A 93,976-nucleotide genomic window follows, 5' to 3' on the forward strand; every position below is an offset into this window, starting at 1 on the left:
AATCACTGCTTATATCAAATTCAGGAAAATCTTCAGCAATTAATAAACGAAGTAGGAATTTTATATTTGAATAAATACCAGCTTGCTCTTCTATTGGAGCTATAGAAATCAAGAAATTCTTTAAGTTTTCATAGCTAAAAGTTAAAGAATTATTACATAAATAGTTTGACAATATTTTGAATGCATATAGTTTTTTACTAAGTGATGAGGGCGTATTCTTTTGGACAAAAGAAATAAGAAAGAATTTTATTAGAATTTTTTCATTTCTAGTGAAATTACTAAAATTAATTTTTTCTCTTTGTCCTGAGTAATAAAAACTCCAAATATCGTTCGTTGTAATTAAAAATTTATCATCAAACTTTTCTGCAAGATAAAATTTAATTACTTTAGGCAACTTATTATTAATTTTTTTAAGTGCATTAATTTGTTTATAATCAAAAATTAATTCTGAATGTTCTGCACTTCCTCAAGGTCGGATATGTTTAGACACTTTAAAACTCCTTCTTTTTCATCAGATATGCGTTTTAAATTTAATAAATTTGCACTATTCACAATAAAACGTTTTGCATAATAGCTAGGCATTATACTTTTAGAACTCCAGCCACCTAAAACTCGTAGATCATCTTGTGCTTTTTGCATAATATCTTCATTACTAATTGATAAGTTGGATAAATTTTCGTTCCTAAATTTTTTTATCGAAAAAGCTAAAGTGACATATGCCCAGGTATGGCGACATACATGAGGGGTAAGCTTATATATTGAATCAATGTTCGTACTATCAAAATATAGTGGATTTAAACTTCTAAACTTTATATCAATTTTGTTAAAAATTGCATTAATAGATGAATAACTGAGAGGAGCGTAGGGGGACTTCAGAGAGGTAAATAATAAATTAGACTCAGTGTTACCCCTTATATTATTGATATATATATTTAAAATTTCAAAATCGAAAGCATCAAGCTTGATGACACGATAAGATTGCTCGTTTTTTATACTTGGTCGTCTACTTCTAGTATCATAATCATCTTCAGTATTTGTAATGATTAAATTATATATGTCTGAATTAATTGACTTTTTAATTGATTTTTTGGTTAGTAGCATCAATTCACCAACCCTTAGTCTATAATTTAACATGAGATGTACTATTAAAAAATTTCTAAGTTGATGAGATTTAATTTTAAAGGGGTTATGCAAATTTACTTTGTCAGCCTGATCCGGACGGATTACCTCATAGAGTTTAAGAAGCATATTATTATCTAAGCTTTTGAAGTGATAATTTATACCACTTTTTACTGAAACACTTCGTTTAGAAAACTTATTGAAAATTTTTTTCTTACTCATTAAAAATAGATCAATTTTCTTTCTACGATTTATTATTTCCCTGATTGTAATTTTTTGATTTCGAAGTGTCCAGAATTCATCCAATAAATATGTAAAGTACTTAATCACTGATCTCAAGCGCTTCGTTATAGTCATGTAATTTAAATCTGGGTTAGATCGAAGCCGAATTAAATGAAATTCTATTTTTCGACTATTTTCTAGGAAAAACATAAAGTTGTCGATTTCACTCAAATAAATTTCAGGCTCGTAGCCTAAAGAAAGGAATGACTCGCAGAATGAAGTCGAATACTTTTGAAACCAAAAGTCATACCAAAATTGAAGAGCAATCATATCTGATTGTTGAGTAGCAAAACTTTGATATCGTAGCGTGGATAAAGAGTATAACAATGGATAAAGGCAAGGTGATGTAGTCGAAGTATCAAACAGCAGAACCATCCGATTTTGATTCAAATTTTTTTTTGAAAGTTTAATTGTTTTTATAAAGAACATAGTGATGTAGAAGTACTTAATGAAGTTAATTTCATATAAACATAAGCATCTTTAAGTTAAAAATTTCTTTTTGTTAAGTGTATGATTTTGCGTAATGAATAGGAGTTTATGAACATAATATCTCATGTACTCAATTTAACATAATATACATTATGCGAAATAATTTAATTATCAATAATATGATGCTTAGCAATTTCTGTAATTACCATTTTCCTGCTATCCCAATGTCTGTTGACATACATTAGAAAGTTACACACAATGCTATTCACTATATAAATATGCATATATCAATAACAATGCCTTCGATTTATCAGTTAAAACCTGCATTTCAGAATTTACTTCGCCCATTTGTGCAATGGCTTTACTCTAAAAAGATTACAGCGAATCAAGTTACGCTTTTAGCAATGTTAATCTCTGTCGCTTTAGCAATCGCACTTTACAGCCTGCATCTTTACCAACAACCTTTAATTCTATTTTTATTGTTTCCTATATGGATGTTGGTTCGTATGGGCTTTAATGCAATTGATGGCATGCTTGCACGTGAGTTTAATCAACAATCAAAACTTGGCGCATATTTAAATGAAATCTGTGATGTCATCTCCGATTCAGCGCTTTATCTATGTTTTTTAGGCTTAGTTTTTATCAACCCATTCCTGTTGGGCTTAGTTGTCTTTCTAGCGATTCTGAGTGAATATGCTGGGGTTATGGCGCCATTAATTGGTCAGGAACGCCGTTATGATGGTCCTATGGGTAAAAGTGATCGTGCATTTTGGTTTAGTTTAATTGCGTTATGTGTCAGCTTCAGCTCTTATTTAATAGAAAATAATTACACAAATTCAATAATTTACTTCTGCAATGGGCTGCTTGTTCTTATTGCAACACTATTGGTTTTGACAATTTACAACCGTATTAAAAATAGTATTCAACTTTAAGGAAAATTAGATGCAAAGCTCACAAAAACATGTATTTACCAGTCATGATGATACCCAATTAGCCTATCAACATTGGCCAGCAGCTACAGAAAAAGAGACAAAAAAAGCAATTATCTTATTTCATCGTGGTCATGAACACTCTGGACGTATGGCACATTTGGTCAATGAGCTCAATCTACCAGAATTTGATTTCTTTGCATGGGATGCCCGCGGACATGGAGATTCACCAGGTTTACGTGGTGATGCGCCAAGTTTCTCTGCATGTGTGAAAGATATTCAATATTTTGTACAACATATTGAATCTACATATAACATCGTATCCACCAATATCGCCGTCATTGGTCAAAGCGTTGGCGCAGTTTTAGCAGCCACCTGGGTACATGATTATGCACCAAAAATCAGAGCTTTATGCTTAGCTTCACCCGCGTTTGATATCAAACTCTATGTACCATTTGCAAAAGCAGGTTTAACTGTTTTAAGCAAACTCAAAGGTAATTTCTTTATTACCAGTTATGTAAAAGCCAATATGCTGACACATGATGCTGAACGTGCGAAAACTTATGATACAGATCCTCAAATTGCCAAAGCCATTTCTGTACGAATGCTTTTGGGCTTATATGCAGCATCTGAACGTATCGTCAATGATGCACAAAATATCTTTGTTCCTACTCAAGTTTTAAGTTCTGGGTCGGACTTTGTGGTATTCCGAAAACCACAACAGCAGTTTTATGCAAAGCTTCCTCATCCACGAAAAGAGTTCCATGTACTAGATGGTTTTTATCACGATACTTTAGGTGAAAAAGACCGCCATATTGCAGTAGAGAAAATTCGTCGTTTTATCTTACAAAGCTTTGCTGAAGATTATCAGGCACCAGATGTACTCAATGCCGATAAAATTGGTACAAGTTGCGCGACAGCTGAACAACTGAGTAGCCCACTTCCCGCCTCTTCCATCAAAAATCTATTCTGGAATCTAACCAAACGTAATTTAAAGCTCGGTAGTAAATTCTCGCATGGCTTAAAAATTGGTGAAGATACGGGTTATGACTCAGGCAGTACTTTAGATTTTGTTTATCGAAATCAAGGTGAAAGTAGAAATATTCTTGGCAATATTATTGATCAGCAATATTTAAATGCGATTGGCTGGCGTGGCATCCGCATACGTAAACAACATATTGAGCAGTTATTGGCAAAATATGCGAAAGTATTGACCAAGCAACGTAAAGATGTTCGCATCCTAGATATTGCTGCGGGTCATGGGCGCTATATTCTAGATGCTGTAAGTGAACTTGCAACACCACCAAAATCAGTACTTTTAAGAGATTATAGCCAGTTAAATGTTGATTCTGGTTCTGCATTAATTCAGCAAAGAAATCTTGAAAACATTGCTCAGTTTGAATTAGGTGATGCCTTTGATACAGCATCATTAGCCAAAGTTAAACCAAAACCAAATTTAGTCATTGTTTCTGGGCTTTATGAACTATTTAGCGATAACGATTTATTAAGACAATCACTCTCTGGTATCCATCAAGCGATGCTACAAGGTGGCTTCCTGATTTACACGGGACAAATTTGGCATCCACAACAAGAGTTTATTGCACGTGCTCTCACCTCACATCGTCAAGGTGATGCTTGGGTGATGCGTTTACGCTCGCAAGCCGAAATGGATGCACTGGTTGAACATGCAGGCTTTAAAAAAGTGGATCAATATATTGATGAATTTGGAATTTTTACAGTTTCGGTTGCTCAAAAAATTTAAATAAAGACTTTGTATGCAAAATAATATTCTAGATCATCAATCAGGTACTTGGAAATGGGGACTACTCTGCCTAGTCCTTTTAGCCCCCTTTTTCTTTTTAACCTATGGTTTTGCAAATCAATATGCATCCAGCCTCAGTAATGTTCCGAGTATTGTGTTTGCTTGGGAACATCATATTCCGCTTTGGGCATGGACTATTGTGCCGTATTGGTCGATTGACCTTTTTTATGGCTTGTCTTTATTGTTATGTTGGAATAGATTTGAATTAAAACAACATTCGCTTAGGCTATTTACAGCCCAGATTATTTCAATCAGTTGTTTTTTAGTCTTTCCCTTAAAATTCAGTTTTGAACGTGCTGAATTACATGGTTTCTTTGGATTATGGTTTGATGTATTGATGGGTTTTGACAAACCCTTTAATCAAGCACCTTCATTACACATTGTTTTATTAGTCATTCTCTGGGATTTTTACCGTCGGCATATCAAAGTAAACTACCGTTGGCTGGTACATCTGTGGTCTTTTCTGATCGGACTCTCTGTCTTAACCACCTGGCAACATCACTTTATTGATATTCCTTTGGGGCTATTGGTTGGTGCATTCTGTTTATGGCTATTTCCACTCACGGTTAAAGCACCTTATCAAAAAAATGGCTTGCAGCAATTGACGAGCAAACATTTAAAATTAGGGTGTTTTTATTTAATTGGAGCCTTAGTTTGTATAACCCCTGCATTTTTATTTAAAGGTGTATGGCTTTGGATGTTATATCCAGCAATCAGTCTTTTCTTAGTGGCTTTAGCATACTTTTTGGTTAGACCTCATTTTTTCCAAAAGCAAGAAAATGGTCAAATGACTGTCGCTGCATGGTTATTGTTCTCACCTTATTCTCTAGTTGCATGGATAAATAGTCGTATTTGGACCTATCGACATCCTGAAGACTCATTGATTTTGCAATTAAACGGCGTTGATCTGTATCTAGGCCGTATCCCAACAACCGAACATAGTAAGCAATATCATGGTGTATTTGATTGTTGCGCTGAATTGCCAGCAAACAACGTTCATCATTATGAAAAATACAGTACGCTTGATTTAATTCCGATCCAAAGCGCACAATTATTAGAAGCAACAAAAAAGTTTGATCACTTTATTCAACCTTTAATACAGGCAAATGAACCACAACAAGTATTGATTTTTTGTGCGCTTGGCTATTCACGCAGTTGTAGTGTATTGATTGCATGGCTATTACAACACGGCTATGTGAATACCTCAGAGGAAGCTGTTGGCTTGATTCAAAAGTCACGTCCTTGGATCGTTTTGAGCGAGACACATATTGCTGAAATTAAACATTTCCAACTGCTGCTCACTCAGGAGAAGCAGCTATGAAAATGAATTTTGTCGTAGTGAGCCAATTGCTCAAGCAAAGTCAGAGTATTTTAAAGTCAGGATATTTAGCCTTTGTTTTATCAATTGTAAGCTTATTTTTATTTTCAAGTATCCCGATCTTGATCCCTCTTTCACTGGTAACTACTTTATTGGCGATTCACCATTACCTATTTATTCGGATTGAATTTGATCGTGGCCTGTTACAGCATATGGTTGATCAACCTGAGGACATAGAAAGTCTTACTCAGCAATTGGATCAATCGCTGTTAAATTTAAAATTGATTCCATCCAATAAAACTGGCCGTGATTGGTCGATACGCTTTAAAGGCTGTTTAAGACTGTTAAAAATACAGATCGTCATTGTCTTAATACAATATTCCGTATTTATTGTACTTTTTTATAAATTAGCGCATAGATGAAAGTTGAATGAAAAGAAATATAATCTCACAGATTGTTGCCCGTTTTATTGCGTTCTTAACCCGTCGTGGCGCACGCTTGTTAACAGGTGCACGAAGCTTATGGGTCGGCTGTGAACCTGAACTTAAGCAACGGATTTATTATGCCAACCATAATAGCCATATTGATTTCATTTTATTATGGTCTTCTTTACCCACTCACATCCGTCGAAAAACACGACCCATTGCTGCATCAGATTATTGGCTTAAAGATGGACTTAGACGCTTTTTGATTCAAGATACTTTTTCAGGTGTTACCATTCAACGCAACCGTAGTGATCAACAAGATCCTTTACAGCCAGTAAAAGATGTCTTAGAAGAAGGCTATTCCATTATTTTCTTCCCTGAAGGAACACGTAATTTAAATGATGATGTCGAGATGCTGCAATTTAAAAGTGGTCTTTATCATCTCAGCCAGCAATTCCCTGACGTTGAAGTTGTGCCTGTTTGGATTTCTAATTTAAAACGAGTCATGCCTAAAGGTGCATTTATCCCCTTGCCTCTACTCTCAACAGTCATCTTTGGTGAACCCTTAGCACTTGATCAACTCACGGGCAAAGATCAATTCTTGCAGCATGCTCAGCAGCAATTATTGAAATTAAAAGAGGCCGAGAACCAATGAGTTTAGACAACCTACAACAAACTTATCTATTGTTTGGCATCTTTGCAGTCATTTTGATTATTGCCTCAAGTATTGGCTTTATCCTCAAACAAAAGGCAGGTGCAGCCCCTTCTCCTGTTATTGATAACCTGAATGCGCGTATCAATGCGTGGTGGATCATGCTAATAGTCTTGGCAGCCGCCATTCTATTAGGAAAAACTGCTTTTATTGTCCTGTTTGGCCTTATTTCATTTTTTGCATTACGTGAATTTATTAGTTTATTGCCAACAAGGCGTGGTGACTATCTGCCATTACTGATTGCGTTCTACTTTGTTATTCCCTATCAATATTATTTGGTCTATACCAATTGGTATGGGTTATTTTCGATTTTCATTCCGCTGTATGTATTCTTACTGATTCCAATTGCCAGTTTAAAGCTGGAAGATACCACACACTTCTTGGAACGCAGTGCCAAAATCCAATGGGGTTTAATGGTCAGCGTATTCTGTATCTCGCATGTCCCAGCCCTGTTAAATCTGGATTTACCCCAATTTAAAGGGGAAAAAATTTGGTTGGCGATTTGGCTGATTATGGTGGTGCAAGCCTCAGATGTACTGCAATATGTTTGTGGCAAACTTTTTGGAAAACATAAAGTAGCCCCTACACTTTCCCCATCAAAAACCGTTGAAGGGTTAATTGGTGGCATTGTTCTCGCAACCGCACTCGGTGTATTGATGTCATCACTCACCCCATTCAATTACTGGCAAGCGGCTCTGATCGGCTTAATTGTTTGTATTTTTGGTTTCTTTGGTGGACTGGTAATGTCTGCGATCAAACGCGATCGTGGTGTGAAAGACTGGGGACAGCTTATTCAAGGTCATGGCGGTATGTTAGATCGTATCGACTCGATCTGTTTCTCTGCGCCAATTTTTTTCCATATCCTTCGATATTGGTGGAGCTAATCTCTATGAAGAAAGTCGACCAATGCTGACTTCACGGAAAAACTTAGGCGTCACATTGGTCCACTTTTTAAATGCCCGTGAAAAATGGGAAATATCGGCATAACCCAACTGTTCTGCAATTTGCTCAATCGAAAGCTTGGACTGTTTTAATAATTGCTCCGCCTGGTTCCTGCGTACTTCGGCCACAAGACTCTGGAAAGACGTTTGCTTATTACTTAACTGTCGCTGTAGGGTTCGCTCTGAGAGATGGAGTTTTTCAGCAACCTGTTTCAGTGATAAGAAGCCAACATCTTCATCATATAGCAAGGCTTTGACTTGTGAATCCAAGCGATTTTTTTGATCCCTTTTCAGCGCAAGCTTATCAGCATCTTGCTCACATTGTTGTTTGCTGAGGCGGGCCAATAAGGCATCTGCGGTCTTTAATGGGAGTGATAGCAATGCCTTATTGAAGCTTAAACAATCTTTTTCGCAGTCGAAACTGATATTTGAATGATTGAATTTTCTTGTGTTTTTATAAAAGTCAGGTTGATCTTGTTGAAACTCAAAACAAATCCCAAGTTTATCTTGTGCCAAGTTTTCTAAAATTTGTGAAAAGCCTAAAATCAAGAACATCATTCCATGTCGGTTTAACTTAAACTTTTGTGAAGGCTGATTAAAATACAAATAAGCCAAGTCACCTTCTATCTTTAATTTAGGTTTAAACACAGAACAATGTAAGCCGATAAATTGCTCTAGAATCTTGATTGCATCACCTAATGTGTCAGAGGCAGTTGCGGCAATGCCGACATGGCCATAGCAAGAGACTCGCATTTCCTCTGCAAGATAAAGACTAATCGCAGGTTCATGCGTCAGTAAGGCTGCTTTATCCAATAAATGATTGAAAATATCGAAATCTACATACCAAAATGGCGCAGTTAGAGTGTGTGCAGAAATCCCAGTTCCAGACAAAAGCTGTTCTGACGATACATTCCATTTTTGTATGACATCTACTAATAGATTGACATAAGTACCGGGTAATTCTGGATTCATGCAGTCTCCATGAAACAGTGAAAATTTGGCGTAAAATGGTAAATATTGGCGGTTAATGAACTATGACATCTTTCTCGGTTTAAGCATAGTAGCTCTATCTAAAAAACTCAGATTTTAAACTGGTGAAATCATGCATATTTTGATCGTACATGCGCATCCTGAACAGCAGTCATTTACCTCTGCGCTTAAGAATACAGCACAGCAAACCTTTGAACAGCAAGGTCATACTGTCGAGGTTTCTGACCTCTATGAAATGAACTTTAACCCTGTTGCTTCTAGAGATGATTTTGGCAGCCTGAATCAACCTGATTATTTTAATTATGCTTTGGAACAGCGTCATGCATTTAAACAGCAGCAATTTTCAGCAGATATCCAAGCTGAAATTGAAAAAGTTCAACGTGCTGATCTGGTTATATTTAGCTTTCCTTTGTATTGGACCTCTGTACCAGCCATCTTAAAAGGTTGGATTGACCGTGTATTTGTCTCTGGTCTTTTTTACGGCGGTAAACGCTTTTATAACCATGGTGGCATGACAGGGAAAAAAGCCATGTTATGTTTAACACTTGGCGGTCGTGAACATATGTTTGGTGAAGGTTCTGTACATGGGCCAATAGAGCATTATTTATCATCATTGCAACGTGGCACATTTGCCTATGCCGGCTTTGAAGTACTACCTCCATTCATTGCCTATCATGTCCCTTATATCAGCCAACAAGATAGACAAAAGATTGTGAGTGATTTCGAACACTACTTGCAAAACATAGATGATTTACAAGCCTTGGAATTCCCGTTACTGGAAAATTTTGACGATAGAATGAATCCACTGTAATAAAACAACGATAAGGCTCTAGGCTAAGAACCTTATCGTTTTATCTCTTAGAACTTCATTTCAATGCCTGCTTTGATGGTACGTCCTGGAATCGGCATACCAATCACCGTACCAGGATCAAAGTTATAGCGATTTGTTAAATTATCGACATTAAATGATAGGGCGACATTTGGATTCCACTTATAACTTGCAAACAGATCAATTAAAGTTTCAGAAGAAATTTCAGTCACAGCTCGTCCACTTACGCCTGTACCAGCCAACCAACCTTTAGGGTTTGTCTTTTCCGAGTGGTACTTAGCACGAGCACCGACCACAAGTTTATTTTCAAATAGGTTTTTGCCTACCGTAATATTTAAAATCTTACGCGGTGGCAGACGGGTTGAAATCAGACTCCAAGAATCACCCACCTCATTGCATTCTTCTTTACTTGCTGGACAGACTTTTGGTGCTTGGTATAGGGTTCCATTCAAACTAGTAAAAAAGCTTGGATGATTATAGGAAAGCTCAAACTCGAGACCTTTCATTACAACTTGATTGTAATTGACGAATGTATAGGAGCTTGTGTAGGGAAGAATAAAGTCAGGGGTAATTGGGTTTGGAATATCTTTTCTTTGCACACCTTGTGTTAGAAAGTCCTTCGTCTGATTACGGAAATAATTCAGATTGAATTTCAAATGGTCATTTTGAGCAAACATGTTTTCACGCTCACCGATAAATCCTAACTCAATAAGACGTGAATTCTCAGGTTTAATCGGAAGGTCTGGGTCATAACTAAAGGTTTGACCTGAAACAGTTGATTCAAACAGACTTGGGCTACGATGTGTATTGGAGAGTTTTCCATAAATATCGATACCGTCCCACAATTTATAGTTAAGTTGAGACATCCAATCGATATTGCCGCCAAAGTCACGTACCGCATAACCCTTGTTATTTAAATCTGAATGCGCCACAGGTGTCATTGGTCGATACTGATCGCCATAGTCTTTCACTTTGGCTTTATGCCATTTACTCCCTAAACTTAAACTAAAGTCATTAAAAAGATAGTCACCATTCAGAAAAACTGAGGACTCTTTGCGTAATCCATCCCGTGCAATTTCATGATCAACCAGATTACGCGGCTTCATACGCTGTTCATCGTAGGTTAAACCATAATTCAACGTAACCTGATCAAATTTACTGGTATTTTCAAGGTTTAAACCACTACGATAATCTTGGAAACTCCCCCAATATTGATCTCCATAACTGGAATTTTTCATCCCAATCATGCCATTGTGCTGGCGATATTTGGCGTTGGTATGCCACACCCCTAATTCGAGATCTACCAAAGGGTTATGTTTCGGCTTATAAGTATAACTGGTGCTGAATGCATTAACGGCTGCTGAACCTAGAGACCACTGTGGCATGGTATAGGCATCTTCTATATATCGTGGCTCAACATACTCGTCATCGATATATCCGTACGGCGGTGAATTAGGGTCAATCACTTTAGATCGACTCCAATAAAAAGCCATGACTTCACCCGCTTTTTGGACATGACGTCGCAAATTTACTTCGACACGATGTTCATCGGTGATATTCATTCCAGCTTTAATGATGCCTGAATCACTTTGATAACTGGTATTCACCACCTCTTGGCCTGGACCAACATCGACAATATCCCGCTTTTCGTAATACTCAATGCCATGTTTTCCAGCATAGTAATTACCAACCTCTCGCTTACTATAAGCAGCGACTAAGTCAAACATATCGTTCCGATAAGCCAGTGCCAATGTGCCAGCACCATTTTGAAAATTGTTAGATGAAATTTTATTGTGCAGCAAATAAGACATTTGCTCCTTTTCATTGTCTGAGGTTTGTGGTGTTCTGTTATTGTTATAAAAACTTCCTTTGAACATGACACCGGCATTTTGATTCGGCAGTAAAATATCATTGGCACTTAGGGTTCGCATTTTTACAATCCCCCCTATTCCGCCTACGCTAAACTTAGCCCGAGATGCACCTTTTTCAACCTCGATTTGGCTGATCAAATCCATATCGATATAAGTACGGTCACTCTCGCCCTGATAACCTCTAAAGGTATGACTGGACTGTAAACTACCGTCAATGATCACTGGAACACGCCCTTCACCCTGCATGCCACGGATTCCAATATCTATTGCACCTGCCTCATTACGTAAGCTGTTGACCTGTACCCCAGCAATATCGGAAAACACATCCCCATTACCCGTTCCTCTAAATCGGCTAATCTGTTCTCGATCAAGATGAGTGGTGTTCGCCTTTTGCTTTTGTGGTTCGGCATTCACTTTTATTTCTGGCATGACCACAATAGCTTTAGCATCCAGCTCTAAGCGTGAATGCGTATTTGCATGAGAAGTCAGTTTTTCTGCATGACTGAGCATGGAACTGTTTTTGGGAACTAAGAGATAGGTTTGCCCTTGTTTGATGACCTGATAAGGTTGATCTGCCAAGAGATAGTCAAAACCGCGCTGAACCGAGTACTTCCCTGTAATTCCTTTACTTTTCAAACCCTTTAAATGATTAGAATCATAGCTCAACACAATGCCAGACTGTGCCGCAAAGCTTGACAGCACGTAGCCCAATTGGTTCTCTGCAATTTGATAGGTCCTTTCCACAGCTGGCTTATCTAATATCTGAACAGATGACGTTATTTCTGCATGAGCTCCACTGATGCAAAAACAGTGTATGAGTATTGCTAATGTTTGCTTTTTAAATTTCATAGGAAGATCCACACTTGTTAATGATTTTCATTTTCAATAATCATTACCCAGTGATTTCCAAAAATATGACATTAAATTTCAATTTTTTCTGCTCTACTCCATATCCACAGTACGAGAACAAATAAAATAAACATGAAAGTTAACTTGATGTGCAAATGCAGAGATGAAAGTATCAAGCTGATTAAAATTAAAACAATCGTTAATGTCATCATATATTTACGTGAACGGGAAATGGATTTAAATCCGCCCGTATATTGGGTAAGCAGCAGATGGATGTAACGATTCTGATGAATCCAGCGATGCAATTTTGCAGAACCTTTAGCAGCAAAAAAGGTGGCGAGGAATAAGAAATCAAAAGTAGGCACGCCGGGTAATACGATACCCAGCACTGCCAAAATCAGACAAATAATGGTTAGAGCGATACACACTCCACGCATGATGATCGATGCATGGAGTTTTTCTTTTTGCGGTGCTTGTAAAGTATCTACATCACTGCAATCTGTACTTTTCGCCTTATACCTTAAAGAAGCATTTTTTGGCATAGGGTTGCTGCTTAATCAATATTTTTCAGCAAGCTGCCAAAGTAATCAAATGCCTGTTTAGCTCCTAAAATGACTTGATCTTGTTCACTCTCACTCAATTGAGCAGTATCAAGTTCAGTGATGAAGTGCTTCCATACCCTTGCTCTACCTTCTGGATACGCAGCCAAATTACGTGCCCCAAATTCAGCATTCAGTCCTAAAAGCTGCTGTGCTTGTTTAAACAAAAATGCAGCACCTAAAGTTGAACCTTCAGATACGTAGATCCAACCGAGCGCTTCTGGAAAACCTACATTTTCAGTAAGTAATTCCTGAACTTCAGGTTTAAGCTGTAAGTCATAGAGATCCAGTAATGCTGCTTGTGAGCGACCGCGAATATCCAAATCAGAAATAAGCGCGGAAACTTCAGGGTGCCTGAATAAATATTCAACATTTTGCTGAAAATAATATTGAGCCAAAGTAAATTTTGCATAACGCTGTGTATCAGCAAATACTTGAGCTTCCTCCATCAAAAGATGCATCTGTTGGTGTTGGCTCGCGGTTTCATTTTTTAACCGTGATGCAAGCTGATTGAGGACGAGTGAAATTGTCATAAGATTTCTCCAGTTACTTAGGTTTAACTGTATTACCCATCCAAAGCCAAAAAGCTGACAGCAATTTTCAATTATTTTTCTCTTTTTTCATTTTTAGCCTGAATTGTAATGACATGATCGCCTAAATGTCGCTGCATACGAATCGGATAGCTTAATTCCAAAGCAGACTGCAACTGAGTAAAATTATTGACAGGATAAGAACCAGAGATCTTTAATGCTTTTAATTGAGGGTCGATATCAACATAATGATGCTGATAACGCCCAATCTCTTGCAATAGCTGCTCTAAAGGCATTTCAAATGCCATGATCATCTGATTTTTCCAAACCGACACATTCGGATCAAGCTGCCCCAATGCTTTAAAATCAGTATCATCAAAACATAACTGCTCACCTGCCTGCACAACTGTCATTTTTTTAGATTGATTCAGCGTGACCTTGACCGCACTTTCAATCACGCCTAAACAGGTTTGCTGTTGTTTATTTTTGAGATACTGCACATTAAAGACTGTTCCTAATGCTTGTAAATGCGCACTTTCAGTCTCGACAAAAAATGGACGATCGCTGTGAGCCTCTTTTGCAGTATGAATCTGTATTTCACCATAGTGCAATCGCAGCGTTCGTTGATGTGGTGTATAGCGAACATCAAGTGCTGTACTGGTATTTAATTGAAGTTGTGTTCCATCCTCAAGTGTCACATTCTTCTGTTGACCAATGGCCGTACTGTAATCAGACAACCACAAATATTTATACTCAGAATTCCATGCAATGATACTTCCCAGACACGCAATACAAGCCACGACAAGATGTTTGCTCCACTGAAACTGTGCAGCTTGATTGCCTTTTTTAATGATTTCCTGACCATTTTCAGGATAATGTTCAAAACTGCTCAGTAAATACTCTGCTTTAAGCCATGCTGTTTGATGCGCTTCGCTTTGATTTTTCCACGCTTCAAATTCAATCTGTTGAGCATCGGTTAATGCTGATGCCTGAATCAGCACAATCCATTCAGCGGCCTCTTTTAAAATTTGTGTTTGAGACATATCAATCTCAATCCATGATCGCTAAACATTGAGTCAGTACTGCAACCAAATCTCGCATGACCGTTCGTGTAGAAATATTCAAACGATTCGCAATCTCTTGCTGTGTAAGCCCCTCAAGTTGAGACCAAATGAATACCTGCTGTTGACGTTCAGGCATTTGATTTAAAAGTTGGTTAATCAGACAGAGTGATTCAATTGCTGAGATTTTTTGCTCAGGGCTAATCTCATCATACTCAGGTCGACTACTCAGTGCTTCCAAATAGGCTTTTTCTATCGACTTACGTTGGTACCAATTAATTAATATGCCTTTGGCAACTGTGGTTAACAACGCACGCGGCTGATCAAAATACAATTGATCTTTACGCTTTAAAATACGAATAAAAGTATCGTGAGCTAAATCTGCTGCATCTTCACTGTGATTGAGACGTCGTTTCAACCATTGGTACAGCCAAGAATGATGTTGACGATAGAGCGTATTAACTGGATCAGACATTTTAAAAGATAATGATAATCATTAATAATATCTTAACAAAAAATATGAAAATGATCATCCCTATTTTTCTACCTGAATCGAAATCCACATGGTGGTTAATTGAATTTTTTTTAAAACTAGTTTTTGCAGTAATCAATTTGCACGCTTTACACCCACTTTCATATGAAACGTCAATGAATCGTCATAAAGGTGACACTGAGCTGTCACACGGTCTGTCTAGTGTGTTGACATCTTTGTTATGGATGAAGCAAATGTTGAAAAAAACCAAACGATGGTTGGCATGTCTTTATGTTTTCCCCTTTTTATTCGCTCTCACCGCGTGTAATGACTCAAACGACAATCAGGTCGCAACGAAACCTGATGACAGCAAAAAACCAGTCATGCGCTGTGCACCATAAGCATAAGAATAACTAGATAGGGAAAATATCGTGATTAATCGTCGTCAATTTTTAGCAAATACACTTAAAACGGGCTTTGGCGCTGCTGCGTTAACCACCTTTCCAGCCAGCATTCAAAAAGCCTTGGCGATTCCAGCCAATAATAAAACAGGCACCATTCAAGATGTTGAGCATGTCGTTATCCTGATGCAGGAAAACCGGTCCTTTGACCATTATTTTGGAACATTAAAAGGCGTTCGTGGTTTTGCCGATCGTTTCACCATTCCTTTACAAAATGGACGCACCGTTTGGCAGCAACAACGTAGTAATGGAGCATTATTAACACCATTTCATCTAGATGGCTCAAGTAATAATGCCCAACGTGCACCTGGGACCAATCACACTTGGGTAGATAGCCAAAAAGCATGGGACAATGGCCGTATGTCAAACTGGCCAACCTATAAAACTGACTATGCCATGGGTTATTTCAAGGAACAGGAAATCCCCTATCAATTTGCATTAGCCAATGCTTTTACCATTTGTGATGCTTATCACTGCTCAATGCATACTGGTACAGATGCAAACCGATCCTTTCATCTCACAGGAACCAACGGTGCAGTGCCGACCAGTACAGCATTTGTCAATAATGAATGGGACTGGATCGATGGTGATCCCCAAACAGTTGATGTCGGCTATACATGGAAAACCTATGCCGAACGTTTAGAAGAAGCTGGGGTCAATTGGATTTGTTATCAGAATATGCCTGACGAATGGGGCGATAACATGCTAGGTGCCTTCCGCACTTTTAGAAAAGCCAATATCGATTCGGGTTATCCAGTCTCAAGTGGTGGAGCACCAAACAGTCCCTATAACGCAGCCGCACAAAAGCTGCCTTACAAAGCCTATGATGCAACCACGGATAATGCCAAAAATCCGCTTTATAAAGGCATTGCAAATACCTTACCCGGTAATAAACCTGAAGAATTCCTAGATGCATTTAAAAATGATATCAAAACTGGCAAATTGCCACAGGTATCATGGATCAATGCACCTTCAATTTATTGTGAACATCCAGGCCCATCAAGTCCCGTACAAGGCTCATGGTTTATTCAAGAAATCTTAGATGCGTTAACAGCCGTGCCCGAAGTTTGGAGTAAAACTGTTTTCCTGATCAATTTTGATGAAAATGATGGTTATTTTGACCATGTTCCTTCTCCATCAGCACCGACTTTACAAGCTAATAATACCTATGCAGGCAAATCAACACTTAGCCAAGCCGATATGCGTCATGAATATTATGTGCATGATGCACCGCTAGGCAGTACCAGCCAACCGAACAAGGACAATGGTGTTTATGGTCCTGGTCCTCGCGTTCCCTTATTTGTGATTTCACCGTGGAGTCGTGGGGGTATTGTGAATTCACAAGTCTTTGACCATACTTCAGTGTTGATGTTTTTAGAAAAACGTTTTGGCATCAAAGAAAGCAATATCAGTCCTTATCGACGTGCCATTTGTGGGGATTTAACTTCTGCATTCAACTTTAAAAACCCTAATGAAGATGTATTGCCTGAATTAAATGGCAAGCAAACTCGTGAGCAAGCGGATCAATTGCGTAGCGCACAGCAGAACTTACCTTATGTGCCGATTCCTACCAATTTACAATTGCCTATTCAAGCCAGCGGTATCCGTCGTTCAAAAGCTCTACCTTATGAATTGCATACCAGTGCACGCTGCCTGAATGACGGAACAGTCAAACTGCTGTTTTCAAATACAGGGACACAAGGTGCGGTGTTTCATGTCTACGACAAATTAAATTTAAGTCGAGTTCCACGTCGTTACATTGTAGAGGCAGGAAAAACACTCGATGATGTCTGGAATTCGCAGAAAGACAATCAAGGCTTATACGATCTTTGGGTGATGGGACCAAATGGCTTTCATCGACACTTCAAGGGTGATCTGAACCGTAATCAAGATCTGCAAATCAATCCTGAAATTCGTGTTTGCTATGATATTGCCAATGGTAATGTTTATGCCGATCTGAACAATATGGGTGCTAAAGATATTGAGTTGGTGATCACCCCAGTGGTTTATCGTACTGATGCTCCTCTGAAACTAACCGTAAAAGCAGGACAAAGCAGCACTCAGCATTGGGAATTGAAAGATGCTTGGCAATGGTATGATTTTGCGGTGACTTGTACTCAAGATGCTAAGTTTTATCGTCGTTTTGCTGGTCGTGTAGAAACAGGTGAAGACTCTGTAAGTGACCCTGCGATGGTTTAAGATTTAAACAGAATAAGCACTTAAGTCTCCTTAGTTCCAAAACCAAGGAGACTTTTATTCCATGTCTCAATCAAACCAAATTCAGACTGAATAGCGAATTCTTAATTTTTATGCTGTAGCTTATAGCACTCATCCAAAGCCAACTCATAATATTCAAGCCCTTCCTTTGCCGCTAAGAATGCTTTCTTTTGCAGTACTGGGTCTTTATCACACAAGCGCTTAATCAGTTCCATTGCCTCGTATGGATGAAGATCATCATAATGTGCATGTGCTCTTAACCAAGCAAGAGAACGCTTATTAATATTGACTTCCGGGTGTTGGGTATAGGTTTGAATCCCTTTATAGACTTGAATGGTCCAATCGCCTGTTGCCCACTCTATCGCGAGGTTGGTTGCGGCAATACTTTCAGCCAAACCACCACGGAAATTCACATCCCACAAGAAGTGATTCACCGCATTCATTGCAACAGGCGGCTTCACATTATTCAACATTTCAACTGTTAGCCCAAAGCCACCCGCCCAGTCCTGATACCAGTTCAAATGTCGTTCTTCAACTTTAATGTTCTGAATCAGCCAGTCACGGGTTTCGGTTACCCCATCCAGTGAAAAATCTGTCGCTTTTGCAAGAGAACCTGCCATATATGATGGAAAATGTGCGACGAGTGGATAAAAATTGAGTAAAGCAGAACGAAAGCATTCAAGGCTTAAACAGCCGTTGGCCATATCCAAAAATAAAGGATGTTTACTCACCCGCTCTTTTGAGGGTAATAATTCATCCCAGAATCGTTGAGCCCAACCCGAATGAGGTGTAATTTCTAGTTTTGTTCCATATTGATTCATAGCAGTCATTGCGATGCATCCTATTTCGTATGACTTAATCCAACCATGTTCCATGATTGCTGCTTTTTTATAAATTGTATCCTAATATTGTAAAGATACAATCGCTTGTGATTTAGTTTGTAACAGTTTTTATTTCTTGAATCTAATTTAAGCTTGAATCATTATATTAGGCAATGACCATTATATAAAAATTAATATTTTTTATAATCTAATACACATTCTATTTAAATCAGTGTAACGTAGTAAAAAAATAATCCCTATTTTGACATTTATAAGAACATTTGGGAGTGGTGAGAGATAAGATGAAGTTGAAAGCTTCCAATATTTTGGGACAAGAACAAATCGACTTGTTAATTTCTCGCGGGCTAAATTTAGTTTGGTTTCCTAAAGAATTAGAAGCGATCTATCGAGATCAGTATAGAAATGAGGCTGCGCATGAGTTTCGCTATCGCGCCCCTATTATTTTAGGTTTATATCTATTTCTCAGCTTCGGTATCTATCAAGTTTTACCTACAGACTTGCGTATTACTTGGATGGCGACTTACGGCTGGGTAGGTATCATCATTACCTTGGCATGGTTACTGTCTTTTCTGCCAATCATGAACAAATGGTTTGATCATTACGTTTGTATTGGTTCGACAGGCGCTGTCGCAATTTCCTTCACTATCATTAACGTATTGGAACAAGGTCAAAATAATGTCCTGTTTCATGCAGCCATGATGTATGCCGTAGTGATCATCTATGGCTTTGTCGGAATGCGCTTCTACACTGCAATCATTGCAGGTTGGGTCGGTGGATTGATTGGTATTGCAGCGAGTACATGGTTCAGTGGTGCAATTGACTGGACCTTCCTGAACCGTACTTATACCTTCAGTAGCTTCTTGGGTATGGCACTTGCTTATGCAACTGATCGGCAGCACCGTGAGAACTATCTGCAAAACTGCATGATCGAACTTAACCGCTTGGAACTGATGCGACAAGCACAGCAACTGTCTATTCTTTCTCAACAAGATGCTTTGACTGGCCTCGCCAATCGACGCTATCTCGATGAGGTGCTTGAAAATGAATGGAAACGAGCGACACGTCATGAAATGCCGATTACCATCATGATGATTGATATCGACTTTTTTAAGCTCTACAACGACACATTGGGACATATTCAAGGTGATCAGTGCTTACGGCGAATTGCCATCATGTTAGGCTCCATCGCCTCTCGTAGCGGTGATCTTGCCGCACGTTATGGTGGAGAAGAGTTCCTGTTATTATTTTCGATGACTGATCGAGATCAGGCCATCACTCAGGTACAAAGACTGATGGAGTTAGTACGTAATATTGGAATTTTGCACCCACGTAGCAATGTTTCAAAACATGTGACTATTAGTGTAGGTGTTGCAACAATGGTTCCTTGTATAGGAGACAGTCTTTCTGAGTTTGTTGCACAAGCAGATCATGCATTATATATCGCAAAAAGTAATGGTCGAAACCAATATCATATTGCAACATCAGATAATATGATTTCTGAAGCTTTATAATTGATTCATCATTATTAAATGAATATTAAACTAATATTTAATTAAAGTAATTTAAAATGTGATGTAAGCCGCAGATATAATAAATTATATGTGCGGCTCAATATTTTTATTAAGGTTCGATTGGTTTAAATGGTGGAATCACATCTGCATTTTGAGCACGATGTCTTAAAAAATGATCCATTAATACAATCGCCAACATCGCTTCAGCAATTGGCGTTGCACGTACACCCACACATGGATCATGACGACCTTTGGTCAATACATCTGTATTTTCACGTTCAATCGTAATGGTTTTACCTGGTGTGGTAATACTTGCAGTCGGTTTCAATGCAATTGCAACACGAATGCTTTGACCGCTTGAGATTCCACCCAAGATACCGCCTGCATGATTGGCAAGGAATCCGTCTGTTGTCAGCTCATCACGAGTCTCGTGACCAAACTGCCCAGCAACCGCAAAACCATCACCAATCTCAACGCCTTTAACCGCATTAATACTCATCATGGCATGGGCAATATCTGCATCTAAACGATCAAATACAGGCTCACCCCAACCCACAGGTACTTTTTCAGCAACGATTTCAAGTTTTGCGCCACAACTGGTCCCTTGCTCACGTAAAGCAGTGACCAACTGTTCAAAACGCGGAACCGCATCAACGTCACCACAGAAGAATGGATTGTTTGGCACTTCTGCCCAATCCAGTTTTTCAGCGACTTCATTACCGATTTGTGTGACATGTCCACGAATATCAATACCAAACTTTTCAGCAAGATATTTCTTCGCAATCGCACCTGCCGCTACACGCATCGCTGTTTCACGTGCACTTGAGCGACCACCGCCACGATAGTCACGGAAGCCGTATTTTTGTGTATAGGTATAATCAGCATGACCAGGACGGAAAGTTTGAGCAATATTGCCGTAGTCTTTTGATTTTTGATCCGTATTACGGATTAATAAACCAATCGATGTTCCAGTGGTTTTACCTTCAAAAACACCAGAAATGATTTCGACTTGATCAGGCTCTTTACGCTGGGTTGCAAACTTTGATGTTCCCGGTTTACGACGATCTAAATCTTTTTGCAGATCGGCTTCACAAAGCTCAAGACCAGGCGGCACGCCATCGACAATCGCCATCAAGCCTGCACCATGTGATTCGCCACAGGTCGTTACTCGAAAGAGTTGCCCAATACTATTCCCTGCCATGCTTTAACCCCTTAGTTTTGAACTGATTGCTGAAATACTTCTTTATAACGGCGGCATTGTTCAGCAGTTAAAGCAAAAATACCAGAACCACCTTTTTGGAAAGTTAACCAATGGAAGTCAACTGTATTGAAGTTCTGACGCATTGCCCACTCAGAATTACCGACTTCAATGACAATTAAACCATCCTCAGTTAAATAATCAGCAGCTTGAGCTAACATTTTACGTACCAGATCCAAGCCATCTTGACCTGCAGCAAGTGCAAGTTCAGGCTCATGTAAGAACTCTTCTGGTAAATCAGCCATATCTTCCGCATCTACATACGGTGGATTACTAACGATCAGGTCATATTGATTTTCAGCAGGAATTTTTGCGAACAAATCAGACTCAAGCAACGCAACTTGGTATTGCTTATCATGATGCTCTGTATTAATTGAAGCCACTTCCAATGCTTCTTTCGAAATATCAGTCGCGTCGACTTCGGATTCTGGGTATGCATACGCTAAAGCAATCGCAATACAGCCAGAACCCGTACACATATCCAAGATACGTTGTGGTGTTTTTGGATTTTTGCTTTCTGGTAAGTTGTTTAATGCTTCCAGCATCTGACCATTTTCATTTAAACAGTATGGTGCAAAGCGTTGTTCGATCAACTCAGTAATCGGTGAACGTGGAATCAAAACACGCTCATCCACATAAAATGGTTTATTAAAGAAATATGCAAGATTCAATAGGTATGACGTTGGAATACGATCATTGATACGGCGTTCTAAAAGACTCAAAAATTCAGCTTTTTCACTTGGTAATAGCTTTGAATCTAAGATTTCTGCATCCGCTTTCCATTCAAGAGAAAGTGTTTGCAAAACAAGTGCAGAGCTTTCTGCAAAATAATCTTCAGTACCTTGACCTAAGTGCGCGTCATATTGACGCATTGCGGTTACACCAAAACGGATGAAATCTCGAATGGTTACTAAATTTTCAGCCGCTTCTTGTATATGTTCAGGGCTGATCGTAGGTCGCTCCACTTAGGCGTCTCCAAAAGTGCTAATTGCAAAACGCTTTATTCTAACGGGATTAAGGTCGATTTAACAATAAAAAAACCGCCTCTATACAAGAAGCGGTCTTTTAATCTCAGATATAAGCCAAAAAGCTTATAAGCCTAATTTTTCAGCCACATAATCCGAGTCTTTATCGCCACGTCCAGAAAGATTGACCACAATGTTAATGCGCTTATCCATCTTAGGTGCTTCACGTAACGCCCAAGCCACTGCATGCGAACTTTCCAAAGCAGGTACAATGCCTTCTACACGAGAAAGTGTCATAAAAGCATCTAAACATTCCTGATCCGTCGCCGTTTCATACTGCACACGACCTAACTCTTTCAGGAAACTATGTTGTGGGCCTACACCGGGATAATCCAATCCTGAAGCGATTGAATGTACAGGTAGCGGCTCACCTTGATCATCTTCCAGTACATAACAAGCCATACCATGGATTTGACCAGGCTTACCTAAAGTCAATGTTGCCGAGTGCTTATCGGTTTCTAGACCATGACCCGCTGGTTCTACACCCACCAATTTTACTTCTGGCGCATTTAAAAATGCAGTAAATGCACCAATCGCATTCGATCCACCACCAACACAGGCAACCACATAATCAGGATTTTGTCCAAAACGCTCATTGGATTGGACTTTGATTTCATTGCCAATAATCGACTGAAAATCACGAACCATTTTCGGGAATGGATGTGGACCAACCACCGAACCAATAGCATAGATATAGTTTTTAGGATCTTTTAAATATTCTTCAAAAGCACTATCCACTGCATCTTTTAAGGTCGCTGTCCCTTGTGTCACTGAAACTAGCTTCGCACCCAAGATTTTCATCTTCACGACATTCGGATGCTCTTTTTCGATATCGACTTGGCCCATGTGAATTTCGCATGGAATACCCACAAGAGCACACGCTGTCGCCAAAGCCACACCATGCTGACCAGCACCGGTTTCAGCGATGACTTTGCTTTTGCCCATATATTTGGCCAGCAAGGCTTCGCCCAAACAATGGTTGATTTTATGCGCACCAGTATGGTTTAGATCTTCACGTTTTAAATAAATCTGCGCCCCACCCAATTGATCAGACAAACGCTTGGCATGAAACAATGGGCTTGGACGGCCAACATAATTTTTAAATAAGTCGTTTAACTCATCTTTAAACTCAGCGGTATGACGAATCTCTTCATAGGCTGCATTAATTTCATCCATCGCTTCTTTTAAATGTGGTGGAATAAACTGACCACCAAAGTTCCCAAAGAAACCTGCTTCATTGGGCAAAGCAACGCCATTAATTTGATGTTCCATGCATTTTCCTGTTCTTATAAAGTCTTGATATAAAATTTTAACGTGACAAATAGCGCGTCATATCTTCAATGCCCTTTAAGGTCATTGGAAACATATGATCTTCAAAAATTTCTTTAATCCAGTTAATGGTTTGGGTGTAATGCCAATAGCCTTCCATTTCAGGATTGAGCCAAGCGGTTTTGTCGAAATGCTGACGTAAACGTCTAAGCCACACTTCACCTGACTCTTCGTTCATATATTCCACTGAACCACCCGCAGATTTTAACTCATACGGTGCCATACTGGCATCACCGACCACGATGACCCGATAATCACGTCCATAGGTATGAAACAGATCCCATGTATTCATACGTGTCGAGCTACGACGATGGTTATCCTTCCAGACATAGTCATAGAGACAGTTATGGAAATAGAAATATTCGAGGGTTTTAAACTCTGATTTGGCCGCACTGAATAGCTTTTCACACTCAGCGATATAGGCATCCATCGAACCACCGACATCAAACAACATTAAAACTTTGATGCGGTTACGGCGTTCTGGAACCAATTGGACATCCAATATGCCTTGTTTAGCCGTTTCACGAATGGTGCCATCGACATCAAGCTCTTCCGCTGCACCTTGACGTGCGAACTTTCGCAAACGACGTAAAGCAATTTGCATCTGACGTGTACCCAAAACCTGATCATCATCAAGATTCTGGTATTTACGTTGTTCCCAAACTTTGACTGCGGAACGCTTACGTCCAGGTCCACCGATACGGACACCTTCTGGATGATCACCAAAAGCACCAAAAGGTGAAGTTCCCCCAGTGCCAACCATACGATTGCCACCCTGATGTTTTTTATGTTGTTCACGTAAGCGTTCTTCCAACATTTTCATCAGTTCTTCGAGAGAACCCGCTTTTTGCAATTCCGCACGTTGCTCAGGTGTAAGATGCTTCTCGAGTAGTTCCAGATCAAACCAGTCTTGTGGCAACTTTTGAACTTGTCTCAGTAACTCATCCAAGTCAAAAGTTTCGATGCCATCAAAGTAATCTTTCATGGCACGATCAAACTTATCAAAAAAACGTTCATCTTTGACTAAAACTGTTTTAGCCAATTGATAAAACTCTTCCTGATCTGCAAACACAAGACCTGAAGCTACCGCCTGATTAAGATCAATGAGCTCACGTGTTGTTACAGGTACGCCATATTTGCGTAAGGTGTAAAACAGTCGCACAAACATTTTTAAACACTCTTAGCGGCGTGACATAAAGGCTAAACGTTCAAGCAATTGCACATCTTGTTCATTTTTAATCAATGCACCATACAATGGTGGAATCGCTTTAGATTTATCGTGGTTTCGCAATACATCTTCAGGCATATCATCTGCCATCAATAAGCTTAACCAGTCAATCAATTCAGAAGTTGATGGCGGTTTCTTCAGATTCGGAATTTCACGTAATTTAAAGAATACCTGTAAGGCTTCACTGACCAAAGTATTTGAAATATTCGGGAAATGCACCGCGATGATTTCACGCATGGTCGCATCATCAGGGAATTCAATATAATGGAAGAAACAACGGCGCAAAAATGCGTCTGGAAGTTCTTTCTCGTTATTTGAAGTAATAATTACGATTGGGCGTTGTGTTGCAGTAATGGTCTCACCTGTCTCGTAAACATAAAACGACATTTTGTCGAGTTCATGCAACAAGTCATTTGGGAATTCAATATCCGCTTTGTCGATTTCATCAATCAACAAGACACAACGCTCTTCGCTGGTAAAAGCTTCCCACAATTTACCAGGTTTAATATAGTTTTTAATGTCGTAGACACGATCATCACCTAACTGGCTATCTCGCAAACGTGACACAGCATCATATTCATACAACCCTTGTTGGGCTTTGGTTGTCGATTTGATATGCCACGTAATCAACTTCAACCCAAGACTTTCCGCGACTTGCTCTGCAAGCAAGGTTTTACCAGTGCCAGGCTCACCTTTAACTAAAAGTGGCTTTTGCAAGGCACGTGCAGCTTTCACTGCAAGTCTTAAGCTATCGGTCGCAATATATTGATCTGTACCAGTAAAGTGTTGTGTATCAGCAGACATTTAAAAAAACCTTATTTTTCTATATTTAACATCGTATCTAAACTGAACGTGCAGTTTTATTTGCAGTGTATTTTGACCAGCAGAAACCGATCAGTAACCCCAAACCAATGACAAACAAAATCAATGATAAGTTTGACCAGATTAAGACATGCTCTTTAGTCAAAACACCAAAAAGCAAGCCAAAAATTGCTGGTGCTAAGGCCGAGTTTGGACCTTCAGAAATTGTAGGTGTTGCAAGAACTGCAAAAGCCACAATCCACAAAATTCCACCAATTGGATTCGGTAGGCGTGACATCAAACGATACCAACACCACAATGCAATCAGTGTCCCTGTAACATAAACAATGATCGCAACATTTTCTTCAGGAAACTGATCCAGTACTGAAAGAATGTTTGACCAAATTGCTGTTAGAGTTTCAAGCACCGCGTAAGCCCTCAGGTTCTACCGCATTTGGATTGATCAATCCTTCTGGCGGCATTTGAATAAAAAAGCCCTTGGTATTTAATGAATCTAAAACATGTAAAACGTTTGCACGTGCAAGTTTACGCTCATTATGAAGTTCTAAATGCATGACAAAAGTGGTTTTGCCAAATGCTTGTAAAACTGTTTCTGGAACACCTTCAAACGGGTTTTCTTGTTCCTTATCATCAGGATAATTTGGACGAGCAATATACATATACATTTCATCTTTCTTGCTCGATCTATAAATATCGCAGTGCATGTTTACTCACATCTATTAACAATCAAAGACAGCATACATGAAAATAAAAATGGATACATTAAGGATTGTTAACGCTAGAGTCGTCTTTTTTCCTTATTTACAATACAGCCTATTCCCGAGTATCCGCGCAGAATGTCATAATCAGACCATGATTTTTAGATGAAACAACGATGCAACAAAACAAATATGATGATCCGCACTTCTTTACCGAATACTCAAAAATGCCTCGTTCCGTGCATGGACTAAATGCTGCGGGTGAGTGGTCAGCATTTAAAGCACATATGCCTGAGTTAAAAGACAAAAAAGTTTTAGACTTAGGTTGTGGCTATGGCTGGCATTGTCAGTTTGCTGCTGAACACGGTGCTCGTTCAGTGATCGGAATTGATTTATCCGCTAAAATGCTTGAAAAAGCACGTCTCTTAACATCAGCGCAAAACGTAGATTATCAACAAACCGCGATCGAAGACTATGTGGCAGATACAGCAAGCGTTGATGTCATAATCAGTTCTCTCGCTTTGCATTATATTCAAGATATCCAGCCTGTGTTTGCCAAGGCGGCATCATTACTAACGGCTCAAGGCGAATTGTACTATTCGGTTGAACACCCTATTTTCACAGCCCGCGCACAACAAGATTGGTACTATGATGCAGAGCAACAGCCGATGCACTGGCCTGTTGATCACTATTTCGAACAAGGCAAAAGAGAAACCCATTTTCTAGATGCGAAAGTTGTGAAATACCACAGAACAATAGAAACTCATATTACAGCTTTATTAACGGCAGGTTTTGAAATTACAGCAGTGATTGAACCAACACCACCTGCAGAAATGGTTGCAAGCTTTGGTTGGCAAAATGAATTGAGACGGCCCATGATGCTCATCATCAAAGCTAAAAAAAAGAGCTAATAAATTAGCTCTTTGATTTTCTAACGTGCAATTTTCATTTGCATCGCTAAATATTCAATATCTTCTTTTAACAACGCAATCAATGGTTGCGTCAGAATGTCATAACGCCAGCCCATTAAATAACTCGGTAAGGACTGCTCATCTAAACGGAATACCACATGCTCATAGATCGCATTCATCCACTTCTTACGCAATAATACTTCTTTCGGTATTCCCGTTTTTAGGACTACACTTTCAATCAGTGCATCAATTTTAGGTGCAACTTCTTTAGAATTACTCTTTATCGGTTTAGCGATACGCAATGGCCACTCTTCTTCAGGTGGCAAGAACTTGAGTAAATCAAGAATCATCTTGCCATGCTCACGTACAATATTTGGACGAATATCTTTAATACGTGCCAATTGAAAATTATTACGTGGATTCTTTTCCACCAAATCAATCATGGTCGAGTTTCTAAGTATAAAACTACGTGGCTGATTCAATGCCTTGGTAATCTGTTCTCGCCATATACTCAATTGCTGCAGTTGCATCAATTCACGGCGTGAATGTCGATAATTACCAATATCGGTATATAGTTCTGCCAATGGTGTTTCAATAGCAATTTCTTTGGTGAGATTCTGACAATCTTCCAATACGTATTGATACAGCCCCTTCACTTTCAGATCATTTTTCAACGTATCAGCAAGTTTGGTCAAGTAAATCACATCATTCGCCGCATAGCACATCTGCTCTTGCGTCAATGGTCTTGCTAGCCAATCTGAACGGGTTTGATCTTTTTCAATCTCAATATTCAAACAGGTCTTCAGTGCATTCTGATAACTCACCTGTAAACCATGCCCCAAAAATGCCAGTGCAACTTGGGTATCAAATACATTATTTAATGGCTTTTGGTCTGCATAATGATAGATCAGGTCAATATCTTCACTACACGCATGGAAAACATTCTGTTGTGCAGCAAAAATTTTTGGCCAAAACTCGGTAAAATCCAAGCTTGCACCATCAAGTAATACAATCTGACCGTTTAAATTGATTTGGCAGACACCAAGTTTAGGATATAAGGTATCTACCTTAATAAACTCAGTATCAAGTGCATAGACAGAACACTGTTCCATCTGGCTGAGGAGAACAGCTAAATCATTTTGCTGTTGGATAAACTGAAACATGTGTGCTCAAATAAAAATAATATAGAACCATGCGCAATAGAACTGTTAAGTACCAGTCCTTGCTCAACTGAAATCAAATACAAAAAAAATAACTGGTATTCCATATACAAAACATGAAATCACTCCTCTTCCATTTATCAAAAAACGAAAATCCTTTTCGCTTGCTCATAGTGCCACAAATCATGCTAAATAGATCTACGATAATGTTAGACAATATGTAAAATTTAATTATTTGTTTAAATTAACAGCATGAATTTAATATAAATATAAAAAAATGCGAATGAAAGCTATTATTTCATTCGCATACGGTTATGTACAGCTTGGCTCAAAGTATGACTATCCACATATTCCAACTCACCACCTTGTGGTACGCCTTGTGCAATTCGAGTCATATGAATCGGTAAATGTTTGGTTGCTTCAACCAGATAATGCGCCGTGGCCTGTCCTTCAACAGTGGCATTGGTCGCCAAAATAACTTCTTGAATTTGCCCTGCACTGAGACGCTGAATGAGATAAGGAATCCCAATTTCCTCAGGGCCAATACCATCCAATGGAGAAAGATGTCCACCGAGAACATGATACTTTCCACGAAAACTGCCGCTCTGCTCGATTGCCATTACATCTGCGGGTGATTCAACCACACATAACAATTGTTCATCGCGCTCTGCCGAGGCACAAATATCGCAGATTTCATTTTCTGTTAATGAATGACAAATATGGCACTCATGAATATGGCTAGATGCTTCATGTAAGGCATGTGACAATGCAAAAGCACCTTCACGATTTTTCATTAACAAATGTAATGCCATACGTTGTGCTGATTTGGGACCAACACTTGGTAAAATACGCAATGCTTGAACTAATTGTTCAAATCTTTCACTAAACACAAATTAACTCTCATAATCTCCCTAACCCCTCTTCATTAAAGAGGGGTACTCCTCCCTTTTAAAAAAGGGAGGCTGGGAGGGATTTAAAATAAACCAGATAAACCTGGTGGTAAGCCCATGCCTGTGTTTGCACTTTGTAGCTTCTCTTCAGAAATAATTTCAACTTGACGCGCAGCATCGTTCATCGCAGCAGCAATCAAATCTTCAATCATATCTGCTTCGTCTTGTAATAAATCAGGACTGATTTCGATACGCTTAACCACATTACGGCAAGTCATGGTTACTTTAACTAAACCACCGCCTGCTTCCGCATGAACTTCAGTTTTTGCAAGCTCTTCTTTGGCTTTTTTAAGATTTGATTCCATATCTTTTTGCATGCGCTGAGCTTGCTGCATGAGCATATTAATGTTCATAAGTTTCTCTCGTTAAATTAAATCTAAACCGCGTGATATGTCGCGAATAATATCATCAATGTCTTCTAAACCAACAGACACACGAATCAAACCTTCTTCAATTCCTGCAGCTTGTTTAGCTTCAGCCGACATTCTACCATGCGAGGTGGTTGCTGGATGCGTAATTGTTGACTTAACGTCACCTAGATTACTGGTAATCGACAAGAAACGTGTGTTATCGATCACAGTCCAAGCACCTTCACGTTGACCTCTTACTACAAAAGATACAACACCGCCAAAACCTTTTTGCTGTTTTTTCGCCAGCTCATGCCCAGGATGATCAGCTAAACCTGCGTAGTACACCTTTTCAACTTTTTCATGTTGATGTAGCCATTCCGCAAGTTTTTGCGCACTTTCACAATGCGCTTTCATACGAATGCTCAGTGTTTCCAAGCCTTTCAAGAAAATCCATGCATTGAATGGACTCATCGAATTACCCAAAGTACGGATCACACCATTTACTTCTTCAAGCAGGTCATTTTTACCAACAACTGCACCACCAAGCGCACGACCTTGACCATCGATATATTTCGTTGCTGAATAAAGCACTAAATCCGCACCAAACTTAATCGGCTGTTGTAATACTGGCGTACAGAAACAGTTATCAACAGCAAATAAAGCACCATTGGCATGTGCTATATCAGCAATTGCCTGCATATCACCCACTTGTGCCAAAGGATTAGACGGCGTTTCAATAAAGAGAATACGCGTGTTTGGACGAATTGCCTGTTTCCAGCCTTCGAGATCATCCAAATCTACAAAGGTGACTTCAACTGCAAATTTCGCTACATATTTTTCAAATAAAGCGATGATTGAACCGAATACTGCACGAGAACAAATGACATGGTCGCCCGCTTTTAAATAGGCCATGCACATCGCATGGACTGCCGCCATGCCTGAACTGGTCGCCACTGCACGTTCTGCACCATCAAGTACCGCTAAACGTTTTTCAAAAGCTTGTACAGTTGGATTGGTATAACGTGAATAAGTATTACCAGCAATTTGCCCAGAGAATTTTGCAGCAGCATCGGCAGCACTTTCGCACACAAATGATGAGGTCAGAAAGATTGGCTCACTATGCTCACCTTCAGAGGTACGATCATGCCCTGTGCGAATTGCCAGTGTTTCTAATTGGTATTCTAAATCATCGCTTGGATTCATCGTTCTGTATGCCTTATGATCATAATGATTAAATGTGCCAATATTTTGATCGCCTAGGGTATTTAAGGTCAAGGCGTAAGATGAAATTATCGCTTAGACTTCGTGCAATCTTGACTCATGATGAGACAATCTAAGATGAAATCGCTTGTGGAACAGCAAAAAATAAATTTTAAACATCTGGCTATGCGTGTATTCGATGCCGACAAACTGGTTTTGTCTCAATCGACACCGTATCAAGTGATTGCGCAATTTAAACAAACCCGTGTTCGTTTCTACGCTTCAGAGAACAAACGTTATAAAGAACCTTTAGTTTTTGTCGCGCCTTTAGCAATCAATATGGATATCTATGATTTATATCCTTATCGTTCATTGGTCAAACACTTTCAGGAAAGTGGTTTTGATGTTTATCTCATTGATTGGGGTAAACTCACCTATAAAAATTATCAAATTAACTTCTTATCTTTTATTGATAAGTTTATTCCAAAATGTATTGAAGCCATTCAGCAGCATTCCAAATCTGAAAAAATTTCACTACACGGTTGGAGTATGGCGGGAATTTTTGTCACGCTTTATACCGCTCGCCATCAGCCAAGTGTGGTGAAAAACCTTGTGGTCTTAGGTAGCCCAATCGATAGCTACGCTTCGGGTTATATTGGCAAACTCTATAAAACTTTGGCGTATCTCACCACCCGTAACCCAACCATTAAAGATTACATCTATAACCGTTTACCAAAGTTAATGATTCACTCACCCGGCTTCCTAAACTCGCTTGGATTCAAGCTGTTAGACCCTAAAGGCTGGATTGATGGCAATATACAATTACTGAAAAACTTAGATAATCTGAAGCTGGTACAAGAAGATGCGACGCTTAGCCATTTCTTAAATAACATGATTGATTATCCAGGTGGTGTGAACCAAGATATGTTGTTTAATGTTTGGTTGCAGAACCCTTTAAAAAACGGCGCAATTCAGCTTAAAAACAAAACCATTGAATTAAAGAACATCAATTGTTCTCTATTCGTGGGCGCAGGTAAAGGTGATCAACTTGTGACTTCTGAGTCTGCGTTTCCACTGACCCAGTTGACAAGCAGCCAAGATGTCACGTTTACTCTTATCCCTGGCGGGCACTTAGGTTTAATGTCCAGTCAAAACAGTTACATTGAGTTCTGGCCAACGCTGGTGACATGGTTAGCCGAACGATCGACGCAAATAAAAAGGTAAAGTATGACTCAATCTGTTGCATTCATTGGTTTAGGTGCTATGGGCTATCGTATGGCAGCGCATCTTCCTAAATATTTCGAAAACGTTTATGTCTGGAATCGAAATTTTAGTAAAGCAGAACAACATGCAACAGAATTTGGAACTCAAGCCGTTGAACTTGCTCAAGCGGTTCAGGCCGATGTTATCTTTTCTTGTTTACCCACAAGTGATGATGTTGAAGCCTTAATTGAAAATATTGAGATCAAATCAGGTTCGATCTGGATTGACTGTACCAGTGGCGTGCCTGAAGCTGCACGCCGTCTGGCTGAGAAATTGAAAGCTAAAAATGTGGACTTTTTAGATGCACCTGTCAGTGGACAAACCGTTGGTGCTGAAAATGCAACTTTAACCGTTATGGTTGGCGGTGATGTCAATGCTTTTGAACGTGCTTACCCTGCAATGGCAGCAGTTGGTAAATTAATTCAGCATGTTGGTGAATCTGGTGCGGGCTTTGCGGTGAAAGCTATTAATAATATGTTGCTCGCTGTGAATTTGTGGTCTGTTGCCGAAGGTTTTAGTACCTTAAAAGCACATGGTGTCAATCTAGATGCGGCTTTGAACTGTATAAATGCTTCTAGCGGCAAAAGTTTAGTTACAGAAACCATTTTTCCACAACGTGTATTAAGTCGAGAGTTTCCTGTGACGTTTGGACTTCCATTACTGGCGAAAGATACAGGTATCGCTCTTGATCTCGTCAAGGATGCCAAACTCCCTGCTCCAATTCTATCGTTAACGCAAAGTTTGATTCAGGCGGCTAACCTCACGGCTGAACCCGATAGTGACTTCTCGGCAGCCGTTAAAATGTATGAATCTTGGAGTAAAATTACGCTGAAATAAGAAAATTTTAGTGTAAAAAATCTTTTTAAAACATTAAAACCGCTCTTTAGAGCGGTTTTTTATGAGGGTAAATTTGCTACTCTACGGTCAGCAGGTCCAAAATGTCTCTTTCGATATAATATAGCCTTTGAACGATCTGATTATCGTGATTTAAAATTTTTAGTCATTAGAGGAAAGTTATCTAGGATGGTAAGGATGGCCATTGAATTACATGGAAAACTTAATGAAACTTGTGAAATAAAAGTATTGGTTGGCCTAATAAATCACTTTTTAGATCACGCTAATTTTTTTGGAATTGATAGACAAACGTTACTATTACACAGTGGCCTTACAGAGAAACTATTGCATGATTCAAATCAGTGTATATCCCTTCATTACCTTGAAAAACTTGTAGCCTATACATACTCGATTTGTAATGATCCATTGATCGTATTGGCTTTTTTCAAAAAAATGGATTCCACCGCCTATGGTGTGTTGGGACACTTAGTACCCTTATCTGCTAATTTAAATAAAGCCATAGAAACATTAAAAGAATTTCAGCCATTAATCGGATGTATTGGTGATATATCCCTACAAGTTAGCCCTGAAATTGTCTATTGGAAGTGGAAATGTAGATCAAATGATCTAATATTCAGCCGCTGTGCGAATGAGTATAATTTATTGTGGTGGATAAGCTTAATCAGTCTGGTTCGAAATGAGGATTTTTCTATACTTAAGGCAGTTCATTTCACCCATAACTTACCAAAACCTGAATTGCAAAAATATTATGATGAGTTCTTTGGATGCCCTGTCCACTTTAATCAACCGGAAACAGCTTTATTATTACATCCTAAGTCTTTAAATATGACCTTAAAAACTGGCAATGCAGGCTTGTATGATAGTGTGCGATTATTTGCCTCGAAACTATTAGAACAACAAAAATTTGAGCAAACTTTTACTCAACAAGTTAAGTCACAAATTTATTTACTCCTCTCTCATGATCGCCTTTCTCGCGAAAATGTCGCGGAGCAATTAGGTATGACGGTTAGAACCTTAAGTAGAAAATTACAACTCGAACAAAGTTCTTATAGTGATCTACTCGATAAAGTCCGATTCGAGCTTGCAGTCAATTATTTAGAGAATTATCAACATTCCATATTATTCATTGCTAAAGCATTGGGCTTTTATACCAGTCATTCCTTTATTACTTGGTTTAAATTACAAACAAATTTGACGCCAAACCAATATCGTAAAAATTCTAAGGCAAAAATGGCTGAAATCTAAACTTTATTCTCCATGATCTGATCCTCGCTCATTTGTCCTATATTAGAAATGATGTGGCTCAGATGCGTTATTTTTCACGCATAAATTAATAATATGATGAAATAAGAGGACATCAATCGTCTTAATACTTATTTCAAGGGTATTTGATGATGATATTGCCCGCTTCGTTGTTGTGTTGAAAATTCGAAGAAAAACAAAAAGAGACATAACGTTATTTTACAAGGATCTTTTACCCTAAGACATGCCGATCATGATTTTCTGATGTAAAGCTATGCACGGATTTGGGTGAAGCAAAGGGAGTTAATATGAAAGCAAATCAAAATACAAGCAATCGTTAGTATTAATCTTGCTCGGAATCTCAATTTCAGGTTGTGGTGGAGACAATCACAGTACGGCAGAGATTTCCCCTGAAACAGGAAGTTCATGTCCAACAATCATGGATGAAGCATCTTTTACTGATGCTAAGACTTTAGAAAAACTCGTACAAGTTGGTCCTGAATTAGCACAATTGCGATCGACTGGTAGCCAAGCACACCAACAATTGGTGGACTGGATTGAACTTGAAGCGAAGAAAATACCCAATATGCATGTTCAGTCAGACAGTTATGAGATTCAACGTTGGCAACCCTTACTCAGTGCTGAGAATGGTAAAGGACGCAGTTTATTTCGCTCAGGGCAGTTATCTGTTAATGGTAAAGAGATTCCGATTGCTGGGGCTGTTCCTTATTCATTCGGTACAACATTAACAGGAAACACGGGGCAATTGGTTTTCCTAGCAAGCAATCAACCAATAACGGCTGAACATAAAGGTAAAATTATCGTACGTGAAATTCCAACGTCACAAGACCCCGTATATGCCAATGTCGTTGCGCCTCCTTATATATTTTTATTTCAGTTTGCTAAATATTTAAGTCAATCTCTGAATGAACTCAAAGCACAACGATATGACAAACCCTTTTTAGCGGGCGAGTTAATGAATAAAGATCTCATCGCGGCTGGCAAGGTTGGCGCCGCAGGTGTGATTCTTGGGTTTGACGTTCCTAGAGAACAAATACAAGATTACTTCGATCCACATAACGGTTTGCATTATAAGCTTCCTGCTGTCTTTTTAGGTTCGGATGAACTTGCTGAAGTAAAACAATTTGCATCGGCAAACACTCAGGCTAAGATTATTGTTCAAGCTGAGAGAGATACAACAACGACTCGAAATTTGATTGCAACGCTACCCGGTCAAAGCAGTGAAAAAATCGTATTTGTTGCAAATACAGATGGTAATACTTGGGTACAAGAAAATGGTGTAAGCGGTATGCTTGCGTTGGCGCAATATTTTGCAAAATTACCATTAAAATGCCGACCTAAAACCTACGAGTTTGCATTTAATACAGCCCATCTGCATATGTCTAAAGAAGGAACTTTTAGATATATGGAACAACTGAATCAAGAATATAAAGCAGGTAAAGTCAGCTTCGTTTTTGCTGTTGAACATTTAGGAACGCGTGAGATCATTGCCAAACCTAGACAAGACGGTGGTTTTGGACGGACTTTAGCTTTTACAGGTAAATCGGAGCCACAAGCTTGGTTTGTTCCTGAAGACCATGCTTTGATGCAAAAAGTCGTAATTGAAGCAGCACAAAGACGTAAATTACCGACAGTCATGATAGCGACTGGGCAAGATGTTCCCAACACTCAACGTTCACCTAAACAGTGTAATTTCGGCGGTATTGGAAATGCATCACATCAAAACTTAATTCCAACCATGGCTACGATTTCAGGACCATGGTCACTTTGGGCACCTTCATTTGGCAAAGATGCAATTGATTTCAATCTCATGAGAGATCAGTTACTTGCAATTGGCGATACAGTTTTAGCTTTACAAAACCATACCAAAACTGAAATTGATGGACCTTATACGGCGTGGAGAATAGCAAGCGAGAATGGAAAACTGACTTGTTCTCACTCAATTAATAATGGTGTAGAAGATGCCCCAAATGCTGTAAGTGAATAATAGAATAGGCTGATTATCTTTTATAGCCTTAGGTTAAAATATTAAAAACCGCTCAACAGAGCGGTTTTTATATCAACATTCTTTTTATTTATATCAAATTACGATTGTTCAAAACACTTAATTTACTTAAAATTATTCATCTTATATTTTAATAATTCATAACATATTTTTGAGGGAATAATGAAATTTCTACCGACTGAAATAGACAATAAAAAGTCTATACAGCTAATCATTAAATTTTTTAAAGCTTAGATAACCTTTTCTTCTTTTTAACTTCTGATTCATTATTAATTTAAAGAGGTATCTCGAATTAGATTTATCTCTTGGACTTATATATTTATGCGCAAACTCCCAGTACCAGAAAATCTTCCCTATGATCTTACTACAATTTACTATCGCCTCTTTATGCAACTTCCTATAGGTGAGTTAAAGGATACTGTAGACTTAGAAACAGCACTTAATCAAGTAAATGCTCATGATGTTCACGCCTTACAGAATTATCCACCCCATCAATTATCAGCATACACAGGCTGGTCAATTAATTCAGAATCAACTCAAATTGCAAGTAAAAAAAATCCTGTATTAATTGATCATTTATACTTCTGGGGGCCGCAACTCTATCGATCAGTGAACCCATATAAACTAGATCTAAGAGGTAAAAATCTACTCAAAATTCCACAATATACGAAATTACCTGAATTTGTTGATGCTATCATTCCAGAAGACGATGAGCGTTTAGATGTTTCTGATTACGATAATAAAAAAATTATAGCGCCAATATCTTTAATGCAAGGTGTCATCCAACAAGGAAGCGTAATTAAACAAGGTGATCTGATCTTAGCTAAAAATGAGAAAATCTCACCAGAAAAATTGATTGCGCTAAGACGCGCTGGAATTAAACAACTGACAATTTATAGAGATCCACGAATTCTCGTTGTTAGTATGCATAACTTTGACGACGAGCATACACGTTGTGAAGAAAGCTTGTATGTTAAAGACGTATTGAAAACGTGGGGCTATAAACAGATCGAGATTAAACTGCTTAAACCACAGCGCTATGATTCCGCATTTAATAGTCTTAAGAAGGAGGAAGATCCTACTTTAGATGATTCATTAACAACAAATTGGGAGGATTATAATCAATTTTTTGAAGATCATATTCCTAATTTTGATGTGATGATTCTATGTTCTCATAAGGACATTGGTGGCTCAGTATTTTCAATCGGTAGACTTTCTGCCTTTGATCCTGGCAGTATGACCTCAAATTTCCAAACACGCTCTATCCCTGCTAATGAAATGAGCATTATTAGAAGTATGCCTAGAACACCTCCCATACGTGAAACGGTTCAAATATACGATGATCAGGGTAACCATAAAGGCTTAAAAGTCATCATTACAGAAGATAAAACAACAATCATTAATTTACCTGGTGATATGCAAGATATTGCCTTACTCATGCATTTCATGGTGAAGTATATTTTAAATAAACATGATCCCGACTTTCTCAACAAAATATTTATAAAAGGTCGTGCTAAACATAAAATTGAGCCCGATCAAAATAAGAAAAAATTGTTATGGGGTAAATATCAATTGCAAGACGATGGTCAATATTCATTAGAGGTCGTTGAACAACAGCACACATATCAGGTAGAACCGTTTCTTACTGCAAATTGTATTGTGATTGTTCCTTTTGCAGAGCAACCAATTCAATCAAATGAAATGCTTCATTTTATAAAGATTGATTAGGTGCAAATTGAATAATTAAAGTTGTGCAATGTATAAAAAGCCATAACTAACAAGGTTATGGCTTTTTATTCGTTTTATAGTTCAAAAGATTCAGAATGAGACATTTTTCTGTTGCTACATAAAACCATTATTTCGCTCAATAAAGACAACCTCATCCACCGAGGCACAAATCCTGATTTCATCTCCAAGAGACCACTCTGCTACTCTCGCCGCCATAGCAGCAGGTACACCATTTGATCCTGGTCCTGCTGGTACGTCATACGTTGCATGGGCGTCATGCGGTAACAGTACAGCATAACCAAGCTCTAATGCAGCACGTGCAGTTGCAGCAACACACATCTCAGATAGAACACCACATATGGCTATAGACTTAACCTGATGATCATCCAAAATTTGTTGAAGTGATGTTCCTTTAAAACCACTATCTTCACTTTTCCGTATAGTAACTTCATGTGGCTGTGGAGGAAAAAATAACTCCCAGCCAACTTGATATGGTTCATCTAAAGCTCCAACCTCGCCATCATTTTGCAGGAAAATCACTGGCACATGAGCCGATCTCGCGTTGGCAATTAGAATACGGATTGAAGCAAGCAATTGCTTTGATGCAGGTACTGCTTCCGCACCTGATACAAAAGCATTTTGTATATCAACAACAATCAAAGCATCGACAATATTTGCTTGAATTGAAATAGCAGTCTCCTCTATTGATTCAAGATCAATTTGGTCATAGGGCTTATTTAGTATTCACATCAATTTTGAAAATTTTTCCATTACAAACCAGAACCGTGTAGATCTGCATATCAATTTCATAAACATATTCTGTAGCCTCACATGAGCGACGACCTTCTTTGTGAATGAAATATCTTGGGTAAGGCTTTCCCATTTTCCTGAGCAAGTCACTTTCGCTATCCCCTACATTAACAAGCTCATATGAGGAGCGCATTGAATTCGTGTCTCGTGCAAAAGTAGTTGTTGATATTAATGCTGAAATTATTGCAAAAATTATATATTTCATTTTATAAGCCGTTTGTTATTAGTGCAATTAATTTACCAAACGGTTAAAATAAAGTCATTAGAAGAAAACCCTCCTATTGAGCTTTATTTTAACTAATTGTTTTAAGGTGAAATTTAAAGCATAGTTCCACAAATGTCTGTTGTACCTGTAGGATATGAATATTCTAATTTTTCACTATCTGTAATTAGTTCAATTGATACTTCTTGATTTAATTTTGTGGAAGTTGAGAGAAATCCATCGAAACCAGATGCAATCATGAAACTCAACTCAGTAATTGGATTGGTGTATGACCATTGATATCCTTTATTAACACCGTTAAGGATATACCCCACTTGTTTGGTTTGTTTATTTATATAGACACCAAACCTATTGCTCGCATTTGGAATTTGCTCATCCACCCGAGTTGTTGGTAAATGATCACCCGAGCCAAATAACATTGCTATTCCTCCATTATTATTACTTATTGGCGCGATCAATAAACCACCATTCGTAGGCGAAAAATGGCGAGCCCATCCAGCAGCTACCTCATTTCCAGTTAGTCCAGTAGGTTTTATAACTTTATATTCAAAAGCAACAATTTGAGAATTAAGAGGTAAAGATTTAGGAGTAGAGGTTGTTGCTGCGCTTTCTAAACTAAAATTAGCTGTATAAGTTTTTATTTTTTGGGAAGTATAATTTACGTAATCAAGTGGATTACTCGATGGTAAAGGTCCACCTACAGCATCTATAGACATCGCTCCTAAAGTGCACTCTGCAAATACGCTGCTGATTGATACCGTACCGATCACCATCCCTATAAATATTTTTTTCACTTCATTTTCCTTTTTAATGATAGTTCAGTATATATAAATAGTTTAAAGTACTATTCCACAGATATCGGTTGTACCCAAAGCATAAGTCAAACCTATTTTGCTCCTATCAGTAATTAACTCACCTGAAATCGTCTGCCCAATATTAGGATCATTATTTTTAACATTGATTGTATAACCAGACGTAAAAAAGCTTATTTTGCTGGGTACTCCATTAAATGACGAAATATAACCTTTATTAACTCCATTAATATTTACACCTATTTGCTTTGTGTTTTGGTTGATAAACAAACCAATTCTTAAGCCAGGGATAGATGAAATTGCAACTGGATATAGATTTGTAGTCTCATTACCTCCATTCACATCACTAAAGTTAACTTTTATATAGCTTCCTGATACTGAGTCATTAATTACATAAATATTTCCTATTTTTAGACCATTCGTTGTATCAGTGAGTACAATGTTATAACCAATGGCAATAAATGTATCACCTGTAGCAGGTGCATTAGCAAAGCTATTAATTAAGAATTCGAAAGCACTTTGCCCACTCGTAACTATGTTTTTATCTCCAATTAAAGATTGATTACTGATAGCTAATTGCTGTGCTGTATTAGAGCTGGTCGCAAAAAACATTTTGATTTTGTATGTATCAGCTTCATTACTTGCAACTTGAAATGAGCTTTTTTGATTTGAAACAATTGGAAATTTTAACGTTGGTACTGTAGTTGGTATCGCTGATACTTCTGCTGATGTTGCATCAAGATTATATGTACAAGCAGCAAAGCTGCTTATTGTAGTCATCGCAGTAACAAATGTTCCTAGAATTACCCTTTTCATTTATTTTCCTTTTTTATAATAGAACGTTCAGTATACATTTTTCATTAAATTAGTGAGTAAAAACAGATGAATGGATACCGTTTTCATTTTACTCATGGAGATAGTGCGCATAAAAAACCCACGCCTGAGCATGGGTCAACATTTTCAAATAATAAGTAGCCTACGCAGCCCCTACATATCGATAAATACTGCCATCTTTTGGGTTCTCAAAAAGCAAATCCATATTAGGCAAAAGAATCTCTCCTTCAACTTCGATATGTTCAATTCGTTTAAAGAAAGGAATTTCTTGATCATTAATGGCCTTTACTTTGGCAGTTGCGATCTTTTCAGCCTCAAATTGATCCTTTACCTTAATTTTTATAGTGTTCATTAAAAACTCCAATTTTTTAAATTTTAAATACAACAGCAAAACCAAAATTTAGAACGATGAAATTGCTGAATAAGCCAGCGGCATCGCAAAGAAAGTTAAAACAAATGCTGCAGAACGTTGCAAATTACGTTGATTCAACCAAGAAACTTTGTTGGAAATTAAAATCGATCCAAACGCAATCCATAAGAAAGCAATTGGGGTAATCAAAGCTAAGAACGTTCCCATATGAATAAGATATTCATGCGGGTTGAGCCAAGCAGTATGTGGAAAAATGGCTGAAGCAAATAATAAAGCTTTTGGGTTAAGTAAGGTCGCTACGAATAAAGCCTTAGATGTAATCAAAGGTTGATTCAAATCTAAGTCTTTTGTTGAAGTAATCCATAATTTAATTGCCAAATAAATAATAAAAGTCGCACTAAGCAATTTAATTAAAGGAGGTAGCCAAGGTACATAGTGTGAAACGGACTCAAGTAAAAAGCCCCATGTTGTAATGGCAATAAAATAACCGATAACCTCCGCGGGGATGAGTTTCAATGAGCGTTTAATACCGGCTTGGATTCCAGAAGAAGCCAGTAATGTATTCGTTGGACCTGGTGTTAGTAAGATCGTAATAATCAAACCAATAAACAGAAATGACACCATAGACAAATACCTTTGCTAAGTTTCGCAAACGCAATATGGCAAAATAGATCATTGCTTGTCGACAAAATGGTTGTAACCAAAAATATTATGATTGTTTTTTTATTTTATAAATCAGTACTTTAATTTGTTATAAATTTAATTCAACACTTCATGAACCTATCATAAACATGTGATAAAAATCACATTTTATTAATAATTCCATGTAGATAGCCTGCACTAGTTCACATAATATTTCAATTCACGATCAAAATGCATAAATGCAATCTAGGCAGATATCAATATCCAACGTAATAGATATCTATCAGTGAGGTACCCGATCTTATCTACCCTATATCTTCTACGTTAGAGAATAATGATTAATGAAATCGATCGTTCCTGTTACAGACTAAAGTATACAAGGCATTGTTTTTTCTATATAACAAGTGTTCAACCTTCAAAATGAGCATACCCATGATGAAGTCTGTAAGGCTTTTATATGTAAGTAAAATTAAGAATATTGACTCAAACTTAAAAAACGATCTGATTAAAATCTTAGATGAAGCGGTGGATTTTAATTATCGCAATGATATTAGAGGTGTTTTATATTATGGGCATGGTTATTTTGTGCAATGCTTAGAAGGCCAAAAGCATATAGTTGATGATTTGTTTTATAACAAGATTGTGAAAGATGAACGACATATCAATTGTGAAATCCTCTATTACACAGAATGTGAGAATCAATTTTTCTCACAGTGGTCTATGAAATTTTCACCTATTAATCAAAACATTTCAGATTTTTTCCTGAAATATCATTTAGAAGAGTTCAACCCTTATCTGTTAACAGTCGAAACTGTTGAGAAATTTGTCTCCATTCTAGCTGGTGAGCCTGAATATGATGTACAAGCTTATGCTTCATGAAGGTAAAACATTCTATCTAAAATAAGAAATAAATTGGTAAAAAGCATCTTTAATATGACTTTTTACCGATTGGAATAAAAATTAACAAAAATAAATTGAAGTCCTTAACCAACAGTGCTTATATGGCTAACGAAGAGGACGACCTCTTTATTCAAATTTTCAAGCTTTAGGACGACCTAAAATATTAATAATGAGGTGTCGAAATGGCTTGGGCTTATCTCATCTTAGCTGGTATTTTTGAAATCGTATGGGCATATTCAATGAAAATGTCTGACGGTTTTACCAAGCTTACTCCTAGCGTCATTACTATTGTATTCATGATCTTAAGCTTTGGCTTACTCGCCGTGGCTATGAAAAGTTTACCTTTAGGTACTGCTTATACAATTTGGGTCGGTATTGGCGCTGTCGGTGCATTTCTGATTGGAATTTTTTTCCTACACGAGCCAATGGGGTTTTTACGCCTATTAGCAGCTGCATCGATCATATTCGGTGTTGTGTTGATGAAGGTCACCACACACTAGTTTAACGACTATAAAAGCCCTCAGATGAGGGCTTTTATTACTTTTGGAGAACAGTGTTCTGTGTACCTCCCCAAGATAAGCCAAAAGTATTTTTCCTTAATCTAAATCTCGTACTTAATTTGGATTAATAAAATAGAAATATACGATAAGAGTCGCTAGCAGAATGCTCGCAAGTGTTAAGTAGAACCCCGTTGTATTGAAGCTTTTCAAGAATTTTAAAATAGTCATATTTCTCAATTTATTGATAAGTTAAGAGAATTATCACACAATTCAGCTTTGATTCACGTTTTAATTGAACAAAAAACGACCACTTGTGCGCTTTATCTTTTAGTGTCGCTCATATAACTCAAATACCTGCGACGGCAATCTGTATATTTATTATTGAGCGTTACTACTCATAACAATATGTATTTTATATCTCTTAAAACAGAGAATTATCATGTAGAGAAGAGCAACCACTCAACGAAGTACTCTTCTCCACAGCCTCTATCTAATATTTAGAAGCGATAGCCAACACCCACGTAGGTAATAAGCGGATCAATATCAATTTTTGTTGTTGCATGGATTAATGTATTTCCAGTTGTATTATTGACAACATTGATCATCAACTTCGCATAACAATATGTTTTTCGAATATAACCATAAATATATTTTTATCAAACGTTATATTTTAATTCCTGATAAAAGGTGATTAATCACTTAAATAGTGTGAACTGATTAACAAATGCACAGTCATTTTTTATTGATTAGTAAATTAAATTTAAAAACAAAATGAAGTTATTTTAATGAAAAAATCTAAAGCTATGACGCTTAGCCATACAAATAATGCTTATCTTTTTAAAAATAAGTCTCTTTCCAGTTCACGACGCCGAACCAATCCTTTTAACGTTTTGCCTCCACCTTTATTCCAAACAAGGAATTGATCTGCTGCACCGACATAGTCATTCGTATTTAGTTTTTTCAGAAGTGTGGAGTTTTTAAAAGCTGTTGGCCCAATGTTATAAGTCAAAGAAACCAGTGCATCGAATTGATTTTGAGACAGTGGAACAATTACTGCATGATTGACTGTAGATTGAAATCGTCTTAAATCATGTTGAAAAAAGGACTTTGCCTGCTCTAATGTACAACAATCACCCTTCTTAACTCGAATACCATTTGGATAAACAGTGGTGCCAAAACCAATAGTCCACACACCAACGCCATCATCATAGGATTGTAATTTTAAATCTTCAAAGCTTGTAATCAGGTGAATACCATCAACACTTATTGTCATTGTAGAGTCGACGGCAACGCCAAGTGTTTCAACCGAATCGCTTGCTGTTGCAATATTGCTTAATTCATTGTTAGCGTACTTCTTTGTTCTTATTAATCTGCCAACAGCTATTTTTCTTAAGCAATCAAATAGCGCTTTCATCGATCATTCCTGTGTAACAGCTTTATCACTTATGTGCTCAATGAAAAGATAATGGTCAAAGTATACATCATCAAATTGCTCTGACACTTTCGATCAGCATTCCTTAAAACCATCAATCAAGTAATAAGATTTGTGAATCATGTCGCTCTTATTTAAGCAATAAAAACGCTTTCCGAAGTATAGTGACTTTATTCTCGTCATTCTAAGAATAAATACTTAATACATTTCCAAGATTAAAAAAGCATATGGAAGGCAGTGTTAGCTTACCCCAATCCTAACCTTAATTTGGATTAATAAAGTAAAAATATACGATAAGACAAGCCAGTAATAGAGTGGCAAGTGCTAGATAAGAGCCTGTCGTATTGAAGCTTTTCAAAAATTTTAAGATATCCATATTTTCACCCCTTAAAACGAGGCGATTATCACACATTTATGCAAAATTGTGACATATATTATGACAAAAAAATTATCATTTCAGTCCAAAATTACGCTGCATCCAACCTATTTTCTACTGTTTTAACTTGATTCAGCAGGTCAGTTGAAGTCTAGACATCCAACGAATTGCCATTATAAACATACATAGCAAGCAGTAAGCTTAGAAGGCATCACTTGCTGTGAGCCTTCCACTGTTTCTGTCAGCAATTTAATTTTTAAAACGTAAAAACTATGTTTCTTGAATTTAAATCGGGACTTAATAAATTTTGTGGATTCTTAAAATTTTTTCTCTATTGGTAGTCCTTTATTCTATGTATTTTTATTACTGTTGTCGCACCAACAACCTTCCACATCCCCAAATTTAACAATATAAATCAATATTATAAATTAAGTTTAAATTTCAAATATAAAAAAACCGTACTCTTTGGTACGGTCTTTAGAAATCTTAAATTATTCGACTTTCTTCCAAAAAATAACGGGTACATTGAACTCATATTTAATTAAGAATGCGCAAGCGATAAGACCAACACATACTGAAAGTAATGTTAAATCTCCAAGTACGCTACCCACAATAAGAATTACCAAACCAAGTATATTCAAAATATAAAAGACAACGACTCCCAGCCCATCATTCATCATGTTCCCCAAAACACAATTTCAAGAGCATATAAATTAATTCTATTACAAACTTTATACAATAGAGTTGAATGATTGAATTTTATGCATAATTCTTTTAGTTTAAGTGATTTTCCCTGTTACAAAATTTTACATAGCGTGCGTTGATTCACAAATGTTTATTTCCATCGAAAGATTTAAAACTATTGAAGGGTCATTTTTAACATTAAGTTTTGGAATTTTTATAAATAACACAAGTTAATAATAGGAAGTTTTTAATCTCACTCTTGTTGAAAATCGTAGTTATCATCAAGTTCTATCTCGAAAGGCTGAGTTATCAATATTGGGTACTCAACTTTTTTATCTTCTATTGGTTTAAAAGTTGCCTTCTTTACTGCGTTGATTATTTTCTCATCTATTTGATTAGATCCGCTACTTTTCTTAAGCAAAACATCATGGCGACCATCTTTGTACAGCTTAATCAAAACTTCAGCCTGAACAACTTTATGTTCTCTTTTGAAATTTTCATCAACAGCAAATACATCTGCACTTATGAGAAAAAGAGCTAGAAATCGTAAAATATTTTTCATACTTGCTGAGTAAATCTAGAACATATTTTTTTAAGACTAACCTATATTACCGTCATCTGGCACAATACTCAGATGAGTTTCTACCCTATCTTTATCCTATGAATCTTTAGCCCTAAGAATAAATAGTAGTCAGTTTTACTCTTTAGATTAGTAATAGTTATTTCTATCAAACAATCTTGCCGTAACGTTTAATGCGTGGATATAGGCTAAATGAGATCTTCAATCTTCAAATATACTTTCCCAAATTAAAAAGCCCACTCTAATGAGTGGGCTTCCCCTTAATTCTTTTGCGCTGAATGAAGGTTATTGTTGTTTAGTTATTATCAAACAACACGACAAATATAGATAAAAGTGTGATGCAAATCAACAAAATCATGCGATTTTCGCAATTATTTTAAAGATTATCTAAATAATTAAACATCTATAGGCGCTGTTCATGACAAAGATGCAGCTTGTTTTCTTCGACCAAATCTAATTCTCTTCGCAGTAACTCATGCCATGTGCATCAACTCATGATCACCTTTAATTCCAACAAGCTCCTTATTCACCCAACTCATCAAATAACTATCCTTTGTGCCTATACCCTAAGCGCTTTCATTAAAGCTATCTTTCTTTCACAATATTTAAATATGCAGTTCTTATTTACCTAGATAGCCAGATAAAATGCCCTACAACTAAAACGGACATTAGCTGAGATAGCAATAAATATAATTACTTGTTTTATATGAAATTAAATAAAAACCATTGATATATAAGGTTTTTCCGTATTATATGGATAAATTATGGAGTAAAATTACACTCGTACTATACAGTTTCATTGAAATTTTATTAATTAACCTTATATTGGTATATACGTAGCAATCAAGTGCCATATGAATAAATTCCATACAGCTTTGATTTATACTTTTTTGATTAGAGGAACACCTCATGAATAAGTTAATGGTTGCAGTTTTCGCGGGCTTAGTTACCCTGACAGGTTTTAGTGTACAAGCTGCAACACCAGAACAAGAATGTAAAAAGTTACAGGATGACTATAATCTGATCTATGCATCTAAAGGTTTCTGTTTCAAAGACGCAGATGCTAAAGCAAAATTTGGTAATGAAAACTGCCACACTACGAAACCTAAGTTTTCAGACAAAGAGCAACAACGACTTGATGAAATCAAGGCTCGCCAAAAAGAGCTAAACTGTAAATAAACAGTTTTTTACGGAGTTAACTACTCCGTATCACTCTATATGAATTGAGTGAGCTTTCACCGATTAAAACATACGCCCTATTTAAAGGATGAATCATGGCATACGATGACCAAAATATTTTTGCACGCATCCTTCGTGGTGAGCTACCTGCGATCAAAATCTATGAAGATGATCAGGTCCTCGCTTTTATGGATATCATGCCCCAAGCAGATGGTCATGCTTTAGTGATTCCCAAAACACCTGCCGTAACTTTGCTAGATCTACCAGCTGAAGCGGCAGCATATACCATCCAAATTGTGCAAAAAATTGCAAAAGCAATAGAAACAGCTTTAGATGCTAAAGGCATTGTTTTGATGCAATTGTCTGGCGCAGCTGCTGGGCAAACTGTACCTCATGTCCACTTCCATTTGATCCCAAGTTCAGTGCATGAACTTGGTCGTCATGCGGCAAAAATAGGTGATCAAGAAAAAATTCAAGCATTAGCAGAAAAGATCAAAGCTGCACTCTAGTTTTTGATTTCTAAAAGGACGGAGTTTTTACTCCGTTTTTTTTGTATTCTAATTAAATGAAAAATAATAAGAAATATAATTATTACTAAATATGAATCGTCATCAAACTGTCATTTTTCTTTCACTTCTCTGTCACAAAGTTTACCGATACTGCATACAAGTCAGTGAGCTATGTAACTTTATGTACATAAGCAAGCTCATAACAGTAACTAAGGCATCAGCCATTTACAAAAAGTGTTTTGGAGAAATCTCAATGAAAAAATTGCTTCTTGCTGCTACTGTAGCAACTTTAGCCATGAATGCAGCGCAAGCAGCACCAACATTGTATGGTAAGCTCAATGTGACTTTGGACCAAATTGATAATAATGGCTTTAAAGATGAAAGCGTAACTAAAGTAAACTCAAACGCTTCTCGTATCGGGGTGAAAGGCGAAGAAAAACTGACTGACAACCTTTCTGCAGTTTACTTGATTGAATGGCAATTCAATGCGGATGGTGATGGCGACCAATCATTCAGCAACCGTAACCGCTACGTAGGTATCAAATCTGACGGTATCGGTACTTTAAAAGTTGGTCAGTTCGATTCTTACTTTAAAAATGCTGCTGGTAACAACCAAGATATTTTTAACGATCACAACGAACTAGATATGACCAAAGTTCTAGTTGGTGAAGATCGCTTAAAGAACGTAATTGGTTTTGAAACTGATAAGAAATTGTTAGGTGGTGTAGCATTTAACATCATGTTCCAACAAGGTGAAGAATCATCTGCTGTTAAAAATGATGCGAAAGGTCAAAAAGGCAGCCGTGATGGTTTTGGTGATGGTGTTTCTACCTCGCTTACTTATGAAAATAAGGACTGGGGCTTAGCAGCAGCTGTTGCTGGTAACTTTGGTGTAGCATCTAAATACAACGCGTATAGCGACCTAAGTGGTGATAATAGCGTTTATTCAGATGCAATCCGTGTAACAGGTTCTTTAGACCTAACACCTGCGGGCGTTAATGGTTTGGTATTTGGTGCTCTATGGCAAACTGCTCAACCAACAGATGATACAGTTGTGGTTGGTACTACACCTGCTGTTTCATACAAAGGTTTACAAGAAGATGCTTATGGCGTAACAGCTGCTTATACGATCCCATCAACTCCAGTGAAGTTAAAAGCAGAATATATCTCTTCTACAACTGAAGTGAATGGTCGTGATGATCGTAAACAAGATCTTTACGGTGTAGGCGCTGACTATCAAATCAATAAACAAACACGTTTCTACGGTGTTGTAGGTCAACAAAAACGTGATTGGTTAGTAAAAGATGATAAGAAAACAACAATCGGTTTAGGTATGGAATATAACTTCTAATTTGAAGTTCAAGTCATACAAAAAATAAAAGGGCAATCTGCCCTTTTATTTTTTGCTGTTTTTTTATTTCTTTAAAAAACCACTCACCAAATTCAACACTTGCTGAATATCTTGGTTGGCTTCTTGTGGATTGGTGCTACTGCCTTGTGGGGTTAAAGAGTCAATTACTTGTGGTAAAACAGAGGCAATTGCACCATAAATCGCTTGTTTTGGTGCTTGAGTTTGTTGTGCAACTTGCTCAACATCTTGGTCATCGAATAGGCTTTGAATGTTCTGTTCTGGAACATCAGCAGCATTCTGCTGTTGCGGATCTACCCAGCTTTGTACTTGATTAGATAAACCTGCATTTTTCAGTTTATCCAAAGCACCCTGCAAACCGCCTTGTTTTTGAATCCACGCCAAAACTAAAGGTAAAACGGCAATTAGTAATGTTTGTGCTGTGTTACCGCCACCCGTCGCATTACTTTGAGTTGAAGTATTTCCTCCACCCAATTGGCCCAATACTGAACCTAAAATCCCACCTAAACCGCCTTGTTGGTTCTGCGTATTTTGTTGCTGTCCACCAAGTTGTCCTAAGACAGAACCTAAAATGCCACCTAAACCACCAGCCTGTCCTGATTGTTGCTGACCGCCTAAAGCTTGCTTTGCTAAAATTTCAACAATATTGGTTAAATCTGTCATGAGTTACACTTTCCTTTAGGAATATTTATCCGAAAAGCATACGCTGCTTTGAAAATACAAAACAAAGGTAAATTGTTAAATTTTGCAAGAACTTGCAACGTATCCGCACCTAATCTTTATTTACCTAAAATATAGACATTTAAGGACTTACCAGCGGAATTTATTCCAGTTCTCTGGATTTGCCCAGAACTTGGAGTTAAACCAATCTGGTACATGCTTATAGGTTAAAATATTGAATTGCCACAAGGCAAAATCACGGTCATGTTGGGTTTTATCAATCAGCTGAGTGAAACCAAGCGAACGCAATAGCTTCTCATCATCTAATTTGCTAACCACCACAATCCGTTTGGCCATCAGGTCACGTAATTTCACCAACAACTGTGCTTTTTGCGTTTCAGTGAGGTTTTGCATTTCTTCTGTATCAAATAATACAAAACCTAAATCATAACGCTGCGTAAATGGCAGACTTAAAAAGTCAGTTACGCTAAAATAATGCCATTGAATTGAAGCATTTTGGTCAATCTGCTGACCTATACAAAGTGCAGTATGAATGGGCTGTTCTTGAGATAAATCGTCTAGCATAGAAGTGATGACATTTTGTTCAGCCATAACTGCAACCCTTGATTGAAAAGATGAGAGTTTATTAATGGAACTACAAGGCATTTGTCATAAAATGCATGCAGCGCTCAAAACGCATAGTGTAACTGATCAATCAACAAGCAAGGCAAATGTTGAATATAAATTTATATTAGATCGTTCAGAAACTGACCTTCCTTTTGTTTTAGGTCAAGAAATTGAGATCGAATGGACTGGCAATATCTTTTGTACCTCTTGTGGCGCAAAAACACCAAAGTCTTATTCACAAGGTCACTGCTTTAAATGTTTTAAAACAAAAGCTGAATGTGATCTTTGTATTATGAAGCCTGAAACCTGCCATTATCACTTGGGAACCTGTCGTGAAGACCAGTTCGCACATGATGTTTGTTTCCAGCCACATATTGTTTATTTAGCCAACTCAAGCGCCTTAAAAATTGGGATTACCCGTATCGTCAATATGCCGACACGTTGGCTAGACCAAGGTGCAACGCAAGCTTTACCCATCATGAAAGTTGGTTCACGTCGTTTGTCTGGGCATTTGGAAACTTTAATTGGTACACAAATCGCAGATAAAACCGACTGGCGCAAATTGCTGAAAGGTGAAGCTGAACCTTTAAATCTGCTTGAGCAACGTGATCAAATTCTTGAAGAATTCGCTCCGAAAATTCAAAGCATCCGTGAAGAATTCAATCAGAACCTAGAATTTAACGAAAGCTTGGAATTCTTGGAAGATGAAACACCACGTGAATTTATCTATCCCGTTGAGCATTATCCTGAAAAGATTAAATCGCTGAATTTGGATAAAACCCCAAAAATTCGAGGTGTGTTGCAAGGGATTAAAGGTCAATACTTATTATTTGATATTGGTGTGATCAATATTCGTAAATATACAGGTTATGAACTAATCCTTCGTGCCTGAAGCATATGCATAAAAAAGGTGGCCTAATCGCCACCTTTTTATTTAGCCTGCATTCAGACAATTGAGAATCGCCTGTACTGGATCTTCGGTATTACCCGAGATCAACTGTTTATGCATGCTCAAATGTTGCATCATTTGAATATGCGCCGTTTCATGATCCATTAATTTTTCGATTTCAGTGGCTAAATGCTGAGGCGTTGCATCGGCCTGAATCAGTTCCTCAATTACTTTCTTGCCTGCAATGATATTCGGCAATGAGTAGTATGGAATTTTGACCATGAATTTCGCAATCAGATAGGTCAGCCAGTTCAATTTATAAAAAGTCACCATTGGACGATGCAATAACATCGCTTCAAGAGTCGCGGTACCAGAAGCCAAAGCCACAATATCACTGGCATTCATCACCATACGGCCAATTTTTGACTCGGCATCGCTATTTTCCAGAACATGAATTTTAGATTTCAGGCTGGTATCTAGATTTTGAATGCCCTGTTCAATCTGATGCTTGCGTGCATCATTAATTGCAGGGATTAAAAACTCCAGATCAGGATGCTTCCGATGAAGAATTTCAGCAGCACCCGTGAGCAATGGCAGCAATCGTTCAATCTCACCACGACGACTTCCGGGTAATAAAGCAATATGGGTTTTATGTGCAGACAAGCCCAATTGGTGCTTGGCTTCAGTAATTGGATTTTTTAAAGGTAGTTGCTTTGCCAATGGATGTCCAACAAAGGCAGCGGCAATCTCATAATTCTGATAAAAGGTTTTTTCAAATGGAAATAAGCATAAAACTAAATCAACACTACGCTTAATACCATGTACACGACCTTGACGCCATGCCCAGACAGATGGACTGACATATTGTACAGTCTTAATCGGTAACTGCTTCTCTTTAATGGTTTTAGAGAGGCGTAAGTTAAAATCGGGTGCATCAATACCAATAAAAATATCAACGGGATGCTCTGTCCAACGTTCGACTAAACCGTCACGCACAGCAAACAGTTTTTTTAAATCTTTAAGGACTTCAACAATTCCCATCACCGAAAGAATTTCCATCGGATAATAGCTGTGAAATCCTTCAGCAATCATTTGCGGACCGCCAATCCCTTCAAATTCAGCATCAATACCTTGTTCGCGAAAACTACGCATGAGTTTCACTCCTAGAGTATCTCCAGAAACTTCCCCCACCACGATACCAATTTTTAGTTTTTGCTTTAACAAGACCCACGCCCCACTGAAATATTTAAATGATTCTAACAGAATGATTTTACACCGAATCACTAGAAATAATGCAATTTGTTCATGATTGGTGAACAGCAAATATTATCTGAGATGGCATTTATTATTCTAAATACAATCTAGATTTACGATGAATGAAGAATTGATTGAAATTCAGCGAAGATTTAATATAAACAAGAATCATTTCCATATGTGATTTATTTCTCCCTTCTTCCGCTTCAAGACCCTTTATGGCTAAATCCGCATCTATTCCGCTTGCCTATCGACTGAGCATTTTCTATCGTTTTGTGCTGAGCTTTGTTCTTGGCTATCTCTGTATGATGTATTTAAGTATTAGCCTAACCATGTTATTAACAGCGGTTTTAGATAAAGCGGAAGCCGTTTATCTGGCAGCATTTATTGCAACCCTCTTTTATTTAGGCTTCATCATCATTAGTTTTTGTGCAAACTCATTACTCAAACTGACTGTGATGAGCCTGATTTTGACAGGTGCTTTGTTTGGCTTATCTGTAGGTTTAAATTAAAAATGCAAAATAAAGGCGTTCGTCAATCAATGGCATGGTTGCATGCGTGGACAGGCTTAATTTTTGGCTGGCTTTTATTTGCCATTTTTTTAATGGGTACCAGCTCCTATTATCGCCATCAGATTAATCTATGGATGCAACCGCAACTGGCTCAATATCAAGTTAATCAAGACATTGCTATTCGTACAGCAACGGATTATTTAGTTAAGAATGCGACTGATGCAAAATCATGGTATCTCAATATTGCTAATCACGAAGAGCCCGTCAATAAAATGTATTGGGAGAAAGCGAGTGGTGGCTATGAAAGCCGTAGTTTGGATGCCAATACGGGTAAAGAGCTTCAACTCTCTGCAACCCAAGGTGGAGATTTCTTTTACAATTTTCATTTTCAGCTCTATGGTGTGCCCATCATGGTTGGACGGCTGATTGCCTGTCTAGCTGCCTTTATTATGCTGATTGCTTTGGTCTCTGGGATTATTACGCATAAAAAGATCTTTACCGATTTCTTTACCCTTAGAACCTTTAAGTCGCAGCGTTCTTGGTTAGATTTTCATAACGTTTCTTCTGTGTTAGCACTTCCATTTTTCCTCACCATTACCTTTACAGGCTTGGCGATTTTCTTTTATCTCTATCTACCTTGGGGAATGAAAAAAGTCTATCCAGACAATCCATTTCAATTTTTTACTGAAATTAGAACAGTGAACCAAGCAACGACCAACACACCTCCCAATAAAGCTGAAATGTTGCCAATCAACACGTTATTAGAAAAAGTAAAACAACAATGGGGTGAACAGGCTTTGGCTTCAATTGAAGTTAAAAACCCCAATACAGACCAAGCCATCATTACCTTTAAACAATTAGAAGATCGATCGATCACATTAAATCAGGCACAAATTACCTTTGATGGTACAGGAAAAATTCTCGGAAATACCCGTAATAATAGTGCAGTTGCAACTCTACACTCGGGTGTTTATGGCCTACATATGGCAACTTTTGCAAAGCCGATACTTCGCTTCGCTTTCTTTTGTTCGGGAATTCTAGGTTGCTTAATGATTGCTTCTGGCCTATTGCTCTGGAGCTTAAAACGTCAGATTCAGAATAAATCTGATCAATTCCACTTTGGTTATTATTTGGTGGATCGTTTAAATGTTGCTGCATTTATTGGTCTTCCTACTGCAATGCTCGGCTATCTATTCGCTAACCGATTTGTACATGTAACCGAAACCACACCTAATTATGAAATTTATACTTTTTTCTGCGTGTGGGGACTGAGTTTTATCATCGCTTTATTGACCAAAAAACAGTATTTATGGAAATCACAGATCTGTATCTTCGGATTGATTGCTTTGGTTCTACCTGTCTATAACTTGGTATATTTGATTCAACATCAGTTAATCACTGATTTACACAGCTATTGGATATTCTTGCGGATTGATCTATTTCTATTGGTCTGTGCCCTATTTGCTGTGTTTATTTTTAGGAATATTCAGCCGATTCAAGTGAAATCTGCTCAAAAAATCAAAGCGAAATTAGCCAAAAATGAGGTTAAAGCATGATTATTTTGAGTCTTATACTGACGTTGATCGGGATGCTGTTGCTGTATAAATGCAGTCCCAAACAGATCAACAAAGCAAAACAACAGATTTTCATTCGCTATCAAACACACCTCAGAATCTTAGCATATTTCTGCTTGTTGCTGGCTGGCAGCCTGCTTTGTTTAGAGTATGGTAGCTCCATTGGATTTATCAGTTGGTGGATTTTTGCTACACCTGTAACCTTTATATTGGTGTTATCTGTGAATGAGCTTAAACCCACTAAAAAACTAAAATGATTTTGCTACAACAGCTATCCTCAACTTCTGCCAAGGATAGCTTTATTACTTAAAAATTAATGCCCGTGATGGCTATGGTCTTCTTGAGAAGCCGTTTTATCTTTGTCATCACAACATTTCATCTTTTTTTCACAGCACTCTTTTTTTGTGGTGGCCTCTTTTTCCTTACAACAATCACTTGCAGCAAAAGCAGGTACAGTTGTGGCCAATAGAAGCGTTGAAAGCAATAAGGTTTTAATATTAAACATAATCATGTCCTTTAAATATAAATAAGAAATTTGAATTTATAAAACCAGGACATGATTTGGAGGGCGATAAGGTAACTGATAAATGCCTAAAGTCAGTTGATCTACATAAGCTGAATTTACTGTTTTAATTGATTGTATGCTTCGCTCAATGGAATGATGACTATGTTCAAAAGTTGCAGCGACGCAGCACAGACTCTTTTGGCAGTGTGATGTATCCATTTTGCCACTGTCCATAGGGTCATGCTTCGTCATCGTAGGCATTCCACAATCAGACATTGCAGCATGATTTGAAATGACGTGCGCTACGGCAGATTGACTCTCTTCATTCATAGACACAGCCATTGCATAGCTATTGGTGATAAAACACATAGCAATAAGCAATGAAATGAGACTTCGAATGAAAATAGACATAAGGTGAAATGATCAGACATACAATCCGTGTATATATCTCAAAATAAACCAATCACAGCGCATAAAGCAAGCTAATCTGAATAAAATACGATCTAAAAAGCCGCAAATTTGGTTCTCTTTAGCTTTTTTTTGCATAAGTAAATCATTATTCATCACAACGAGTTATCTAAAAAAAGCATAAGATATGCTGATTTTTGCATAATTAGGCATATTGTCGATGTTTGGTCCTATAGAATTTATTATGGCTGGGGTATTGGTTGGCTTCTGTGTCGGTATTACAGGTGTCGGTGGCGGTTCATTGATGACCCCAATCCTGATCAGTCTGTTTAAGATCGAACCACATATCGCCATTGGTACTGATCTACTTTATGCCTCAATTTCTAAATTCTGTGGTTCAGTCGTTCATGCCAAAAAACTGAATATTGTCTGGCCAATTGTACTTTGGCTGTCTTTGGGCAGTATTCCTGCTTCATTTGCAACCTCTTGGGTGCTTGAGCATTATTTAAGTCAATCTACCCATTATAAAGCGGTATTGACCATGGTCTTGGGCTTTATGTTGACCTTGACCGGTATCTCAATTGTGTTCCGTGCCCAAATTGAAAAGTTCTTTGACAAGTTCCGTAACCGTGAACAAGCGGATATGGAAAGTGAACAACATGCATTGCAACACAAACGTCATTACATTGTCATTATGGGTGTTGTACTCGGTATCTTTGTGACTTTGTCTTCTGTTGGTGCAGGTGCTTTCGGTATCATGGCCTTAGTGCTTATGTTCCCAAACCTTCCTATGATCCGTATCATTGGTTCAGACGTGGTACATGCAGTATTACTGACAGCAGTTGCTGGCCTAAGCCATATGTCTTCAGGTAATGTCGACTTTACCCTGTTAATGTGGTTATTGGTGGGTTCAATTCCAGCCATTATTGTTGGTACACTCATCAGCTCACGTATGCCAGAACGACTAATCCGTAAAATTCTAGGCATTACCCTATTTGCTTTGGGTGTGAACTTCATGGTGAACCCAATTAAGGCGAAGCCAAAGCCAGTTGAAACACATCAAGCGGTTGTGGTTCAGCAAACAAAGCACGTAACAACAATTGTTTAAGCGTTGTAATGCCGATTATTTCTACATAAATTATGCTTTTCGCTAGTTAATCAATCGGCATTTCATGCTATATTCGTAGACAAAATAACCTTTTCTTTCGATTGAATTTGTGACAGCAATGAATACTCTACAGTCAAATCCAGTTTCTCAGCCAGATATCGACGACGTTAATATTAAAAGCATTCAAACTTTGATTACCCCAGCAGAACTGAAAGCTGACCTCCCTTTATCTGATGCTGCTTCTCAAACTGTGTTACAAGGACGTGCAACTGTACGTAACATTTTAGATGGCAACGACAAACGCTTGTTTGTGGTGATTGGTCCTTGTTCGATTCACGATCCTAAAGCTGCACATGAATATGCTGATCGCCTCAAGGTTCTCAGCGAAAAAGTAAAAGACACCTTATATTTGGTGATGCGTGTTTATTTTGAAAAACCACGTACCACAGTCGGTTGGAAAGGTTTAATCAATGACCCTGACATGAATGACTCTTTCAATATTGAAAAAGGTTTACATATCGGCCGTGGATTATTAATTGATTTGAATGAAAAAGGTTTGCCATGTGCGACTGAAGCACTTGATCCAAACTCACCACAATACTACCAAGACTTGATTTCATGGTCTGCGATTGGTGCACGTACCACTGAAAGCCAAACTCACCGTGAAATGTCATCAGGCTTATCATCTCCTGTTGGCTTTAAAAATGGTACCGATGGTGGTTTAACCGTTGCGACCAATGCGATGCAATCTGTTAAACATGGTCACAGCTTCTTGGGCCTGAACGAAAATGGTCAAGTTGCGATTATCAATACCAAAGGCAACCCTTATGCGCACGTGGTATTACGTGGTGGTAATGGCAAGCCAAACTATGATGCGACTTCAGTTGCAGAAGCTGAGGCAGCTTTGGCAAAAGCGAAAGTCAGCAACAAGATCATGATTGATACCAGTCATGCCAACTCAAACAAAGACCCGTACTTACAACCTTTGGTTTTGAAAAATATCACGGAACAAATCCTTGATGGCAACAAATCAATCGTTGGGATCATGGTAGAGAGTCACTTAAAAGGTGGTCGTCAGGATATTCCTGAAAACCTTTGTGATCTTGAATACGGTAAGTCAGTGACTGATGGCTGTATCGATTGGGAAACCACAGAAAAAGCATTACTCGAAATGCATGAAGCATTGAAAGACGTCTTACCAACACGTTAATTCGATCTTTTAACTGCGATGAAAACAGGCTCTTATGAGCCTGTTTTTTTTGTTCGTCAATTCAGCTAGCTTGCACAAACGTACAATACAGTGCATGGCACTTTGCCCTATTTTGATCATCCTTTGTTATTGATTCATTTAGGTTGGTCATGGAAATTTTTCTTTATACCTTAAGTGTGATGTACAGCCCTGGTCCTGTGAACTTTATGGGATTAAATGCTGGGCTAACAGGACAATTCTCCAGAACATTAGGCTTTTTTGCAGGTGTGGGCTGCTCCATGCTGATGCTATTTGTTGTATTTGGTTATGCAGGTGCGGCACTGATTCCCCATACGTATTTGCATTTTATTGCCTTGATCGGGGCGTTTTATACCTTTTATATCGCCTATAAAATGATGACAGCGCATACCGAATTAAAAACAGATCAAACCCTATACAAAAGCCTCAGCTTTTGGAATGGTTTCTGGATTCAAAGCTTGAATCCGAAAGCGATTTTGGTGATTTTACCTGTGACCACAATTATGTACCCTGCTGCACATATCACTGGTAGCTTGATTCTGATTGTTTCATTACTCATTTCTCTCGGTGCAGCGGGTGCTCCATTGCTTTATTCATTTGCTGGATCAGTAATTGGCAAAAAATTGAGTAATCCAATTTGGCTCAATCATCTAAATAAAATACTGGGTATCTTCTTAATTATTTCAGGTCTATTTATGTTGAGTGATTTCTTAAAAGGTATGCATCTTATTTAAAGCATTTTTAGTCGCAAGCAGAGCTTATTTCTGATGTGTATAAATCTCTTTCCATCTTGCTGGGGTAATTCCAAAAGCTTTGCTAAAATGCCGAGTCATATGACTTTGATCAAAAAAACCAGCAATGATGGCGGCCTGCGTCAGCGACTCTCCATACATCAAACACCTTTTCACGATATCTAGCCGACGCATGGTCATATAACGATGTGGACTGGTGCCAAATAGCAGTCTAAAATCACGAGAAAGACTCCAACGATCACGTTGTATATTCTGTTCTAAATCATCCAGACTGATGTTCTGATCCAGTGAAGCGTGAATAAACTCTCTGGCTCGCTCCGCCGCGATATAATCATAGCGTTGCCGCGAGCGTGCTGGCTGACCTGCAACTTCATACAAGGTTGTCGCCAAATCATACAAAGCATCTTCTTCTTCTAAAAGATCCAATGGGTCCTGCATATAAGGTTCGACCAATCGCGAAGGTATCATGTTGATGCGGCTCATACGCATGATCAGAGAAGAAAGCTTCAATCCTTTCCAAGCGATCACTATCAGAAGCCCGCACGATCCAATCCGAATGATTTGCTATTTTTGACACGCTGATCTGCCTATAAAAAAATTGAATTCAGCAGTCTCAGAATACCTCAATTTTGCTTTGATCTATAAGTCATTTTTTGATTATACTGCTGCCACATTTCTCCTACGACGTATCGCTGATATGAAGTCCAGTTTTCGTCAACATTTGCTTAAGTGGCGTGCCAGTTTCGGCGCGATAACTTTGCTTTGTTTACTCTGGCATATCTTCTTACCAACGATGGTCCATACAGGCGTCGTACCTGCACTTTATGCAATGCCAAGCCATTGCCAAGTCACTGAAATTCAAAATGTCTCGTTGATGTCTCAAACCCATTCCGGTCATCATCAACACAGCATGCACGACATGCATCACGGACCGCAGCTACAGCATGTCAAACATGCCCAACTCAGTGAATATGCACAGCAAGTTTTTGCACTAGCGAGCCAGATCATGAAGCATTGTCCTTTATGTTCCCATGGCCTCGATGCCGCTGCGATCGTCCCGCTTATTGCATTCATTATTATATTTCTACTGGCTTGGTTCAGTCGCGTTCGCTGCCTGTGCCATTCGTGGACAGAAGATCTGCACATCGCCCGCATCTTCTATATTTTTCCAATCAAACAAGCCCCGCCACTGGCTTTATAAATCGCAAATTTTACTTCGTGCCCCGCCAATAAACGGGTGTACGTCCTTAGTTATTGCTTTTTATAGAGTTCAACATGAATACTCAATTCCGTTTGTCTGTATTAGCGGCTGCGTGCCTGTCTGTTGGCTATAGTTCTGCTACTTTTGCTGAAACTGTGCCATCTGATACCACCAAAACCTTAGCCACCATTGTTGTGACCGCCAGTCGTGAAGGTGAATCGATTAATAATACCCCTGCTGCGATTAGTAAAATTAACAGCAAAGACATTGAAGATAAACATGCAACCTTTATTGGACAGGTGCTGAATCAAACCCCAGGCGTGTTAATGAATGACTTGGGCAATGAACAGCATATGATGTCCATTCGCCAACCGATTACCACAGCAGCCGTTTATCAATATTTAGAAGATGGTATTTCGATTCGTCCTGTGGGTGTGTTTAACCACAATGCCTTATATGAAATGAATTTAGCGGGTATTGATAGCATTGAAATTTTACGTGGCCCTGCCAGTAGCTTATATGGCAGCAATGCGATTGGTGGAACCATTAATTTTCTCACCAAAGCACCGAGTACTACACCCACAGCCGATCTTGGCATCAGTGCCAGTTCTGAAGGATATCGCCGTGTCGATGTCGGTGCATCGAATAGCTTTGATAGCGAATGGGGCGAGCATGGGTTAAGACTTTCTGCCTATGCCAGTGATCGTGGTGATAGCTGGCAAGATCATGCTGAAAGCAATAAACAGAGTGTGACGCTCAGACATGACTGGCGAATCTCAGATGCCACACAAATCAAAAATATCCTCAGCTATAACCATTTAAAAGCGGATATGACGGGTAGCTTAAATCTAGACGATTATCGCAAACGTCCTGGATACAGCTACCAAACCTTTACCTATCGTGAAGTTGATGCCACACGGCTTTCTTCTCAAATTAGCCATCAATGGAATGATCAGCAACAAAGCCAAGTTACCTTGTATTATCGTGACAATACCACCGAGCAAAACCCAAGTTATAACATCCGCACCGATGTTAAAAATGGCACACCGACTGGCACTTATAGCGGACAAACCACCTATAACGCCTTTCAATCTTATGGTTTAAATGCGCAGCATTCTGCTACATTTGATCAGGTCAAACTGATTGTCGGGGCGATGGCTGACCATTCTCCCAACCAAGCCAAAACCAATGATATTCAGGTGTTCCGAGACCCGAATAGCTTGGTCTATACCGGTTATCAACAACGCCAGCGCTTACGCGACTTTAATGTTGACGTCAATAACCAAGCCGTCTATGCACAAGCCAATTGGCAAGTGTTACCGACTTTAAATTTAGTCGGTGGTGCACGTTATGACTGGATTAGTTATGACTATGAAAACAAATTAACCCCATCAAAAACCACAGGCGCACCGAATGAAAAACGTGATTTTCATAAAGTCAGCCCTCAAGTCGGTTTTGTCTGGAACATCACGCCAGCAATTGATCTTTATAGTAATTGGTCACAGGGTTTTGTACCGCCAGAAGTCAGCAGTTTATACGGTGCAAATTTGGTGACACCTGACTTGAAAGAAGCCACATTTAATAATATCGATGCGGGTCTGCGCTTTAAATTATTGGATGATCGCTTAGACGGTGAAATCACCCTATATCGCTTAGAAGGCGAAGATGAAGTGATGAGCTATACCAAGCCAGATAACACACGCGAACCACGCAATACAGGCAAAACCTTACATCAGGGAATCGAAATTGGGGGAACGTGGAAACTCAGTGATTTATATGATCAGCGCTTAAAACTCTCAGGCAGTGTGGCCAAACATGAATATCAGCAATTTCAACCGTCGAGTGTTTTAGATTACAGCGGCAACACCATGCCGAGTGCGCCTAAAACATTTGGTACGCTTGAATACCAGATCAAACCAATACCTGAGCTATTACTCTCTGCAGAAGTGGTTTATGTCGGTTCTTACTGGATTAACGATGCCAATACGGAAAAGTATGATGGTCATACTTTGCTCAATCTACGTGCCAATTACCGTAAAAATGCTTATGAGATCTATGGGCAAATCCTGAATGCCACAGATCAGCATTATGCAGAAAGTACCTCGTTTAGTAATAACCAAGTCAGTTATACCCCCGCTGCACCACGATCCTATTTACTAGGCTTACGTTATCACTTTGGGAAATAAGCAATGAATGCCAAACAACTGAAAAAGCTCCTGTCATTGCACCGTAGTTTTGGGATGGTGTTGGGCGTTCTCGTTTTACTTTGGTCTTTAACAGGTGTGTTGCATCCGATGATGAGTGCAACACAACCTCAGCCTGTGAAACGGATACCTCCATCTCAACAACTGGATTTAACACATGCCTTAGCGGCAACAGATGTTCTCAAGCGACATCAAATCGCGCAATTTTCAGCCTTACAGGTGGTTGAATTAGCACCTCAGCATATTGCCTATCGCATATTACTGCCCAATCAAAAGATTGCTGAATACTATGATAGTCAGACCGGTCAATCGCTGACTAATGCTGAACAACAAGATGCCGAGCGTTTGGCACGCTGGTATACAGGTCTTTCTCAACAGGAAGTTGTATCCAGTCAAATCATCACCGCATTCAGTGATGATTATCCGAGCGTCAATCGTTTACTGCCAGTTTGGCGTGTTGATTTTCAGAATGGTTTACGTGCCTATGTGGATCCTGCACAAGCACGGCTGGCCACACTGTCTAATGATCAAAAGATGTGGATGGCAAAAATATTCCGCTTAGGTCATACCTGGACGTGGGGTGATCAAGCTTGGACAGGTCAAACTATTCTCATGCAAATCGCTTTGATTGGCATACTGTGCATGCTTTTTATGGGGATTGGCTTATTCTTTAAGATTCATAATCGCCGCAATCACCGTCTAGGGCAAAAACCGATCCGCTTTCTACATCGCTATTTAGGCATCAGTTTAAGCGTATTTATTCTGCTTTGGGTGCTCAGTGGTTTCTATCATATTTGGCAAAAAAAGCCTGATATAAAAAATATTCAACCTGTTTTCCATACTGCCGATTTAAGTACCGAAGCATGGCAGCAGGTCACTCAGCAGCCCATTCAGCGTCTGGATCTGGTTCCAACCACTTTTAGTCCCATACATACCCGTGCTGCATGGATGATTCAAGCCATCGGACAAAGCCCTTTACAAGGCAGCATGACGGCGGCAAGCAAAATGCATGATCATCACGCATCTCATACAGCAGCTCCCGCGATTCAGTTCGTAGATGCAGGTAATGGTAAAGCGCTTGATATTCTTGAACAAAGCAAACTATTGGCTGCAAGCTATTTAGCTTTACAACCAGAACAGGTTCAACAGGCCTCATGGGTGACAAGTTTTGGTGGAGAATATGGGTTTATCAACAAACGGCTACCGGTGATTAAGGTTGAAACTCAATTAGAGAATCAACTCAGACTGTATATTGAACCGAGCAGCGGTGTGATTGCAGCTCAGGTCACGCAACAGGATGCTTTAGAAGGCTTTAGTTTTGCTTATTTGCATAAATGGACATGGCTACCAATAGATAAAACACTTCGAGATATCATTCTGGCTACGATTGCAGCACTGGTTGCCTTACTCGCTGTATTGGGTTTCTTGGTTCAATTGCGTAAACGTTAACATTCATTATTAAAGTGATTCTTCTGTTTGCAGGAGGATCACTACTACCTAAGCAATCAATTTTTTAAATAATATAGAATGAAGCAATCACAGCACTGAGAAGCACGCCAGTTTCAGCCAGTTCAATTGCAGCGCCTACAGTATCTCCAGTCATCCCGCCGATTCGTTTAATAAATAATGATCGCATATAAAAGAGCATCACTAAAAAAACCAGCAAGGCAATTAACCCAAGCCATTTAAATATACAAAGCAATGCACTTGTAATGACAAAAACCATCCAAAGTCGCTTTTTTGGCATGAAATCGGTGATAGAACGCCCTAAGCCTTGAGTACGTACATAAGGCGTAGTAAGGAATAAAAACACTGGCACACTACGCCCAAATATGGGCAAGACAATTAAAAAGGCAGCCATGTGTTGTTCAAGCAAAACATATAAAGCCACAAATTTCAGCAAGCAGACGACGACTAAACTCAGCACCCCGATTGGACCACATGCAGGGTCTTTCATGATTTTCAAGGTTCGTTCAGGATCACCAAATCCACCGACCCATGCGTCTGCTGTATCCGCTAAACCATCCAGGTGTAATCCACCTGTCAGCCAAATCCAGAGTACGAGAATCAGTGCTGCGCTCAAGATGATCGGAAGCTTTGCCAATAACATGGCAGAAGCAAACAAAATGAGACCAAGCAATAAACCCACCAAAGGATAAAACAGCATGGCCTGACCATTCTGTTTTGCGCTTGGCATTGTTTTGAGTTCAATTGGTAAAACAGTCAAAAACTGCAAGGCAATCCAAAAAGGTGTCATGCAACCTCTCAATGACAACGGGTTTATCATGCATGGATTATGAAGAAATAAAATTGGGAATAGCAAGCTATTCCCAAATGAAAAGGCGGAATATCTTAGTTTATTGAATTTGATAACATTGTTTGAGCTTCAAATAATCATAATAAAAACTGTTGTTGCTATAACGTGCATAGTTACAGCTCGACTTAAATAAGGTTTCTTTCTCGTTATAGAACATTTTAACCAAAGTTGTGCCTTGCTTGTCTTGATAAATATCCCACTGTAGATTCGCTGCCATGGGTGACACCACCTCACCTCGCCAAGTGCTGCTGTTGTAGCTATAAGTTTGACGTAAAGGCAAAGGTTGCATCATGTTGTGTAGCTCTAAACTGGTCGCCAATGGAATGATGATTTCGGCATGAGCAAAACGTAATACCGCACGATGTGCTTGCTGCTGATCTACAATCGCATCGACTTGCTTAAATAGGTCCTGCTTTAGACCTTGAGCAATTGCGCTAGTGACGTTCTTCGATTCGGTAAAACTTGGCCCTTTGCTATAAAAATCATTGGCATCGTTAAATTCAGCATAGAATTTTGCAGCATCTACAGGCATATACTGATCAAAATCAACACCTTTCAATTCAGTTTTCATACCGCCTGATATTGAATATAACTCATATATATAGGCGGCAGCATCCACAGCACTGGCAATACTGTTTTTACCTTTACCTTTTTCAGTGATGGTTTCACCTTTTGGTGAGGTGACGCTATATGAACCTGTATTGCTAAATATATAGCCTGTGGTTCCCAACTTTTGAATAAATTCTGCTTTGAACAGTGGATTCAATACACTCTTTGCCACTTGTTCAGCACGACTATTTTTCGCAAGTTCATTTAACTTATTGACCAGATCTGCATCCTCTTCTTCAAAATGCTGATAGGCTTGGCTGGCATCGTAAATCGCCTGTTGTTGTGCGGATAAGGGCTGTGCTAAATCTTGCTCTTTATTTAAACTATGAAAATAAAGCTTAAAACGATCCACTCCACCATCTTCCATCGTTGGCACACTACTACTGGCCAAACTGGTGTATGAAATTGGGGTGATGTGTGTCTTTAATTGTGGTTGCTGTTGGATCAATTCAGCAGTGAAAAATTTGGCACTATCCACCGCACGGTCTACACCTGAACTCTGTACTAAAATTGATGTCGGTTGTTGTGCTGCTGTTTGAAATAAATTGGGAAGTCGTTGCAATAAACGATCCGCAATACCACGATGCTCTTGAATACCTTGCATGGTTTCATTGCCATAGCCAAACTGACGAATGCCATCCACGCCATAACCCAAAAGAATATTGGCTTTCATCATGCTTTCTAAATCTGCTCCCAGCTTTTCACCTAAAGGTGTGAGTGCATTTTCAGCTTTGGCTTGTTTCCAAAGGTTATACAACGCTAAATCATATTTGATGCTGGATAAACCGCGAGAGCCATGACGTGCAACCAGTTCAGTAAATACAGGCTGAAAGCCTTGCGGAATGGCTTCATATTTTTTGAGATCTTGTTGCGGTTGGTAAGGAGTTTTGGTCTGATAATATTTTGATACCGCGTTATTTTCTGCTGGGGTTGTTTTCGATTCTGAGTGATCGTCGTTATTACATGCCGCTAATAAAATGCTTGCGCATAACACACTGCTTTTCAATAATATATTCATAATTGATTTGATTATAGGTCAAGAAATTGACCTGTATCATAGGCAGTGGTAATGACAGTTCGATTACATCGATATGACTCTCATGAATACTGAAAAATAAAACGATCTTTTATCATTTTCCATTCGCAGATTTTTCTACAAATTGAATCTCATCATAGTGATAAGTCAGCTCAAGTGAATATAATTTTCCAAGCTCGGCAGGCATGGTTAATAGGTCATCCAGCCTTTGCTGACGTGCCAAACAAGTCAGCAATTTAATCACCCCGCCATGCGTCACAATCAATGCCTTATTCCAATTGTGCCGCTGCATTTGAACATAAATTTCATTAAAACCATGCATGACACGTTGTTGGAATTGATGCAACGACTCCCCATTCGGTGCATGATATTGTGTTGGAAATTGCCAGAAATTTGCCAATAACTCAGGCTCATTTTCATAAATAGTTTGAGTGGACATGCCTTCCCAATCACCAAAATACATTTCCTTGATTTCAGCATTGAGTAATAAGGGCAATTCGTGTTGTTTGGCTAATGCTGCCGCAAAGTTTTGGCAGCGTTGCAAGGGCGAGCTGATAATCACATCCCACTGTACCTGAGTATCAAGATACTGCTGAATGGTGGATTGCATTTGCAACCAACCATGTTCAGTCAAGGCATCATCAAGATGCCCACGCAAAGTATGGCTGAGTGTGGTTTCACCATGCCGCAGCAAATCAAGGTGCAACTTTATCACCTGTTACAGCAGCTTCAGCAAAGGTAGCCATTTGGTTATGCAGCACGCAAGCAAGTTGCAGCATCGACAATGCAGCCCCTGCACCACTTCCTTCACCAAGACGCAAATTCATATTTAAAATAGGCTGAGCTTTTAAGGCTTTTAGCACACGCTGATGGCCATATTCAGCCGATTGATGTCCAAACAGCATCCATTCACGACTTTGTGGCTGAATGCGTACAGCGCATAAAGCGGCAACCGAGCTAATAAAACCATCCACCACGACTGGCAAACCAAGTTGTGCACATTGGATATAAGCGCCGGTCATTGCAGCAATTTCCAAACCACCAACAGCAGCCAAGATTTTTAAAGCATCGTCAGCAACATCTGCTTGATGTCGTTTCACTGCTTGATCAATAACAGAGATCTTGTGTTGCAGCTGTTGATTATTAATTCCTGTCCCCACACCCGTCAGTTGTGCGGCATCTTCATTCAACAATAAACATGCCAGTGCTGAAGCTGAACAGGTATTACCAATCCCCATTTCACCTGCAATAAACATATCGGCAGCTTGAGCTTTGGCGCGATCAACACTGTCTTTACCCAGTTGTAAAGCCGCCAAGCATTCCTGTTCCGTCATTGCTGCTTGTTGAGCAAAATTGGCTGTACCTGCACGAATGCAATGGCGCTCAACCCCTACATAATCATAGGCCTCACCCACTGTTCCGCAATCCACCACTTGTAAATGTGCATGATGATGTTTGGCAATCACACTGATGGCTGCACCGCCTGAAGCAAAATTTTGCAGCATTTGACGGGTCACGGCTTGCGGATAAGCCGAAATATTTTCTGCAACCACCCCATGATCGCCTGCAAAAATGGTAATCCAAGGTTGTTGAATTTGAGGATGTACTGTGCCCTGTAAGCTCGCCAATTGAATGGCTAGCTGCTCAAGTTGCCCTAAAGCCCCTGTAGGTTTGGTCAATTGCAGTTGACGTTGTTCAGCTTGTTGTTTGGCATCTAAATCTGGTTGTTGTACTGCAGCTAAAAACCATTGTGCTTGTTCAGTCATGTTATTTCTCATCTTTTAAAATCATTGGAAAGCCTGCGACACAAAACACGACTTTATTTACTAACTGACCTAATGTCTGATGCAAACGCCCTGCTTCATCCACAAAACGACGGCTGATTTCCCCCATCGGTACCACTCCAAGTCCAGTTTCATTACTGACCAGAATAATTTGAGACTGCAGTTGCGGTAATACCTCGAATAGTTTTTGCATTTGTTGTTGCTGCAAGGCTGTATCTTCAGCCAATAAAAGATTACTCAGCCACAAGGTTAAGCAATCGACCAAAATCAGCTGATTGGCTTGATCGCATTGCAAGAGTCGATCTGCCAAATAAATCGGCTCTTCATAGACGTGCCAATGAGCTGGACGTTGCTGTTGATGATGGGCAATCCGCTGCTGCATTTCTGCATCTAAGGCCTGCGCCGTTGCAATATAAATGACCGATAAACCTGCCTCTTTGGCAGTTTGTTCTGCCAAACGACTTTTACCTGAGCGCGCCCCACCTAAAATCAGTTGCAACATATCTAACCTAGTTCAATTTGCTGATAAGGATACAGTAATCCTTGTAAAATCTGTGCCTTATAATAGCCAAAAGTCAGTTTTTTGACCTGAATCTTTATGGTTCTTGGCGGAAGTTGTTGTATCCGCTGCAATACCCTATCACTCGGCCAAGCTTCACCATACAAACCTAAAGTAATGTGCGGACAATATTCAAGTGCTGCAATCTCTTCTGAAATATAGGCAAGTTGCTGACGAATTTGTGCTAGTACGCCCTGCTGATCTTTAATGTGTAGGAACAAAGCACTACTAAAGCTATCGATGTGCGTGATCTCCAGCTCAAAAGGTATGAGCTGTAATGCTTCAATTAGCTTGATCTGCTGCTGTAATTGTTGAATCTGAAAATCATCGTCGTATTGCTTAACAATAGGCTGCAAGAAACCGCAAACAAATAAAGTAATGTGATATTGGCGTTGCTGTGCAGGAAGCAATAGATCAGAAAATTGTGCCTGGATTTCATCTAAATATTGAATCAATTCAGGTTGGTCAATCTCTATATACCAAAGCCCATAATCTGAACGACCCAAATGCCATTCGGGATAATCACGCATTTCAGTCGCAATCAGTTGGGTCTCTGTTTGTAATAACACAACTTCAGCATCATAGATAAAGTTGTGTTATTCAAACATAAACTCAGATAGAAGTTAAGGTACTTTCACCGTGATCATTGCTGCTTATGCAGTAACAGGTTTCAACTCCTCCAACTGTGACAGGAATGCATTATCATTGAGTTGCGCCTGAATTCCGTGATAGAGCTGGTTTAACAAGGCTTTTTTCTGATTTTCAGTAATGTCCATATGCTCAATATTGGTCTGGACATGTTTTACAATCTTAATCTCATCCAGCCCAAGCATTTTCAGCGCATAGGCATAGCCATAAATTGCACCTTGCATTAACTTTTGATAAGGAAGTTGTTGCTGCACATGAGATTCTAAACTGCCTAAAACACGCTCATTCAGATTGAGTTTTCTAAGCGGATCACGGGCTACACGCTCACATGGATCTTTATAGGCAGCTCGGCAAGAATGCAGAAAACTTTCCGCCATCCGATCCAGTTCTTTGGCTTGGTTGGGAATCATATTAGCCAAACCCAATTTAACTTCGTTGACCAACTGCTCTGCATATTTCATGACTTTTGGATCGGCCATGGCGATACCAATGCTGTCATGTCCAAGTGTACTGGCATACCATGCCAACATGGCATGACAGCCATTCCATAGCCGATTTTTAATGATTTGAATCTCAGAAATCTGATCCACCAAAATCATTTGACGCATTTTGCTCAACAATGGACTGCGATTTTCCACGTAAATCGGCATATCCATTTCACTATGGAATAGGATCAAATCCATATTTTGTAGAAATTGCCCTGTTTGAAACTGCCCACGCATATCTTCTAAACAATGGGTAATCTGCTGTTCTTGCTTTTCAGTCAGAGTGGTTTCCTCTGAAAGTTCAATCGTTTCTGGATTGAGATCATTTTGATATTGTTTAAATAAATTGTGCTTGATATTAAGCTGACGATATAAGGCCTGATCCGTCAGTTTTGACACCATTCGATTGACCACGGTATCGCAAAAATAATGTTCACTTAAAATATGTTCTGCAATATCTTCATCCGTCATGGAAAGTAAGGCTTCACGGATATGTTTTAAGACCAAATACTTTGCACACACTTTATTCAGAATAATCAAAAAGGTAATGGGCTCATTATTGTCTGCATCTGCTGACATAAAACGAGCCAATAATCCCTTCGCAATCGTTTTGGCTTCAGACTCAATCGCCTGTTCTGGCAAACACAGTGCGATCAGGCTAGATTGCATATACATCTCTAACATCTGCTGTTCATTGTCAGCATCAATCACTGTGAGATTATCAATACGCTCATCATAGGAAGACTGACCATATCGAATACTATAGCTGCCAAAACTGTTCACGGACTCTAAATAAAGACGATTTCGAGTTGAGGCCAGAATCCGTTTTGGGCGTGTGTAACCATCCCAATATGACAAAATCTGTGCCACATATCCCCCACCAATGGCACCAAAGCCATGGATCCCAACAGTCAATTGATTGACACTTTGCGGAAATAATTCTTGTAATTGTGGCATACCCATTTCAGGGATATATTGATCCAAAGCATTCAGGCACTCATACATGTCCTGATAATAGAAATTTGCTTTAGAGAGCATATGATCATTGGGTTCTTTAATATCTTTGAATAAAATCGTGATACCGCCAGCATCATAGGCTGAACAAATCCCGTTTTCCGAATCTTCAAACATTAGACATTGTTGTGGTTGTAAATTTAGTTTTTGTGCCGCTTTTAAAAAGATTTCTGGATGCGGTTTACCTTTTTCAACTTCATCCCCACAAACCAACAAATCAAAAAATTTATAAACATTGGCATTAATTAGATATTCTTCTGCAATTGCTCGACGACTTGAGGTCGCAACTGCCATTTTTAAACCAGACTTTCTTAAACGTTCTAAAACTTGAACCAAACCTTTTTTAATCGGTACACCATTTTTACGTACAGACTCCAATTCCACCTCATCCGCACGGTTACGAATGGCAGTATAAGGAACATCTGTACCATAAAACTTTTGTGCTAACTGCTCCGATGCTTTGGCACTTAAGCCGAGACACTGCATCAAATATTCATCTGAAAATTCCTGTCCAATCAGCTCTTTTGATGCCTGTTTCAATGTCTGGAAGCGTAAGCGCTCGGTATCAAACATTGTTCCATCCATGTCAAAAAGTGCTCCTTGAACAGGATAATCATGAAAAATAAGCATCTTTACTCCTTTATCTATCTTGTTATGACGTTTTATAGGGTACATAAAAAATCCCGTTAAAATCCAAAACGTCAATAAATGAAATAAATTTGATTAAAAAACAACCTTAAATTATTTATTTCAGCCTATAGTTTACTAAATTTGTAAAGATTACTTGCATCCCGAATAAAACAATGATTGTTTTTTATCCAATATCTATTTATAAAATGCAATCTCCCTGAGTAATCATCACCCATAAAATAGATAGATAAAGTGGAAAAGTATAATATTTTTAATGAATTATCAAAATCCAATTACATACCAGCGATTAGCTACATCAGAATTGAAAAGCCGCAGATTGCGGCCTCAACATTCAAACTTCTACCCTATATTTTGCCTGAATCAGCAACATCAGAATCACACATAGCGATGGAATTGCCGCAATCACGAATAGATGTGTGATGACCAGAGATTTAGCCAGATATCCGCCAAATAACGGTCCGATCACTGAACCCAAACGTGCAATGCCAATACTCCAGCCTACACCTGTTGTACGCAATGAAACTGGGTAATAACTTGCAGATAGCGCATTAATCGCAGGCTGCCCACCGACAATAGCGAAGCCAGCAATAAAGATAACCACAAACAGCAAAGTAATATGACTGACAGAATAGCCAATCAAGGCAACGCTTACGGCAGCCACCATAAAGACAGGTACTAAAACCTTATAAAAACCAATCTTGTCAATTTTTAAACCCATCACAATACTGCCAATAGTACCGCCCAACTGTAAGGTTGAACCAACCATCAGCGCCTGATTCAAAGAGAGTCCTGACTCTTTTGATAAGGTCGGTAACCAGTTGGCGAGAAAATATAGACTGATCATATTTAGAATACTGATCACCCAGATCGAATAGGTAAAAAAAGCACGCTTATTTTTAAATAACTCCAAAGGCGACTTTTTGATTTTAGGGCCTGCGTTGCCGATTATTTTTGTTGCTGCATTGAGTTGTAATGCAGGATAAAATTTATTCAACCAGAATATAATTGTTTTCTCATTTTTTTTATTTTCATCTAAAAAATATAGAGATTCTGGCAACTTAAACAGCATAATAAAAAAAATGATTAAAGGAATGATTCCCCCAAAATAGAAAATAGCCTGCCATCCGCCTATGGGTGTAAGTAAAGCTGAGATAGCACCTCCCAACATGGCGCCGACGGTATAGCCACAAGAAATTACCATCATGGTCAAAATGCGATATTTATTGGGTACAATTTCAGAACTATAGGCCATGGCATTTGGCATGATTCCGCCTAAGAAAATACCCGTGATAAAACGTATGACAGCAAGCTGTTCAATATCTGCGACATGCGGTGTCCATAACATCAACAAAGAGAAAACCAGCGTAGAAATCAATAAGATCGGACGGCGACCAAAGCGATCTGAGAGTGAACTTAAGACAAAGGATCCAACAAACAATCCAAACAAACTGGCGCTAAACACCACACCCAACATGGTTTTTTCGACACCCCATGCTTCTATAATCATTGGGGCTGCATACGCCATGGCCTGAATATCATAGCCATCCATGATCATCAGTAATAAGCAGGTAAATAGGATAAATTTTTGATACGGCCCTACACGTTGCTGGTCAATCAAATCATTTAATGCAACTTCTTTCATGGTGATTCCTTCTCCATGTTGCTTTAGATATTATTTACAATCCAATATTACCTAATTCGTAATTCAATTATATTATTCGTAAATTAAACTTATAACAATATCTTATTTTGTTACTGCAAACACTTTTTAATTCTACATATCAATATATTATTTATTTTCAAAGTGAAGCATTCTCAATAAAAAAAACCTCAACACAAGTTGAGGTTTATATTGCATTTAATTCTGTTTAAGTCAGGCTTAAATCTTGAGACTGTTGCTGAATACGCTGTTGTTGCGAAGCACTATAATATTCACCAAACTTGTCGTAGAACGTTTCTCTAAAACAGTAATACAGCATTGCTGTTTTTTCTGGCATCGGAATTAAACGCTGGCTTTCGTAACAAAGATCAGCCACCACTGCTGCATAAGGTTTTACGGTATGGTCTGGCTCGCCTACAATTTTTTTCGCTTCAGAATTTTCAAAAATATAAAAGCTTAGTAAACGGATAGTTGGTCTTAAAAAACCTTTACCAAAAACTGATTTATCCCCAAAAAGTAAATGCCAACCCAAGTCGTTATCATCGCCTCCATAATAACGACCTAAACGATCACGTTTGCCTTCATAAATTTCGGTATACCCAACATCTTTGCCATCTACACCTACAATAAGTAAACGTTGATGGTCATCTGCCAACATTTTGTCAAAATAAACTTGTAGATCGAGTTCTGATTTATTTAATTGCCATTGTGGAATGACATGTGGTTCATGCATCCATTGGTGTAGCAAAGGAATATCTTGAGGATATTGTACTTGGCGTAAGTAATATTGAGTGCCGTCTTCATAATATTCAAAATAATCTGGGAGTTTTTGTGACAATGTAAGCATTTAGGAGGTCCTTGCTCTAGGTTTTAGATGATAATGATAATCAATTTTATTAAAACAGGAAGCATTCTTTTTCTTGTTTTTTGTTAATGAATCGCATCTAACAAAATCGCGAACAGTCATTAAATAACCTAAAATTTAACTGCCAGCCAAGGTAAAAATTAAGGCAGCGAGCATTGCACCCCACCAGATCTGTACAAAGTATTTTCTAAACAGATAGAAACCCAAGACCTGTAAAAAGAAAGCGGCTGGCAAAATGACAAATAACCAGCTTAGCGGGCCAACTGAACTGCCCTCATGCCAGTAATTTAATCCAAAAGAGCATGCTAAGAATATAAGGGCAGAAAAGGATAATAGCTTTCTACGAGCAGTATTTAGCCAAGCATATTGCAGTTGTTTCTGTCCATATTGACTGAGCATGCAAGCTTGTATAAATGCGGCTAAGGCCCAGAAGAGCGCGGCAAAACTCATTTTGGAGCCCCTGCAGGCTGATACTTAGACAGATAAAAATGAATTGCCCCGATATAAAGCATGCCAATCAGTAAACATGCGAGATCAACTCCGACCTGTGACCAGCGTGAATGGGTAATGCTCTGCCACAAAGACGCCTCAGGCACCATCACAAAACTACTGAGGGGGATCAAGAATAGAACCGCAGTAGTCGCTGTCAGTAAAAGAATTACAGTCGCTCGGGTATTCAATACCAGACTGATCAGTAAACTCAACAGCCAGGTGAGATAAAACACCGAGACTTCATAACTCCCCCTTGGTTCAAATGCTGCAGGTAATATTCGCCCTGCCAATAAATAACTGCCACAGGCAAGAGGCAACCCTAGGAAAGTAAAACAGTTGAGATGCTGTACTAGCTTGTAGCTGAAACGATGCTGCTCCTTAATCCTTTTTTTCTGCCATAGCAATGCGCCTGCGGCCAACATGACACAACCGACCACACCCATAACCGCCAAGATAAAACGTATCCAATTCGATGCAAAATACCCCAGATGAATACCATATGAAGATGATGCCAACTGTGCGATCGCACTGAGATTTCGAGGTTGAGCCAATAGTTCAGCCGTATTAGCAGAAAAAATATATTGGGGTGTATTTAAGGTGATAATATTTTTATAGTTATATTCAAACGTAATCATTGCCTCGGCTGTATTCGGTTTCTGCACTTCAAATTTATCTAAAATTGCCCCTGATTCTGTCTTCGCTGGTATTTGTTTTATAAAACTTTCAATAGGTTGCATGGTTGATACAGAAGATTGCTTTGGCTTTGCCAACTCCAGAAATTGCATTTCATTATAAAATTGCGGAATTCCAGCTTTACCATACTGTTGTGATAAACTCCAGGGTAAAACCAAATAAAATAGAATCAATAAGCCTGTAAAAGCCATCATCAAATAAAAAGGAAAAGTAATCACGCCCGTAATATGATGCAAATCAAGTAAAGATCTCTGGCCCTTAAAAGCCCTAAAGACAAAAAACTCTTTTATAATTTTTTTATGGGTGATTACACCCGTGATCAAACTAATCAATAAGATTAGAGAGACTATTGCAACAATAGAACTACCTATCTTGCTTGGCAGTGGATACAAGGTATAGTGCAGCTTAAAGAAGAAATCCCCTGCTAAGGTGTTTCGTACATGTTCTAGTAATTTACCTGTGTTTGGATCTTGCAGCTTTTGATACTTGCCATCCTGATCTTGCCACTGCAACACGTTGACTGGCATACGTTCATTCGCTACCGTCACACGCCAGCGGTTCGCATCAGGGGCATTTTGCTTTAAATAATCAAAAGCTATTTGCGCTGAGTGTTGGGTTGAGGGGATTTTTTCAGTTTGGCTAAGTACTTCAGGTTGAGCCCAAACATTAATTTCTGTCCGAAAATAAGCGATTGAACCTGTTAAGAAAATAAAAAAGATGACCCACAACACGATAATGCCAAACCAGCTATGTAAAATGGCTTGGATTTGACGAAAATTCATTTTAAGTCACTCCCCATACGTTGAGTAACCAATAGCCTGCAAGTAAGCATATACCGACAATATTTATTGTCCAAAACCACCGTTTAGAAATGATTGCACTCGTAAAAACAACGTAGAAGATAAAAAAGATAAAACTAATAAAAACGGCAAGATAAACATTTTCAGCTTTGGGAAAAGGCAACCATTCAGCCAAAACCAGACTCAGCCATGCGCTATAACAATAGGCTGCAAAACAGATAAAAAACACTCTGCGATAAGTAAAGTTAAATTTTTCTTGTTTTTCTAACTGACCCATCGGTTTCGCCCTAAATATCGAAAGCTCATATAGAAAGGAAGAAATATCTTTTTTAAATTATAAATATTTCTTCCTCGTTTACATTAGCAGCTAAATATTAGTAGCTGATCGTGTAGCTTAGACCATAGGTACGGCCTTCAGCTGGGATTGCCAATAATGGGTTCCCGTTCGATACTGCAGCTTGCTGTGCAAATACAGTATTGTATTGAAGTCCCCAAACGTTATATACACCAAAATCTACACGACCTTTCCATGCAGGGACATGTCCCAACACATCCATGGTGGCATAGCCCTTAATTTTTGCTGCAGTATTCGCATCAGCTTTCACGGCAGCCTGAAATGCTTTATCTGAACTTGCAGCCGCTGCTGCGACTAATTCGCGATCATCATTATAGGCCTTGTTTGTCCCTTTAATTGCTTGCATTTGGACACGAACACCATAACCCTCATCATTATCCCATTCAGCAAAAAGCGTTCCTTTCATTGGTGAAACTGCAAATGAATTTAGCTCATGCCACTTATTTGCCGCATCTTTATACTGCCCACTGGTATAACCTAAAGTACCACCCACCTTATAGTTATCCATGAATGGATAACTAATCGTAGCTTCTGCGCCATATACACGTTGATCCGTATCTACGATTTTAGCTGCTCGGTTATTAAACTGCACTGTCTTATCAGAGGTGTTATAGAAACCAGTTAAACCAAGATTTAATCCATCATCTTGATTTAAACGCCAACCTAGCTCATAACTATTTACAGTAATCGGCTGAAGGTTTGAGGTTGAAACTGTATAAGTCGATACATCACGCAGCATACGTTGTACATCTGGGAAGCTGAAACCCTGAGAAAAATTAGCATACACTTGCTGTGCGTCACTAAGTTTATAAACAGCACCTAGATTAAATAATGGTTTATCATCATGCGTTGAGCCAGCAGGAACCGTTACTGACTCTCGGCTAGGAATATAGGCATCTGTTTCTGCTTGAATATATTGATAACGAATACCAGCTTGAATGTTCAATTGATCACTAACAGCATAATCACCTTGAACAAATGTACCAATATTTTGAACTTCTGTATTAGGACCATATCCCTTACGTACACCTGTAGGTGTATAAACTAAATAAGGGTATTTTGTCGCAAGAATATCAATATATTGCTCGTCTTTTTCCCAGTCGTAATCAAGACCATAAGTTAATTTTAGATCTCTGTCGGCAACATTAAAGTCTGATTGCATAGTTGAGCGTAAACCTGCAACCTTAATTTCCGATTGAGACTGGTTCACAGAGGTTACGGCTTTTGTTGTTAAACCATATGGGAAAAATCTTGCTTTCTCATTACGATAATAAGCTTCAACATTCAGTACTTGGCCTAAGAAATCTTGGTTTTGATACTGTGAATTTATAGCATAACGTTCTGTAAATAAGTGATCACTCAGCTTCAAGCCTTTAATTGCTTTATAGCTTGGCTCACTCATATCATTACTAGTGCCTGTTGTAGGCAAATATGAATAATCTGGGCCGTAATCCGTATCTTGTTTGTCTTTATAATATTGTGCGCCAAAGCTTAAGCTTTGTTTATCCGTTAAATTGAAATTCAGCCGCCCATTCACATCAATGGTATCGGTGTCCATGGTACTACCTTGCCAAGGACTTAAAGAAATTCGGTTACCGTCACCATCAAACTGCGAACCACGACTTGTAAAATTAGCGCCTAAAAAGCCATCTACATTACCTTTATTAAAGGAAACTGACTGTCCAACCTCATACGCTAAACCATCTCCACGAAATGTATCTGATGAGGTAATTCCAACCTTAGTTTCAAAACTAAGTGGTTTTGAAGTATCAGCACGTTTAGTAATAATATTGATAATACCGCCAGTTGCACCAGAGCCGTAAATACTGGTTGCCCCTGAGATAATTTCAATACGCTCAATCATGCTTGGGCTAATACTATTCAGCTGGCGAGAAACATCTCGAGAACCTGTTTGCGAAACGCCGTCAATCATCACCAAAACATTACGACCACGCATCGTTTGACCATAATTACTGGTTGTACCGCTGCTAGGAGCAAGTGACGGAACAAGCTGCGCTAAGACATCTGCAACTTTACGTCCAGCCGTTGCCTGTTGTGCGATTTGCGTACGATCAATCGTCTGAACAGTCCCTGCAATTTCTGAAATATTCTTTGGTGTTCGGGTCGCAGTTACAACTATCTTTTCTAACTGAGCAACAGGTTTTTGCGATGATTCTGCTGTTACAGCAGCATCTCCTGACACAGTTTCTGCATATGCTTGCTGCGCAAACATGGCCATGACAGCAAGACAACATGGTGTCATTTTAAACAGTACTTGTTTTGCTCTAAACTCATTATTGACTTTCATTTTCTCGTTTCTCCAGAGCCCTAATATCACTCAAAAAATATCCAAAAGGCAGGCCATCATACTAAATTTAAATATTAATGAGAATGATTTTTATTAAAAATAGTATTCATCTATCCTTTCCTGTAAAAAGAAATTGTCTTTCTTGGTTTTTTCTTCTCGTTCAATGAGCTGAAACTGCTCCAAATAGGCATGAGCGACGTCTAATTTGAGAACAAATACACCATCGGCATCAGCGATTAACAAGTCACCTGATTGCACCGTACATCCATTGATATAGATATCGGCATTTAGCTCTACCAGACTTTCTCCTTCGTTCCGAGTGGTTAAGCAACTAACCGCATGCGCAAAAATAGGTAACTTCAGTTTTAGTAAAGCCTGACGATCTGTGATTGCTCCAAGTACGACAACTCCAGCCAGACCGCAATGAATTGCAGCAACACTTCTTTGCTCTCCCCAACATGCACGTTGCAAATCATGTCGAGCATCAATCAACAGTACTTCATTGGGCTGACAGCTCATTAGAACCTGTCTTAATTTGCTTGCATTTGTTGATTCAAGCCGCGCTGTTCTTACAATGCCTACCACCTGCTGTTCAGGAGACATGGGGAAAACATGTGGGATATGACCTAAATCTAAAACATGGCCAATTGTAGAGCTTGCAATCTCTTTATAAGCATCGACCAGTAACGCTAAATTATCGATTTGATTCATAAGCTCATCTCTTTGATTTGTTTTGGCTGTAACGGGCAATTTCGACATAGCTCTTGCCCTGCTTCTTCAAGCTGAAAATAGAAACAGCACTTTTGTCGCATATAAGTTTTTAATTCTGGATGCCAATTTCCCCAAAGCTTTGCAAACGGATTTTCCTGTAAATTAAAACTTTGTGCTGATTTCGCGTTTAACCATTCTTGTTGCTTTAATAGTCGTTCCTGCATCTCTTTGCTTAAATTCTGCTGTTGCAAAGCTCGGTAAAATTGTACGACTCGTACGGCAGCATTTTCCCAAAGCAATACATAAGAAACACGGCCAACTTTGGCAAATTGTGAAAATAATGCGCTTAATTGGTTCAACATGAACTCAATATCGTGGAAAGACAAAACTTGAAAAGATGAATAGGCCGAGTCAATCAGTTGTAAAGTTCTATCCCAATACCAGTTCTTAGTTAATTCAATCGCTAATGTTGAACTTTGCCATTGAACAAAGGGCAACGCTGCAGCCTGACAATATAAGGAAGGCAATATCCAGAGGGTTGACCAATATTTAACAAACAATGATGTCGCACACCTTAAGTTTTTGGCATGAATACGTGTCGCAAAATTTTGCAGTGTGTTTTTACAAACCTCATCATCCAGTAAATCAACCAATGTTGTTGTACCCATTGGAAAATTGGATATTTCCAGTTTTAGATTTTGCTGTAAAACTGAGAAAGTAGTGACTAACTCTGCTTGCACATCACGACACATATTCATATTTACTTTTACTGACCCAAAACGTGCCAAAGTGGATTTTGGGTTTGCCCTATTCCAGAAGGCATACTCCCGATACGGGTATCCTGTTCAAGTAAAGGTCGCAGTAACTGTTTATAAGGCCATTGCGGCGACTCAAATAGTAAAAGCTGTAACTGAGCCCGAATTTCTTCTGAAAAATTGAGATTTTCCAGTTGATGTTGTAACTCGGCTGCCAGCACTTGCCAAACTTGTGTTGCTGCAATTTGATAATGGCTGACCAAAGTATCGATAATGCACGCTAAGTTGACCTGTATCCCCAGAGTCTGGATATAAAACAGTAGCTCTTCGACTGAATCATGATAAAGCGTATTTCTAAAATCATGTGGACTTAAATAATCTGGATCATTTAAACCACTTTGAAGAACCCAAGGTAAATAAATACGTAATGAATCATGATCTCTGAACATCAAACCATCGAACTGACCATTTTTAAGGACGAGACACAGATTCTGCCCATGAATTTCGCCCATAAGACCTAGACGGAATAAGCGTAAATTGACCTCGAAGAAGCATGAACATAACTGCGCAAACTGATTCAGCACATTTTCCGTATTGGTTTCTCGTTTCTGTAATTGCAGAATATATTCAAAAATCGCAGGTTGTCCTGGAATAATGTGTCCTAGACTGGCCATCGGAATCAGTTGATAAGGCTGCTGCAATAATTCAACTGGAATATGGCGGCGTTGGGCTGCCAGATGGGTTGGCTTCTCTACAAACAGCCATTCATTGTCCGCACTTCGATCCTGTTGTTTTTCAGGTAAGTAAGACCACCATTGTGTTTCCTCACACAGCCATAATTTTTGCTGCAAAATCGGATCTTTGTGCTGGGCTTGGCGTAACAACTTCTGGTTTTTTTCTCCATTGATCATTTTCACGATCGGAAGAAAACGTAATGAACCCAGCGCCTTAATGCCTATCGGCAATTTTAGGCTTTCTTGTGGAATTTCCTCAGACAAAAGACTGCGCATCGAGGCACTGGCGTACATGCCTTTAGATACGAAGTTTAAAGGCTGGCAAATTCCTGCTGTAACATCCTCTGCGTAGAATTGCTGAAATAGATGTTGGTATTGCCATGGATGTACTGGCATTGCGATATGCGTTTCACTCAAACCACGTTGAAACATTTCCTGTTTTAATTGATGCCGCTCAGTACGATTGATAAAAATCTGGCTTGGCTGCTGGGTAAAGATATCCTCCACACCAGCACCAAACATCATTTTGTCTTTATGTACTGCAACCCAGTGAATACAAAGTTCTTGTGCAAATTCAGGACAATATTGCAAATATTCCTGTTGACTTAATCCCTCCTTGAGTTTTGCCAAAGGATGATAAGGTCTGTCTCTATAACCCGCATATTGTTCTAAAATCCGAAATACTCGTGCAGAATTTTGATCAAGTAAATCGTGCGCCTCAACTTGGTGTTGCTGCAACAAACTATATTGTTTTAAACATTGCTTGATTTGCGCTGAAAACTTTTCAAGTTTTTCAGTCTGACAATGTCGAAACAACCCCGTGGCTTGTAAATATTCAAACAGTTCAAATAATTCAATTGAATGAACTTGACTCTGATCATTGCTTCGTTCAACCAGTAAAACCTCTGAATCAGTAACAATACTCCACGGTTGAGCAATTCCCTTCTTGACCTCGAAAATAGTCAAGCGTTGCAAATTTTGCTCAGGTAGCAGTACAAAGTACTGCTGTTCAAGTGCTACCTTATAATGCTGTTTTAAGTCTAAACCGAACACATCAAATTCAGATTCTGCTGTTTTAAAATCAACAATAAATGACACTGGAATGAGTGATTCAGCCAATAAAGCATTGATAAAATCTTGTAAAATCGTTCTGTCTACTAACTGGTAGACAGGTTGAAGTGCATTCATAAATAACCTCACTTCACCTGTGCTTTGAAAGGCGCCAAAGGATTATCCACGAATTTGATCTGCATACTACGATCACCGAATAATCGACGTTTGGTCAGTGACTCAATCCGAAGTTTCTCGGCAAATACATCAAAAATCTGGTATCGCGCATTGTGTTCAGGATGTTGTAATTGATAGTCTTGAATGACTTCTGCTGCCCATTTCCAGAAATCTTGTTCTGCAACGTCACTGTTTTGATTAAGGAAAATTGCAATATCTGTCAAAGCAACAAAGAACAGACAAGCACAGCTAAAATCGCGAATACCGTCTAAATCATCCGTTAAAATAAAAGACATACTGTTGGTTTTAGCATGTTCAGGCGGTAACTGATCCAATTCAGGAGCTAGTTCTGGATGTGTTAAATGCGCAGGGCTGTAACGTACGCCATCGTGGAAATCTTTTAATAAAATACGCGTTGGCCAACCTTGCTGATGCACCAAAATGATATTTTGCCCATGTGATTCAGTTGCAATGCCTTCTGCAAAAAGTAAATGGATCAACGGAGTAATCACAACTTTCAGAAGCTGACGTGTCCATTGTTCAATGCCGTATTGTTGTAACCACGGTGCAATTAACGCCTGACCATCTTTTTGGATATGACTGACACCATTCAATGGAATTGCATCTTCACCATGACGTAAATATTGGTGCACACTTTCACGCCATAAACAGCCGATCGTGCCATAAGCCTGTTGTGCATGAGAAGCTGGCAAGCAAGTAAAATCAACGCTCAAGCCATATACTTCACGTAGAACAGCAAAATCTAATTGTTTCGCTGTTTCGTTCTGTTCAATCAAACGTTGCAGCCAGTCTGTAATAATTGGCCCGTTCATGACTGTATGTTTTGCCAAGATTCTCGAGCTAGACGTATTGGTCAAACTCATCGAAAGTTTAATATATGGTTTTTCTGGGTGCTGTAAATTAGTGACCGTGCGTAAGGACTGCTGAGCCAAATAACGATCCTGACTTTGTCCTAAATAAATAATTTTCTTGTCTACAATTTCTTCTGCAAAAATTGAAATTAAATGATTTTCCCACTGCCAAGGATGCACAGGAATCCAAATATACTGCGATGTATCTACACCCTGCTTTTTAAGCTGTTGCTGAAATTGGATTAAATCCTGCGAGTTGATCTGCTTCTTAAAGAATTCCTTGGTCTCAATACTGCCAGAATGATTTTCAGCAGTGATATCTTTGTGTACGGCCAACCATACCAAAGCGAGAGGCTGGGCAAATTCAACGCCGTAACGAACATTGTCTTGTAAACTAAAACCCACACGAGACTTATAACAAGGATGATATGGATGACCATCCATCAAGTACGACTCTAAAACATCGTATGGATATTGAATTGCTGGCAATGCATAGTTTTCAAAACAAACTTGAGACTGTAAGTCATGAATATAGGTACGTTTTAATTCAAAAATAAAATCTTCAACTTTTGCTGCCTCAGGAATAGCACGCAAGACTTCATCAATAACCTGATTTAAACGTGCAGGTTGCAGATTGCCCTGTTCATCTAGGCGTAAAACATCTTGATGACGATCAAGGCGAACCATTTTGTAACTGTATTTACGCTGACCTGGTGCAATATATCGAATCGTTTGTTGTTGACGATCTTGTACATCTATGATGAAGTTTTTCCCATCAAAATCAGCCGATATAATTTCTTCAAAAATGAGTGCTTGAAGTAATTGTTTAATGACTCTTTGCTCTACTTGCTTCGCTTGCTCAGGTTGTGGTTTCTGCCATGCTTGAAAAGTATTTTGAACAATATGCGTATTTGATAGAACTGGATGTAATTGTCCCATAATAATAATCCTATTTATTTAATTCATTGGTTTTGTGCTGGTCTGGAAAACGCCATGCATAAGGCAAAGCGCACAATATAAGGACAGTACAAAAGATAAAGATTTCCTGAGTCGCCCTAAAGGAATCGGTATTTGTATGGACACTGGTTTGAAAAATATCTTGGCGTAATTGCAAATATAAAGCTGCCAGTACAACGGCAACCGCAGCAAAAAGCCGACGAAATAGATTGTTCAATGCAGCGGCCTGAGTCACCAAGTACTGCTGTTGCTGGCGTAAGCTGTTGAGACCCGCTGTTGTAGAAGGCATATATGACAGGCCCATGCCAAGTCCATGCAGCAACATACAAAAAATGATGAACCATACATTTTGCACGGGTGCCCATGCCAATAAAGCAAATGACAACGCGGTAATCACAATACCTAAACTCATGAGTTTGGCTGCGCCATAACGATCTAAATATTTGCCAGCGGGTTGACTACATAAACCAGTAACCAGAGCACTGCTCATCAGTGCAAAACCCGTCCAAAGTGGGCTGAGCTTTAGGCCTTGTTGAATCCATAAAGGAATCAGCAACATACCGATAAACAAGCCAACTGTTTGAACAACACAAATAATTAGACTGAATCGAAATCCTTGTGTTGAAAAAAGTGCTGGTTCAATTAATGGACTAGTTTGACGTTTTTGGCTTGTTAAAAATTGCCAAAATGTTAAACCCGCTATTGTCAGGAAAAGCCAATACACTGGTTGGTATAAGTCTTCCAAATGATGAATCTGGCTTAATGTTCCCAAAAGCAGAACAATACTTACACCAAGATAAATAAAACCCACCCAATCAAAGGACTGACTGGTATTTGCTTTTTCTTTAGGTAGGTAAAGATATCCAAGTACCAATGCAATCAAAGCGATTGGTAAATTAATAAAGAATAACGCTTGCCAATTGAGCCAGACTAAAACCAGTGCACCTAGCATTGGACCAACCGCTAATGTCAACATAATCATGGCTCCCCATAATCCTGTTGCACTGCCTCTTTGCTCGCTTGGTGTTACTGAAAAAATTAAGCTCAACGACAATGGAATCATCAGGCCACTACAAAAACCTTGTAAAGCTCTAGCAACAAGGACCGACTCAAATTGATTAAACAAACCGCCAATTGCAGATGCCAAAGCAAAACACAATAAGGCGATTAAATAGGTTTGTCGTTTACCGAAACGCTGGCTGAAATAACCAGCGAGTGGCAAGCTAATGCTCATTGCTAATAAAAATGCAACGACCACCCAGCTTGCCCAAATCTCCCCAATCTGGAAATACTGCATCAGTTGGGGAATAGCGGGATTGAAACTACTGTTATTTAAGCTAACAGTACCCGTACCTAACATTACTGTGAGCAAGACATAACGCTGCAATCCGATTTGTGCGGATTGAGCTGCTGATACAGAAGACTGCTCCATACATATTTCCTCTGTACAACCTAGTCGATATGTTCTGAGAGTTTTAACTGTGAATAAAAACCCGTAGAGATAGGTCTAAGTTGTCCAGATTTATGAACAGCACGAGATAAGCCTGAATCAGCCAGTTGGGCGTGATTTCGACTTGAATGGTCTAGATGAGATTGATGAGAAATACCAAACTGCTGATAAGACTGAGCATGATCAAGTTTAAATAACTCTTTACTCAGCAGCTGATTGGCAATCGTGGCTGCTCTATATGCTCCCAAACCCAAGTCCGGAGTACCCACGCCATGATGGAAAACTTCCATATTCTGTAAGAAGATTCGCCCATCACCCTGATAATTCACTTCAAAATTAGCACTCACTTGCCAACGTTCTGCTCGATCAAGTGGAATCATGGACCGTATATTTTGTAAGAAAGCAGGTTTAGGATAGCGATAGCCTGTTGCCGCAATCACACAATCTGCATCAATGAGATAATTCTCATCTTGCTGACTATGATTAAAGTGCAATCGAACTTTTTGGTTTTCTAAAATCTCAGCATGTTTTAATTGATGATGCCCTGCTAGCATTACATCTGTAGCATGACCACCAATACTGCGATGATATAAACGTTCATAAATATCACGAATCGTCTTGCTACTGATTCCTTTATATAAATTCGCCTGCTGAACGGGTAATTCAGCTTTCAACGACGGCGGCAAGTGATAGAAGTAATGCATATAATCAGGACTAAAATGTTCTAGACCCAAAGGCGTATTTTCCATAGGGAAAAATCCAGCAGAACGCGTTAACCAGTGCAAATCAAAGTCTGGCGTTGCCTGCTTTTGTGCATACTGTCGATCAAATAAATCTAGAAAAATTTCCGCTGCCGACTGACCAGAACCAATTAGGACTACATTTCCTTTTAGCTTCTCAGGACAGTTTTTTAGATACTCAGCAGAGTGCAAACACTGTGTTGTTTTGGAATAGACTTGCTGTAGGCTTTCAGGTAAATGCGGTACTGTACCTATACCCAATACAAGCTGACGCGCTCGGTGAGTTTGCTGCTCGCCGTTTGATAATATTACAACCTCAAAACCACCTTTGATCGCCTGTACATCAAGAACTTGGCTACCAAATTGAATATTGCCGAGTTGCTGCACAACCCACTGACAATAGTGGTTATACTCTTGACGCGGAATAAATAAATTTTCACGGAAGTAAAATTTATATAGCCGCTGATGATGCTTCAAATAATTAAGAAAACTATAGGGACTGGTTGGTTCGACCAAACTCACCAGATCCGCCATAAACGGCACTTGTAGCAAGGCATTGGGTAATTGCATCCCCGCATGCCAATCGAAATTCTGTTTCTGTTCAAAAAATTGATATTTAAGATCACTTTTGCCTTGCAGCAAACTGGCAAGACTTAAATTAAAGGGACCCAGCCCTACACCAATAAAATCAAGCATAACTCACATCCTTCTGCTCTACGAACAGCGGATTTTGTAGCTGAACATACACAGACTGGTGTTCAACAGGTGCAATTAGCTCATCAAGCTCATGCAATCGAGTGAGTAAGTTTCCTTTATACGGCAAAGTTTCATTAAACAATAAACCCTGTAACAAGGTACTATCAGGATATTGCTGCAATAAATCTTGCAAGAAACCTTTGAGGTGCTCTAATAGTTCGTCTTCAGTAATAGAACCTGTTGCACCAATGGCATTGATGATTCCAAACAAGGTATTGCCAAAGAAATAATAGCTAAAACGTTCATCTACAAAATCTTTTGGGCCAACAGCAAAGGCTTTTTCTTTAAGCTCAGGCAAGGCTTGTAAAATTTCAGTGGCGAACTCTTCAATATAATAAAACCCTTGGTTGTCACGTAACCACAAGGTTTTTGGAAAATGATCTTCCAGTTCTAGCAATACATTCTGTTGATGTGATTCAAATGCCATACCGTAACGATGATAGAGATGCATTAAAGGTTGCAAGCTCACTTCAAGGAAGCGATTGAACCAATCTAAGGCAATTTCTGAAAGATTTGTCTCATGATTCGTTTTTGCAATTTTTGCAAATAGTGCATTAAATCGATTTAAAGCTTTATTTGGATGATCTTGGCACAACGACGCAATACAAGTCACCTGCTGCTGTGGATGGAATGGTTGATCTCTGAAAATACAAATACTTTCGTTTACCACTTCGCCATCAATTTTTAAAGCCATCCAAGCTGGATCATTGACTGCTTTTAAACTTGGACATTGCTTTAAAATATTCTGACCAAATTCACTATGCCATAAACGATGTGTAAGTTCGCCACGATGACATTCTTTCTCCAAATTCACACGAATTGAATTGGTAATCATCACAGATAGTGAAGGCTTCACCATCCATGGTGCGCTAAAACTCGCCAATGTTCGAATAGAGGTTGTCGGTGAAAATTGCCACCCCCGTAAACCTAAATCAATCAATTGTCCTGTTTGCTTTAAACGCTCAAACCACGGTTTGCTTTGTAAATAACGTGCCTGCCAAGGGTGTAAAGGGAGTAATTTATATTCGGCATGAGTTTTTAATAGGTTGAGATCATTTTCAGACAAATACCACTGTAGAGCTGTCTTCAGCTGAGCGGAAATGCTCTCATCTGTAGCACTACCTTCCGAAATATAATCTTGATGTACAAACCAATAATGGAGTTGGGTCTGCCCTTTATGCTCAGGTGAAAATTTTAACCAGTCCTCATGAACAAAACCTGTTCTACTTTTTGGCGCTGGGTGCATACTGTGGCCAAGAACCAAAGCTTGCTCTGTTTCTATAAAATTCTGACCTGCTTTTACAAGATCATCAAAATCGGCTTCACGCTGTAGTAAAAATTGCTGTAATGCATCACGACTTTGAATCCACTTCTCAACCAAAGATGCCGCATCTAATGGTTCAGAGGATTCACAAACTAATTCTTCAAGTAGTAACCCAACAATTGCAACTGGGCTGAATGGCTTGATTTGACCTTGGATAACAATTTGAGGGAGATCAGCTAAGCGATGTCGTCCGACTCGACTGACGTAGGATAAAGGGAAATTACATTGTGCTTGTATAGACTGGATAGGAATTGATAACAGCGTCAAACCTTGGCTAAACGCTTGTTGTTGGGGACTCTGCTGATTTTTATTTAGCAAGTTACCTTTGCCTGTTTCTTGCGTATATGCGTTGACGAAATGTTGTATCGCCAACCGATTGGCAAGTGATTGCATCAGACTGTATCCTATTATCGAGAGAGTTAAATTTATTTTTCGGAATGTTTTGGCCACAAACATGTCTTAACCACAAAACACTTACGATTAAGATAAAACTAATGATAATTATTATCATTTAAGATTTCAATTCCATAAAAGAACCTGAAAAAGATGACCTAATCCGTTGAATTAATTTGCTTTAGAGATCAATAGAGTTTAAGAAAGATACAAAAAGATAATAATAATTCTCATTAAATAAAATGATCATTCCTTCGATGACAATTGCTTTTGTAGATTTATAAAAATTAAAGATAACAATTACTTATAAAAAATGATACGCAAGTACCTTGTTTAATCTAAAAGATCAAAGAAACCTGCACCCAGCAATTTAGCAAGTTCCTGAGGGTCAAGGCCAATATCTAATCCCCTCTTTCCACCGCTCACATAAATTTTATCAAATGTCGCCGCCGTTGAATCGATGACTGTCTTCAGGCGTTTCTTTTGCCCTAGTGGGCTGATCCCTCCAACCAAATACCCAGTTAAACGTTCGGCATCTTTAGGATTTGCCATTTGTAGTTTCTTGCACCCGACTGCAGCCGCAACTTTTTTTAGATTGAGTTGATGATTTACAGGCAAAATTGCAATGAAATAATTTTTTTCGTCTGTCACCATCAAGGTTTTGAAGACTTCTTCAACATTTAAGTTCAACTTTTCTGCAGCTTCTAGCCCAAAACTTTTTGCATTAACATCATGTTCGTATTCATGAATTGAGAATGCTATTTTATTTTTTTCCAATAGTTTACAAGCTGGTGTCATATCTATTCAGTATTTTTGATGTCGGAATAAAAGTGGGATAAGTGTAACATTTAAAAATTAAAGATTAAATTTGCTTAGGCTATTTTAGATATAATTCTATTCTTGATAATTACTCAAACAACCTCATATATTGGCTAAAGGTGAAACATACAGGCTCAATTCCTATATGAGTTATAAGCATAATAATTTAATGGCCATGCGTCAGAATTATTGGGATGATGAATCATCCACGACCATTCAAGCTGAAAAGCAGTTTCTAAGAGAAATATTGGTCGCTGAAGGTATTTTCAAAGATGCGACTTTAGACGACACCAAGTATTTTTTCTTTACACTCCCCAGTATTATTATTGTCAAAGCTTATTCCGTTGGCTTTCATCATAGTGAAGTTAAACGAATGTTAGTGAAGCATATACATAGTAATAGAGCAGCGTTGATACGGAAATCTTCACTCAAAATTCAGTTTAAAATTTAGGACAGATGTATAGCAAATATCAAGTAAATGCGAAATCTTTACTTAGGCTATTTTTATACAACTGCTCTATTGCACAAATTTAGACTGATAATTCAAGAGATTGAACTATTTTAATACGTTCAAAAGCTGTAATATTCGCTACAATTCAAGTCTCGGCTTTCAACTCTCCGGTTTCAGCATAGGATTTTTCTTTCATGTCAGATCAGAACGATAAGCTTAAAAATCTAAAAACCTCGTCGGTGGATCGTCGCTTATCTATTGCAAAAGCTTCTTTACTTGCTGGAACTCGTTGGGCGACTGCAAATGCCACGTCTCTTTTCTCAAGCGAAGAAGAAAAAGAGAAGAAACGTAAAAAAGCCATGGCTGAACAAGCACATTATTTAGTTTCTGAAATTGGGAAATTAAAAGGTTCAATTGTCAAGATTGGCCAAATGATGGCTTTATACGGTGAGCATTTCTTGCCTGAAGAAATTACTCAAGCCCTAAATACACTCAATAATCAGACGGTTGCATTGGCTTGGCCTGCTATCAAAGCTCATTTACAAGAACAGCTAGGCTCTAAATTAGATGAGCTCACAATTGATCATGAACCTATTGGCACAGCTTCACTTGCTCAAGTGCATCGCGCAACACGTAAATCTGATGGTTTAGAGCTAGTTCTTAAGATTCAATATCCAGGTGTTGCTGAAGCAATTGATTCAGACATGAATCTATTTAAGAATATGTTGAAATTGACACGTATGGTGCCACAAACGCGCGAATTTGATCAGTGGTTTGATGAAGTCCGTGAAATGATGCATCGTGAAGTCGATTACGGCATTGAAGCTGCGACCACACGACGTTTTGCTGAACGTTTAAAAGATGATCCACGTTATATCGTGCCTCAGATTGTTGACGAATTTTGTGCTGAAAAAATTCTTTGTATGACCTTTGAGCGCGGTGTTCCAGTCAATAGTCCAGTGATGCTCTCTCTTCCACAAGAACGCCGCAACCAGTTAGGTGAAGCATCTTTAGAGATTGCAGTACGCGAGTTGTTTGAATGGGGCGAAATGCAGACCGACCCGAACTTTGGTAATTACCTCGTTCGTTTAGGTGATGGCAATGAAGTAAAAGACAAAATTGTTTTACTCGACTTTGGTGCAATTCGTCAGTTTGATAACAATTTACTGTCCGTGGCTCGTAACTTGATTCATGCAGGTTATGACCATGACAAAAATGCAATGGTTAAAGCCATGACAGGCTATGAATTTTTTGATGGTATGCCAGAAAGTGTTAAACCTGGTATGGCGGATGTATTCTTGATTGCTACAGAAGCATTTAGCTGCCCAAGCAATAATCCAGATATGCCTGCAGGTATTATGGATGATCAAGATCGGTATGACTGGAAAAAAAGCCAATTGCATAGCCGTGTAATGCAACAGGCAGGACAATCCATGGCTTCTCGCTATTTTTCGGTTCCACCAAAAGAGTTTATGTTCATTAGTCGTAAATTCATTGGTGCTTATACCTTCATGACCGTGATTGATGCAAAAACCAATGTACGGAAAATGATTCCTCAATTTGCTTGATACAGCGTAAATCTTTTTTAAAGACCAGCCCAATTTAATTGTGCAGGTCTTTTTATTTTTATATGAGGCTAATTGATGAATTAAAGACTTTCCAAAAACAATATAACGCGCTTAAGCACAAGGTTCTGGTATTGTTTTAATTTCATAAGGTAAACCGACATAATTTTCGGCTAAAGTCGTCTTACCCGCAGTAGACCCAAGAATGTAGCTTAGCTCAGCCTGTTTAATTTTATGCTCAAACTCCGTTTCGGTTTCAAAACGATGTAACAAGTGCGTCATCCACCATGAAAAACGTTCAGCCTTCCAAACACGCTGTAAGCACTTTTCTGAATATTCGTTAATGCCCTGATCTGAACCTTCAACAAAATATTGAATCAATGCAATTGAGAGATAAGCAATATCAGAGGCGGCAAGATTCAATCCTTTTGCACCAGTCGGTGGAACAATGTGTGCTGCATCACCTGCCAAAAATAACTTTCCGAATCGCATGGGTTCAGTGACGAAACTACGCAACGGTGCAATACTTTTTTCGATAGATGCACCTGTTATTAGGTTATCTCGACTTTCAGCATCTAGACGCGATTTAAGTTCCTCCCAAAATCTTTCATCTGACCAATCCTCGACCCGATCTGTCAATGGCACCTGTAAATAATAACGGCTACGGGTTTCTGAACGCATACTACACAATGCAAAACCACGTTCTGACTGTACATAAATCAACTCATCGGCAACAGGTGGTACATCGGCCAATATGCCTAACCAGCCAAATGGATAGACTTTCTCAAAGGTTTTAATCTGGTCTTCTGGAACACTGGCACGACACACACCATGATAACCATCACAACCTGCAATAAAGTCACAATTAATTTGCAATACCTGTCCTTGATATTCGAAATAAATCTGAGGTCGTTCATAAAAATCTTTGACCTGTACATTTTTAGCTTCATAAAAAGATCTAAGTTGTGCAGTTTCACGCGCAGCCATTAAATCTTTGGTGACTTCGGTTTGACCATATACCGTAACTTGCTTTCCACCTGTAAGCGCAGATAAATCAACGCGGTGCTTCTGTCCGTTGGTGAGGATCTCAATGCCTGAATGTGGCAATCCTTTCTCTTTCAGATGTTGATCGACGCCTGCTTGTTTGAGTAGATCAACTGAAACCTGTTCAAGAATTCCAGCACGTATCCGCGAACTTACATAATCTGCACTCCTTTGCTCAATAATAATATGCTCAATACCTGCTTTATATAATAGCTGCCCAAGTAGCAATCCAGCTGGGCCTGCACCTATAATCGCGACTTGTGTTGTTAAAATCTCCATGACTTCATCCTTGCACTATCCTGACTTTTAACTTACTGCTTTAAAGATTTGTAGACGATATATCCAAGTCGAAAATAACCGTTTATCATTTCCTTTGTCCGAATAGCGGACAAAATAGCAGAATAATAGGAATGAAAGCATGACCACTATGGATGGTTTTTTACAGCACCCAAATTCACATGAACAAATACGTCAGGAAGACTATATTGCAGGTCTAGCAAAAGGCTTGGCCTTACTTGAAGCATTTGGCATTGATCGACAACGTTTGAATGTTACTCAAGTTGCAGAACGCACGGGTATTAGTCGAACCGCAGCTCGACGGCATTTAAAAACTTTAAAATACTTAGGCTATTTGGAAACCGATGAACATTATTTCTGGCTGACCCATCGTGTATTACGTCTCTCAAGTTCTTATCTCAGTTCTGCTCACTTACCTAAAATTGCCCAGTCATTCTTGAATCTATTATGTGCCCAAACGTCTTTAGCCTTCTCTTTGGTCGTTTTAGATGATAATGAAGTGGTTCCAATTGCTCGAAGTTATCTTCCGCAACATGATAATTTACGGGTTAGTCCCTATGGCATGCATTTAGGTAATCGCTTACCTGCACACGCAACCTCGACAGGTAAAGTTCTTTTGGCAGCACTATCTGAACAAGCTCAGTATGATTGGGTTAAAAGCTATGGGCTAAAACGTTTAACGCCATTCACCATTTTGGATGAATCAAAGTTTATAGATGTATTAAAAACCATTTCCCTATCAGATTATTGTCTATCCAAAGAAGAACATGAGCTTGGCGTAATTGCGATTGCAGTTCCCGTTTTCAATGCGCATGGAAAAGTCATTGCAGCCTTAAACTGCATGTCTCAAACCAATCGTGTACAGGACGATTATTTGATTCATCAAATCTTACCGCTATTACGCAACACAGCCAATGAACTACGCAATGTGATTTAAAATTATGGTGCCTGCTTTAAAACTTTTCTCATCTTTCTAGCTGCTTTCATACTGCGCTATAGGCTTACTGATGCTTAAAAAGTATTCATATGCACTTTAAGCATAAAGTGCCAATTTTATAAACATAAAAGGAATTTTTCAGATTTTAAAAAGAAAAATAAATAAAGCGATATCTAAATAAATATCAAATTCTTATGCATCAACATCTTTTTTAAAGGTCAATTTTCCAAGCGAAAACGATCCAAAATAATTTGACAGAAAATTTAAAACAT

The 93,976-nt window shown here is 38.7% G+C and carries 88 protein-coding genes and 3 pseudogenes; 34 read left to right on the top strand and 57 right to left on the bottom strand.

Annotation, left to right across the window (positions count from 1 at the left end):
- Window positions 1–394 (bottom strand): annotated as a pseudogene (locus tag GBI66_RS19660) (site-specific integrase); the annotation flags it as partial.
- A 47-nt stretch (window positions 395–441) separates the two neighbouring features.
- Window positions 442–1,830, bottom strand: coding sequence for a site-specific integrase (locus GBI66_RS15500; RefSeq protein ID WP_151716704.1), 1,389 nt, complete (start codon window positions 1,828–1,830; stop codon window positions 442–444).
- A gap of 296 nt (window positions 1,831–2,126) precedes the next feature.
- Between GBI66_RS15500 and GBI66_RS15505 the strand changes: the two genes are divergently transcribed.
- Genes GBI66_RS15505 through GBI66_RS15530 form a run of 6 tightly spaced genes read left to right on the top strand, consistent with a single transcriptional unit; the run spans window position 2,127 to window position 7,920 of the window.
- Entirely contained in the window at window positions 2,127–2,762 is a 636-nt protein-coding gene (locus GBI66_RS15505) for a CDP-alcohol phosphatidyltransferase family protein (protein ID WP_151716705.1), read from the top strand.
- Between the two features lie 10 nt (window positions 2,763–2,772).
- Window positions 2,773–4,521 (top strand): bifunctional alpha/beta hydrolase/class I SAM-dependent methyltransferase, encoded by a 1,749-nt coding sequence (locus GBI66_RS15510; protein WP_151716706.1) that lies wholly within the window; start codon window positions 2,773–2,775, stop codon window positions 4,519–4,521.
- A 13-nt stretch (window positions 4,522–4,534) separates the two neighbouring features.
- The gene (locus GBI66_RS15515) at window positions 4,535–5,902 is read left to right on the top strand and encodes a phosphatase PAP2/dual specificity phosphatase family protein (RefSeq protein WP_151716707.1); all 1,368 of its coding nucleotides are present in this window, start codon (window positions 4,535–4,537) and stop codon (window positions 5,900–5,902) included.
- On the top strand, window positions 5,899–6,321 hold the full coding sequence (locus GBI66_RS15520) for a hypothetical protein (protein WP_151716708.1): 423 nt from the start codon (window positions 5,899–5,901) through the stop codon (window positions 6,319–6,321). The genes GBI66_RS15515 and GBI66_RS15520 overlap by 4 nt, the downstream gene beginning before the upstream one ends.
- A gap of 7 nt (window positions 6,322–6,328) precedes the next feature.
- The gene (locus GBI66_RS15525; protein WP_151716709.1) at window positions 6,329–6,979 is read left to right on the top strand and encodes a 1-acyl-sn-glycerol-3-phosphate acyltransferase; all 651 of its coding nucleotides are present in this window, start codon (window positions 6,329–6,331) and stop codon (window positions 6,977–6,979) included.
- Window positions 6,976–7,920, top strand: coding sequence for a phosphatidate cytidylyltransferase (locus GBI66_RS15530; protein ID WP_151716710.1), 945 nt, complete (start codon window positions 6,976–6,978; stop codon window positions 7,918–7,920). Before GBI66_RS15525 ends, GBI66_RS15530 begins: the two co-directional genes overlap by 4 nt.
- Before the next feature lie 3 nt (window positions 7,921–7,923).
- On the opposite strand, the gene GBI66_RS15535 is transcribed toward GBI66_RS15530, so the two are convergent.
- Window positions 7,924–8,949: an AraC family transcriptional regulator gene (locus tag GBI66_RS15535; protein ID WP_151716711.1), complete on the bottom strand. Its 1,026-nt coding sequence runs from the start codon at window positions 8,947–8,949 to the stop codon at window positions 7,924–7,926.
- 130 nt (window positions 8,950–9,079) lie between these two features.
- Here GBI66_RS15535 and GBI66_RS15540 point away from each other — a divergent pair, with 130 nt between their 5' ends.
- Window positions 9,080–9,778 (top strand): NAD(P)H-dependent oxidoreductase, encoded by a 699-nt coding sequence (locus tag GBI66_RS15540; RefSeq protein WP_151716712.1) that lies wholly within the window; start codon window positions 9,080–9,082, stop codon window positions 9,776–9,778.
- Between the two features lie 47 nt (window positions 9,779–9,825).
- Here GBI66_RS15540 and GBI66_RS15545 read toward each other — a convergent pair whose 3' ends face one another.
- The 5 genes from GBI66_RS15545 to GBI66_RS15565 form a co-directional block, all read right to left on the bottom strand.
- Window positions 9,826–12,516 carry a TonB-dependent receptor gene (locus GBI66_RS15545; protein ID WP_151716713.1) on the bottom strand — a complete coding sequence of 897 codons (2,691 nt, stop codon included), beginning with the start codon at window positions 12,514–12,516 and terminating at the stop codon, window positions 9,826–9,828.
- Between the two features lie 71 nt (window positions 12,517–12,587).
- On the bottom strand, window positions 12,588–13,058 hold the full coding sequence (locus tag GBI66_RS15550) for a YbaN family protein (protein WP_151716714.1): 471 nt from the start codon (window positions 13,056–13,058) through the stop codon (window positions 12,588–12,590).
- A gap of 11 nt (window positions 13,059–13,069) precedes the next feature.
- The gene (locus tag GBI66_RS15555) at window positions 13,070–13,648 is read right to left on the bottom strand and encodes a biliverdin-producing heme oxygenase (RefSeq protein WP_151716715.1); all 579 of its coding nucleotides are present in this window, start codon (window positions 13,646–13,648) and stop codon (window positions 13,070–13,072) included.
- Between the two features lie 71 nt (window positions 13,649–13,719).
- The gene (locus tag GBI66_RS15560; RefSeq protein WP_151716716.1) at window positions 13,720–14,688 is read right to left on the bottom strand and encodes a FecR domain-containing protein; all 969 of its coding nucleotides are present in this window, start codon (window positions 14,686–14,688) and stop codon (window positions 13,720–13,722) included.
- Between the two features lie 7 nt (window positions 14,689–14,695).
- Window positions 14,696–15,181 carry a sigma-70 family RNA polymerase sigma factor gene (locus GBI66_RS15565; RefSeq protein ID WP_005188603.1) on the bottom strand — a complete coding sequence of 162 codons (486 nt, stop codon included), beginning with the start codon at window positions 15,179–15,181 and terminating at the stop codon, window positions 14,696–14,698.
- A 173-nt stretch (window positions 15,182–15,354) separates the two neighbouring features.
- Between GBI66_RS15565 and GBI66_RS15570 the strand changes: the two genes are divergently transcribed.
- Together GBI66_RS15570 and GBI66_RS15575 are read left to right on the top strand one after the other, a co-directional pair.
- A complete protein-coding gene (locus tag GBI66_RS15570) occupies window positions 15,355–15,579 on the top strand; it encodes a hypothetical protein (RefSeq protein ID WP_151716717.1) in 225 nt (74 codons plus the stop codon).
- A 30-nt stretch (window positions 15,580–15,609) separates the two neighbouring features.
- Window positions 15,610–17,838, top strand: a complete 2,229-nt coding sequence (locus GBI66_RS15575) for a phosphocholine-specific phospholipase C (protein ID WP_151716718.1) — start codon at window positions 15,610–15,612, stop codon at window positions 17,836–17,838.
- Between the two features lie 101 nt (window positions 17,839–17,939).
- Here GBI66_RS15575 and GBI66_RS15580 read toward each other — a convergent pair whose 3' ends face one another.
- Window positions 17,940–18,686 (bottom strand): TenA family transcriptional regulator, encoded by a 747-nt coding sequence (locus tag GBI66_RS15580; protein ID WP_005188611.1) that lies wholly within the window; start codon window positions 18,684–18,686, stop codon window positions 17,940–17,942.
- A gap of 293 nt (window positions 18,687–18,979) precedes the next feature.
- On the opposite strand from GBI66_RS15580, the gene GBI66_RS15585 reads away from it, so the two are divergent.
- Window positions 18,980–20,209, top strand: coding sequence for a GGDEF domain-containing protein (locus GBI66_RS15585; protein WP_151716719.1), 1,230 nt, complete (start codon window positions 18,980–18,982; stop codon window positions 20,207–20,209).
- A gap of 109 nt (window positions 20,210–20,318) precedes the next feature.
- Here GBI66_RS15585 and aroC read toward each other — a convergent pair whose 3' ends face one another.
- The 7 genes from aroC to GBI66_RS15620 all read right to left on the bottom strand — a co-directional run bounded on the left by aroC (window position 20,319) and on the right by GBI66_RS15620 (window position 26,575).
- Window positions 20,319–21,410 carry a chorismate synthase gene (gene aroC / locus GBI66_RS15590; RefSeq protein ID WP_151716720.1) on the bottom strand — a complete coding sequence of 364 codons (1,092 nt, stop codon included), beginning with the start codon at window positions 21,408–21,410 and terminating at the stop codon, window positions 20,319–20,321.
- 11 nt (window positions 21,411–21,421) lie between these two features.
- Window positions 21,422–22,432 carry a 50S ribosomal protein L3 N(5)-glutamine methyltransferase gene (gene prmB / locus GBI66_RS15595; RefSeq protein ID WP_151716721.1) on the bottom strand — a complete coding sequence of 337 codons (1,011 nt, stop codon included), beginning with the start codon at window positions 22,430–22,432 and terminating at the stop codon, window positions 21,422–21,424.
- Between the two features lie 126 nt (window positions 22,433–22,558).
- Entirely contained in the window at window positions 22,559–23,764 is a 1,206-nt protein-coding gene (trpB, locus tag GBI66_RS15600; protein WP_151716722.1) for a tryptophan synthase subunit beta, read from the bottom strand.
- Window positions 23,765–23,801: 37 nt separating this feature from the next.
- Window positions 23,802–24,989 carry a VWA domain-containing protein gene (locus tag GBI66_RS15605; protein WP_151716723.1) on the bottom strand — a complete coding sequence of 396 codons (1,188 nt, stop codon included), beginning with the start codon at window positions 24,987–24,989 and terminating at the stop codon, window positions 23,802–23,804.
- 12 nt (window positions 24,990–25,001) lie between these two features.
- Window positions 25,002–25,853 (bottom strand): MoxR family ATPase, encoded by an 852-nt coding sequence (locus GBI66_RS15610; protein WP_005188627.1) that lies wholly within the window; start codon window positions 25,851–25,853, stop codon window positions 25,002–25,004.
- Window positions 25,854–25,890: 37 nt separating this feature from the next.
- The gene (locus GBI66_RS15615) at window positions 25,891–26,277 is read right to left on the bottom strand and encodes a hypothetical protein (RefSeq protein WP_005152862.1); all 387 of its coding nucleotides are present in this window, start codon (window positions 26,275–26,277) and stop codon (window positions 25,891–25,893) included.
- Window positions 26,270–26,575 carry a YcgL domain-containing protein gene (locus tag GBI66_RS15620; RefSeq protein WP_005188630.1) on the bottom strand — a complete coding sequence of 102 codons (306 nt, stop codon included), beginning with the start codon at window positions 26,573–26,575 and terminating at the stop codon, window positions 26,270–26,272. The genes GBI66_RS15615 and GBI66_RS15620 overlap by 8 nt, the downstream gene beginning before the upstream one ends.
- A gap of 170 nt (window positions 26,576–26,745) precedes the next feature.
- On the opposite strand from GBI66_RS15620, the gene GBI66_RS15625 reads away from it, so the two are divergent.
- The gene (locus GBI66_RS15625; protein WP_151716724.1) at window positions 26,746–27,480 is read left to right on the top strand and encodes a bifunctional 2-polyprenyl-6-hydroxyphenol methylase/3-demethylubiquinol 3-O-methyltransferase UbiG; all 735 of its coding nucleotides are present in this window, start codon (window positions 26,746–26,748) and stop codon (window positions 27,478–27,480) included.
- A 20-nt stretch (window positions 27,481–27,500) separates the two neighbouring features.
- On the opposite strand, the gene GBI66_RS15630 is transcribed toward GBI66_RS15625, so the two are convergent.
- From GBI66_RS15630 to GBI66_RS15645, 4 genes are all read right to left on the bottom strand, one after another.
- A complete protein-coding gene (locus GBI66_RS15630) occupies window positions 27,501–28,643 on the bottom strand; it encodes an HRDC domain-containing protein (RefSeq protein ID WP_005188635.1) in 1,143 nt (380 codons plus the stop codon).
- A gap of 290 nt (window positions 28,644–28,933) precedes the next feature.
- Window positions 28,934–29,530: a recombination mediator RecR gene (gene recR / locus GBI66_RS15635; protein WP_005188637.1), complete on the bottom strand. Its 597-nt coding sequence runs from the start codon at window positions 29,528–29,530 to the stop codon at window positions 28,934–28,936.
- Between the two features lie 83 nt (window positions 29,531–29,613).
- The gene (locus GBI66_RS15640) at window positions 29,614–29,943 is read right to left on the bottom strand and encodes a YbaB/EbfC family nucleoid-associated protein (RefSeq protein WP_005188639.1); all 330 of its coding nucleotides are present in this window, start codon (window positions 29,941–29,943) and stop codon (window positions 29,614–29,616) included.
- Between the two features lie 12 nt (window positions 29,944–29,955).
- A complete protein-coding gene (locus GBI66_RS15645; RefSeq protein WP_005188642.1) occupies window positions 29,956–31,143 on the bottom strand; it encodes an O-succinylhomoserine sulfhydrylase in 1,188 nt (395 codons plus the stop codon).
- A gap of 135 nt (window positions 31,144–31,278) precedes the next feature.
- On the opposite strand from GBI66_RS15645, the gene GBI66_RS15650 reads away from it, so the two are divergent.
- The 5 genes from GBI66_RS15650 to GBI66_RS15670 all read left to right on the top strand — a co-directional run bounded on the left by GBI66_RS15650 (window position 31,279) and on the right by GBI66_RS15670 (window position 38,254).
- Window positions 31,279–32,364 (top strand): alpha/beta fold hydrolase, encoded by a 1,086-nt coding sequence (locus GBI66_RS15650; RefSeq protein WP_151716725.1) that lies wholly within the window; start codon window positions 31,279–31,281, stop codon window positions 32,362–32,364.
- Between the two features lie 3 nt (window positions 32,365–32,367).
- Window positions 32,368–33,240 (top strand): NAD(P)-dependent oxidoreductase, encoded by an 873-nt coding sequence (locus tag GBI66_RS15655; protein ID WP_151716726.1) that lies wholly within the window; start codon window positions 32,368–32,370, stop codon window positions 33,238–33,240.
- Between the two features lie 195 nt (window positions 33,241–33,435).
- Window positions 33,436–34,503 carry an AraC family transcriptional regulator gene (locus GBI66_RS15660; RefSeq protein WP_151716727.1) on the top strand — a complete coding sequence of 356 codons (1,068 nt, stop codon included), beginning with the start codon at window positions 33,436–33,438 and terminating at the stop codon, window positions 34,501–34,503.
- 346 nt (window positions 34,504–34,849) lie between these two features.
- Window positions 34,850–36,508 carry a hypothetical protein gene (locus GBI66_RS15665; RefSeq protein WP_228267303.1) on the top strand — a complete coding sequence of 553 codons (1,659 nt, stop codon included), beginning with the start codon at window positions 34,850–34,852 and terminating at the stop codon, window positions 36,506–36,508.
- A 339-nt stretch (window positions 36,509–36,847) separates the two neighbouring features.
- Window positions 36,848–38,254, top strand: a complete 1,407-nt coding sequence (locus GBI66_RS15670) for a molybdenum cofactor biosysnthesis protein MoeA (protein ID WP_151716729.1) — start codon at window positions 36,848–36,850, stop codon at window positions 38,252–38,254.
- A 114-nt stretch (window positions 38,255–38,368) separates the two neighbouring features.
- Here GBI66_RS15670 and GBI66_RS15675 read toward each other — a convergent pair whose 3' ends face one another.
- From GBI66_RS15675 to GBI66_RS15700, 6 genes are all read right to left on the bottom strand, one after another.
- A complete protein-coding gene (locus GBI66_RS15675) occupies window positions 38,369–38,914 on the bottom strand; it encodes an isochorismatase family protein (RefSeq protein ID WP_228267304.1) in 546 nt (181 codons plus the stop codon).
- A gap of 73 nt (window positions 38,915–38,987) precedes the next feature.
- Window positions 38,988–39,269, bottom strand: coding sequence for a hypothetical protein (locus tag GBI66_RS15680; RefSeq protein WP_032857678.1), 282 nt, complete (start codon window positions 39,267–39,269; stop codon window positions 38,988–38,990).
- Window positions 39,270–39,382: 113 nt separating this feature from the next.
- On the bottom strand, window positions 39,383–40,081 hold the full coding sequence (locus GBI66_RS15685) for a DUF4882 family protein (RefSeq protein ID WP_151716731.1): 699 nt from the start codon (window positions 40,079–40,081) through the stop codon (window positions 39,383–39,385).
- A gap of 42 nt (window positions 40,082–40,123) precedes the next feature.
- Window positions 40,124–40,915: a DUF4882 family protein gene (locus GBI66_RS15690; protein ID WP_151716732.1), complete on the bottom strand. Its 792-nt coding sequence runs from the start codon at window positions 40,913–40,915 to the stop codon at window positions 40,124–40,126.
- Between the two features lie 160 nt (window positions 40,916–41,075).
- Window positions 41,076–41,285 (bottom strand): hypothetical protein, encoded by a 210-nt coding sequence (locus GBI66_RS15695; protein ID WP_005188660.1) that lies wholly within the window; start codon window positions 41,283–41,285, stop codon window positions 41,076–41,078.
- Window positions 41,286–41,333: 48 nt separating this feature from the next.
- Window positions 41,334–41,927, bottom strand: coding sequence for a LysE family translocator (locus GBI66_RS15700; protein ID WP_151716733.1), 594 nt, complete (start codon window positions 41,925–41,927; stop codon window positions 41,334–41,336).
- A 453-nt stretch (window positions 41,928–42,380) separates the two neighbouring features.
- On the opposite strand from GBI66_RS15700, the gene GBI66_RS15705 reads away from it, so the two are divergent.
- Entirely contained in the window at window positions 42,381–42,824 is a 444-nt protein-coding gene (locus GBI66_RS15705) for a BLUF domain-containing protein (RefSeq protein ID WP_151716769.1), read from the top strand.
- A gap of 203 nt (window positions 42,825–43,027) precedes the next feature.
- On the top strand, window positions 43,028–43,345 hold the full coding sequence (locus GBI66_RS15710) for a multidrug efflux SMR transporter (protein WP_005188669.1): 318 nt from the start codon (window positions 43,028–43,030) through the stop codon (window positions 43,343–43,345).
- Between the two features lie 497 nt (window positions 43,346–43,842).
- Here GBI66_RS15710 and GBI66_RS19870 read toward each other — a convergent pair.
- The 3 genes and pseudogenes from GBI66_RS19870 to GBI66_RS15730 all read right to left on the bottom strand — a co-directional run.
- Window positions 43,843–43,962 (bottom strand): annotated as a pseudogene (locus GBI66_RS19870) (OmpW family protein); the annotation flags it as partial.
- A gap of 212 nt (window positions 43,963–44,174) precedes the next feature.
- Window positions 44,175–44,759 carry a lysozyme gene (locus tag GBI66_RS15720; RefSeq protein WP_005188679.1) on the bottom strand — a complete coding sequence of 195 codons (585 nt, stop codon included), beginning with the start codon at window positions 44,757–44,759 and terminating at the stop codon, window positions 44,175–44,177.
- Window positions 44,760–46,090: 1,331 nt separating this feature from the next.
- Window positions 46,091–46,399 (bottom strand): energy transducer TonB, encoded by a 309-nt coding sequence (locus tag GBI66_RS15730; protein ID WP_151716734.1) that lies wholly within the window; start codon window positions 46,397–46,399, stop codon window positions 46,091–46,093.
- Window positions 46,400–47,326: 927 nt separating this feature from the next.
- Between GBI66_RS15730 and GBI66_RS15735 the strand changes: the two genes are divergently transcribed.
- The 3 genes from GBI66_RS15735 to GBI66_RS15745 all read left to right on the top strand — a co-directional run bounded on the left by GBI66_RS15735 (window position 47,327) and on the right by GBI66_RS15745 (window position 49,456).
- Entirely contained in the window at window positions 47,327–47,596 is a 270-nt protein-coding gene (locus GBI66_RS15735; protein ID WP_005152820.1) for a YARHG domain-containing protein, read from the top strand.
- A gap of 95 nt (window positions 47,597–47,691) precedes the next feature.
- The gene (locus GBI66_RS15740) at window positions 47,692–48,105 is read left to right on the top strand and encodes an HIT family protein (protein ID WP_151716735.1); all 414 of its coding nucleotides are present in this window, start codon (window positions 47,692–47,694) and stop codon (window positions 48,103–48,105) included.
- 253 nt (window positions 48,106–48,358) lie between these two features.
- Window positions 48,359–49,456, top strand: coding sequence for a porin (locus tag GBI66_RS15745; RefSeq protein WP_151716736.1), 1,098 nt, complete (start codon window positions 48,359–48,361; stop codon window positions 49,454–49,456).
- Between the two features lie 63 nt (window positions 49,457–49,519).
- Here the strand turns inward: GBI66_RS15745 and GBI66_RS15750 are convergent, their stop codons facing one another.
- On the bottom strand, window positions 49,520–50,137 hold the full coding sequence (locus GBI66_RS15750) for a YidB family protein (protein ID WP_005188693.1): 618 nt from the start codon (window positions 50,135–50,137) through the stop codon (window positions 49,520–49,522).
- 147 nt (window positions 50,138–50,284) lie between these two features.
- Window positions 50,285–50,746: a DUF6231 family protein gene (locus tag GBI66_RS15755; protein WP_151716737.1), complete on the bottom strand. Its 462-nt coding sequence runs from the start codon at window positions 50,744–50,746 to the stop codon at window positions 50,285–50,287.
- A gap of 37 nt (window positions 50,747–50,783) precedes the next feature.
- Between GBI66_RS15755 and GBI66_RS15760 the strand changes: the two genes are divergently transcribed.
- The gene (locus GBI66_RS15760; protein WP_004653389.1) at window positions 50,784–51,653 is read left to right on the top strand and encodes a DUF2797 domain-containing protein; all 870 of its coding nucleotides are present in this window, start codon (window positions 50,784–50,786) and stop codon (window positions 51,651–51,653) included.
- 42 nt (window positions 51,654–51,695) lie between these two features.
- Here the strand turns inward: GBI66_RS15760 and lpxB are convergent, their stop codons facing one another.
- A complete protein-coding gene (gene lpxB / locus GBI66_RS15765) occupies window positions 51,696–52,874 on the bottom strand; it encodes a lipid-A-disaccharide synthase (RefSeq protein ID WP_171494325.1) in 1,179 nt (392 codons plus the stop codon).
- A gap of 248 nt (window positions 52,875–53,122) precedes the next feature.
- Between lpxB and GBI66_RS15770 the strand changes: the two genes are divergently transcribed.
- The 3 genes from GBI66_RS15770 to GBI66_RS19760 are packed head-to-tail and all read left to right on the top strand — an operon-like array spanning window position 53,123 to window position 55,247.
- Window positions 53,123–53,416 (top strand): hypothetical protein, encoded by a 294-nt coding sequence (locus GBI66_RS15770; protein WP_151716739.1) that lies wholly within the window; start codon window positions 53,123–53,125, stop codon window positions 53,414–53,416.
- 2 nt (window positions 53,417–53,418) lie between these two features.
- Window positions 53,419–54,972, top strand: coding sequence for a PepSY domain-containing protein (locus tag GBI66_RS15775; RefSeq protein WP_151716740.1), 1,554 nt, complete (start codon window positions 53,419–53,421; stop codon window positions 54,970–54,972).
- Complete coding sequence (locus GBI66_RS19760; protein ID WP_151716741.1) at window positions 54,969–55,247, top strand: DUF1634 domain-containing protein; 279 nt, start codon at window positions 54,969–54,971, stop codon at window positions 55,245–55,247. The genes GBI66_RS15775 and GBI66_RS19760 overlap by 4 nt, the downstream gene beginning before the upstream one ends.
- A 56-nt stretch (window positions 55,248–55,303) precedes the next feature.
- On the opposite strand, the gene GBI66_RS15785 is transcribed toward GBI66_RS19760, so the two are convergent.
- A complete protein-coding gene (locus tag GBI66_RS15785; protein WP_151716742.1) occupies window positions 55,304–55,495 on the bottom strand; it encodes a hypothetical protein in 192 nt (63 codons plus the stop codon).
- A 36-nt stretch (window positions 55,496–55,531) separates the two neighbouring features.
- A complete protein-coding gene (locus tag GBI66_RS15790) occupies window positions 55,532–55,906 on the bottom strand; it encodes a hypothetical protein (RefSeq protein ID WP_151716743.1) in 375 nt (124 codons plus the stop codon).
- A 217-nt stretch (window positions 55,907–56,123) separates the two neighbouring features.
- Here GBI66_RS15790 and GBI66_RS15795 point away from each other — a divergent pair, with 217 nt between their 5' ends.
- The 3 genes from GBI66_RS15795 to GBI66_RS15805 all read left to right on the top strand — a co-directional run bounded on the left by GBI66_RS15795 (window position 56,124) and on the right by GBI66_RS15805 (window position 58,973).
- Window positions 56,124–57,011, top strand: coding sequence for a sulfite exporter TauE/SafE family protein (locus tag GBI66_RS15795; protein WP_151716744.1), 888 nt, complete (start codon window positions 56,124–56,126; stop codon window positions 57,009–57,011).
- A 118-nt stretch (window positions 57,012–57,129) separates the two neighbouring features.
- Window positions 57,130–58,221, top strand: coding sequence for a 3-deoxy-7-phosphoheptulonate synthase (locus GBI66_RS15800; RefSeq protein WP_004653380.1), 1,092 nt, complete (start codon window positions 57,130–57,132; stop codon window positions 58,219–58,221).
- A gap of 149 nt (window positions 58,222–58,370) precedes the next feature.
- Window positions 58,371–58,973 (top strand): LysE family translocator, encoded by a 603-nt coding sequence (locus GBI66_RS15805; protein WP_151716745.1) that lies wholly within the window; start codon window positions 58,371–58,373, stop codon window positions 58,971–58,973.
- A gap of 24 nt (window positions 58,974–58,997) precedes the next feature.
- On the opposite strand, the pseudogene GBI66_RS15810 reads toward GBI66_RS15805, so the two are convergent.
- A pseudogene (locus GBI66_RS15810) lies at window positions 58,998–59,568 on the bottom strand (helix-turn-helix domain-containing protein).
- Window positions 59,569–59,688: 120 nt separating this feature from the next.
- Here GBI66_RS15810 and GBI66_RS15815 point away from each other — a divergent pair.
- From GBI66_RS15815 to GBI66_RS15825, 3 genes are all read left to right on the top strand, one after another.
- Complete coding sequence (locus GBI66_RS15815) at window positions 59,689–60,192, top strand: hypothetical protein (RefSeq protein ID WP_151716746.1); 504 nt, start codon at window positions 59,689–59,691, stop codon at window positions 60,190–60,192.
- Between the two features lie 74 nt (window positions 60,193–60,266).
- A complete protein-coding gene (locus GBI66_RS15820; RefSeq protein ID WP_005188731.1) occupies window positions 60,267–62,378 on the top strand; it encodes a TonB-dependent receptor in 2,112 nt (703 codons plus the stop codon).
- A 3-nt stretch (window positions 62,379–62,381) separates the two neighbouring features.
- Window positions 62,382–63,845 (top strand): PepSY domain-containing protein, encoded by a 1,464-nt coding sequence (locus tag GBI66_RS15825; protein ID WP_151716747.1) that lies wholly within the window; start codon window positions 62,382–62,384, stop codon window positions 63,843–63,845.
- A 64-nt stretch (window positions 63,846–63,909) separates the two neighbouring features.
- Here GBI66_RS15825 and GBI66_RS15830 read toward each other — a convergent pair whose 3' ends face one another.
- The 21 genes from GBI66_RS15830 to ybaK form a co-directional block, all read right to left on the bottom strand.
- Window positions 63,910–64,653, bottom strand: a complete 744-nt coding sequence (locus GBI66_RS15830; RefSeq protein ID WP_151716748.1) for an adenosylcobinamide-GDP ribazoletransferase — start codon at window positions 64,651–64,653, stop codon at window positions 63,910–63,912.
- Window positions 64,654–64,753: 100 nt separating this feature from the next.
- Window positions 64,754–66,340 carry a histidine-type phosphatase gene (locus GBI66_RS15835; protein ID WP_151716749.1) on the bottom strand — a complete coding sequence of 529 codons (1,587 nt, stop codon included), beginning with the start codon at window positions 66,338–66,340 and terminating at the stop codon, window positions 64,754–64,756.
- A 112-nt stretch (window positions 66,341–66,452) separates the two neighbouring features.
- Window positions 66,453–67,064 carry a histidine phosphatase family protein gene (locus GBI66_RS15840; protein ID WP_005315668.1) on the bottom strand — a complete coding sequence of 204 codons (612 nt, stop codon included), beginning with the start codon at window positions 67,062–67,064 and terminating at the stop codon, window positions 66,453–66,455.
- On the bottom strand, window positions 67,054–68,124 hold the full coding sequence (cobT, locus tag GBI66_RS15845) for a nicotinate-nucleotide--dimethylbenzimidazole phosphoribosyltransferase (RefSeq protein ID WP_151716750.1): 1,071 nt from the start codon (window positions 68,122–68,124) through the stop codon (window positions 67,054–67,056). The genes GBI66_RS15840 and cobT overlap by 11 nt, the downstream gene beginning before the upstream one ends.
- Before the next feature lies 1 nt (window position 68,125).
- Entirely contained in the window at window positions 68,126–68,644 is a 519-nt protein-coding gene (gene cobU, locus GBI66_RS15850; protein WP_151716751.1) for a bifunctional adenosylcobinamide kinase/adenosylcobinamide-phosphate guanylyltransferase, read from the bottom strand.
- Window positions 68,645–68,646: 2 nt separating this feature from the next.
- Window positions 68,647–69,270 carry a 2'-5' RNA ligase family protein gene (locus GBI66_RS15855; RefSeq protein WP_151716752.1) on the bottom strand — a complete coding sequence of 208 codons (624 nt, stop codon included), beginning with the start codon at window positions 69,268–69,270 and terminating at the stop codon, window positions 68,647–68,649.
- An 84-nt stretch (window positions 69,271–69,354) separates the two neighbouring features.
- A complete protein-coding gene (gene mtlD / locus GBI66_RS15860) occupies window positions 69,355–71,478 on the bottom strand; it encodes a bifunctional mannitol-1-phosphate dehydrogenase/phosphatase (protein ID WP_151716753.1) in 2,124 nt (707 codons plus the stop codon).
- Window positions 71,479–71,830: 352 nt separating this feature from the next.
- Window positions 71,831–73,141, bottom strand: coding sequence for an MFS transporter (locus GBI66_RS15865; protein WP_151716754.1), 1,311 nt, complete (start codon window positions 73,139–73,141; stop codon window positions 71,831–71,833).
- A gap of 226 nt (window positions 73,142–73,367) precedes the next feature.
- Window positions 73,368–74,006: a GNAT family N-acetyltransferase gene (locus tag GBI66_RS15870; RefSeq protein ID WP_151716755.1), complete on the bottom strand. Its 639-nt coding sequence runs from the start codon at window positions 74,004–74,006 to the stop codon at window positions 73,368–73,370.
- A gap of 135 nt (window positions 74,007–74,141) precedes the next feature.
- Complete coding sequence (locus GBI66_RS15875) at window positions 74,142–74,474, bottom strand: hypothetical protein (protein ID WP_005188781.1); 333 nt, start codon at window positions 74,472–74,474, stop codon at window positions 74,142–74,144.
- On the bottom strand, window positions 74,471–75,991 hold the full coding sequence (locus GBI66_RS15880) for a PepSY domain-containing protein (RefSeq protein WP_151716756.1): 1,521 nt from the start codon (window positions 75,989–75,991) through the stop codon (window positions 74,471–74,473). Before GBI66_RS15880 ends, GBI66_RS15875 begins: the two co-directional genes overlap by 4 nt.
- 1 nt (window position 75,992) lies before the next feature.
- Window positions 75,993–76,286 carry a hypothetical protein gene (locus GBI66_RS15885; RefSeq protein ID WP_151716757.1) on the bottom strand — a complete coding sequence of 98 codons (294 nt, stop codon included), beginning with the start codon at window positions 76,284–76,286 and terminating at the stop codon, window positions 75,993–75,995.
- A gap of 97 nt (window positions 76,287–76,383) precedes the next feature.
- The gene (locus GBI66_RS15890; protein ID WP_151716758.1) at window positions 76,384–78,672 is read right to left on the bottom strand and encodes a TonB-dependent receptor; all 2,289 of its coding nucleotides are present in this window, start codon (window positions 78,670–78,672) and stop codon (window positions 76,384–76,386) included.
- Between the two features lie 93 nt (window positions 78,673–78,765).
- Window positions 78,766–79,383: an RraA family protein gene (locus GBI66_RS15895; RefSeq protein WP_151716759.1), complete on the bottom strand. Its 618-nt coding sequence runs from the start codon at window positions 79,381–79,383 to the stop codon at window positions 78,766–78,768.
- Window positions 79,380–80,141 (bottom strand): (2Fe-2S)-binding protein, encoded by a 762-nt coding sequence (locus GBI66_RS15900; RefSeq protein WP_151716760.1) that lies wholly within the window; start codon window positions 80,139–80,141, stop codon window positions 79,380–79,382. Before GBI66_RS15900 ends, GBI66_RS15895 begins: the two co-directional genes overlap by 4 nt.
- Window positions 80,142–80,149: 8 nt before the next feature.
- Complete coding sequence (locus tag GBI66_RS15905; protein ID WP_151716761.1) at window positions 80,150–82,060, bottom strand: IucA/IucC family protein; 1,911 nt, start codon at window positions 82,058–82,060, stop codon at window positions 80,150–80,152.
- A gap of 8 nt (window positions 82,061–82,068) precedes the next feature.
- Entirely contained in the window at window positions 82,069–83,910 is a 1,842-nt protein-coding gene (locus GBI66_RS15910) for an IucA/IucC family siderophore biosynthesis protein (RefSeq protein WP_151716762.1), read from the bottom strand.
- A 10-nt stretch (window positions 83,911–83,920) separates the two neighbouring features.
- Window positions 83,921–85,360, bottom strand: a complete 1,440-nt coding sequence (locus tag GBI66_RS15915; protein WP_151716763.1) for a DHA2 family efflux MFS transporter permease subunit — start codon at window positions 85,358–85,360, stop codon at window positions 83,921–83,923.
- 20 nt (window positions 85,361–85,380) lie between these two features.
- Window positions 85,381–86,814 carry a lysine N(6)-hydroxylase/L-ornithine N(5)-oxygenase family protein gene (locus tag GBI66_RS15920; protein ID WP_151716764.1) on the bottom strand — a complete coding sequence of 478 codons (1,434 nt, stop codon included), beginning with the start codon at window positions 86,812–86,814 and terminating at the stop codon, window positions 85,381–85,383.
- Entirely contained in the window at window positions 86,807–88,591 is a 1,785-nt protein-coding gene (locus tag GBI66_RS15925) for an IucA/IucC family siderophore biosynthesis protein (protein ID WP_151716765.1), read from the bottom strand. Before GBI66_RS15925 ends, GBI66_RS15920 begins: the two co-directional genes overlap by 8 nt.
- A 333-nt stretch (window positions 88,592–88,924) precedes the next feature.
- Window positions 88,925–89,389, bottom strand: a complete 465-nt coding sequence (ybaK, locus tag GBI66_RS15930; RefSeq protein ID WP_005188825.1) for a Cys-tRNA(Pro) deacylase — start codon at window positions 89,387–89,389, stop codon at window positions 88,925–88,927.
- Between the two features lie 166 nt (window positions 89,390–89,555).
- Between ybaK and GBI66_RS15935 the strand changes: the two genes are divergently transcribed.
- A complete protein-coding gene (locus GBI66_RS15935) occupies window positions 89,556–89,861 on the top strand; it encodes a hypothetical protein (RefSeq protein ID WP_005188827.1) in 306 nt (101 codons plus the stop codon).
- Between the two features lie 194 nt (window positions 89,862–90,055).
- Entirely contained in the window at window positions 90,056–91,429 is a 1,374-nt protein-coding gene (locus tag GBI66_RS15940) for an AarF/ABC1/UbiB kinase family protein (protein ID WP_151716766.1), read from the top strand.
- Between the two features lie 111 nt (window positions 91,430–91,540).
- Here GBI66_RS15940 and pobA read toward each other — a convergent pair whose 3' ends face one another.
- Window positions 91,541–92,749 carry a 4-hydroxybenzoate 3-monooxygenase gene (gene pobA / locus GBI66_RS15945; RefSeq protein WP_151716767.1) on the bottom strand — a complete coding sequence of 403 codons (1,209 nt, stop codon included), beginning with the start codon at window positions 92,747–92,749 and terminating at the stop codon, window positions 91,541–91,543.
- A 139-nt stretch (window positions 92,750–92,888) separates the two neighbouring features.
- On the opposite strand from pobA, the gene pobR reads away from it, so the two are divergent.
- Window positions 92,889–93,704 (top strand): IclR family transcriptional regulator PobR, encoded by an 816-nt coding sequence (pobR, locus tag GBI66_RS15950; RefSeq protein ID WP_151716768.1) that lies wholly within the window; start codon window positions 92,889–92,891, stop codon window positions 93,702–93,704.
- The last annotated feature ends 272 nt before the right edge of the window (window positions 93,705–93,976 follow it).

It is taken from the genome of Acinetobacter sp. TUM15071 (assembly GCF_008980925.1).
In the GTDB taxonomy this organism is placed as follows: domain Bacteria; phylum Pseudomonadota; class Gammaproteobacteria; order Pseudomonadales; family Moraxellaceae; genus Acinetobacter; species Acinetobacter dispersus.

Excerpts from the sequence above, each read along its gene's own strand:
- GBI66_RS15500 (WP_151716704.1), bottom strand. The coding sequence starts at position 1,830 with ATGTTCTTTATAAAAACAATTAAACTTTCAAAAAAAAATTTGAATCAA.
- GBI66_RS15505 (WP_151716705.1), top strand. The coding sequence starts at position 2,127 with ATGCCTTCGATTTATCAGTTAAAACCTGCATTTCAGAATTTACTTCGC.
- GBI66_RS15510 (WP_151716706.1), top strand. The coding sequence starts at position 2,773 with ATGCAAAGCTCACAAAAACATGTATTTACCAGTCATGATGATACCCAA.
- GBI66_RS15515 (WP_151716707.1), top strand. The coding sequence starts at position 4,535 with ATGCAAAATAATATTCTAGATCATCAATCAGGTACTTGGAAATGGGGA.
- GBI66_RS15520 (WP_151716708.1), top strand. The coding sequence starts at position 5,899 with ATGAAAATGAATTTTGTCGTAGTGAGCCAATTGCTCAAGCAAAGTCAG.
- GBI66_RS15525 (WP_151716709.1), top strand. The coding sequence starts at position 6,329 with ATGAAAAGAAATATAATCTCACAGATTGTTGCCCGTTTTATTGCGTTC.
- GBI66_RS15530 (WP_151716710.1), top strand. The coding sequence starts at position 6,976 with ATGAGTTTAGACAACCTACAACAAACTTATCTATTGTTTGGCATCTTT.
- GBI66_RS15535 (WP_151716711.1), bottom strand. The coding sequence starts at position 8,949 with ATGAATCCAGAATTACCCGGTACTTATGTCAATCTATTAGTAGATGTC.
- GBI66_RS15540 (WP_151716712.1), top strand. The coding sequence starts at position 9,080 with ATGCATATTTTGATCGTACATGCGCATCCTGAACAGCAGTCATTTACC.
- GBI66_RS15545 (WP_151716713.1), bottom strand. The coding sequence starts at position 12,516 with ATGAAATTTAAAAAGCAAACATTAGCAATACTCATACACTGTTTTTGC.
- GBI66_RS15550 (WP_151716714.1), bottom strand. The coding sequence starts at position 13,058 with ATGCCAAAAAATGCTTCTTTAAGGTATAAGGCGAAAAGTACAGATTGC.
- GBI66_RS15555 (WP_151716715.1), bottom strand. The coding sequence starts at position 13,648 with ATGACAATTTCACTCGTCCTCAATCAGCTTGCATCACGGTTAAAAAAT.
- GBI66_RS15560 (WP_151716716.1), bottom strand. The coding sequence starts at position 14,688 with ATGTCTCAAACACAAATTTTAAAAGAGGCCGCTGAATGGATTGTGCTG.
- GBI66_RS15565 (WP_005188603.1), bottom strand. The coding sequence starts at position 15,181 with ATGTCTGATCCAGTTAATACGCTCTATCGTCAACATCATTCTTGGCTG.
- GBI66_RS15570 (WP_151716717.1), top strand. The coding sequence starts at position 15,355 with ATGAATCGTCATAAAGGTGACACTGAGCTGTCACACGGTCTGTCTAGT.
- GBI66_RS15580 (WP_005188611.1), bottom strand. The coding sequence starts at position 18,686 with ATGACTGCTATGAATCAATATGGAACAAAACTAGAAATTACACCTCAT.
- GBI66_RS15585 (WP_151716719.1), top strand. The coding sequence starts at position 18,980 with ATGAAGTTGAAAGCTTCCAATATTTTGGGACAAGAACAAATCGACTTG.
- aroC (WP_151716720.1), bottom strand. The coding sequence starts at position 21,410 with ATGGCAGGGAATAGTATTGGGCAACTCTTTCGAGTAACGACCTGTGGC.
- trpB (WP_151716722.1), bottom strand. The coding sequence starts at position 23,764 with ATGGAACATCAAATTAATGGCGTTGCTTTGCCCAATGAAGCAGGTTTC.
- GBI66_RS15605 (WP_151716723.1), bottom strand. The coding sequence starts at position 24,989 with ATGTTTGTGCGACTGTTTTACACCTTACGCAAATATGGCGTACCTGTA.
- GBI66_RS15610 (WP_005188627.1), bottom strand. The coding sequence starts at position 25,853 with ATGTCTGCTGATACACAACACTTTACTGGTACAGATCAATATATTGCG.
- GBI66_RS15620 (WP_005188630.1), bottom strand. The coding sequence starts at position 26,575 with ATGCACTGCGATATTTATAGATCGAGCAAGAAAGATGAAATGTATATG.
- GBI66_RS15625 (WP_151716724.1), top strand. The coding sequence starts at position 26,746 with ATGCAACAAAACAAATATGATGATCCGCACTTCTTTACCGAATACTCA.
- GBI66_RS15630 (WP_005188635.1), bottom strand. The coding sequence starts at position 28,643 with ATGTTTCAGTTTATCCAACAGCAAAATGATTTAGCTGTTCTCCTCAGC.
- GBI66_RS15640 (WP_005188639.1), bottom strand. The coding sequence starts at position 29,943 with ATGAACATTAATATGCTCATGCAGCAAGCTCAGCGCATGCAAAAAGAT.
- GBI66_RS15645 (WP_005188642.1), bottom strand. The coding sequence starts at position 31,143 with ATGAATCCAAGCGATGATTTAGAATACCAATTAGAAACACTGGCAATT.
- GBI66_RS15650 (WP_151716725.1), top strand. The coding sequence starts at position 31,279 with ATGAAATCGCTTGTGGAACAGCAAAAAATAAATTTTAAACATCTGGCT.
- GBI66_RS15655 (WP_151716726.1), top strand. The coding sequence starts at position 32,368 with ATGACTCAATCTGTTGCATTCATTGGTTTAGGTGCTATGGGCTATCGT.
- GBI66_RS15660 (WP_151716727.1), top strand. The coding sequence starts at position 33,436 with ATGGCCATTGAATTACATGGAAAACTTAATGAAACTTGTGAAATAAAA.
- GBI66_RS15670 (WP_151716729.1), top strand. The coding sequence starts at position 36,848 with ATGCGCAAACTCCCAGTACCAGAAAATCTTCCCTATGATCTTACTACA.
- GBI66_RS15680 (WP_032857678.1), bottom strand. The coding sequence starts at position 39,269 with ATGAAATATATAATTTTTGCAATAATTTCAGCATTAATATCAACAACT.
- GBI66_RS15690 (WP_151716732.1), bottom strand. The coding sequence starts at position 40,915 with ATGAAAAGGGTAATTCTAGGAACATTTGTTACTGCGATGACTACAATA.
- GBI66_RS15695 (WP_005188660.1), bottom strand. The coding sequence starts at position 41,285 with ATGAACACTATAAAAATTAAGGTAAAGGATCAATTTGAGGCTGAAAAG.
- GBI66_RS15700 (WP_151716733.1), bottom strand. The coding sequence starts at position 41,927 with ATGGTGTCATTTCTGTTTATTGGTTTGATTATTACGATCTTACTAACA.
- GBI66_RS15705 (WP_151716769.1), top strand. The coding sequence starts at position 42,381 with ATGAAGTCTGTAAGGCTTTTATATGTAAGTAAAATTAAGAATATTGAC.
- GBI66_RS15710 (WP_005188669.1), top strand. The coding sequence starts at position 43,028 with ATGGCTTGGGCTTATCTCATCTTAGCTGGTATTTTTGAAATCGTATGG.
- GBI66_RS15720 (WP_005188679.1), bottom strand. The coding sequence starts at position 44,759 with ATGAAAGCGCTATTTGATTGCTTAAGAAAAATAGCTGTTGGCAGATTA.
- GBI66_RS15730 (WP_151716734.1), bottom strand. The coding sequence starts at position 46,399 with ATGAAAAATATTTTACGATTTCTAGCTCTTTTTCTCATAAGTGCAGAT.
- GBI66_RS15735 (WP_005152820.1), top strand. The coding sequence starts at position 47,327 with ATGAATAAGTTAATGGTTGCAGTTTTCGCGGGCTTAGTTACCCTGACA.
- GBI66_RS15740 (WP_151716735.1), top strand. The coding sequence starts at position 47,692 with ATGGCATACGATGACCAAAATATTTTTGCACGCATCCTTCGTGGTGAG.
- GBI66_RS15745 (WP_151716736.1), top strand. The coding sequence starts at position 48,359 with ATGAAAAAATTGCTTCTTGCTGCTACTGTAGCAACTTTAGCCATGAAT.
- GBI66_RS15750 (WP_005188693.1), bottom strand. The coding sequence starts at position 50,137 with ATGACAGATTTAACCAATATTGTTGAAATTTTAGCAAAGCAAGCTTTA.
- GBI66_RS15755 (WP_151716737.1), bottom strand. The coding sequence starts at position 50,746 with ATGGCTGAACAAAATGTCATCACTTCTATGCTAGACGATTTATCTCAA.
- GBI66_RS15760 (WP_004653389.1), top strand. The coding sequence starts at position 50,784 with ATGGAACTACAAGGCATTTGTCATAAAATGCATGCAGCGCTCAAAACG.
- GBI66_RS15770 (WP_151716739.1), top strand. The coding sequence starts at position 53,123 with ATGGCTAAATCCGCATCTATTCCGCTTGCCTATCGACTGAGCATTTTC.
- GBI66_RS15775 (WP_151716740.1), top strand. The coding sequence starts at position 53,419 with ATGCAAAATAAAGGCGTTCGTCAATCAATGGCATGGTTGCATGCGTGG.
- GBI66_RS19760 (WP_151716741.1), top strand. The coding sequence starts at position 54,969 with ATGATTATTTTGAGTCTTATACTGACGTTGATCGGGATGCTGTTGCTG.
- GBI66_RS15785 (WP_151716742.1), bottom strand. The coding sequence starts at position 55,495 with ATGTTTAATATTAAAACCTTATTGCTTTCAACGCTTCTATTGGCCACA.
- GBI66_RS15790 (WP_151716743.1), bottom strand. The coding sequence starts at position 55,906 with ATGTCTATTTTCATTCGAAGTCTCATTTCATTGCTTATTGCTATGTGT.
- GBI66_RS15795 (WP_151716744.1), top strand. The coding sequence starts at position 56,124 with ATGTTTGGTCCTATAGAATTTATTATGGCTGGGGTATTGGTTGGCTTC.
- GBI66_RS15800 (WP_004653380.1), top strand. The coding sequence starts at position 57,130 with ATGAATACTCTACAGTCAAATCCAGTTTCTCAGCCAGATATCGACGAC.
- GBI66_RS15805 (WP_151716745.1), top strand. The coding sequence starts at position 58,371 with ATGGAAATTTTTCTTTATACCTTAAGTGTGATGTACAGCCCTGGTCCT.
- GBI66_RS15815 (WP_151716746.1), top strand. The coding sequence starts at position 59,689 with ATGAAGTCCAGTTTTCGTCAACATTTGCTTAAGTGGCGTGCCAGTTTC.
- GBI66_RS15820 (WP_005188731.1), top strand. The coding sequence starts at position 60,267 with ATGAATACTCAATTCCGTTTGTCTGTATTAGCGGCTGCGTGCCTGTCT.
- GBI66_RS15825 (WP_151716747.1), top strand. The coding sequence starts at position 62,382 with ATGAATGCCAAACAACTGAAAAAGCTCCTGTCATTGCACCGTAGTTTT.
- GBI66_RS15830 (WP_151716748.1), bottom strand. The coding sequence starts at position 64,653 with ATGACACCTTTTTGGATTGCCTTGCAGTTTTTGACTGTTTTACCAATT.
- GBI66_RS15835 (WP_151716749.1), bottom strand. The coding sequence starts at position 66,340 with ATGAATATATTATTGAAAAGCAGTGTGTTATGCGCAAGCATTTTATTA.
- cobT (WP_151716750.1), bottom strand. The coding sequence starts at position 68,124 with ATGACTGAACAAGCACAATGGTTTTTAGCTGCAGTACAACAACCAGAT.
- cobU (WP_151716751.1), bottom strand. The coding sequence starts at position 68,644 with ATGTTGCAACTGATTTTAGGTGGGGCGCGCTCAGGTAAAAGTCGTTTG.
- mtlD (WP_151716753.1), bottom strand. The coding sequence starts at position 71,478 with ATGCTTATTTTTCATGATTATCCTGTTCAAGGAGCACTTTTTGACATG.
- GBI66_RS15865 (WP_151716754.1), bottom strand. The coding sequence starts at position 73,141 with ATGAAAGAAGTTGCATTAAATGATTTGATTGACCAGCAACGTGTAGGG.
- GBI66_RS15870 (WP_151716755.1), bottom strand. The coding sequence starts at position 74,006 with ATGCTTACATTGTCACAAAAACTCCCAGATTATTTTGAATATTATGAA.
- GBI66_RS15875 (WP_005188781.1), bottom strand. The coding sequence starts at position 74,474 with ATGAGTTTTGCCGCGCTCTTCTGGGCCTTAGCCGCATTTATACAAGCT.
- GBI66_RS15880 (WP_151716756.1), bottom strand. The coding sequence starts at position 75,991 with ATGAATTTTCGTCAAATCCAAGCCATTTTACATAGCTGGTTTGGCATT.
- GBI66_RS15885 (WP_151716757.1), bottom strand. The coding sequence starts at position 76,286 with ATGGGTCAGTTAGAAAAACAAGAAAAATTTAACTTTACTTATCGCAGA.
- GBI66_RS15890 (WP_151716758.1), bottom strand. The coding sequence starts at position 78,672 with ATGAAAGTCAATAATGAGTTTAGAGCAAAACAAGTACTGTTTAAAATG.
- GBI66_RS15895 (WP_151716759.1), bottom strand. The coding sequence starts at position 79,383 with ATGAATCAAATCGATAATTTAGCGTTACTGGTCGATGCTTATAAAGAG.
- GBI66_RS15900 (WP_151716760.1), bottom strand. The coding sequence starts at position 80,141 with ATGAATATGTGTCGTGATGTGCAAGCAGAGTTAGTCACTACTTTCTCA.
- GBI66_RS15905 (WP_151716761.1), bottom strand. The coding sequence starts at position 82,060 with ATGAATGCACTTCAACCTGTCTACCAGTTAGTAGACAGAACGATTTTA.
- GBI66_RS15910 (WP_151716762.1), bottom strand. The coding sequence starts at position 83,910 with ATGGGACAATTACATCCAGTTCTATCAAATACGCATATTGTTCAAAAT.
- GBI66_RS15915 (WP_151716763.1), bottom strand. The coding sequence starts at position 85,360 with ATGGAGCAGTCTTCTGTATCAGCAGCTCAATCCGCACAAATCGGATTG.
- GBI66_RS15920 (WP_151716764.1), bottom strand. The coding sequence starts at position 86,814 with ATGCTTGATTTTATTGGTGTAGGGCTGGGTCCCTTTAATTTAAGTCTT.
- GBI66_RS15925 (WP_151716765.1), bottom strand. The coding sequence starts at position 88,591 with ATGCAATCACTTGCCAATCGGTTGGCGATACAACATTTCGTCAACGCA.
- ybaK (WP_005188825.1), bottom strand. The coding sequence starts at position 89,389 with ATGACACCAGCTTGTAAACTATTGGAAAAAAATAAAATAGCATTCTCA.
- GBI66_RS15935 (WP_005188827.1), top strand. The coding sequence starts at position 89,556 with ATGAGTTATAAGCATAATAATTTAATGGCCATGCGTCAGAATTATTGG.
- GBI66_RS15940 (WP_151716766.1), top strand. The coding sequence starts at position 90,056 with ATGTCAGATCAGAACGATAAGCTTAAAAATCTAAAAACCTCGTCGGTG.
- pobA (WP_151716767.1), bottom strand. The coding sequence starts at position 92,749 with ATGGAGATTTTAACAACACAAGTCGCGATTATAGGTGCAGGCCCAGCT.
- pobR (WP_151716768.1), top strand. The coding sequence starts at position 92,889 with ATGACCACTATGGATGGTTTTTTACAGCACCCAAATTCACATGAACAA.